Consider the following 115,343-nt stretch of genomic DNA (forward strand, 5'->3'; position numbering starts at 1 on the left):
CTACGGCCAACCTTGACCGCTCCTCGCCTCGGCGCCCAAGACCGCCTCCAACAAACGACGCCCTCTTGACAACTCATTCCCCATACAAGGATGACGGATTGGGAAAAAAGAGCCCGGCCCTGTTTCACCAAAGCCGGGCTTCTCAGTAATGTCAGGCCGAGGCTGAGGGGCTATCGGCCTGACGGGAAAGGGCGGCGAGACGCCAGCTCGCGCAGGGAATGTCTTTCGCTGCGACCGTGATCTCCTTGTCGAAGCGCACCAGTTTCCAGTCGTCGGGGTGATTGACGAAGGTGAAACCGGATTTGCGCGCGAGCGAGAGCATGGTCTCGTTGGAGCGGAGCGTGTCGCCGAAGATGTGCTCGGCCCCAAGCGCAGCGGCGCGGCATTCGAGATTCTTCAAAAGCGCAGTCGCGATGCCGTGGCCCTGCCAGCGGTCATCGACCGACAGGCCGAATTCGAGCGTCGCGATTTCCGCGTGCAGCGAGTAGCGCGCCTCGGCGACGATGGTCTCGAAGCCGTCGACCATCATGGTCGCAACGATCGTGAAGCGCTCGCGCTCACCGATCTCGAGGAAGTCGTGCAGCAGCCCGTTCGGCAGCTCGCTGATCGCGCCGAAGAAACGGTTATAGCGGGAGCGGGTCGAGAGCGAGCGAAAATAGTGCTGGAGCTCGTCGGCGTCGCGCGGCTCGACGAAGCGGACGTTGAGCGCCTCGCCATGCCGGGTGCGCAGCGCATCCGAATATTGCGCGAGGTCTTCGAGACGAAGCGTGCTCATGACACAAGCCCTGCGAAAAAGGGACCGCCGGCGCCCCCACAGTCAGGCGGCGCCGGCCTGGCGGCCAATCAGGCCCGCCAGAAGGGTTTGTCGGCCTCATAGGCGACGTCGGACCAGGAGAGGCCGACGTCCTGGAGATCCCGCGCGGTCCAGTGGGAGAGTTCGCGCCTGTTGCGGTACCGCTCGTGCCAGATGTGGAGGGTCTCACTGATCTGCTGGAGCAGGCCGGGCGCATGATGATTTGTCATCGAGTTGTGGGTCAAAGTAGACATTTTCAGCTCCTGGAGCTAACTTGACCGCTAATATCTGCTTTCTAGTGCGGTGCGACAAACGACAATTTGTACCTTTTCGCATGAAATAACGTCATGTATCCTGCTGCCAAATGACTGCCAGATTGCCCTCTTTGAATGGATTGCGGGCGTTCGAGGCCGCCGCGCGCCATCTCAGCTTCACGCTGGCGGCCAGCGAGCTGAACGTGACCCAGACCGCGATCAGCCATCAGATCCGAAGGCTCGAGGAGGAGCTCGGCATCCGCCTGTTCATCCGGCAGAACCGCGCGCTGGCGCTGACGCCGGAGGCGCGGGACTACCTTCCGGGCGTCCGCGCCGCGTTCAACGATCTGCGCCTTGCCACCGATCGCCTGCTGCGCAAGGACGACGACAAGGTGCTGACGGTCTCGACCATCGCCTCGCTGGCGGCGAAATGGCTTCTGCCGCGCCTGACCGATTTCCAGGAGCGCCATCCCGGCATCGACGTTCGCATCACCACCTCGACCAGCCTCGTCGACTTCCAGCGCGACAATGTCGATGCCGCGATCCGCTACGGCCGTGGCCAGTGGCCCGGCCTGCGCGCCGACTGGCTGATGGCGGATGAGCTGTTTCCGGTGTGCAGCCCCTCCCTGCTGCGCGGCGACAAGCCGCTGCGCAGGCCCGAAGACCTGAAAGACCACGTGCTGCTGCACACCACCAGCGGCGACGATTGGCGGCTCTGGCTGACGGCGGCGGGTCTGCCGGCCGGCCTGTCGCGGCAGCCCGGCATTACCCTCGACATGACCCTCATGACCGTGCAGGCGGCGATCGACGGCATGGGGGTGGCCATGGGCCGGACCTCCTACGTGCAGGACGACATCGCCAAGGGCCGCCTCGTGGTTCCCTTCAAGATCGCGCTGCCGGCGGATGCCGGCTTCTACCTGGTGTCGCCGGAAGGCCGCCGCGAGGCGCCGAAACTTATCGCGTTCCGCGACTGGATGATCGCTGCAACACAAAACAAAGCCTGAAAGGATCGCTGACTTTCTTCAGCTCTCCCGTGGAAACGGGCGAGGCAGCACCGCCGGGGCAGCTACAGCTCCACCACCACGTAATCGCTCTCGACGCTCACCGGAATCGTCTCGGCGACATACGGCCCCTTCACCACGCTCGCGCCCGGCTCGACACGGGCGGGATAGGCCTTCACGCGGAACCGGCGGGGGTCGCAATAGGATTGGCCGGTGCGGATGTCGAACTCCCAGCCGTGCCAGGGACAGCGGATGATCTCCCCGAGCTTCGTGTATTCGATCTCGCCGGATCGTTGGATTGCGCGAGCCCGATCAGCGGCCCCTCGCACAGCGCCGCGCCCTGATGCGGGCAGCGGTTCATCAGGCCGAAATATTCACCCTTGATGTTGAAGACCGCGATCGGCCGCCCCTCGATCTCCAGGAATTTTCGCGTGCCCGGCGGAAGTTCGTCGACCGGCGCAATGACGTGTCTTGCCATCAGGAAATGCCGTAAAGCTTCTTCGCGTTACCGAGATAGAACGCCTCACGATTGGCCTCGCTGACACCGGCCGGCAACACGCGCGAGGGCTCGTCATAGTCCCAATGCGGATAGTCGGTCGCGAACAAGAGCCGGTCCCAGCCGATCCAGTTGATGACGTCGAACAGATCCTCGCGCCGCTCCGGATCCTCCATCGGCTGCGTGGTCCACCACACCTGCTCGCGGATGTATTCGGACGGCGGACGCTTCACATGCGGCACCTCGCTGCGCAGGCGCTCCCATACCTTGTCCAGCCGCCACGCCAGCGACGGCGCCCAGCCGAAGCCGGCCTCGATCATTACCATCTTCAGTTTCGGGAAGCGCTCGAACACGCCTTCCAGAACAAGACTGGCCAGCGCCGATTGCTGGCACTGCGAATGCCCGACCATCTCCTCGATGTAGTAGGATGGCCAGCCCGAGGGCGTGATCGGGTTGCCGCCGAAGCCGAAGGCGTGGACACCGACGGGCAGCCCCGCTTCTTCCGCGGCTTGATAGATCGGCCAGTAACGCCGCTGGCCGAGCGGCTCGACATTGCGGCTGAGCAGCAGCACTTGCACGAAATTCTTGTCGCCGGCGCGCTCGCGGATCTCGGCAGCGGCCGACAAACCATCCTCGTTACCGACGACGATCGACGCCTTCAGCCGCTTGTCCCTGCTGGTCCACTTGTCGATCTGCCAATCGTTGATCGCCGAGCACAAGGCGGCCGCAAGCTCGTGATTGCGGATGCCCTGCCCGGTGTTGAGCGGATTGAGCACCCCTAATTGCACATTGTTGGGATCGAGCAATTGCTTCTGCATGAAGGACAGCGAAGAGCCCTGCGGCCCGCCTTCGGGCGGATAGGCATCGCGGCGCGAGGCATTGGGCTGGGCCTTCGGATAGGGCGGACCTTCCATCATGCCTTGATAGGCGTGGACACCGTAGACCTCGAGATGATGCTGCCAGCGTTTGGCAAGATAGGGGTAAAGCTCGGTGCCGGTGGCGCGGGCCGGATGGATGTCGCAATCCGCGATTGCGGTTTTGACGGTCAGCGGGGAAGCGGCTTCTTGGTTCTCGCGGAACTGGATATTCATCGCCTTGCCTCCTTTGGCAGCGGGCTCACGTCAGGCGGGGATAGGTCGCATGCGGATTGTCGATCATGATCTTGCGCACGAGATCGGGGGACAGACCATCGGGCAGCGCGTCCTGGGCGTCGAACTGCCAGTGCGGATAGTCCGTGGAGAATAGGACCAATTCGTCCGACTGCATATGATCAAACAGGCGATTTAATGTCGCCTCATCTGGCGGTGCATCAAATGGCTGTAGCGAGAAACGGATGTTGCTGCGCACAATCTCCAGCGGCGCGCGATCGACCCACGGCGTCTCCATCCGCACCCCGCGCCAGAACTTGTGCAAGCGCCAGAGATAGGGGGAGATCCAGGAGACGCCTGACTCCAGCATTACCATTTTCAGGCGCGGATATTTGGCGAACACGCCCTCGACGATCAGGCTGGTGAGCTGGGTCTGGAACGCTTGGGCCTGCCCGACATAATCCTCGATGTGATAGGAACCCCATCCCACGGCGGTCGGCGGATTGTGGTAAGCGGAACCGGCGTGGATGCCAACGGGCAGCTCCAGACGTTCCGCGGCTTCATAGATCGGCCACAGCGCGCGCTTGCCGAGCGGCGTATCGCCCATGACCAGCATCAGCACCTGAACGAAGCGCTTGTCGTGCGCGCAGCGCTCGATCTCGGCGACGGCCTTTTCGACGCTTTGCGTCGGGATCACGATCGAGCCGCGCAGGCGCTTGTCGCGATCGAGCCATTCCTTCGCCAGCCAATCGTTCAGCGCGCGGCAGAAGGCGGCCTGCAAATCTTCCGAAAACACCATCTGCACGCCATAGAGCGGATTGCAGATGGCGTAATCGAGCTTGAACGCATCGAGCACATGGCGCTGCATGTCCTCCAGGCTCTCGCCCGGCTTGCCGCTTTCGGGGCGCCAATCGGGCCGCGCCGTGATCGGCGAATTCTGCGGATAGGATTGCGAGACGAGGTCGACCATGCCGCGCGTCGTCACCTGATCGCGCCAGTAATCGTTCAGATACGGCAGCAGGCTGGTCAGATGCGGCACGGCCGGATGCACATCGCAATCCACACCGCCCGCGATCAGGGACGCCATGACGTCTCCTTCACGTTTCCTCGTCTCGTTTTGTCTCGTCCACCATTCAAGCAGGCCTGCCCGTCGCCCGCAACTCGGCCAAGCCTTCTGTCATATGCTAGGAAGGCTGAGCTCGGTTGCGAGGGAATGAGAGGTCAAAGGGATGAAAGAGCTCGTCGGCGTTGCGGAACAGGTCGCCGCCAAACTGATCGCACGCAAACAGACCATCGCGGTGGCGGAGTCCTCGGCCGGCGGTCTGATCTCCGCCAGCCTGCTCGCGGTGCCCGGCGGATCCGCCTATTTCCTCGGTGGCGCCGTGGTCTACACCCGCGACGCCAGGCGCGTGCTGATGGATATTTCGGATGAAGGAATGAAGGGTTTTCGCTCCTCGTCGGAGCCCTATGCGCAACTGCTTGCCGAGCGGATGCGAACGCGCTTCGGATGCGACTGGGGCCTCTCCGAGACCGGCGCCGCCGGCCCCACCGGCAACCGCTATGGCGACGCCGCCGGTCATAGCTGCATGGCGGTCGCAGGCCCGGCCGCGGAGGTGATGACGCTGGAGACGGGCAGCAACGACCGCTTCGCCAACATGCAGGTGTTCGCGGCGACGGCGCTGAAGTTGCTGCTGAGGAAGCTCGAGGGGTGAGCGGCGCGATGTGAGTGAGTTAGGACCGTCTCACCGCCAACACCACTGTCATCGCCCGGCTTGACCGGGCGATCCAGTAATCCGAGGCCGTTGTGATGAAGTCGATAGGCCGCGGCGTACTGGATGCCCCGGTCAAGCCGGGGCATGACAGCGGAGCGTGCGGCAGCGTCACCGCCCCAGATGCCGCATGAAAATCCGCACCACATAGCCCTGGAATCGCGGTGCTTCGTCGTAGAGATCTGACGCGATCCGTTCGATGGTCTCACGCAGCGACAGGAACTGCGCCTGGCGCGCGCTGCTTTCGGTGCCCTGCATGCCCGCGAGCTCGTCCATCGCGGCGTCGCTGATCTGACACTGCACGACGTCACCGTCGTTCAGCATGGTGAAGCGAAAGGCCAGCCGTTCCAGATCATGGCCAATGATCTTGTCGCGCATCAGCGGCATCAAGTCGTCCCGGTCGAGCCCCCGCGCGGGACAATGCTGAAAATCGACCCGCTTGTCAGCAGCAAAGAGTAGCTTGGTGCTACTGGAACGCGACTTCGGCGAAACTGCGGAGCTTTCGTGAATGCAGCCGCTCCGATTCCTGCTGCTTGAGCCGCTCCAGCGCCTTCAGGCCGATCTCGAGATGCTGGCCGACGCGGCGGCGGTAAAATTCGCTGGCCATGCCGGCGAGCTTGATCTCGCCGTGCAGCGGCTTGTCGGAGACGCAGAGCAACGTGCCGTAGGGCACGCGGAAGCGGTAGCCATTGGCGGCGATCGCGGCCGATTCCATGTCGAGCGCAACCGCGCGCGACTGCGACAGGCGGCGGATCACCTCGGGCCCGGAGATCTCCCAATTGCGGTTGTCGACGCTCGCCACCGTTCCGGTGCGCATCAGCCGCTTGAGCTCAAAACCTTCAAGCCCGGTGACATCCTCGACCGCCTCCTCGAGCGCGACCTGCATCTCGGCCAGCGCCGGGATCGGCACCCACAGCGGCAGCTCGCGATCGAGCACATGGTCCTCGCGCACATAGCCATGCGCGAGCACGTAGTCGCCGAGCCGCTGCGTGTTGCGCAGGCCCGCGCAGTGGCCGAGCATCAGCCACGCATGCGGGCGGAGCACGGCGACGTGGTCGGTGACGTTGCGCGCATTGGACGGACCGGTGCCGATATTGATCAGGGTGATGCCGCGATAGTCCGGCGCGACCAGATGGAAGGCCGGCATTTGCGGCGCGCGCGCAGGCGCGTCCCCGCTGATCGCGCCGCCGCTGCGCGTGATGACATTGCCCGGCGCGACGAAAGCTTCGAGGCCGGCCTCGCCGGACTGAAGCCGTTGCTGACAGGCTTGCGCGAAGGCGTCGACATAGAACTGGTAGTTGGTGAAGATCACAAAATTCTGGAAATATTCGGGGTCGGTGCCGGTGTAGTGGTAGAGCCGGCGCAACGAGTAATCGATGCGAGCCGCGCGGAACAGCGACAGCGGCTCAGGCACGCCGGGCTGCAGCACGAAGGTGCCGTCGGCGATCGAATCGTCCATGGTCGCGAGATCAGGCACGTCGAATGCGTCGCGCAGCGACCGCGTCACGAGCGAATTCTCGCTGGTCGTGATGGCAGCCTCGATGTTGATGTCGCGGCGATAGGCGAAGTGGATCGGGATCGGCTCGGACGATTCCCCGATCTCGACGGGCACGCCATGGTTCTGGATCAGCAGCCCGATCTGTTCGACGAGATAATTGCGGAACAGATCCGGCCGCGTGACGCTGGTCTCGTGCACGCCGGGGCCGGCGACGAAGCCGTAGGCGAGACGTGAATCCAGCCGCGCATGCGTCGCGGTGGTGATCCGCACGAAGGGATAATAGGCCCGCGCCCGCGTCGTGATCGCCTCGCCGTTGACATAGGCCTCGAACCGGTCGCGCAGGAATTTGGTGTTGCGCTCGTAGATCTCCTCGAGGCGGGCAACGGCAAGGCCAGCGTCGGAGAAGGATTCGGTGGCGATGGTGGGTGGAGATTGCATGGTCGACCGCCGGGTTGCTTGGGGCTCGAGTCGAACTATAGCAAAGAACGAGGTGCCGTAGGGTGGGTTAGCGCAGCGTAACCCACCACTTCTGCTTCCGCGGATGGAGAAGCGGTGGGCTAGGCGCGCTCCGGGATGACGCGCTGTCGCGCATCACTTCTCTCGGAATGCCCGCATCAGCTGGTCGTGCAGCGGCTTCATCAGATAGGACAGCATGGTGCGGTCGCCGGTCTGGACGAAGGCTTCCACGGGCATGCCGGGAATCATCTTGACGTCGCCGAGGCGCGCGATCTCTTCGGCCGGCATCGAGACGCGGATGGTGTAATAGCTCTGGCCGGTGCGCTGGTCGGTGGTGACGTCGGGCGAGACGCGGCTGACGAGGCCGTTGAGCTCGGGCGTGGTGCGCTGGTTGAAGGCGGAGAGGCGCAGCAGCGTCTTCTGGCCGATCTGGAGCTTGTCGATGTCGACCGGATTGACCTTGGCCTCGACCTGGAGATCGTCGGCCTGCGGCACGATCAGCATCAGCGCATCACCGGCGGTGACGACGCCGCCGACGGTGTGCACCGTCGACTGCAGCACCATGCCGTCCTGCGGCGCGCGGATGTCGATGCGGCGCAGCTGATCTTCGGCGGCGACCTTGCGCTCGATCAACTCGCCGATCTTGTCGTTGGTCTCGCGCAGATCCTTGGAGACCTCGCTCACCACGTCCTTGTCGACCTGGATGATCTGCAGCTCGGTCTCGGTGATCTTGCCCTTGGCCTGGGCGCGGGAGGCGATGTACTGCGCGCGCTCGCCGTTGAGGCGTGCCGAGTCGCGTTCGAGCTGGGTCAGGCGCGAGATCTGCACCAGACGCTTGTCGTAGAGCTCCCGCACGCCGGTGAGCTCGTTCTGCACCAGCGCGATCTCCTGATCCTTCGCCTTCTCCTGGGCGCTGAGGCCGGAGATTTCCTCGTTGAGCTGCGTGATGCGCTCGCGAAGCTGAGCCTTCTGTCCGGTGCGGCCGTTGACGCGGACGTCGAACAGCTTGGTCTCGGCGGAGAGCAGCAGCTTGACGTCAGGATCGATGGCGCGATCGAGCAGGGCTTGCGGGAATTCGATTCTATCGACACCGCGCTGCTCGGCCTGCAAACGCGCCGCGCGCGCCTGCGCGGCGTCGAGATTCTTGGTGACGATGGCAAGGTTCGCCTTGGTGACGGTGTCGTCGAGACGCACCACGATGTCGCCGGCCTTGACCAGGTCGCCGTCGCGGGCGCGCAGCTCGCCGACCACGCCGCCGGTCGGATGCTGCACCTTCTTGACGTTGGATTCGACCACGATCTGCCCCGGCGCGATCAGCGCGCCCGAGATCAGCACGGTCGACGCCCAGCCGCCGAGGCCGACGACCAGGACCAGCACGATCACGAGGCCCAGGATCAGGTGAAACTTGATGGACTCGCGCACGGTCTTCTTCGCGGCAGGCTTCGGGCCGCCGATGGCCAACGTGCTCATGGCTTTGTACTCATGACTTTGTACTCATGGCTTGGCCACTCCGCCTTCGCTGACGATCTTGATCGGCGCCGGCGGGGTCACGCGCGGCTGCAGCACCTGGGCGAGCACCTGCTCCTTCGGGCCGAACGCCTGCATGCGGCCGTCGCGCAGCACCAGCACCTGGTCGACCGCCTCGACGCCGATCGGGCGGTGCGCCACCACGACGACGATGGCGCCGCGCTCGCGCGCGGCACGGACGGCGCGGGTCAGCGCCTCATCGCCTTCGGTGTCGAGATTGGAGTTGGGCTCGTCGAGCACGATCAGGAACGGGTTGCCATAGAGCGCACGCGCCAGCGCCACGCGCTGCGCCTGGCCTGCCGAGAGCGCAGTGCCCAGCTCGCCGACTTGCGTGTTGTAGCCCTCGCGCATCTTGATGATCATCTCGTGCACGCCGGCTTCTTTCGCCGCCGCGATGATGCCGTCGGAAGTCGCCTCGGGGTCGAACCGGCTGATGTTCTGGGCGATGGTGCCGCCGAACAATTCGACGTCCTGCGGCAGATAGCCGATGTGGCGGCCGAGCATGTCACTTGACCATTGATCGAGCGCCGCACCGTCGAGCCGTACCTTGCCGCGCACCGGCTGCCAGACCCCGACCAGCGCGCGGATCAGCGAGGACTTGCCGGAGCCGCTCGGGCCGATCACGCCGAGGCCGTTGCCCGCGGCGAGCGTGAAGGTGATGTCCTGCACGATGAGGCGCTGGTCGCCGGGCGGCACCATGGCGACGCCTTCGACCGAGAGCCGGCTGGTGGGTGCCTGCAACTGGGTCGGCATCGCCTGCGCCGGCATCTGCTCCAACAGGCGGGTGAGACGATGCCAGCTCTGGCGTGCGGCGACGAAGGATTTCCAGTGCGCAATGGCGAGATCGACGGGAGCCAGCGCGCGGGCGGAGAGGATCGAACCGGCGATGATGATACCGGCGGTCGCCTCCTGGTGGATGACGAGATAGGCGCCGACCGCGAGCACGGCCGATTGCAGCATCATGCGCAGCACCTTTGCGACCGCGCCGAGACCGCCGGCAACGTCGCTCGCGCGCTGATTGCCGGCGAGATATTTTTCGTTGGCTTCGCTCCAGCGCGCGTTCATCCGGCCGGCCATGCCCATCGACACCATGACTTCGGCGTTGCGGCGGCTGGACTGAGCGAGATCGTTGCGCTGGGCGGCAAGGCCCATCGCCTCGCGCGCCGGCTGGCGCGACATGAACTCGGTGACCAGTGTCAGGCCGACCAGGATGATGGCGCCGATCAGCGCGGTGACGCCGATCATGACGTGGAAGGCGAAGCAGATGGCGAGATAGAGCGGCAGCCAGGGCAGATCGAAGAACGCGCTCGGGCCCATACCGCCGAGGAAGGAGCGGACATTGTCGAGATCGCGCAGCGGCTGGAGGCCTTCGTTGCGGCTGCCGACCAGGAGCGGCAGGCGCACGATGGTGTCGAACACGCGCTTGTTGAGGGCTTCATCCAGCGCGGTGCCGACCCGCCCCAGGATCCGATTGCGGATCATGTCGAGCACGCCCTGCGCCATGTAGAGGAAGCTGGCGAGGATGATGAGGCCGACCAGGGTCGGAATGCTGCGGCTCGGCAGCACCCGGTCGTAGACCTCCAGCATGAAGATCGACCCGGTCAGATAGAGCAGGTTGATCATGCAGCTCATCAAGCCGACGCCGATGAACGCCGTGCGACAAGCGCGCAAGGCGTCACCGAGCTCTGAACGGCGGACGCCAGGGATGGCTGCCATCAGTCTGATCTCTTTCCGGTGAGAGGCAAAGCCCCTGATTTCAAAGGCGAAATCAGAGGTACTTGACCCGGATTAACATCGCGTTTTCCCCCCGTCCAACGCGGTCGACCTAATCCAGGCCTCCATGAGCCACATCTACCCGTGATGGCTTCGCGCGCAAGTCCGGAATTTCACAGGCTTGCGGCTTTTTCTTGCAGGCTTTCAGGCGCTTCCCGGAAAAGCGAGAGCCCGAAAGTTCCGTTCCGCCGAGGCGGCTAGAACCGGCCGCCGCCACGCACCAGCCGCACCACCAGCAGCAGGATGACCGCACCGATGGCGGAATAGACGATCTCCGATACCAGGCCGGTGCCGAGGCGAATGCCGAGCTTCGGAAACAGGAAGCTCGCCACCAGCGCGCCGGCGATGCCGACCACAATGTCGCCGATGATGCCGAACCCGGTCCCGCGCACGACCTTGCCGGCGAGCCAGCCGGCCACCAGGCCGACGAACAGGATGACAAGCAGACCTTCGTTGGAAATGTACATAAGTCAGTCCCTCTTCGTGAACCGGGTCATGGAACGGGAACCGGGATGAATGGGGTCTGAATGCTGGGTGGATGAAAAACTCGAAAACAACCCCATGCACAGTAGAAGCGGGCCCTGCGGTCGGCGGGGAGGGGCAGGGAGAGGGGTACCACACGGGGACTCTTTCCGTGCTCCGCTCGCCTCCGAGTACGAACACCTTTTCCTGGGCCACCCCTCTCCCCCGCCCACCATGTCCCCGGTCTGAACAACCGCAAGGGGGAGGGAGCGCAGTTGTGCGCTGGGATGCACTTCAGCTGGACAACGAATTACGTCGCCACCTGCACCGCGAGCACACATCGCGCCGCCCGCCCCGGGCCGACCTCCACATTGGCAGGCAATTGCTCCAGGCAACGCGGCTGGGCCGCCGAACAGCGGGGAGCGAAGGAGCAGTTGTGGGGCTTTTCGGCCAGCGACGGCGGCGTGCCGGGGATGGTTTCGAGGCGCTGCCCGCGCTTGGCGCCGTGGATGGTCGCGGCAAGCAGGCCCTTGGCATAGGGGTGCACCGGGCTGCGGACGATGTCGCGAAGCGTGCCCTGCTCCACGATCTGGCCGGCATACATCACCGCGACGCGGTCGCAGATCTCGATGGCGACGCCGATGTCGTGGGTGACGAAGATGACGGACATGCCGAACTCGCGCTGCAGCTCGCGCAGCAGCAAGAGGATCTGGATCTGCACGGTGGCATCGAGCGCCGTGGTCGGCTCGTCCGCCAGCAGGATTTTTGGCCGGCAGGCCAGTGCCAGCGCGATCATCGCGCGCTGGCGCATGCCGCCGGACATTTCGTGCGGATAGGCATCCAAGCGGCGCTTGGCGGAGGGAATGCGCACGACCTCGAGCATTTCCAGTGCGCGCGCCCTGCCCTCCGCATAAGATTTGCCTTCGTGACGCACCACGCTTTCGGCGATCTGCGCGCCGATGGTGTAGACCGGATCGAGCGCGAGCGCCGGTTCCTGGAAGATCATCGAGACGGTCTGGCCGCGGAACGACGACAGCTCCTCGTCGTTCATGGCGAGCACGTCGCGGCCCATGACGTTGACCTTGCCCGAAATCTGCGTGCGCTTCTTCGGCAATAGCCGCATCAACGCGCGCAGCGTCACGCTCTTGCCCGAGCCGGACTCGCCGAGCAGACCCAGCACCTCGCTATTCCCGAGCGAGAGGCTGAGATCGTTCACGGCATAGACCGTGCGCTCGCCGGTGAAGCGGATGTTGAGGCCTGAAATCTCGACGAGGTTGGTCATGACGGCAATTTCGGCAATCGTTCGTGGTAGTCGGTGACGCGCTGGAAGGCGGCGCCGATGGTGAGCAGGGTTGCTTCATCGAAGGAGCGGCCGATCAGCTGCATGCCCACGGGCAGGCCGGTTTTGGTGAAGCCCGAGGGAATGGTCAGCGACGGCAGGCCCAAAAAGTTCACCGGGCGGGTGAACAGCGTCAGCCGCTGCAGCAGGGTCGGCGCGTTCGGTCCGCCGCCGACATCGCTCTCCTCGATCGACGGCGCTGGCACTGGGGATGCCGGTGCGATCACCGCGTCGACGCCCGCAGTCGCCGCATTGTGCGCGGCAAGCGCCGGCCCACGCCAGCGCATCGCCTCGAGATAAGTGATGGCGGGAACGGCCAGGCCGTTCTGGAGGCGCATCAATGTCTGCGCGCCGTAATCCTGCGAACGCTCGATCAGCCAGCGCTTGTGGAAGGCGGCGGCCTCCGCGGCCAGCACGAGCTGGCTCGCCGCCTGCAATTGCCGCTGGTCCGGCAGCTCAACCTTGACGATGTCGGCGCCCTCGCGCTTGAGCACCGCAATGGTCTCGTCGAGCACGCGCGCGACCTCGCTGTCGAGATCGTCGACATAGTAGGTCGCGGGCACGCCGATCTTGAGGCCGTTCAGGGATCCTTTGGTCGCGGCGACATAGTCCGAGAGAGCTTCGTGGCTCGCGGTCGGATCCTCCGGATCCGGGCCGGCCGTCAACGCCAGCAGCAGCGCGCAATCCTCCGCGGTGCGGGCGAGCGGGCCGACCGTGTCGAGCGATTGCGACAGCGGCATGGCGCCGGCGCGGCTCACGCGGCTCCAGGTGGTCTTGAGCCCCGTGACACCACAGAAATGCGAGGGCATGCGGATCGAGCCGCCGGTGTCGGAGCCGAGCGCAGCATAGGTCAGGCGCGCGGCGACCGCCGAGCCGGAGCCCGAGGACGAGCCGCCGGTGATGTGCGCCACGTTCCAGGGATTGCGCACCGGACCATAATGGCTGTTATGCCCGGTTGCACCATAGGCGAACTCGGCGAGATGCAGCGTGCCGAGGCGGACCTGGCCGGCGTCCTTCAACCGTTGCAAGGCGGTGGACGTCGTGGTCGCGACAAAATCGCGGCGGATCAGCGAGCCGCAGGTCGCGACGTGGCCCGCGTCGTAATACATGTCCTTGTGTGCGAGCGGCACGCCGTGCAAGGGACCGCGGACATTGCCCTTGGCGAGCTCGGCGTCGGCGGCTTCGGCCGCCTTCAACGCGGATTCGGATTCGACCGACATGAAGGCGTTGAGATGCGGCTGCCACTGCGCGATGCGCTGCAGCAGCGCGCGCGTCACCTCATGCGAGGACACCTGCTTCATCGCGATCGCGCGCGCGACCTCGGTGAGCGTCATCAAGGCAGGCTCGGTGGTCATTTCGACACCTTCTGCGTCTGCGCGATCGGATAGTGCGCGGGCTCGAGGTCGAACGGCAGCGTGCCGGCGATGGCGGCAAAGCCTTCGAAGGCTGGTCCGATGGCATTGGAGATGCGGGTTGCGATCTCGTCATCCACGGGGACGCCGGCGATTTGCGCGATCGGCTTGATCTCTTTCGGTGTCGGTCTCGTCATGCGGTCTTCTCCCTGGGCGCGCGGCTATGGCCTGAACCCGGTATCGCCATGTAGCACGCGGCCTCGTGGCCCATTCTATCGAGCGCAGTGAGCTTTGGTGTCGCATTTGCGCAGAGCGGCTCCGCAAACGGGCAACGGGTGTGGAAGCGGCAGCCGGAGGGCGGATCGATCGGATTGGGCGGATCGCCCGTGATCGGCGGCGTCTCGGTGCGCCTGTCAGGGTCGGAGGACGGCATCGCAGCAAGCAGCGCGCGCGTGTAGGGATGCGCTGGGCTATCCCAGACCTGGTCGACCGGACCGAGCTCGACGACCTCGCCGAGATACATCACCAGCACGCGGTCCGAGATATAGCGGACGACGTTGAGGTCATGGCTGATGAACAGATAGGTCAGCCCGAACTCGCGCTTGAGATCGGCAAGCAGATTGAGCACCTGGGCCTCGACGGACTTGTCGAGCGCGGAGACCGCCTCGTCCAGGATCACCAGCCGCGGCGACAGCGCCAGCGCGCGCGCGATGTTGACCCGCTGGCGCTGGCCGCCGGAGATCTCGTGCGGATAGCGGCTCGCGAAGTTTTCCGGGCGCAGGCCGACCTTGCCGAGCAGCTCGCGCGCCAGCGTGCGCGCCGCGCCGTCGGCCATGCCATGGACCTTGGGGCCGAAGGCGATCGATTCCTCGATCGTGAGGCGCGGATTGAGCGAGGCGTAGGAGTCCTGGAACACCATCTGCATGCCGCGGCGCAACTCGCGCAGCGATAGCGACTGTCCCACGGTCATGCCGTCATAGATGATGTCGCCGGTATCGCGCGGCATCAGATGCATCAGGAGGCGCGCCGTGGTCGACTTGCCGCAGCCGGATTCGCCGACGATTCCGACGGTCTCGCCCTTGGCAACAGTGAAGGAGACATTGTCGACGGCGCGCACGGTGCGCTTGGCGGCGAACAGCCCGCCGCGCACCGGGAAGTGTTTGGTCAGCCCATTGACCTGTAGCAGCGGCTGCGCGACGCCGCCGACATCCTCGACGGGCTCCAGCATTTCGACGGATGTGTTGCTCTCGCTCATGGCCACCGTCCTTCACCTCTCCCTTCGGGAGAGGTGTACGGAGGACGCGGCGCTAGTTTGCATCTCCATCATCGTCGCTAATTCCTGATGTCCATGGCGCTGCGCAGGCCGTCCGAGAGGAGGTTGAAGCAGATCGAGACCGCGAAGATCATCGCGCCCGGAAGCGCGGCGACCCAGGGATTCACGTAGATCGCGGTCCGCAAGGTATTGAGCATCAACCCCCATTCCGGCTCCGGCGGCTTGGTGCCGAGGCCGAGGAAGGAGAGACCTGCGGCCAGGATCATCGAGACCGAAATGAGACTGGTGGCATAGACGAAGATCGACCCCAGCACATTCCCGAGGATATGCACGCGCATGATGGTGAAGGGCCCGGCGCCCGAGGCACGCGCGGCCTCGACAAAGTCCATGTTGCGCACGCCTGTGGTGACGCTCTCGGCGACGCGGGTGATCTGCGGCACGAACACGACCGTGAGCGATACGATCGAGTTGAGGATGCCGGCGCCAAGCGCGCCGGAAATCGCGATCGCCAGCAACACGGAGGGAAAGGCATAGAACACGTCGACCGTGCGCATGATCGCGGTGTTGAGCTTGCCGCCGACATAACCGGCAACGAGGCCGAGCGAGGTGCCGATGCAGAAGGCGAGGATCACGGGCAGGATGCCGATGACCAGCGACAGCCGTCCGCCATAGATCAGCCGCGCCAGCATGTCGCGGCCGAGTTCGTCGGTGCCGAGCGGATAACCTGATGTGCCGATGTGGCGCAGGCGGCGGATCATCGAGCCCTTGTAGGGATCTTCCAGACCCAGCCATGGCGCGAGGATCGCAGAGAGGAAGATCAAAAGCAGCACCAGCGCGCAGGCCATGCTGACCTTGTCGCGCGTGATGCGGCGGCCGACGGTCGCCCAATAGCCGCGCGCCTTGGTCGCGGGCGCGGCCTGTAGCGTGGCATCGGCGGTGGCAGACAACGGAAGCTCGCTCATCGCCTGGCTCCCGGTGCGCATTGTTGCAATCGGTGCAAGCCCGGAAGGCAGTGCACCTCTCCCGCTTGCGGGAGAGGTCGGCGCGTAGCGCCGGGTGAGGGCTTTCTCCTCTGGGGGGGTCTCGCGAGTGGAGACACCCTCTCCCCAACCCTCCCCCGCAGGCGGGGGAGGGAGCGCACCGTTTGCTTGGTCACAGCTAGGCTCATCCCGCTAGCCCCGCTTGATGCGCGGGTCGATCGCGGCTTGCGCGATATCGACCAGGAGATTGAGGAAGACGAAAAACAGCGCCAGGATCAGGATCGTGCCCTGCAACAACGGTAGATCGCGCTGGAAGATCGCCGAGTTGAGCAGGAAGCCCGAGCCCGGCCAGGAGAACACGGTCTCGATCAGGATCGAGCCGCCGAGCATGTAGCCGAGCTGAAGCCCCATCACGGCGAGTGCGGTGGGCGCGGCGTTCTTGATGACATGGCGGAACACGCCACGCTCATGCAGGCCTTTTGCCCGCAGGGCCTCGACGAAATCCTGGCTGAGGATGTCGCCGGTGAGCGCACGCACGGTGCGGGTGACGATGCCCATCGGAATCACCGAGGTCGTGATCGCCGGCAGCACCAGATATTTCAGGTGGGCCCAGTCCCAGGCCCAGGAGTTGGAGCCGTTCGGCCCGGCACCGACCGCGGGCAGCCAGTTCAGCTGCACCGAGAAGATGATGACGAGCACCATGCCGAGCCAGTAATGCGGCACCGACACGCCGGCGATGGCAAAGGAGGTCGCGACCTTGTCGATCCAGGTCTCGCGGAAATAGCCCGCGATCAGGCCGAGCAGGATGCCCATGGTGAAGCCGATGATCGCGGCGGCAATCGCCAGCGTGACGGTGTTGCCGACCGCGCGCATGACTTCGGCGAGGACGGGGCGACCGGTGGCGATGGAATTGCCGAGATCGCCATGAAGGGCGCGCAAGAGCCAAAGCCCGAATTGCACCGGCAGCGGGCGGTCGAAGCCATAGGCGGTCCGCAGCTGCGCGGCAAGTTCCTGTGAGGCGTCGGCCGGCAGCACGGCGACGAGCGGATCGCCCGGCGTGATGTGCACGAGCAGAAAACACACCAGCGCGACGCTGATGACGATGGGGACGACATAGACGATGCGTCTGGCGATATAGGCGAGCACGTTGTTTCTTTTCTTCCCTACTCCCCTTGTGGGAGAAGGTGGCGCGAAGCGCCGGATGAGGGGTATCTATCCGCGGAGATTATTGCATCGATGGAGAGGTCAGCTCCCGCGGAGAGAGACCCCTCACCCGGCTTCGCTTCGCAAATCCACCCTCTCCCACAGGGGGAGAGGGTGCAGCCAGCACGCGGCGCGAACTACTGCGCGATCGACACCGGCGAGAAGTCGATGAACCAGCTCTTCGGCTGCACGACGCCTGTCACCTTCGGGCTCATGGCGCGCGGGCCGACGTCGTGGGCGACGTAGAGGAAGGCGGCATCGTCGACCGAGGCCGCGTGCAGCTCGGCGAGCGCAGCGTCGCGCGCGGCGGGATCGAAGGTCTGGCGTGCCTTCTTCACCAGCTCGTCGAACTTGGGCTCGTTGATGAAACCCCAATTGTTCGAGACCGGCGCCGCCATGCCCGACTGCAGGAAGCGCACCAGCGCGAAGAACGGGTCCATCGCCGCATAGGTGACGTTGGTCGCGTTCGAGCCGTTGGCGGTGGGGTCCTTGGCGCCGCGGCGCCAGTTGGTGAACAGCGTATTCCATTCGATGACGTCGAGCTTCACGTCGAAATAGCACTCAGCGAGCGCCTGCTGGAGATATTCGTTCATCGGCAAGGGCTGCATCTGGCCCGAACCCGAGGCGGACGTCTGCGTCTTCACCGTCAGCTTCTTGTTGGGGCCGAAGCCGGCCTCCTGCATCAGCTTTTGCGCAGCGGCCTTGTCGTACTTGATCTGAAAGCTCGGCTTGCCGCGCCAGGGATGGCCAGGCTCGAACGTGCCGCTCGCCGGCACCATCAGGCCGGCGAGCAGGCCGTCCCTGAGGCCTTCGCGATCGACGCAGAGGTTCGCGGCCTTGCGCACGCGGATGTCGTTCCAGGGCGAACCCTCGATGCGCGAGAACTGCCACGGCCAGACATGCGGCTGCTCGTTGGCGTAGAGCTTGAAGCCGCGCTGCTTCAATTCGGGCAGCGCGTCGGGCGCAGGCGCCTCGACCCAATCGACCTGTCCGGAGAGCAGCGCCGCGGTGCGCGCGTTGGCTTCCGGCATCGGCAAGAGCACCATCTTGTCGACCTTGGGCACGCGCGCCTTGTCCCAATAGCTCGCGTTCTTGACGAGCTCGAGCCGCTCGCGCGGCGTGAAGCTCGCCATTTTCCACGGGCCGGTGCCCGCTGCGTCCTTGGCAAACGCAGTCCAGGCGGCCTGCGATTTGGCCTTGGCGTCAGCGCCTTCGGCCTTGTCATAGAAATGCTGCCACTTCGCCGGGCTCGCCATGAACAAATTGGTGAGGTTGATCGGCAGGAAGCTGTCGGGCTCCTTGGTGGTGAGCTCGACCGTCATATCGTCGACCTTCTTCGCCGACGCCAACGTCGGCATGCGCGAGGCCGTGACGCCGACCTGGCTGGCGTCGAATTGCGGCGCATCCTGCTTCAAGACCTTCTCGACGTTCCACACCACGGCGTCCGCATTGAAGGGCGAGCCGTCGTGGAAAGTCACGCCAGGGCGCAGCTTGAAGGTCCATTTGGTCTTGTCGGCATCGTCGACCTTCCACTCGGTGGCAAGGCCGGGGATCACCACGCTCGCCTTGTCAGCAGAGGACAAATCCCAGCCGGTGAGCGCGTCATACATGGTGAGGCCGGTGAAGCGGTTGCCCTCAAAGCCCTGATCCGGCTGGCCCAGCGTGCGCGGAATATCGGCAGCGGTCATGCCGATGCGCAGCACAGTCTCGGCGCTGACGGCGCGCGGCCAGGCAGCTGCCGTCGTTAGAGCGAGCACCGCGATCAATGCCGCGCGTGTAGTCTTCTTGGTAAACATCGCCTCAATCCTTTTTCGGCTTCGATGACTATTTTTGATGCAATCGTATGCAACGGCTATGCCAAAGAGAAACTTATTCTGTCATTTGTCGATGCGACGACAAGTCCTTGCGGCCGATGCGCGGTTAAGCGCAACGCGCTGCCTATTCTGGCATCAAGATTGCAGGTTCGGCTCCGAAATTTCGTTGGGAGCTTTAGGCCATGCGTCTTCGATTATCGACTTGTCTCGCCGTGCTTGCGCTGGCGGGCACCGCAATCTCGGCGCGCGCCGAGAGCGTGGTGCGCTACGGCATCTCGATGGCGGATATCCCGCTGACGACGGGACAGCCCGATCGCGGCGCCGGCGCCTATCAGTTCACCGCGTATACGATCTACGATCCCCTGGTGGCCTGGGAGATGGACGTCGCCGACCGTCCCGGCAAGCTGGTGCCGGGCCTCGCGACCGAGTGGAAGGTCGATGACGCCGACAAGACCAAATGGCGATTCACGCTCCGCAAGGGCGTCAAATTTCACGACGGCAGCGAGTTCAATGCCGATGCGGTGATCTGGAATCTGGACAAGGTGCTCAACGACAAGGCGCCGCATTTCGACAAGCGGCAGAGCGCGCAAGTAAAAACCCGCCTGCCCTCCGTCGCGAGCTACGCCAAGATCGACGACTTCACCGTGGAGATCACGACCAAGACGGTCGATTCCTTCTTCCCCTATCAGATGCTGTGGTTCCTGGTGTCGAGCCCGGCGCAGTATGACAAGCTCGGCAAGGATTGGGACAAGTTCGCGGGCCAGCCCTCCGGCACCGGCCCGTTCAAGCTGACAAAGCTGGTGCCGCGCGAGCTCGCCGAGCTCAGCAAGAATCCCGACTACTGGAACAAGAAGCGCATTCCCAAGGCCGACAAGATCGTGCTGGTGCCGATGCCGGAAGCGCTGACGCGCACCAATGCGCTGCTTGCGGGGCAAGTCGATCTGATCGAGACGCCGGCGCCGGACGCCGTGCCGCAGCTCAAAGCCGCCGGCATGAAACTCGTCGACAACGTCACGCCGCATGTCTGGAATTATCATCTCAGCGTGCTGCCGGGCTCGCCCTGGACCGATATCCGCCTGCGCAAGGCGCTGAACCTCGCGATCGATCGCGAGGGCGTGGTCGGGCTGATGAACGGCCTCGCCAAACCCGCCAAGGGCCAGGTCGACCCGTCGAGCCCATGGTTCGGCAAGCCGGGCTTCGAGCTGAAATACGATCTCGCTGCGGCGAAGAAGCTGGTCGAGGAGGCCGGCTATTCCAAAGCAAAACCGCTGAAGGCCACCTTCATCATCGCGCAAGGCGGCACCGGCCAGATGCTGTCGCTGCCGATGAACGAATTCTTGCAGCAGAGCTTCAAGGAGATCGGCATCGAGATCGACTTCAAGGTGGTCGAGCTCGAGACGCTCTATACACACTGGCGCAAGGGCGCGGCCGACGAGATGAACGCCGGCATCACCGCCAACAATATCGCCTATGTCACCTCGGACCCGCTCTACGCCATCGTCCGCTTCTTCCATTCGGGCCAGGTCGCGCCCGTGGGCGTGAACTGGGGCGGCTACAAGAACCCGAAGGTGGATGCCCTGATCGACGAGGCCAAGCAGACCTTCGATGCCGCCAAGCAGGACGAGCTGCTGGCGCAGGCGCACGCGCTGATCGTGGACGATGCCACGCTGGTCTGGGTGGTCCATGACACCAACCCGCACGCGCTGTCACCGAAGGTGAAGCAGTTCGTGCAGGCGCAGCACTGGTTCCAGGATCTGACGACGATCGGGATGGAGTGAGGGTGAAGATGCCGGACACCGCTGCCATAGGGTGGGCAAAGCGAAGCGTGCCCACCACCAGAGTGCGATGAGAGAGACGGTGGGCACGGCGCTTCGCGCCTTTGCCCATCCTACGGGAGCGACGCCGTGGCTCCTACTTCGTCAGCAGCGCATAGGCTCCGGTCCAGCCCTCGGCCGGTGGGCTGAGCTGGAAATCCTTGATGCGGGCCTCATAGAGCCTGAACAGCTTTTCCAGCGTGTCGGCGTCTTCGCTGCGACGGCCGCGTTCGATCGCATCCAGCGCGCCCTGCCAGTCGCGGCCGCGGTAGCAGGCAAGCATCTCGATGGTGATGTTGCGCAGGCGCTGGAAGGCCGCGGAATGCATCACGTCCTCGCGGCCGGCGATGGCGTAGATCACCTCCGGCTCGGTCTTGCCCTTGACCATGATGAAGTCGAGCTCGAGGATCGCGAATCTGTCCTTGGCGGCGAGCGCGGTCCTGGATCCCACGATGATGGGAAAGCCGTATTCCTTCGACTGGCCTTCCAGGCGTGAGGCGAGGTTCACGCTGTCGCCGAGCACCGAATAGTTCTTCTTCAGATCGGAGCCCATGTTGCCGACGACGCCGATGCCGGTGTTGAGGCCGATGCCGACATTGAGCGGAATATAGACATGCCCGCCCTCGGCGGCCTCCTGCTCACGCTCCTTGTTGACTGCGTCGATCTGCTCCAGCATCTGGATCGCCGCCTCACAGGCGTTGATCTCGTGCTCGGCATCGTCGAGCGGCGCGTTCCAGAACGCCATGATGGCGTCGCCCATGTACTTGTCGATATAGCCCTTCTGCTCGATGATCACGTCCGTCAGCGGCGTCAGGAAGCGGTTCATCAACTCGATGAGCCCTTGCGGATCATGCTTGTAGCTCTCCGAGATCGTGGTGAAGCCGCGCACGTCGGAGAACATGATGGTCATCTCGCGCTCCTCGCCGCCGAGCACGAGCTTCTCCGGCGACTGCACCAGCTGCTCGACCAGCACCGGCGACATATATTGCGCGAACTGCCCGCGGATCTGCACGCGCTGTCGCTGCTCGCGCACGAAGCTGGCGAATATCAGCGTCAGATAGACCGCGGTGGTCGAGAGCAGCGGATAGGTGAAGTCGATGAGATAGCGGTACTGCGTATAGAAGAACCAGGACACGCCGACCAGGATGGCAGCGAAAGCCGCACCCGCGAGCACCAGGCGCACCGGTCCGAGGTTCGGCGTGAAGATGATGACCAGCAGGCCGATGACCAGCGCCGCGATCAGCTCGACGCCGAGCGCATAGTTCGGCTGCGAGATCACCGCACCGCTGAGCACACTCTCCAGCACCTGGGCGTGGATCTCGACCCCCGGCATGGTCGCGGACACCGGCGTGGTCTTGATGTCGTTCAGCCCGGCCGCGGAAGTCCCGACCAGCACCAGCTTGCCGGCGAACTTGCTCGGCGGCACGCTGTTGTCGAGCACGTCGGCAGCGGAGACGTAGATCGATGGATCCCGGCGGGCATAGTGCACCCAGAACTGGCCGTTCTTGTCGGTCGGGATCTCGACACTCTTGAGGCGGACGCCCCGCACGCCGGTCTTGTCGGTCCTGACCAGCAGCGTCGGCGTGCCCGTGACGACGCGCAGGATCTCGAGGCTGAGCGACGGCATGATGTTGCCCTGGGCACGCATGATCATCGGCACGCGGCGGATGAACCCGTCCCGCTCTTTCCTGATTGAAAACAGGCCGCGGCCGGCCGCAACCCTCTCTATGATCGGCACGTTGCGCAGCAAGCCCGGAAATTCGAACAGGAAGCGTTCGGCGCCCTCCTCCCCGACCGTCGCCACGCCCGTGAACGGAAGTGATTTATCGAGGTCGGACAAGACCTCCGGAAGCCCGGTCTCGCCCAGCACGACGCGCGAGCGCTTGATCGCGTCGGCGAGGATCTGGTCGTTGGTCGGCAACTCGCGCAGCTTGGCGCGGGTGGCATCATCGAGATAGCGCATCTGGTTCGCAACCAGATCCGGGTTGAGCCGGTCGGGCTCCGAGAACACCACGTCGAAGCCGATCGCCACCGCGCCATTATTCGTGAGATTCTGGATCAGGTCGGCGATCCGCGTCCGCGGCCACGGCCATTGCCCGAGCTTGGCGAGGCTCTTGTCGTCGATATCCACGATGGTCACGGGTCGCGCCGCCTTGTCGCGTGGATCGATCAATTGGAACATATCGAAGGTGCGTAGCCGCAACTCCTGGATCGGCGGCGGATCCCAGAGACGCGCGCCGGCGAACAGGACCAGCAGCGCAAGGCACATCAGCCGCGCGAAGCCGAACTTGCGCGCAAACCACCGCCGCAGGATTTTCAGACGTTTCATGCCAGTAGGACTTCCTGCCCCGGATCATGCCGGGCGCATCAATCATGAAGCGTCCACGTGCGATTGGCTATTCCCTAAGGGTGGTAGAGAAGGAATTTTTGCCCGTCGAGCTACGCACCGATCGGCCAAAAGAGCCGGACGTCCTCACGTGACATGCGCGCCGAAAATGAAATCGCTGGCCTGAAGATTTGCGGCGACCACGTTCTTGAGCAGAAGCGACTCGTGTTCCTGTATCGGTCCGGATTGCAGCGTGACCTCCTGATTCCAGGTGATCAGGGTGTCGCCATTCTGCAGCTGAGCAATGGCGAGGTTGCTCGTCGAGCTCACGTCCGAGAACTGGCGGAGGTCGATCTTGTCGAGGCCCGCCGTGAAGTCGGTGATGGTGTGCGAGAAATCGGTGACGGGCTGCCCGCTGCCGTCGTACATCAAGCCCGGCATGAACACGAACTGGTCCTTGGCGCCGCCGCCGGTCAGCGTGTCGTTCGTCTCGGTCGCGAAGATGACGTCCTTGCCGCTGGTGCCTTCCAGGATGAGGCTCTGGCCGATGTCGCCGGCCTCAAAGATGAAATTGACGGTGTCGAACAGGCCGGTGGTCGTATCCGTCACCTTCAGCGTGATCTGGTCGGTATCCGGTGGCGTCTGACCCGCATCGTAGGTGATGCCTGCGCCCTCGGCGAGACCCGCATTGATCTCATCGAGCGAACCGGACGTCGGATAGAGACCGACGCTGCTGACGGTCGGGTGCGCGGTCGACACTTCGACGGTGAAATTATGCGTCGCGGCGCCGGCGTCGTTGTCGATGACCAGCAAGTCGGTGATGATGTCGGTGCTATTTTCGTTGATGTGCTCGACGTGGAAGCCGGAAGTGTCGATGACAGGCCCGCCGTCGACTTTGACCATCACATCCTTCGTGACCGTGTAAGTGTCCGTCAGCGGCCCGCTCAGGCCGCTCACGGAATCGATGACGGTCGCGCCGACATGCAGGCTGAACTCGCCGTGGTATCCGACCGGTGCAGTCATCGTCAGTCCCGACGTCCCGAGCGATGCGATTTCCGCCGCACTGATCAGCCAGTGGCCGGCATCGGCACCGGTTCCAGCATGACCAATCGAGAAGGTCGCGTCGGCCGGATAGCCCGAGAGCTTGATCAGGAGCGTTTCGGACCCGTCGGTGTCGGCAGCCGCCGCGGTGATGGCCGGTAGCTTGACCTGGCCGCTTTCCGAGCCGAACCCAGGCACCGCGAACACGCGCGCCTCGACGTCGTTGCCACCGACGCCCGAAGTGTACCAGGCCGAGACGATCTTGCCGGCCGCCGTCACGGCGGTCGGGTTGGACCGATCGGGCAGGAACAGCTGGTCGCCAGCCGTGGTCTCGTTGATGACGAAAGACGAACCGACCGCGTGGAGCGATGCATCGAAGCGCTGGCCCAAAAGACCGAGGCTCCCAGGGGCGTCATGGCTCTGGTAGGTTACCAGGAAGCCACCGTCCGGCAGGGTCTGCACCGTCCCGGTCATCGCATCCGAGATGCTCACCTCGCTACCGATCGGCGCACCGGACGAACTGAAGTGCCTCAGCACGAGCGCGTTCGCGTCGGTGTAGGATACGACGATCGACCCGTCCTTCAGCACGGCGAGTTCGCCGCCATATTGATCGCCAGCGGTGTTGGTGTTGACCTGCACCTCTCCGCCGAGCTTGTTACCTTGCGCGTCGAACCGCTGGAAGTAGACGCCCCAGCTGTCCGGTGTGTCCTGGCCATAGGAATGCCACGACGCCACGAAGCCGCCATCGGAAGTCGCGGCGACGGAGTCGCCCTGCTGCTGGCTGGCAGTCGTGGTGTTGATCAAGAAAGGACCGGACGTCGCGGTCCCGCTGGCATCGTAGACGATCCCGTAGGTGCCTGACGTGCTGCTGTCGAACGTGACGTAGGTGATGACGAAGCCGCCGTTCGACAGCGCCGCAAGCGTCGAATTCTCGCCATAGCCGCTGAGGGAGGCCTCGCCGCCCACCGGCGAAGCCGCGGCATCATAGCGCTGCAAGTGGATGGTCGCTTGATTGTCACTGCCGGAGGTCCAGCTCACGACGAACCCTCCGCCCTCAAGCCCGACCACATAGGGGCTCGACTGACTACCCCCAGTCGCCGTGTTGACTCGGAACTCGCCCCCGACCTTCGCGCCCGAGCTGGCATAGTGTTGCGCATAGATCCCGGTGCCGTCGCCGTCCTGCCCCTGCGACACCCAGGCAATGACGTAGCCACCGTCCGAGAGCGCACCGACCGCACTGTAGGTCTGGTCGTTCGCCGTGGTGGTGTTGACCAGGAACTCCCCTGCATCGGGAATCGGCGTATAGTCGATGGCAAACGCCGGCGGATCGGCCACGGGGATCACTTCCGTGCTGAGAGTCGCAGCTTGAGCCGATATGCTGGAGCCGATCGCGGGCGACGTGATATCGATGAGGACAGCCGTCGTGACGTTGCCGCCATAGGTGTCGTCCAGCGCATGCACGTCGAGGCTGCCCGGCACACCGCTGTAATTCGCGGCCGGCACGAAGCGGATCAGCGCGTCGGTGGCAAGCACGAGCGCGCTGGTCTCGCTGACACCGGAAATATCAATCCACTGATTGCTGCCGGCAACTTCGTACTGCCACACGCCCTGCGCCGCGGTGGCGTGGGAGGCCGTGATAGCGACGGCCTTGAAGCCCGCGCCGGCGTCTGCATCGTGGCAACCGGCGGAAAAGAGCATGCCGACGCTGGATCCGGCGGGAGCGGCGGCATCTTCGTCGATCGCACCGAGCGTCGCGTCGGCCAAAGTCGGCGCGTCGTTCGCGCCGGTGATCGTGACGGTGACCTGCGCGGTATCGGTCTCGCCCTGGTGGTCATCCAGCGCGATGGTCGACACCACGGTTGCGGTCTGCCCCTCGGCGAGGAAGTCCAGCGTGTCGTCGGTGATCGAATAGCTCCAGCCGACGGCACCGTTGTTCTTGTTGCCCGGCTGCTGAAGCGACAGCGCTTGCTCGAGTGCGGCGATCTCGCCGGACGACAGCGTCAGCTGCGTCGTGTGGTCGGTATCGAGCCAGGTCACGGCCTGACCGGTGATCGTCGCGGTCGGCCGGTCGGTCAGGTCGATGTCGGTGAAATGGATCGTGCCGGTCCCGCCCGAAACCGGGTCGAGCGCGGTCGATCCCGTGGTGTCCGCAAGCTCGGAGAAGCTCACGCTCGGCTGGGCCTCGGCCGCGGTGAAGACCGGCGCGTCGTCATCGGCATTGAGCGTGATCAGCGTGCCGCCATGACCGTCGCTGCTGCCGGCAAAATGCGCGTTGCTGTAGTCGGCACCGACGAGCTTCAGCGTGATCGTGTGGCCGTAGGCATCGCTCACGACGAGATTGCCGGTGACCGGGTCGTAGGTCGCCGAGGTGCCGCCGTCATATTTGATGGTCGACAGATCGATCTTGTCGGTCGCGGCGAAGCCCGCGATCGAGCCGCCGAAGCTGCCGGTATCGACCTGCAGCATGGCACCGCCGCCGTCGAAGGTGATAGTCTGCGACACCGTACCCTCGAGCTTCAGCGTCGCATTGGTGTCGATCGTCACGGAGCCTGAGCCCGACAGCGAGCCGAACAGCGTCAGGGTCCCGCTATTGACCTCGATGTTGCCGGTGTTGGCGATAGTGCCCGAGATCGACGCCGTGCCCCAGCTGTCGATCTCATTGGAATTGGCGATGCTCAGGCCGCTCCCGGAAATCGAGGCGCCATTGAGCAGATCGATGTGGCCCGCGTTGACGATCGAGGACAAATTGCCGAACACGCTGGTGCCGGAAACGGTCCAGGTGCCTGCCGCTTCGTTGTTGAAAGTCGCGGTGGCGACCGAGACATTGCCGTTGATGTGACCGCTGTTGTTGATCACGACGGCCCCGCCGGTTTCGACGATGGCGTAAGTCGCGGCAGTCACGGTCGAGGCGACGGCGGGTCCGATCGTGCCGGAATTGTCGATCGTCGCCGTGCCGGTCGCGTTCTCCTGGATATAGATCGCCGCGTGGGCGGTCGGAGCCACGATCGATCCTGAATTGGTGATATGGGTCGAGCCGGTCGCACCCGCCCCGTTCTGCGTCACGCTGATTCCGGCCAGACTCGTGCTGGTGATGCTGCCATCGTTGACGATGGTGATATCGCCGGCGCCGCTCGCAACGGCGGCGAGGCCGACCGTGCCGGTGGCGGAGCCGTTGTTGGTGACGCTGACGTCGCCGCCGCCATGATCGAATGCGCCGATGGCGGTGCCCGCGGCCGTGATGGACGACAGCTCGCCGGTCGTGACCGTGACGTTGCCGGCGCCCCAGGTGAATGCCTCGATACCGTAGCCTGCAGCGGCGGTGATCGTGGCATCGCTGTCCACGATGACGTCGCCGTTGACTGCATTCGAGAATGTGCCGAGGCCGCCAGGCTTGTAGCCTGCGATGATCCCGCCCGGCGTGGTTCCGTCGTTGTTCAATGTCGAGCCGGAATGGATCGTGCCGTGCGCCTCGACCGTGATCGTGCTGCCCACGCCGGTCGCGATCGCGACGGCGTAATTGACTGCGACGATGCCCGAGCTGCCCGAGGTGATGTTGTCGCCGTTCGCCAGGGTGACCGTGATGTCACCCGCATCCAGGCTGTAGGCCCTAATGCCGTAGCTCGTCGCACCCGAGATCGTGACATTCTCGCCGAGCGTGACCGTGACATCGCCGGCGCCGCCGCTCAACGCAACGGCGTTGATGCCGACGCTCTGGCTGCCGGAGACCGAAATCGTCGTCCCGGCAAAGCTGTTCACCGTGACGTCGCCATTTCCATAGTTATAAGCGTTAATGCCGTAACCGGAAGCGGCGGTGATGTCGGCGTGGTTGTTGACGATCACCGCACCGTTGACGCCGGTGTTGGCGCTGGTGCCGCTCGCCGCACCGGTGTAGCCGGCTTCGATTCCAGCCGGTAGATTGCCGGCCAGGTTCGGGCTGCTGCCGGAATTGACCGTGCCGTAAGTCGTCACAGTGATGCTGCTGCCGGACGCGCCACCGATCGAGCTTGCCCGGTTGACCGCGACGATGCCCGAGCTGCCCGAACTGAGGGCGCTGCCAGCCTCCGTCGTAACGCTCAGGCTGCCGCTGCCATAGCTGCGCGCCCGAATGCCGTAGATCGAATCACCCGCGATCGTACCGCCGGCGTCGATCCCGATGTCGCCATTGCCTTGCGTTGTTGCATCGATGCCGTACGCGCCACCGACGGCGCCGCCGAGCTGGGTGATCGAGATATCGCCGCCATTGGTGCCGTTCAAATTCTCGACCAGCACGCCGACCGAATTCGCGCCGGAGCCGGTCGCCTTGCCGGTGAGATTGCTGACCGTGATCGTGCCGGAGCCGGTCGCGCTATCGCGCAGCCAAATGCCATGGCCGGCGAGGCCCTTGATATCGCCAGTCGCCGACAGCGAAATGTCGCCAACGCCGTTCTGGGTGACGACGATGCCGTTGGCCGCGCCGGTCAGTGCGCCGGTGGGCGTGAGAACGATGTTGCCATGGCTGCCGCTCGTCCCGCCCGATGCCGTGAAGTCGAGCGCATCGCCACTCGACGCCGTGATATCGGCATCCCCGGTGATGGTGAAGATGCCGCCGGTCGACGCCTGACCGGCGATGGTGCCGGTAAAGCCATGGCTCGTGGCGTCGAGCCCGAGCGTATTGCTGCCGCCGGCGAAGGTCACGGTCTGCGCATCCGCACCGCCGAGCTTGAGCGTCGCCCCGTCGTCGATGATTAGCGTCCCCACGCCGGTGAGGCCGCCGGCGAGGTTGAGCGTGCCGCTCTGGACCTCGATCGTTCCGGTGTTGGTGACCCCGGCCGTGATCACGTTCAGGCCGGAGACGCCGTAGAGGTTGCCGGAATTGCTCAGGCTGCCGCCGTTGATAGATACATCGGACAGATAGAGCTGCGAAGTGCCATCGACCGCGATCGTACCGCCGATATTGGTGACGGTGGCGGTTGCCAGTTTCAGCACCCCGCCCGTCACCGCCTCGATCAGGCCCTGGTTGGTGATGGCGTGAGCGATGCCGGGATCGATCGTCAGCGTGCCGCCGGTGACGGTGATCGTGCCGGTGTTGGTGATATCGGCGGTGTTGATCGCGCTCGAGCCGGTCGATTCCAGCGTGCCCGCGATCTCCACCGTGCCGCCCTCGATGGTCGTACCGACGAGGCCGACCGTCGACCCCGACTCGACGGACACCGCGCCGCCGGCGTTGGCAACCGTCGTCGAGGTCAGCGTCAGGGTGCCGTCGTTGATCGCTGCCAGCGTCCCGGTGTTGGTGACGGCCTGCTGGTCGATGTCGAGGTCGGCACCATTGGCCCGAAGCGTGCCCGCATTGGCGATGGCGGCCGAGGTCGTAGCGGTCAGCGTCAGCACGCCGCCGACTGCCTCGATCAGACCATCGTTGGTGATGGAAGAATTGGTGATCGTGCTGGCGCCGGAGGAAGCCAAGGTCCCGGAAACCGCAAGTACGCCGCCGGTCAGGCCTGCAGCCGACAACGTCAGCTTCTTGTTCGCATCGACCTTGACGGTGCCGCCATTGGCGATCGCGGCGCCGGCAACGGTGGCGTCGTCAAGCGTCAGCGTGACGCCGCTTTGGACCGTGACGGCGCCGTTATTCAGCATGGCGTTGCCGCCGATCGTGCTGTTGCCCGTGACGTCGATTGTACCGCCGGCCGCGCCGCTGTAATTGTTGATGGTGCCGCCCGAGATCTCGGTGCCGGACAGCGTCAGGGTTTGGCCGTCGTCGACCTTGATGACATGGCCGGTATTGGCAAGGACGTCGTTGAGCAGCGTCGCAGCGCCCGCGATCTCGAGCATGCCGTTATTGGTGATCGCCCCCTTGGCCGCGGCGGAAGCGCCCTGGATGATGGCGCCGTCCTCGAGCGTGACCGCGCCGTCGATCACGACGCTGGACTTGTCGGTGATGACAGTGCCGGAGACGGTGACGTCGTCCAGCGTCAACTCGGCATCGGCGGTGATCGCGCTGATGCTGACGGTAGCCCCGCCGTCGATCTTGCTGACGCCGGTGACATCGATCATGCCGGCGCCCTTGATGGCACCGCCGCTGATGGTGGAATCGTCCAGAATCAACGCGGCATTGGTATCGACGGTGACGCTGCCGCTCGAATTGTCGACGGTCGAGCCCTGGTCGATCGCCAGCACGCTGTTCGCCAGCACCGCGATCGCGCCGGTATTGGTAACGGTCTCGCTGCTCAGCGCGTTGCCGGTGCTGCTGACCTTGAACGTCGCATTGTTCGTGAGAACGCCGCCGCTCAGCACGGCGTTGCCGGTCAGGTCAATCTCGCCATTGTCAGTGACCGTGCCTGCGCCGCTGATGGTCGCGCCGTTGATGGTCAGCTTGCCGGATGCATCGATCGCGACATTGCCGGTGGTGGCGACCGTCGACCCCTGATCGATCGTCAGCCAGCCATTTGCCAGCACCTTGATCGTGCCGGACGTATTGGAGACGGTCTCGTGAGCGAACGCGACCGTATCCTGGACGTTGACCGTGCCTGAATTGATCAGCGTGCCGTTCTTGATCACGCTCGTGCCGTCGAGCTCCAGCGTGCCGAGAATGGCGACGGTGCCGCCATCGACCGTCACGCCGTCGACAATCAGCGTCGCGCCGGCATCAGCCTGGACGGTACCGCCGGTATTGGCGACATCGCTCTTCAGCAACAGCGTGCCGCCGGACAGGTCGATCGTGCCGTAATTGGCGATGGCGATCAGGGTATCGATCGTGCCGCCCGCCGCCAGGGTGAGCGTGCCCGCATTGGTGATCGTGCTGGTGTTGGTAACGACCACACCGGATGTCCGGGTGATCGTTTCGACATCGATCGCCCCACCGACGATGACGTGGCTTCCGAGCGAGTTGGTGAACTTCGCGTCGGCATTGAGGGTGAGCTTGCCCCCGATGGTCAGCGTGCTGTTGTTGATGATCTCCGGCGTCTTGTGGCCGGGCGCCGTGTCGTAGTCGTCCAGCGTCAGCGACTTGGCATAGGCGGCGGTATCGATCGTCACCGGATAGGACGGCGTCAGGCCGTGGAGCTGATCGGTGATGACGATGACGTCGTCGTTGCTGGTCGGAACCGTGCCGGTTTCCCAGTTGGCCGCGTCCTTCCAGAATCCGCCGGAGGGACCGCCGGCCTCGTCGGTCGCGATCCACACCACCGCGGGCGCATCGGTACCGGTGATCGTGACGGTGATGGTCTGCTGCGAGGTCGCGCCCTGCGAATCCGTCAGCGTCACGGTGTAGACCAGCGTCAGCACCGCGTTCTTCGGAATGAAGTCGGCGAGATAAACTGGCAGATCAGCCAGCGACCAGTTGATGACGCCGGTGCCGTCCCCGGTGCTGTCGGCGCCCGCGGCGATCGCGACCGACATCGCGCTCTGGAACGCCGCGAGCGGGCCCGGCGGAACGGTACCGCCGTCAGGCAAGGTCGCGCTGGTCAGCGCCACCGACACGGTATGTTTGTCGGTGAGATCGACGTCGTCGAAGTTCAGGGTACCCGACGTCGGCACATCGCTGGTGAGCGGGCCACCCGGAATGCTGGTGCCGCCTTCGAAGGTGATGACCGGAACGCCGGTGGTGATCACGGGCTTGTCGTTCGTTCCCGTGATCGTGATGGTGATCGGGATGAACTTGCTCTCGGGATTGACTGCGAAATTGGTGTCGACGCGGACCATATAGGTCAGCGTCAGCGTTTCGCCGGCCGCGAGGAAGTCGAAGACGTTGTCGGGGATCGTGTAGGTCCAGACTGCCGAGCCGTTGTTGTCGTTGCCGGCGCCGGGGACGACGTTGATCTGGATCAGCGTCGCCGCGATGTCCTGCTTCTGGAGCGCGGAGAGCGAGCCGGTGACGTCGTGCTGTCCGGCATCCTTGTAGACGTAGTTCGGCGCGTCGGCGAGGCTGATGCTCACCGTCGGCCGGTCGCCGAGGTTTTGATCGACGAACCTGATCAGGCCGGAAATCGTGTCGGTATGCGCGTCGCCGGTCGTATCAGCGCGCTCGATCAGCGCGAACGCCGTCTTCACGGCGCCGCCGGCGTCAAAGCTCTGCACAATCGGCTGGCCGGGTATACGCCCGGCAGTCGGCGTGGAGGTGGTGGGCGCCTCCTGCGCCGGTGGATTGACGTTCGTGAAGACAGCGGCCGCGACGTAGCCGGCCTGGGTCTTGATCAAGACTCCGTCGCTGGTCTGGGTGATCGTGTCGGTGAAGTTCGAGGTCAGCTTGGTGTTGGTGTTGTCGGTGAACTTCAGCGTGAACACGTCCGTGATCAGCTTCTGCACGTCCGGCGACATCAGCGCGTTGGAGATCGAGACGTTGCCGCCGCTGATCTGGATCATCTGGCCAGCCTGGTTGACCGTCGCGATCGGCAGCAGCGTGACCTTGTCGAACAGGATGTAGGAGCCCGTGGTGCCGTTCGGCTCGACCAGCACCTGGAAGCTCGCCTGCGGCTGCGGATCGCCGCCGCCGGCGGGAACGACGAAGTTGATCTGGGTCAGCACCGCAGTGCCGCGGATGCCCATGGTGGCGACCGGCGTGTCGATCTTCATGTCGCCGTGCTTGGCGGTCTCGCCGGCGACGAAGGTGATGGTGCCCGCGACAAGGCTGAGCAGCGAGGAATTGCTCGACCCGTTGGGGTCGTAGACCATCTCGTTCAGCACCATCCGCGCATTGGAGGACAGGCCGAACACGGTGCCGTCGATGAAGGTGATGCCGAGCGTCGAATCGGCGCCGGTCGAGACCACGTCACCCTTCTCGACATTGTCGCCGTTGTTCAGGATGACCGAGACGCCGTTGCGGATCGCGGTCGCGCTGCCCACGAGCTTGGTGACGTGGCCGATGACCTGGGCCGCGGTCGCGCCGGGCGCGGCTTGCGCAACCTGGACATGGCCCGTCAGCGCGTTGACGACGTCGCCGGTGAGATGGGCGCCATCGGGCGAGGCGAGCGCGGCGCGCTTGTCGCCCCGGAAATAATCGTGAATGACGAACTCGTGATCCTCGTGGGACAACACGAGATCGAGGCCTGTGCGCTTGAACTCGGCGTTGAAGATCAGGTTGGCGTCGGGAACAACGAACGCGCCCTCAGGCACGTGACCATGCGCTTTCGCCGTAAAGGAATCGACATGGGCATTGCCGGACGAGCGGGAACCCTGGCCGTCCAAGGAAATCGCGCCGTCAAATTGGCCAGCGTAATTCAAACGGGCACCGTGAAAAGGGTTAAAATTTAAGTAAGTATCGACCGCCTAAGCTTGCATAGCATTAGGAAGTCCTTAGCGATACCATCTATTGCTTGTGTGATTTCGCGTCACTTGGCTCCGGCAGGCCCCACGGGTCGGCGCCCCTAAAGAGAAGCCGAAGTAATTACTCAAATATTCCGAAGTCAAATTCGGCTCATTTCCACGCATTTCCAGTCATCCAAAGTAACCTGCCGTATAGCTACGGAGCAGATACTTGCGTCATCTCCCCTCCGCGGGGCCCCGCAGCATCCTGCGGCAAATACGGAGTTAAATCTGTGACCTAACTAACAGAACCCCCATGAAATAGGGGTGCGTTAGCCATAGGGCGCAGATTCGGTTGTTCTACAACTTGTGCCTGCATTGGCTCCCTTTCGCGGCACCAGGACACCTCCTTGCCTCCGAATCGTAAAATTTTACGCAATTTGGGCAGGCCCGTTTCAGCCTGTTCCCGCTTTTGGGAACCCCCTGCCGGGCGCGTTAAGCAGAACAAAACGGCCCGTCTCGCACTATCTCCCCGAAAGCAACAAAGCCCGGCGCGTCGAGGTCGAGGGGGACCTGGCGAAGCCCGGGAAGGGGATGTCAGATGGAGACGGCTGCTCGCTCGCGCGCCTGGCGCGCAATCCTTGTCCTGTGCGGATTGATCCTGCTCGGATCGGCCGCCGAGCTTCGCGCCGGCACGCTGCTGTCGCCGGGCGCCGGCGTCCTCGTGCGCAAATCCGCCGAGCCGTTTGGCGTGTTCGCCTTCGCCATCTCCGCCGGCAACCTGCGGCAGAAATGGCTGGCGCTGAAGGACAGGCTCGATGACGACATGGTTCAGCTTGCGCTGTGCGACGGCGACCGGGACAATTGCGCATCGCCTGCGGCCCTGAGGCTGCTCGCCATCGTCGACCAGGCCCGCACCCGCGACGGCCGCGCCCGGCTCGGCGAGGCCAACCGTGCCATCAACCTCGCCATCCGCGCCGCCGACGACGGCACTGACGACGTCTGGAGCTCGCCGCTTGCGACCTTCGCGCGCGGCGCCGGCGATTGCGAGGACTACGCCATCGCCAAGCTGGCCGCGCTGCGGCTGGCCGGCATTCCGCCAGAGGATCTCCGCATCGTCGTGGTTCGCGACGTCAGGGCCAGCGAAGCGCATGCGGTCGCCGCAGCAAAGCTCGATGGGCACTGGCTGATGCTCGACAACCGCCGCATGGCGATGGTCGAGGACGACGCTGCGCGGAGCTACCAACCGCTGTTCACACTCTACCAGTCGGCGGTGTTGAAATATGTCGACGAACCCGCTCGGTTCTCGATGGTCGCCGCCGAGGCACGCTGATTGTAGCGGCCTCGTAGCCCGGATGGAGCGCAGCGCAATCCGGGACGGTGCCGCCGTTGCACGAATCCCGGATTACGCTTGCGCTCCATCCGGGCTACGGGCCACCCACCACAAACCCATTCCACCCCGCGAACCGAACCGCTAGCATGGCGACAGCTATGCGGGGGCGACTGGAATGCGATTCATCGTGCTGTCTGGGCTTGCTCTGCTGGCGCTCGCCGCACCCGCGTTCGCGCAATCCGACCGCTCCATCGCCGACAGGCTGCCGCTGTTCGCCAAAAACAACTGCCAGCAGATTCGCGACCCCGGCAATCAATTGTTCTGCGGTGACCCTACGCTCGCCGCCGCCGCGGAGAAGCTGAGCGCGGCGATCGAGGGGCGGCTCGCCCGCCTGCCGGATCGCCTGCCCGCGATCGAGGAAAATGCGATGTGGGTCCGTCAGCGCAATCTCAGCTGCGGCATCGTCGGCCAGACCGCGATCCGCACCGACGAGTTCGATCGGGTGAAGGCCTGCCTGCTCAAGGTGACCGAGGAGCGCGCCGCGATCGTGCGCGATCCTGATTTCGACTGCCTCGCAGCCAATTCCGCAGCGGGCGCGCTGATCTGTGCGGACCCGTCGCTGGCGCTGGCCGAAACCGAGCTCAACGGCCAGGTGCTCGGCCTGATCGGCAAGCTGGACCCGACCGCCGCGCGCTTTGCCTTCGCCGAATATGGCAGATGGACCCGCGAGCGCGATCGCAAATGCAGTCTGATCGGCAAGGAGAACGTGCCGCTGCAGGAGCTCGAAACCGCGGAGGACTGTCTCGCCGAGCATTTGAAGCGCAAGACCGACGAGATCCGCGCAGCGAAGGGCGATCCCAAGAAGGTGTTCGGCCGGCAGGTCGCGGCCCGCATCCCCGACACCGACGCGGTCGACTTCTGCGCGGCGCGCATCCATGCGGCCAATTCCTGCGGCAACTTCCTCCGCATCAACCGCGTCTACGCGCTCGACAGTCAGGTGACCGAGCAGGAGGCGCAGGTCACGGGCGAGATCGAGATGGTGGTGCTGGCGCCTTTCAACATGTGCAGCAAGGTCGCCTCGAGCTGCACTGGCACGTGCTGGGACGCCAGGACGGGTCGCCCGCAAAGCGCCGCCAACCAGGCGCGCTCGGCCGAAGCCTTCAACGTGACGCGCCGCCTGCGGATCCAGCGGACATTCGCTTTCGTCAAGGCTGCCGACGGCTGGCGTTGCCGCGAGGACGAATTGGCACCGGTGAACTCAGGGACGGCGAGCGGCGGGTCGTAGGCGGTGCGGTCTCCCTCTCCCGTTCTTACGGGGCCGCGACGAGCTTCGCTCGCGTTGAGAGGGTCGGGGATGAGGGCTGCTTCCGGTGAGGGAGGGACTCGCGAAGACTCCCCCTCACCCGGAATTTGCTCCCGCAAATCCGGCCTCTCCCCGCACGCGGCCCGCACGCGGGGAGAGGCGAAGAAGCATCAAAACATCAGATTGTCCTTCACCAGCACCCAGCGGCCGTTCTTCACCTGCTGCACCTGGGTGACGGTCGTGGCGAGATGGTTGGTCTTCGAGAACACGGTCGGCGGCGAACTGAAGATATCCTGGAACTTGTCGCCGGACTCGAGCGCGTCGAGCATCTTCTGGCCAGTGAGATCCTTGCCAGCCTTGTTGGCATAGTGCGCGAATGTCATCACCGCATTGTAGCCGATGATCGCCTGGGTGTTGGCGTCGGCGTTGAACATCTTCTTATAATTGACGAGCCAGTCCTTCACCTTTCCCTTCGCGGTGTCTTCGTAAGGAATTTCGAAGTTCGAAGCGGCATACAAGCCTTCCACCACGTCCTTGCCGAGCGCCGGCACTTCGAGCACGTTAACGGGCGTGGCACCGAGGAAGGTGACCTCCCAGCCAAGCTTCTTGGCCTCGGTCATGGTGCCGATAGGCTCACGGAGGACGGCGCCGAGCACGACGAGGTCGCAGCCGTCGGACTTCATCTTGGCGACCTGCGCCGAGAAGTCGGAGGCGCCGCGCTTATAGCTCGTGATCGACGCCGGCTGCAGCTTCATGGCGGTGAGCTGCTGGTTAAAACCATCGAGCACGTTTTTTCCGTACTCGTCGTCCTGATGCATGATGCACGGCTTCTTGAAGTTCTTTGCCTCAATCATGTATTTGAGCGCTGCGCGCGTGCTCTCGACATAGGGCAGGAGGTTGTTGAACTTCAAGCGCTCCTGCGGCTTGGCCGGATCGAACTTGAAGGTGAACTCGGCCGCCGTCAGCGGAAACAGCTGAAGCACGCCGGCATCGAGCAGGATGTCCTGCGCGGCGAGCACGGTCGGCGACCCCATCGGTCCCACCATTGCGAAGATCTTGTCGCGTTCGATCAGTTTTTGCGAGGCCAGAACGGCCTTCTTCGGATCGTAGCCGCTGTCCTCGACGACCAGGCGGATCTTGCGGCCGTTGACGCCGCCCGCCGCATTGACCTCCTCCACCGCCATCTTCATGCCGTTGGAGACCGGCACGCCCCAGCCCTTGATCGGGCCCGACAAGTCCTGATGGGTGCCGAGCACGATCTCGGTGGCCGAGATGCCTTCGTTGGTGACCTTGGTCTGCGCCGCAGCCGGCAGACAGGTGAGCGCCACGGCACCCACAGCAAGGCCGAATGCGCTGAACGATTTCGACATTGACGTCTCCTCTCCTAAAGGCCCGTGTTACGCGGAGGGCGGGGGCCATCGCTCCTTCGCTTTCCCAAACGTGCTTTTCTTTCTTGCGCATGCCCTTTCTCGGAAAACCGGTTCCCACTTTTCCGGGGCATGCGCATGCGTCACGCCACGGCGCGCTGGCGATACATCGCTTCAATCTCGGCGGCGTAGCGCTTGTTCACGAAACCGCGCTTCAGCTTCATGGTCGGGGTCAGCTCTTCGTCTTCCGGCGTGAGCTGGCGCTCGATCAGGTAGAACTTCTTGATGGTCTCGACGCGGGCAAAATTGACGTTGACCTGCTCGATCTCGCGCCAGATCAGGTCCTGAATCTCCGTCGCCCGGCACAGGCTCGCATAATTGGTGAAGGGGATGTCGTGGTCCTGGGCGAACTTCTCGACATTCTCCTGGTCGATCATCACGAGGCAGGTCAGGTACGGCCGCTTGTCGCCGATCACCACGGCGTCCGAGATGTAGGGCGAGAATTTGAGCTGGTTCTCGATCTCGGACGGCGTGATGTTCTTGCCGCCGGAGGTGATGATGATGTCCTTCATCCGGTCGGTGATCCGAACGAAGCCCTCATTGTCGATGGTGCCGACGTCGCCGGTGTGCAGCCAGCCGCGGGAATCGATGGTCTCGGCGGTCTTCTCCGGCTGGTTCAAATAGCCCATGAACAGGAAGTCGCCCTTGATCAGGATCTCGCCGTCGGGCGATAGCGCGACCTCGCCCCAGGGCACGGCGGTGCCGACCGAACCTAGCTTGATCCGCTCCGCCGGCATCATGGTGGCGACGCCGCAATTCTCGGTCTGGCCGTAGAGCTCGTGCATGTCGATGCCGAGCGCGAGATACCAGCGGATCAGTTCCGGCGCGATCGGCGCGGCGCCGGTGAAGGCGATGCGGCAACGGTCGAGCCCGATCATGCGGCGGATGTTGCGAAAGGCGACCCGGTAGGCGATGCGCCTTGCCAGCCGCAGCGGCAGTGGCGGCGCCCTGCCCTCGAGCCTGTGATCGACCATGCGGTAGCCGATCTCGATGGCGCGGCGATAGACCCATTGCTGCAGCGGCGTCGCATCCTTCAGCGCGATGGTGATGGCGGAATAGAATTTCTCCCAGATGCGCGGCACCGCGAGGAAAACGGTCGGCTGCACCTCGCGCAAATTGTCCGGCACGGTCTCCGGGCTTTCGGCGAAATTCATCACCGATCCGAGCGCGACCGAGATGTAGTAGCCGCCGATGCGTTCGGCGACGTGGCAGAGCGGCAGGAAGATCAGCCGCTCGTCGTCCTCTCGCGCCGGGATGAAGTCGTTGGCGTGCCGCATCTGGTGCGTGACGCTGCGGTGGGCGTGCATCGCGCCCTTGGGCGGACCGGTGGTACCGGACGTATAAACGAGGATCGCGAGATCGCCGGCGCTGCGGCTGTCGATCATCTCCTGCCACAGCGCTTCGCGGCCGACCATGTGATTGCGGCCGAGCGCGCGAAACTCGTCGAGCGACATCACCATATCGTCGGAGAAGCCGCTGAGGCCCTCCATGTCGAACACGACGATCTTCTGCAAGGAGGGACAACGGATGCGGCAGGCGAGGATCTTGTCGAGCTGCTCCTCGTCCTCGGCGAAGATCACTTTCGTTCCGGAATCGTTGACGAGATATTCGACCTGGGACGACGCATCGGTCGGATAAATGCCCGAGGCGACGCCGCCGGCGCACAGGATGCCCATGTCGGCATGGACCCATTCGGGCACGGCGTTGGCGATGATGGAGGCGACGTCGCCGGGCATGAAGCCGGAGGCGCGAAGCGCGTAGGCAATTTCCTTCGAAATTTCCAGCCACTCGCGCCAGCTCGTCGGCTGCCAGATCCCGAATTTCTTCTCGCGGATCGCCGGCCGCTCACCCCGCGTTTCGGCGGCGCGCAAAAAGCTCTTTGCGATCGTATCAGCGACCGTCAGCACCGCCGGTCGGGCCATGCACGTCTCCTCCTTGCCGCCTTCCCCTCCGCTGCCTGCCTTGCCGGCGGTCTTTGCTTGCGGATGGGCAATCTCATCTTACTGCCAGCTTGTCCTCACCGCCACGTCTTCTTCTTTTTCCAGCGCCGCTCGCCCCGCGCGCCCGCTTCCTTGGCGCCAAGGTAGAACTCCTGGATGTCCTTCGAATGCATCAAACGGTCGCAGCTGTCGTTCATCACGATCCGGCCGATCTCCAGCACATAGCCGTAATGCGCGGTCTCCAGCGCCACCTTGGCGTTCTGCTCGACCAGCAGGATCGACATGCCCTGCTCCTCGTTGACGCGGCGGATGATGGTGAAGATCTCCTTCACCAGCAGCGGCGACAGGCCAAGCGAGGGCTCGTCGAGCAGGAGCAGCGTCGGCCGGTTCATCAGGGCGCGCCCGATCGCCAGCATCTGCTGCTCGCCGCCGGAGAGCTGGCCGGCCGGCTGGTTGATGCGCTCCCTCAGGCGCGGGAAATAGCCATAAACCCGCTCCAGATCTTCGGCGACGCCGCCGCGGTCCTTGCGCGGATAGGCGCCCATCATAAGATTCTCGCGCACCGACAGGAACGGGAAGACTTCGCGTCCCTCGGGCACGTGGCTGAGGCCGAGCCGCACGATCCGGTCGGCCTCCATGCGCTGGATCGGCTTGCCCAAAAATTCGATCGAGCCCTTCTGCGGATCGAGAATGCCGGAGATGGTCTTCAGCACCGTGGTCTTGCCGGCACCGTTGGCCCCCAGCAGCGTGACGATGCGGCCGCGCGGCACTTCCAGCGAGATGCCGCGGATCGCCATGATCGGCCCGTAATAGCTCTCGATGTTGGAGAGCTTCAGGATGGTCTCGGGTGTCGCGGTCGCATCCATCGCCTCAGGCTCCCAGATACGCAGCGACGACATCGGGGTGCTGCTGCACCTCGGCCGGCGAGCCCATCGCGAGCACCCGGCCGTAATTCAGCGCGATGACGCGGTCGGAGACGCGGTTGACCAGCGACATGTCGTGCTCGACCATCAGCACGGTGACGCCGAGCTCGTTCTTCAGGTCGCGGATCCAGAACGACATGTCGTCGGTCTCCTCGACATTGAGGCCGCTTGACGGCTCGTCGAGCAGGATCAGCTTCGGCTCCGAGCACAGCGCGCGGGCGAGCTCGATCACCTTGCGGACGCCGTAAGGCAGGCCGGAGATCAGCTTGTCGCGATAGGGTTCGAGATCGAGGAATTCGATGACCTGCTCGACCCTGCGGCGATGCACCTTCTCGTTGGCGCGCACGCTCGGCAGGAACAGCAGCTCCTGCCAGAGCTGCGTGGTCGAGTGCCGGTGGCGGCCGACCAGGAGGTTGGAGAGCACGGTCGCATTCTCGAACAGCTCGATGTTCTGGAAGGTTCGTGCGATGCCGAGCTTTGCGATGTCGTAAGGCGGCTCCTCCGTGATGTCCTGGTCCTCGAAGAAGATGCGGCCCGAGGTCGGCCGGTAGATGCGCGAGATCAGGTTGAAAATCGAGCTCTTGCCGGCGCCGTTCGGCCCGATGATCGACAGGATCTCGCCCTTCTCGACCGCGAAGGACACCGCATCGACGGCCTTGAGTCCCCCGAAATGCAGCGACAGGTTCTCGGCGCGGAAATAGCTCATCGGTTCCGCTCCGACTTCACGTAGATCTTCTGCCGCTTGAAGGTGGCGCGCTTGTAGAGCGGGAACAGCTGGAAGAAGAGCTTGATCTTCAGCCAGCGGCCGTAGAGCCCGAGCGGCTCGAACAACACAAACAGCACGATGATGATGCCGTAGATCGCGCCCTTCAGGCCGTTGAGCGAGGCGAAGGCTGCGACCTTCGACTGGATGTTTCCTGCCGTCGCCGGGCCGGCGCCGAACGTCGCGGCGATTCCGGCGATCATGCCGGGCATGTCGTCCTTCAGATAGGTCAGGAACGGATCAATCATCACGATGAAGATTGCCCCCAGCACCGCGCCGTGCAGACTGAAGGTGCCGCCGATCAGGATCACGATGATGAACTCGATCGAGAGCTGCAGCGTGAACATCTCCGGCGAGATGAAGGAGAGCTTGTGGGCGAACAGCACGCCGGCAAAGCCGGTGATCGCTGCCGAGATCGCAAAGGACTTGACCTTGTAGAGTGCGACATTGACGCCCATGCTGCGCGCCGCCGTCTCGGAATCGCGGATCGCGACGAAGGCGCGTCCTGTCGGCGAGCGCAACAGATTCAGCGTGCCGACGATGGTCAGCACCAGCACGGCGAGGCAGAGAAAATAGAAAGTGGGGCTGTCGCGCGGCACAGGGACGCCGAGCAGCGACAGCGCCTTGACCCGCATGCCCTCGTTGCCGTGGGTGACACTTTCCCAGCGCGCCAGGATCTCCTCGACGATCAGGGCAAACGAGATGGTGGCGATGACGAGGTAGATGCCGGTCAGGCGCAGGGCGGGAAAGCCGACCATCGCTCCGATCAAGCCCGACAACGCGCCGGCGGCGAGGAAATAGACCGGGAACGGCACGTTGTATTTCTGCAAATAGGCTGCCGTGTAGGCGCCGATGGCGAGGAACGCCGCATGTCCGAGCGAGGCCTGGCCGGTAAAGCCGGTCAGGATCAAAAGCGCCACGCCGACGGTCGCATAGATGCAGACGAAGACGAGCTGACTCATCAAATAGCTGGAGAGCACGAAGGGCGCGATCAACAGCAGCGCGAGCAGGATGCCGTACGAGACCACATAGCCCGAATGCGGGAACAGCTTGATGTCGTCCTCATAGGCGGTCTTGAACAGGAAGCGCATGGCGTTCAGACTTTCTTGCGGACGTGATGGCCGAACAGGCCTTCAGGCTTCAAGAGCAGCACGGCGAGCAACACGAGGTACGGCGCGACATCCTTCCAGCCTTCGGGCAGGTAGAAGCCTGCCATGCTCTCGATCACGCCGATCAGGACGCCGCCGACCACCGCCCCCGGGATCGAGCCGAAGCCGCCGAGCACCGCGGCGGGAAATGCCTTGAGGCCAAGCACGAGGCCGACATTGGAATGGATGAAGGTGATCGGCGCCAGCAGCACGCCGGCGCAGGTCGCGACCGCCGCGCTGATCGCCCAGACGATCGACACCACGCGCTTGACAGGGATGCCCATGTAGTAGGCGGCGAGCATGTTCTCGGAACTCGCGCGCATCGCCGTGCCGAGCGTGGTCTTGTTGAAGAAGAGATAGAGCAGCGTGCACAGGATCATCGTCGCCGCGATCACCGACAGCTTGTCGTAGGCGAGCACCAGCGACCCCATCCGCAGCACGCCCTGGCTGAACGGAGTCTCGATCTTCAGATCGTCGGTGCCCCAGATCATGCCGGCGATCGAGCGCAGGAAATAGCCGAGCCCGATCGTCGCCATGATGATGGAGAATTGCGGATAGCCGAGGATCGGCCGCACCACCACGCGCTCCGCCAGCATGCCGAACAGCGCCATCGCGGCCACCGCACCGGCAAAGCCGATCCAGTAGTTCAGGCCCATCATGCCGATGAAGGTGAAGGCGAAGAAGCCGCCGAGCATCATCAGATCGCCCTGGGCAAAATTGACGACCTCGGTTGCCTTGTAAACGAGCACGAAGCCGAGCGCGATCAGGCCGTAAACGCAGCCGAGCGCAACACCGCTGACCAGCTGCTGAACGAAATCCAGCATCGACGCGCGTCCTTCCGATACAACTGGCGGCTCTTTCCGACCGCCTTGCCGCATCTTGTGTCCAGTCGCTACGCAGTCGATTCGCCGCGTTAGCGCCATTTGTCCGGTGTCAATTCAGCCTGAACCGCAAAGCGCTGTCAACAAACGGCGACTTTTGGGGGGCTTCCCTTTAGTCCAATCCGGATGACGGAAATTGCGGCGATGCGATTCACCGTGCCGAAACATCTTCGGGTCATGGTCGCGGGCGATGCAAAACCGGATGGTATGGCCGTCATGAAGCCGGACAGCTCGGCGCTGGAAGTGATGGGGTTAACGAAGCGTTTTGACCGCCTGGCGGTCGACGGCCTCGATCTCACCATCCACGCCGGCGAATTCTATGCGCTGGTTGGCCCCAACGGCGCCGGCAAGACCACGACTTTGCGCATGGTTGCGGGCCTGCTGAGACCCGATGCCGGCGCGGTCTCGATCTTCGGCATCGATGCGCTCCAGAATCCCGTCGCCGCCAAACAGGTGATGGCGTGGGTGTCCGACGAGCCAATGATCTACGACAAGCTGACCCCGCTCGAATATCTCGAATTCGTTGCCGGCCTCTGGGGCATCGCGCCGTCGGTCTCGGAGCCGGTCGCGCAGGAGCTGCTCGGCTCGCTCGGCCTCGCGCCGCACCGGCACGAGCGCTGCGAGGGCTTTTCCAGGGGCATGCGCCAGAAGGTGGCACTGGCCGGCGCGCTGGTGCACGATCCCCGCCTCATCATCCTCGACGAGCCGCTGACCGGGCTCGATGCCGTCTCCGCCCGCCATGTGAAGGGCCTGCTCAGCGAGCGTGTCCGCACCGGTTGCACCGTCATCATGACCACGCATATTCTCGAAGTGGCCGAACGGATGGCCGACCGCATCGGCGTGATCGCCTCGGGCCGCCTCGTCGCCCAGGGCACGCTGACCGAGCTGCGCCAGCAGAACGGCCATGCCGACACCAGCCTGGAGGATCTCTTCATCGCGCTGGTGACGCTTCCGGAAGCCGCATGAGCTCGGCGAGCGCGCTGTCCTGGTTTGCCCGCCACGAGCTGCGGCTCGCCTGGCGCGAATGGCTCGCCATGATGACCGGCGGACGGCGCAAGCGGACGCGCGCCGCTGTCATCGGTCTCGTCTGCTTCGCCGCGCTGCTGCACCTGCCGGCCTGGGCGGTGATCGGCCGCTTCGCCGATCTGCAACTCCCGCTCGACAAATCCTCGCTGATCGTGATCTCGGCGACGATGTTTCTCGCCTGGACCCTGATGCTGTCGCAGGCCATCGAATCGGTGACGCGGGTGTTCTACGCCCGCGCCGATCTCGACCTGATCATGTCCTCGCCGGCGCGGCTGGCCAATCTGTTCTCGGTCCGCATCGCCGCGATCGCGCTGACCGTCACCGCGATGGCGCTGCTGTTCTCGACGCCCTTCATCGACGTACTCGTGATCGGCGGCGGCGCGCGCTGGCTCGCGGCATTCGGAGTGGTCGTCGCCATGGGCCTGTCGGCCGCAGCGATCGCGATCGCCGTCACCATCCTGCTGTTTCGTCTGATCGGCCCGGCGCGGACGCGCCTCATTGCCCAGATTCTCGCCGCGATCATCGGGGCCGGCTTCGTGATCGCGCTCCAGGTCGCCGCGATCATGTCCTACGGCACGCTGTCGCGCTTCACCATCCTGACCTCGGGCAGCCTGGCCGCTCATGCCCCCGATGTCGACAGCATCTGGTGGTGGCCGGCGCGGGCGGTGATGGGCGACAGCGAAGCGCTGGTGCTGCTCCTGGCGCTCGCTTTGATGCTGCTTGGAAGCGTCATGGCGATCTTCTCGCATCGCTTTGCCGACACGGCGATCGATGCCGCAGCCTACGGCACCTCTGGCAACAAGCGCGCCAAGGAGCGCCCGTTCCGCGGCGGGTCGCGGCAGCACGCGCTGCGGCGCAAGGAATTCTCGCTGCTCTGGCGCGATCCATGGCTGATCTCGCAGACCCTAATGCAGCTGCTCTATCTGGTGCCGCCGGCGCTGCTGCTCTGGCGCAATTTTGCCGACAGCGCCGCGGCGCTCACGCTGATCACGCCCGTCATCGTGATGGCGGCCGGACAGCTTGCCGGAGGGCTTGCCTGGCTGACGATCTCGGGCGAGGACGCCCCTGACCTCGTCGCAACCGCACCGCTGACGCCGTCCAGCGTCACCCGCGCCAAGATCGAGGTGGTGCTGATCGCGATCGCCGTCATCTTCTGCCCGCTGGTCGCGGCACTCGCTTTCGCCTCGCTTTACCAGGCCGCGATCAGTGCCGGCGCAATCATCATCAGCGCGGCTTCCGCAACCGCGATCCAGCTCTGGTTCCGGGTGCAGGCACGGCGCAGCCAATTCCGCCGCCGCCAGACCTCGTCGCGGCTCGCGACCTTCGCCGAAGCCTTCTCCTCGATCGGCTGGGCCGCGACGGCAGCGCTGCTGCTTGCGCTCCCGATCGCGGGCCTCATCAGCGGCCTGATCACCGCGAGCCTCGTTGCGATCACCTGGAAGTTCAGCCCACGGCGGGAATGAGGCGCATGCTCGAAGAGCTGCGGAAGTCAGGTGTCGAAAGCCGGCTGTGCGCGGCGTACCGCGGCGACGTTCCGCCGATCCATCAGGCGCCTGACCCAGTTGCGCCCGGGCTCTTCAACTAGACGATACGTTGCAACCGACAGCAGGACGGTCAAGAGCAGCATCGCAATCTGCAGGAGATCGCCAAGCCACAGCGATCCGTTGATGGAGACCACTTTCGTCGGCTCATGGCCCGAGCTCAACGCGTAAGAGACGAACAGGTCCGTATGCCCGAGGCGCTCGACGACCATGAGGATCGCCCGCACCACTGCCCTGACGAGCGGATGCAGCATATAGATCGAATAGGTCAGCGTCCCGATCACGAGCATGAACGGCACCGTCAGCCGGCGACTGACGGCGCCGGCTTCACGCGCAAACACCAGAACGACCAGCGTAAACACCAATGGCGAGGCGACCTGCAGGGTGACACTGCTGCCGGCCACGGAAACATAACCCACAACGAGCATGACACTCGCCGTCTCCAGCAATGTCTCGCCGGACGGCACGAGGCGTGCGCGCAGCGCCGGAAAGCGCTCACGGAGATCGAAGGAGAGAACGCCAAGCGCGAAACCATACAGGCAACGCACGATGCCATAGTCGTAAGTCGCATTCATCCCATCCGGACTGATGGTGGCGAGTACGACCGGCCCGGCAATGATCGGGAGCAGCCAGGGCCAGATCGTCGGCCCGATCCGACTTACCACGACGGCGAAGATCACATAGGCGGCGAATTCAGCGCTGATGCTCCAGCTCGCGAAGTTCAGCCAGTTCTGCGGATTGACGCCGAGTCCCTGTAGCAGAACAGCGTTGGTGACGATGGCTTGCAGGAGGTTCGGGCCAACACCGTCCTTCGCAGCGTCGATGGGAATGAACAGCAGCAACGTCACGAGATGCAGCGGGTAGATTCGTCCAAGCCGCAGGACGAGGAAACGGCCGGTGCCGAATCCCTCCGCCAGACGCGAGCGATAGTTCGACGCGATGACAAAGCCGCTCAGCACGAAGAAGAAATCGACGAACAGGTAGCCATTCCTGGTGAGCGGCAGGAAGGACAGATGGCTGATCACGTCGAAGTGGAACAGCGCGACCATGCAGGCACAAATGCCACGCCAGCTGTCGAGCGCATGATATCGGGTGATATTTGCAGCCGCGTCCATTGAACAGGGGTAGGCAAGACCAGGCACCGGAACAAGCCGAGGCTGACTCTATGCTTAACGTGGTCGCGGCCCGAGGGCGCCCCCGTTCCGCAAGTCGGCTGGGCTGAAAGTTCGGCCGCGGCGGGAGTGAGGGTGCGACACTGACGCGCTGTTGATCGCAGCCCATTGGCGACGCACAGCATTGCACGTTAGACTTTCCCCTGACACATCGGGGACGGATGCATGTGGCGACTGGTTTCGGCGACTCTGGCGCTGTTCAGCGTATCCTTCGCACCTGCTCTCGCCCAGCAGCCGCAGCGCAGCGAGTGCCTGGCGATGGCCAATGCCGCGCCGCGAGCCATGCCGGTCGCATTCCGGCAGGCCGCTGGCTCCGCCGAGGTCGAGATCACTTATGCCGGCCATTCCACCTACTACATCGACACGCCGGCGGGCCTGCGTATCGCCACCGATTATAGCGGCGCCTACCAAGTCGGCCGGCTACCCGACGTCGCCACCATGAACCGCGCCCACAGCACGCACTACACCTTATTCCCTGACAGGCGCATTCCCCACGTGCTGCATGGCTGGGGCGAGGACGGCAAACCGGCGATCGTGTCGGAGCGTATCCGCGACACCTTCGTCCGCAATGTCACGACCGACATCCGCCGCTATTTCGGCGACGATTCCGGCGCCGACATGATCCGCGATGGCAATTCGATCTTCATCTTCGAGGTCGCGGGCCTCTGCATCGGCCATCTCGGCCATCTCCATCACAAGCTCGACGACAGCCATTTCGCCCAGATCGGACGGCTCGATATCGTGATGGTGCCGATCGACGGCACCTACACCATGTCGCTGGACGGCGTCTCCGAAATCACCAAGCGCCTGCGCGCCTCCGTGGTGCTGCCGATGCACCGCTTCGCCACCCCGCTCGACGACTTCATGCGCCGGATCGGCCAGCAGTTCGAGATCGACCGGCGCACTGAGCGTTCGTTCCGGATGTCGCGGGATGCGCTGCCCTCGAAGCCGATCGTGATCATCCTCGACGGGGTCTGAGGCGCAATTTTTTCCAAGCCGGCCTCGGCCGGTCGTGCTGATCTCCTCGCAACAGGAGTTCGATATGACAGACTTCGCGAGATTGTTGCACGCGGACGGACCAAACCCCGAGCATGCGGCGGCGCTGCAGCTTTACGGCCGCTTCGTCGGCGATTGGGATGCCGAGATCACCGCCCATGGATCCAATGGAGCGACGCACATCGCGCCCGGCGAGATCCATTTTGGCTGGGTGCTGGAGGGCCGCGCCGTCCAGGACGTCTGGATCATTCCCCGGACTGCGGGCGCGCCGGCCTTTCCGATCGCCGGCAATTGGTACGGCACGACGCTGCGCGTTTACGATCCGACCATCGATGCGTGGCGGATTTCCTGGTTCGATCCCGGCCGCAGCGTCTTCCGCCAGCAGATCGGCCGTCCGCGCGGTGAGGATATCGTGCAGGAAGGCACGACCGAAGCCGGTGAGCAGACGCGCTGGAGCTTTACGGAGATCACCAGCTACTCATTCCTTTGGCGTGGGGAGGTCAGGCCGGCCGCGGCAGCGGACTGGCGGCTGGTGGTCGAGGTGCGAGCAAGGCGGCGGAAGGGCTGACGATATCGCCGCGCTCGCGATGACGGGTACGGTTGCGCAGCGCGCGCTGCTGCATAAAGAGATGAGGTGCTAAGTTCCCGGCACAAGAAGATGAAGGGAGCGAACGACGATGGCTGCAAGCGGTGCGCCCGCCAATACGAGCGGGCTGTTCGTCGAGCCGCGCGAGGACTGGCTTGCGCTTCACCAGGAGGAGATCATCGATCCCTCGCGGCCGATCGTCGATCCCCATCACCATCTCTGGAATCGCGGACACCGCTATCTGATCGAGGAGATGGCCGCCGACATCGCTTCCGGTCACAACATCATCGCCACCGTCTATGTCGATTGCCGTTCGATGTACCGGGCGCATGGGCCCGAAGCATTCCGGCCCGTCGGCGAAGTCGAGTTCGCCAATGGCGTCGCCGCGATGAGCGCGAGCGGTGCTTACGGCAAAGCCGCGATCTGCGCCGGCATCGTCAGCCACGCCAATCTGTTGCTCGGCGACGCCGCGAAGGGGGCGTTGGAAGCCGAGATCGCCGCCGGCAACGGCCGCTTCCGCGGCATCCGGCATTCCTCGGCCTGGGACGAGGACCCCGTCGTCGCCGGCATGTATGCGAACAGGCCGAAGGGACTGTTGCAGGACCCGACCTTCCGCAAGGGATTTGCCTGCCTTGCACCATTGAAGCTCAGCTTCGATGCCTGGCTGTTTCATCCGCAGATCGGCGAGCTCACCGAACTGGCGCGCGCCTTCCCCGACACCAGGATCGTGCTCGACCATTGCGGCGGGCCGGCCGGCGTCGGACGCTTTGCAGGGCGGCGCGAGGAGGTGTTTGCGCAGTGGCGCACCTCGATCCGGGAGATCGCGACATGCGAGAACGTCGTGGTCAAGCTCGGCGGACTCGCAATGTGCCTGCTCGGCTACGACTTCCATCTGCGCGATCGGCCGCCGTCATCCGAGGAGCTTGCCGCGGCCTGGCGGCCCTATGTCGAAACCTGCATCGAGGCGTTCGGCCCGAGACGCGCGATGTTCGAGAGCAATTTCCCGCCGGACAAAGGCCAGTGCAGCTATCAGGTGATCTTCAACGCCTTCAAGCGCATCGCTGCGTCGCTGAGCGAGGCCGAGAAGACGGCGCTGTTCTCGCAGACCGCAATCGATGTCTACCGGCTCGAGCTGCCATCATGACGACAAGAGGGGCCGGGATGTTGACCCCGACCCCTCTTCCGTCGTGACGGCTGGGAAGCGTCCTTGAATAGAGACTAGCCGGCACCCATCAGCGAGGCCGGACGGCGCTCGCCGCCGAAAGCGAGTACCTTCTTGAGCTTGTTGACGACGCGGATCAGGAAGCCGATCATCACGGGATTGGTCTTGCGGCAGAAGGCGATCTTCTTGACGTGGCCCTCGACATGCCATTTGGCATGCGCGCCGTCGCGGAAGAAAATGACATCGCCGGGGCCGTAGCGCTTCGGCGGCATGCCTTCGCTTTCGAGCACGATCGATCCTTCCATGATCATGATCGTCTCGTCGATATCGTAGTACCAGTTGAAGCGGCCTTCGGTGCACTGCCAGATGATGGTCTGGGCGGTGCCGTCGGCGCTGGTGGACAGCACGCGCGAGCGCGATACAGGGTTACCCTCGATGATCCAGGACGGCTCGATCGGCCGCAGCTCGAGGTCGACATTGCAACTACCAATTTCAATCAATGCGCGCGACATCTTCTTCCCCAGGCGATATAATAAATATGGCCGGGCCTCGGCCCGGATTGTTTCGAACGATGTCGGGAACGCTAGTCATCGGTTTTTAATTCTTTCTTACGCAGGCCTCGAGAATCAGCCGGAAGTTGCAGGCGCAAAGCGGTTAACGGGGCGATTTCCCTGCAAATTCGTGCACATGAACCCAACCTTTCCGGGGTGCGACAAAGTGCGCGGAAGCACCAAAACGGAGCCACGCCGATGCCCCTCACGCCCGAGGTTGTGACAGCCGATCGCGCAGTCGTCGCCCGGCTCATCGACCTCGAAGTCTCCTTCGCGCCGGACGCGGAGCCCTGGTTCACCATCGACGGCATCGGAAACCCCCAGCAGATCGGCAGTGACGCTTCCGGCGGCGCGTTCGTACTGCTGCCGTCGCAGAATGTGCTCTACGTCTCATCGGAAGGCCGCGCGGGAATTATCGCTGGCACGTTCGAAGCGTTCGTCCAGCTCGTCGTCGCCCGTCCCTATTGGCTCGACATCCTCAAATTTTCCGGCGGCGGCGACCTTCAGGAAATGCGGCGCGCGGCGGACGCACTCGAGGCGACGCTCGAGGATGAGGACGAGATCAACGAGGCCCGCGAGGAGATCCGCAAGAGCCTCGACCTTGGCGAGGCGGACGACCCCGTCGGCGCGCTCTACGAAGCCATCGCCGCTTCCGACGCCATCGTGCGGGCCACCGACGGCAGCCCGTTCACGACCCTGTTCAACCGTTTCAGCATCGACAACAATCCAATGCTGCGCAACGCGGCGGCGTGAGTCGTTCGACAGAGATCGAGCGCGCGCCTCGTCCTTCGAGACGACCGCTTCGCGGTCTCCTCAGGATGAGGCTAATCGACATTGATGCCCGCTGAAGCGACTGCCGCGCACTCCGTCCTCATCCTGAGGAGCCCGCCAGTGGCGGGCGTCTCGAAGGATGGCTGCAGGGAAGCCTTACTTCGCCCACTCACCCTTGCGGAACACCGGCACCTTGCTGCCGTCGGGCAAAATGCCGTCGATATCGGTCTCGGCCGAACCGATCATCCAGTCGATATGGATCAAGCTCTGGTTGCCGCCTTGCGCTGCGATCTGCTGTGCCGTGAGCTGCGCGCCGTTGACGAAGCATTTCGAATAGCACTGGCCGAGCGCGATATGAGACGCTGCGTTCTCGTCGAACAGCGTGTTGTAGAACAACAGCCCGCTCTGCGAGATCGGCGAGGAATGCGGCACCAGCGCCACTTCGCCGAGGCGGCGGGCGCCCTCGTCGGTGTCGAGCACCTTGTTCAGCACCTCCGCACCGCGCGAGGCTTTTGCGTCCACGATCTTGCCGTCCTCGAAGCGCACGGCGATGTTGTCGATCAGCGTACCCTGGTAGGACAGCGGTTTCGAGCTCACGACATGGCCGTAGACCCGGCGGCAGTGCGGCGTGGTGAACACCTCTTCGGTCGGGATGTTGGCGTTGCAGCTGATGCCGTTCTTGGAGAGCGAGGCGCCGCCCTCCCATTCGTGGCCGTCGGCAAGGCCGATGGTGAGGTCGGTGCCCGGCCCCGAATATTGCAGCGCGCGGAAACGCTGGCCGTTCAGCCAATTGGTACGCTCGCGCAGCACCGCATTGTGGCTCGCCCAATTGTCCATCGCGTCCTCGCGGTCGACGCGGGACGCCGCGAAGATCGCATCCGCGAGCTTGCCGATCGCGACGTCCTCGGGATCATCTGGGAAGACCTGCCTGGCCCAGGACGGGCTCGGATAGGCGATGATATTCCAGTTGGTGTCGAAATTGACGATCTTTTCCAGGGCGGGCTGATAGGCCATCGAATTGGCCTTGCTGGCGCGCGCCACCTTGGAAGGATCCTCGCCCGACAGCAGCATCGGATTGTCGCCGACGATGGCGAGCCGCGCGGTGTTGTCCGAGAACGCCTTGGCCATGCCCTCATAGAGCCAGCCGGCGGCACGATCGAAACTATTGTCGTGGCCGTGGCGGTAGCGCGCCAACGTCATCTCCTCGTCCGAAAGTATAGGCGTCACGATACCGGCGCCGGCCTTGTAGGCATGCAGGGCGATCCGCCGCACCAGCGGCAGCGCGATCGCGGGCGCCGTCAGAAGCAGATCCTGTCCCGGCCGCAAGCCCAGGCCCACCTTCACCGCCACCTCGGCCAGCCGGTCGAGCTTCGCGGGATCGATGGGAGCGGTGGAATTGCAGTGATCAGTCATGCGGGTCCCTCTGCCGAAAGTCTCTCGTTCAATCTAAGTCTAGCACCGCGAGGCGCAAGTGCGCGAGCACCTTGCGACACCGAGAAGATACGCAGTTTCACGCATATTGGTTTTCAACGCGTTGCCGATTTCAGTACCCGGTCAACCATGGCAGGCGCGAGCCCGAGGTAATTTTTCGGTGAAGTGAGCGCCTCGATTGTGGCGCGATCGATGCGGCTCGTGATCCGCGCGTCCGCGGACAGCGCATCGGCCAGGCTGATTCCCTCGTCATTGGCCTGACGGCAGGCGTCATAGACCACGTCATGGGCCTCTTGCCGGCCGAGCTGCGGCGCGAGCCCCATCATGACCGCTTCGGCCACGATCAGGCCGCGGCTGATGGCGAGATTGTCGTTCATCTTCGCCTCATCGACGATGAGACCTGCGAGTGCAAACTTCGCCTGGTGGAGCGCGCCGGCGGTCAACACGAAGCTTTCGGGGATCGCCATCCATTCGGCGTGCCAGGGACCCGTGGCGCGCTCGAAATCCTGCACCATGGCGTCGAGCATCAGGCCGGCGTGCTGGCGCACCGCCTTGGAGGCCGCCAGCATCAGTTCCGACGAGATCGGGTTGCGCTTCTGCGGCATGGTCGAGGAGGCGCCGCGTCCCTTGACGAAGGGTTCATAGACCTCGGCGAACTCGGTCGAGGCCATGATCATGATGTCGAGCGCGATCTTGCCGAGCGAGCCGGTGACGAGCGCGAGGAAGTTCACGGCCTCGGCAAAGCCGTCGCGCGCGACGTGCCAGGTCGAGGCGGGAACGCCGAGCTTCAGCTCAGCGCAGAGTGCCTCCTGCACCTCGAACCCCTTGTCGCCGAGCGAGGCCAGCGTACCGGCGGCTCCGGCGAACTGGCCGACCAGGACGCGCGGCTTCAGCTGCGCCAGCCGCTCGGCATGGCGGTCGAACATGGCAAGCCAGATCGCGGTCTTGTAGCCGAAGGTCACCGGCAGCGCCTGCTGGAGGTGCGTGCGGCCCGCCATCGGCGTGTCGCGATAGCGTTTGGAGAGGCTCGCCAGGATGCCGCGAAGCTCGTCGATGTCGCGCGCGACGATCTCCAGCGCGGCACGGAGCTGCAGCACCACGGCCGTGTCCATGATGTCCTGCGTGGTCGCGCCCCAGTGCACGTAGCGGCCGGCCTCGCCGCACTGCTTCACCATCTGATGCACCAGCGGCAGGATCGGATAGCCGACGACGTCGGTCTCCTGCCTGAGCAGCTCGAAATCGAGCGCGGCGACGTCGGTCCGCGCCGCGATCGCCTCGGCCGCCTGCTGCGGGATGACGCCACACTTCGCCTCCGCCTGCGCCAGCGCCACCTCGACCTCGACATAGCGCGCCACCAGCGCAACGTCGGAGAACACCTCTCGCATCTCGGGCGTGCCGAAGGCGTCGCGGAACAACATGGAATCGAGCACGGTGGTGGACGCGGAAAAGGCAGGCATGAGCGCTTCTTCGTGGTTGGTGTTTGTGTGTGCGACAGCTTACGCAGTCGGCGCAGTCCGGCAAAGGACATTGACGTTCGCCACATCTGCCGCGCGGCGGCATTGCGACGGCCCCTCCCCCCTGTTGCTCCGTCATCCTTGAGGTGCGAGGCGTGGGACGCAACGCGTCCCATGGAGAGCCTCGAAGGATGAGCGGCCGCGATGCAGCCGGGCCGTCCATCCTTCGAGGCCTCCGCTGCGCTCCGAGGCCCAGGATGACGGCGTTCGATGGGCGAGCCGTAACATTCTGGCCGCAGTTGTATTCCCCTCCGAGAACGGCATGACAGCCATCTTCCGGGAGCGATGAACCAAGCACGCCCTTCGGCAGACTCACAGTTTTCGTCCCAAATTTCATTTTTGTCATTTTTGCCTGCCCGATTTCGTAACGAAACCTGAGTTTTCGACGTGCAGTTTCTGTTCAGGGACCACCTTCTCGACACCGACCTGCGCGAACTGAGCCGCGAGCAGGTTCCCGTTGCCGTGGAGCCACAGGTTTTCGATCTGGTCGTCCACCTCATGCAGAACCGCGACCGGGTGGTCAGCAAGGACGAGCTGATCGACAAGATCTGGCACGGGCGCAGCGTCTCCGAATCCACCCTGACCAGCCGGATCAACGCCGCGCGCAAGGCGATCGGCGACAGTGGCGCGAGCCAGGCGCTGATCCGTACCATCGCCCGCAAGGGGTTTCGCTTCGTCGGCGATGTCGAGGCCAAGGGCGGCGCGGGCGCACCGGAGCACGGCCGCACCGCATGGGTGCCGCGCGCTGCACTCACGCTTCCGGAGCGGCCCGCGATCGCCGTGCTGCCCTTCACCAATATGAGCGGCGAGGCCGAGCAGGATTATTTCTCCGACGGCATCAGCGAGGACATCATCACCGCGCTGTCGAAGCTGCGCTGGTTCTTCGTCGTCGCGCGGAACTCCTCGTTCGTCTACAAGGGCCGCGCCGTGCACATCAGCGAGGTCGCGCGCGAGCTCGGGGTACGCTACGTGGTCGAAGGCAGCGTGCGGCGGAGCGGCGATCGCGTGCGCATCTCGGCCCAGCTCAACGATGTCTCGACCGGCAGCCATCTCTGGGCTGAGCGCTACGATCGCGAGCTCGCCGACATATTCGCCGTGCAGGACGAAATCACCGAGGCGATCGTCGCCGCGATCGAGCCGCAGCTCTATGCCGCCGAAAGTTTTCGCGCCCAGCAGAAGCCGCCGGGGAGTCTCGACGCCTGGGACCTCGTGATGCGCGCCTTGTCGCATCATTGGCGCAGCACGCGCGAGGATAATGAAACCGCGCAAGGGCTGCTCGAAAAGGCCGTCGCGATCGATCCCGCCTATGGCAAAGCACTGGGCCTGCTCGCGACCAGTCATATCTTCGGCGCGCATATGGGCTGGGCCGACATGGAAGCGACGGTGCCGATCGCCGAGCGCGCGGCGCTCGCGGCGGTGGAGGCCGATCGCGAGGACGCCTGGGCCCATCACGGCCTCGCCTACACCTATCTGTTCCGCCGCCGCTTCGACGACGCGCTGGCGGAGTTCGAACTGGCGCTGCAGCTCAATCCAAATTTTGCAATGGCGCACGCCTTCTACGGCGTGACGCTGTGCTACGCCGGGCGATGGCAGGATGGCGATGCCGCTGCGCGCCGCGCGCTGCGGCTCAGCCCGCGCGACCCGCTCGCGGCGATCTATTGCGGGGTTGCGGCCTATGCCCGGTTTGTCGGCCGCGATTACGAGGGAGCCGTGCAGATGGCGCGGGAGTCGATGCGGCAACGCGGCGATTTCGTCGGCGCGCACCGCGTGCTGACGGCCGCCGCCGGGATGTCAGGAGATCCGGCGCTCGCAGCTTCCGCCCTCGACGGCCTGCGCCGCGCTCAGCCCGCGGTCTCGCTGGCCTGGATCACGCGCGAGCTGCCGATGCTGCGGGACGAGGATCGCGCACATTATCTCGAAGGATTGCGGCGCGCGGGACTGAAATGACAGCGGCGCGCTGAGCGCTAATCGTCGTCGGGCCCGAACAGCCTGATCTGCGGGAAGCCGCCGCGCGGCCGGCCGGCGTAATCGCGCGCATCGGAATCCTCGCGGATGTTTCGCGCGACGTCGTCCCAATCGGTGCGGTCGCGCCAGCCGCGCGGCTCTCGGCCCTCATTGTAATAGCGACGCTCAGCCCAACGCTCGCGCCGCTCGATCCGGCGCCGTTCGGACGCCGCGCGCTTCACGTCGGAATCCTTCGCCTTGGCATAGGCGTTGTCAGGTGAAGTAGCCGGATCAACCGAAGCCTGCTGCTCGGTGGGTTTTGCGATTTTCGGGGCCGATGCGACGGTCGGCTTGGACTGCTCCTTGGGCGGCTCGACCGCGGCCGCCTGCGACGGTGGCGATGCCGGCGGTTCGGCGTTCGCCTGGGTGGGCTGCGTGTCAGGCTTTGCGGCTTCAGGCTGTGCTTCGGCCTGCGCCGGCGCGGCCATGATCGCGCCGAAGGCTTGCGAGCCCGTGAGATAATTGACGCGTTCCGAAGCCCCGTTTGCCGAGGGCGCATTTGTCGCCGCAGGCGCGCCGGCGGATTCGGCGCGCTGCGCCATCTTGCTGGTATCCGGCCCCTGCTTGGACGTGACCGGATTCATGATGTTGCCGGCAACGATCCCGCCGCCGAGACCGATGGCAATGGCCGCGACAATGGTACCGGCACCGACGAAATAGGCTGTCGAGGCGCGCATTGATCCACTCCCTCTTTGGGGCGAGCAACGCGCGTTGATTGCCGGATGTTCCTGATGCGGCAGCAGTTCCCGAAGGAACTTGCGCGTCAGATCTGCTGCGCGACCTTCTCAAGCCCGATCAGGCGGGCGAGCTTGCGCACTTCTTCTTTCTGATCGTCACGCAGCTGGAACAGCAGCGGCATTGCTGCCGACTTCAACTGCTGGACCTCGTCGCAATTCGGATCGATCTGCGCGCTAGGTGGCGCGTTCGGATTGGAGAGCCTGTTAGCCGAGATCTTGCGCACGACGTTGCGGAGCGCGGTCTCGACCGAGGGCCAATAATATTCCTGCGACGACGACAGCTTCAGACGATCCCTGATCCCCGCGATCTGTGCGTCGGACAGCAGTGAATAGTTTTTCTGCGGCTGCGGCTTGGCCACGACCTTCGGCTTGGCGGCCGGGACTTCGACTGCGGGAATCTCCGCCGCAGCGGGCGCTTCGGACACGCTCGACGCGCTGGGCATCGGGAAATCGGACGGCGTTGCAGCGGCAAAGGCCTGCCGCAACGGCTCGGTCAGCACCGGGGTTTGGGCAAGCTTGTCGGCGGACACCTGGACCGGCTCAAATGCGGCCGAAGCCAGGGCCAGGGTCGGGACCAGACGGTCGGCCTTGGCGGCGCGGTTGGCCGCGAGCGGCTTGGGCGGAGGCGTCTGCGAGATCATCTCTTCGCCGACGCTGGGCACGCTGTCGCGGCCAAGAATGGCGGTGGTGGCGGCACCCAGGACGAGGAAGCAGGTCAGCACAACGATGGTGATGGCTTTAGACAATCGTCTCTCCGGGAACAGCCGCTTCACGAGTTTGTTAACGTTGCGCGGGAAAAGGGCACGAATTATGGCTTGAGTGTGCCTTCGTTGCGACAATCATCATGTCTGCCGCGACATTCTGGGTAAAAAGGCCAAGGAAGTCAGGCGGCTACGGCCAGGTCGTAGGCGTCCTGGATGTCGGCGACGATCTCCGAGGCCTCCCAGACCGCGCGCGGCTCGACCGATTGCAGCGTCACCGTCCAGTTGCCGCCCCGGCGGGTGCGGGGGACGCTGACGATGTCGAAGCGGACGTTGCGGCACAGCGGGTGGCGCGCCAGGGCATGCGCGACGCGAACGCGGATTTCGTCCAGCGATGCCGCCGTCTTGCTGTTGAGATAATCGAAGTCCATCGCCTGTCCTCTCGTCCTGATTGGCGGCCGTGAGGAGATTCTTGGCGGGCGTTGGTTAATCTGCGGTTAAGTGGGCATTTCGAGCGAGCGTTCGATTAACTGTGATCGGGACGAGCGCCCTCTGCTCTTCCGCATTTCTACGGGGAGAGGCGTGCTCTCGCCTCTCGATATTCGACCATTGTCCGCGCAACGAGATCGTCGACCGGGACCACATCGGAGACAGCAGAGGTGGAGTGCCCACCGCTCCAGATGTCGCGCCAGCGCTTCGGCCGGTTTTCGCGCGCGGCGACGTCGATATCCTCAGCGATGTCGATCGCGCCGCGCGCCGGCAGATCGTCGGGATCAAGCCCGGCAGCCACGATCGACGGCCTCAGCATGCTGGTCTGCAGGCCCGTAAAGGCGGTGGTGAGCAGGATGTCGTCGGCGCTGCTCTCGACCAGCATCCGCTTGTGGCGGTCGTCTGCCATGCTCTCGCGCGTCGCGATGAACTTCGTGCCCATATAGGCGAGATCGCAACCGAGCACTTCGGCCGCGTGCAGTGCATGGCCGTCGCTGATGCCGCCCGCGAGCACGATGATGCCGTCATAGAACGCGCGCACCGCACGGACGAAGGCAAACGGGTTGAGCCAGCCGGTCTGGCCGCCCGCGCCCGCGGTGAGCAGCACCAGCCCGTCGGCACCTGCTTCCGCCGCGCGTTCGGCGTGGCGGATGGAAGCGACGTCCGCCAGCACCAGCGCCCCGGCATCGTGCAGCGGCTTCAACACGGACGCGGGCGAGCCGACCGACGTGATGACGACCTCCAGCTTGTGCCGCAGCAGCACGGCGAGATCCTGCTCCAGCCGCGCGTTGGAGCGGTGCACGATCAGGTTCGGACAGAGCGGCGCGGCCTTGCGGCCGGTTTGATCTTCGTGCTGGCGCAGCCGCGTCTCGATCGCGGTGAGCCATTCATCGAGCTGGTCCGCGTTGCGGCAATTGGCGGTGGGAAAGCTGCCGATCACCCCGTTGCGGCAGGCCGCGATCATGAGCTCGACGCCCGACACCAGAAACATCGGCGCTGCGATCAAAGGCAGAGCGAGACGATCGCGAAAGCGTTGCAGTCGATCGGACGTCACTCAAATCTCCCTGTAACTCCTGCTTCGTCGAGCGTGCTTTGTCGTTTCCTCCCGCAGCCCTGTGCCAGCGTCATCGGCAACATTGGCACGCCCGAAGCCGGTGACAAAATAACGAAGAAATATACGTCCGATCCGCTCCGGATGGCGGGATAAATACCCGGGATTCTACGGTGTCGTTGTTGCCTCGACACCACAACGCACAACGGAGTGTCTGGCGGCGATGCCCGCGCAATTGCCGGTGAATCAGGGAATCAACTAGACCGCTGATGGGGCTGGGATGCGGAGAGTAAGATGAGAGTCGCTTCCCTGGAAAGTGCAGTCGCCGCGATCGCGTTGATCACGGCTATCATCGTGGTGCTGTGGGAGATCAAGATCTTCTACGGAATCTGAACAGGCTGGATACCTCTTCGAACACGACCGGGCATGCCTTCCGCGGCGGCGGAAGCCTGCCGTTCAATCGGCCCAAGGCGCGATCGCGGGCTTGCCGTCACGGCTACCGCTTCTCGATCACCAGGCTCTGCACCGCGCGGCCGAAATAGCCCTGGCGGTCGGCAAGGCGCGACATGGCGAGCCCGGTGCCGTCAGCGCCGATCCAGGACTCACCGTCGAGCAGGATCCACTCGCCGACCGGCTGACGTGCGAAGCTCACGGTGAGATCGGCGTTGATGTAGGTCCAGGCGCGGAAGTCGAGCATCGAGGCGGTGCCGTTGGAGAAATCGGCGGCGACCACGGCGCGCATCGCTTGCGAAACCGCTTCACCCGCGATCAGCGGATGGTCGACGCGAAACCAGATCGCGCCGGCGCCAGCCTGGCCAAAGCGGCCGCGCGCGGCGCGCATCGAGACCAATCGCACGAACGGGCTGGTGGCGGCGTGGCCGTCCTCGGCCAGCGAGTCCTCCGGCAAGGGCAACGTAACCGGCAGCTCCTTGACGTCCTCGGGCAACGACTGTGCCTGGCGCCTGATCTTGAGCACGGTCGCGCCGACCACCTGCACGCCGTCGGCGAGCAGCTTGATTGCGCAGAGCTGGATCTTGCGGCCCTCGCGCAAGATTTCGGTCACGATCGTGAGTGGCGCCACCGGCACCGGGCGCATCAGATCGATGGTGACGCGCGCGATGTCCATCGGAGCAGGCGTCGGAATGCGTTCGGCCGCCCATGTCACCAGCGAAGCCGGCGCCGAGCCGTGCTGCATGCGCCGGTCCCAGGGACCGGCGGCGTCCGGGCTGGTGACGACATTGTTGCCGTCGACGCGGTAGATGGCGGTCATCTCTGTTCGATATCTCGGCTGGCGTTCCCCGGACGCAGCGCAGCGCGTAAGCGGTGCGCTGCCGAGCCGGGGTCCATTCGTTGCAGTGGGTCCCGGCTCTGCGCAGCAGCGTTACACGCTGCAGCGCGTCCGGGACACGAGAGCAAATCACAACGGCGGATCGATCGCTTCGTCGTATTCTTTCTTGAAACGCGCGATCAGGTCGGCGGCGGGCACGATGCCGTCGACGCTGCCGATGCCCTGGCCCGAGCCCCAGATCTCCTTCCAGGCCTTCGGCTTGGCGCGCTCGCCGGAGGCGTCGGTGCCGAAATTCATCTTGGAGGGATCGGAGGTCGGCAGATTCTCCGGATCCATGCCGGCAGCGAGGATCGAGGGTTTCAGATAGTTGCCGTGCACGCCGGTGAACAGGTTGGAATAGACAATGTCGTCGGCCGTCGCGCCCGCGATCATCTCCTTGTATTTCTCGACCGCATTGGCTTCTTTGGTCGCGATGAAGGCCGAGCCGATATAGGCAAAGTCGGCGCCGAGGACGCGTGCGGCGCGGATCGCCTTGCCGTTGCCGATCGCGCCCGACAGCGCGATCGGGCCGTCGAACCATTTTCGCGTTTCGGCGACGAAGGCCAGCGGCGAGATGGTGCCGGCATGGCCGCCGGCGCCGGCCGCGACCAGGATCAGGCCGTCGGCGCCTTTCTCGATCGCCTTGTGCGCGAATTTCTGGTTGATCACGTCGTGGAAGACGATGCCGCCCCAGCCGTGCACGGCCTGGTTCAGCTCCTCGCGGGCGCCGAGCGAGGAGATGATCATCGGCACCTTGTACTTGGCGCAGAGCTGCATGTCGTGGTCGAGCCGGTTGTTCGACTTATGCACGATCTGGTTGACCGCAAACGGCGCCGACGGCCTGTCGGGATGGGCGCGGTCATAGGCCGCGAGCTCTTCGGTGATGCGCGCCAGCCATTCGTCGAGCAACTCCGGCGGCCGGGCGTTCAGCGACGGAAACGAGCCGACCACCCCCGCCTTGCACTGCGCGATCACGAGATCGGGCACCGAGATGATGAAGAGCGGCGAGCCGATCACGGGGATCGACAGGCGCCCCTTGAACAAGGCAGGCATGGACATTGCGAAGCGATCCTCTGTTGGCCGGTTAATGCAAGGTTGGCCACCATACCAACAAGGCAATCTTTCCACTGTCAAGTATTGCGTTTTGACGCCGTGCCGGACCCGGCTACCCGCATTCCTAGTCGCGGAATTCCTGCCTATCCGTCTCCTCCGTCATTGCAATGACGAGGAGCGGGTTGTGGATCCAACTACCCGATCAGATCCGGATTGATCAGCCGCTCGAACGAGAACATCTCGTCCCACTTCTCCTGCGTCAGCAGCTTGCGCTCGACCACGACGATCTGGTGCAGCGACTTGCCGCTCTTGTAGCCTTCGCGCGCGATCTCGGCGCATTGCTTGTAGCCGAGCAGCGGCTTCAGCACCGTGACGATGCCAAGCGAGTTCAGCACCATGTTGCGGGTGTGCTCCTCGTTGGCGGTGATGCCGACGACGCAATTCTCGCGCAGGCTGTTGACCGCGCGTTCCATGGTGCGGATCGAGAAGAACAGCGCGAATGAGATCACCGGCTCCATCACGTTGAGCTGGAGCTGGCCCGCCGAGGCCGCGAGCGTCACCGTGGTGTCGAGCCCGATGACGAGGAAGCTGGTCTGGTTGACCACCTCGGGGATCACAGGATTGACCTTGCCGGGCATGATCGAGGAGCCCGGCTGCAGTTGCGGCAGGTTGATCTCGTTGAAGCCGGCGCGCGGGCCGGAGGCGAGCAGACGGATGTCGTTACAGATTTTCGTCAGCTTGCTCGCCGTGCGCTTGAGGACGCCCGAGAGCTGCACATAGGCGCCGGTGTCCGAGGTCGCCTCGACGAGATCGCCCGCGAGGATGAAATCGACCCCGGTGAGCGCGCTCAGATGCCGGACCGCGAGCTTGGGATATCCGACCGCAGCCGTGACGGAGGTGCCGATCGCGGTGGCGCCGAGATTGATCTCGCGCAGCAGCGCACGCGCTTCGGAGATGCGGTCGACTTCCTCGCCGATCGTGGTGCCCCAGCCCCGGAATTCGGCCCCGAGCGACATCGGCACCGCATCCTGGAGATGCGTGCGGCCCATCTTCAGGACGCGGTCGAACTCGCGGCCCTTGGCGAAGAAAGCTTCCTGGAGCTGGCGCAGCGCGGTCATGTAACTCTCGAGCCGGAGGATCAGCGCCAGCCGAAAAGCGGTCGGATAGGTGTCGTTGGTCGACTGGCCGTAATTGACGTGGTCGTTGGGACTGACGTGCTGGTAGTCGCCCTTCGTAAGGCCGAGCGATTCCAGCGCGAGGTTCGCGATCACCTCGTTGGCATTCATGTTGGTGGAGGTGCCGGCGCCGCCCTGGATGAAGTCGGTGACGAACTGATCCATCATGTCGCCGGCGATGACGCGGTCGCAGCCGAGGATGATCGCATCGGCGACCTTGGCCTCGATCGCGCCGAGATCGCGATTGGCCATGGCGGCGGCCTTCTTGACGTACCCGAGCGCCTTCACGAAGTAAGGCTCCTGGTTCATCGGAATGCCGGTGATGTGGAAGTTCTCCTTACCCCGGATGGTCTGGACGCCGTAATAGATGTCGTCGGCGATCTCACGCTGTCCGAGGAAATCCTGCTCGGTACGGCTCATGGGCGCTCCTTGCTGCATGCGCGCGAGGCCTTCACGTCAGTTCTGGCACAGCGCGCTGGTCACGAAAGTATCGGTGCGGCAGTCGTCAGGCTTGCGTTGCCGGCCCGGGATCAGGACCTTGGCCGAGCATTTCTCGGCGGAATCGGCATTCAGGCTCTTGCCTTCCTTGTAGCCCTTGCTCTGGCAGAGCTGGTCGGCGGCCTGCTTGCAGTCGGGCGCACCGTTCGACGAGGCTGGACAGGCGATGCGACCCGAGACCATGGTCGAGGGCTTGGCCAGTCGCGACAGGTCGTTCATGGTTTCACTGGGGCTTTTGATCGGCGGCAGGATCGAGGGCAGCTTGTCGAACAGCTTGCCCATTTCATTGATCAGCCCGGGATTTTCTGCGGGTGCGGGCGTCGAGGGCGGCGGCGCGGCCTGCGGCCCTTGCTCCTGCAGGCCAAGCGACGGCGGCGCCGATTGCGTCCACCCGGTCCCGCCGGCACCGAGCAGGAGCAGCAGCACTGCTGACATCAGCGTCCCGAGCCGAAAGGCCGGATTGCCGGATCGAACCATCATGACGGCAACCGTAGCCGAAGCCGGCCCTGCGGCAAAGCGCGGAGGTTTAGATCAGCTTGATGGCGACGACGAAGCCGAGCACCAGCAACGCGGCGCCGACCCCCACCACGAGAGCGAGATGCCTCTCGATCCGGACGCGGATCCAGTCGCCATAGCGGTTGAGCAGGATCGCGACGACGAAGAAGCGTCCGCCGCGCGCAACGATCGAGCACAGGATGAACAGGATGATGTTGTAGCCGGCAAAGCCCGAAGTGATGGTGACGAGCTTGTAGGGGATCGGCGTCAGCCCCTTGAGCAGGATGATGATTGCCCCCCATTCCGCATAGGAGGCGCGGAAGGCCTCGACCTTGCCGCCGAGGCCGTAGACCTGGATCAGCCATTGGCCGACCGAATCGAACAGCAGCGCACCGATGGCGTAGCCGACGATGCCGCCGAGCACCGAGGTGACGGTACAGACCATTGCATAGACCCAGGCGCGCTGCGGGCGCGCCAGCGACATCGGGATCAGCATCACATCCGGCGGGACCGGAAAGAACGAGCTTTCCGCGAAAGACACGACGCCCATGATCCAGAGCGCGTAGGGCTTGTGGGCGGCGTCGATGCACCAATCATAGATACGTTTCAGCATGGCGCCGCGATGAAGCACCATGGGACGGATTTGTCCATGCCGAGATTGAGGCGAATTATGACGTTTCTAGTGGCGCTTGCGCGCGGCACGGCCCTCGAGCGCGACAATTGGCCGCCTGGCGGCCACGCGCGGTGACGCGACTTTGGGCAGCTTCATCGCGGATTTCGGCAGTTTCTCGGCGATGCCGAGCATGTCTTCCCGCCGCGTCATTTCCCGCCAGACGTCCTCGGGGCGCACGCCGGCAGAGGCCCAGAGCACGGTGAGATTGTACAAGAGATCGGCGCTTTCCCGGATCACGGCCTCGGTATCGCCATTGACCGCATCGATCACGACTTCGATGGCCTCTTCGGCCAGCTTCTTCGCCATTTTTGAGGGCCCGCGCTGAAACAGCCGGGCCGTGCGCGATGTTGCCGGATCAAGGTCCCTGGCCGCGAGCACAGCCAGATATAGCCGCTCAAGCGAATCACTCATGGTACGCAAAACTACTCGAAACAAATGGCCGGCGTGTTAACACGCGACAAGATAAGCAAAAAACAGGCCGCCGCGGCAAGCACGACGGCCTGTTCGCCGATGACGTTTGGCCGATCAGTTAATAGCAGCTGTAGCCGGAATAGCCGTGGGCGCAGGGGTTTTTGTAGCCGCCATAGGTGTAGCGGTTGCTCGAGTCGTAATAATAGGGACCATAGCCGGGGCTGCTGTAATAGACCGGGCCGCCACCGTAATAGTAGCCCGGGCCCGGATCGTAATCATAGGCGTAGGCATCGCGGCTGGCCGCGATCGCGAGACCGGTGCCGATGGCCGCGAAGGCCGCAGCTGCGGCCGCGCCGCCTCCGCCGCCACGCCAATGGCGGCCGCCCGCATAGGAAGCGGTCGGGACGATTGCGGTCAACGCCAGCACCGCGGCGGTGGCAAGAACGGCCTTTCGGCCCGTAAATTTGGAGAATCGCTCGAACATGTCTTGGGCCCTCCTTTGGGACCTGGAATGGACGCCTGCGGACAGGCTCATGCCTCTCAAACCCGCATGACCTAAGTTGGGTTCCCCAACCCCAACACAAGCTGAACGGGGTTGCGTAACGATGCCGCAACGCCGCTCATCGGCCGTTCATGTTCGCGCGCGCACGCTCGTCGTCCGCCGGCGCTGCGAGCGTCACGAAACCATAACAATGCGGGACCGGCGCAACTGATGTCGGAATTCAAGACGATCGCGCTTCGTTGCCTGCTGGCCCTCTCGATCCCGCTTGCGACACTGATTGCCCGCGACGTCAGCGCCGCCGAGACCGCTGCGCCCTCCGTTGCGATCCACTTCAGCTTCGACCGCCCATTGGACGCGAGCATGGCGCCGTTCTTCCTGGCGGCGAAGGACGGCAGGTTCAGCGCCGAGCGTCTCAACGTGTCCTTCGGCAGCACAAACGGATCGCCGGAGGCGCTCGCACGCATCGCCCGGGGCGACAGCGAGCTTGCGCTCGTCGACATCAACGAGTTGATCCGCTTTCGCGACAAGGAAGATGCGGCGCCGATCAAGGCGGTGTTCATGCTGTTCAACCGCGCGCCCTACGCGATCGTCGCGCGCAAGAGCCGAGGCATCCATGTGTTGCCCGATCTCGACGGCAAGACCGTCGGCGTTGCCGACAGCGATCTGTCGATGCGGTTGTGGCCGGCGCTGGCGCAGCAGAACGGCGTCAAGGCCTCACGCGTCAAATTCCACAAGATCAGCGCGGCGGTGCGCGAGCCCCTTCTGTCCGCGGGACAGGTCGATGCGGTCGCGGGCTTCAGCTATCTCTCCGCGGTGAATTTGCGCGACCGCGGCGTGCCCGGAGCCGATCTTGTCGTGCTGCGTTATGCCGACTATGGCTGCGAGGCCTATGGCTTTGCCGTGGTGGCCAATGCCGCCTTCGCCGCGGCAAAACCGGACGCCGTGAAGGGCTTCGTCCGCGCCTTGATCGCCGGCATCGCCGCGACCGTCAAGGAGCCGGCGCGTGCGGCGGACGAGGCCGCGAGCCGCATCGACGGCGGCGACCGCGACCTGGAGCTGGAACGCCTGCGCACCGTCCTCGTCGATAACGTCCTCACGGACGAGGTCAAGCGCCGCGGTCTCGGCGGCATTGAGCCACAACGCCTGGAGCGCTCGATCGACCAGATCGCACAGGACTTCAAATTCCGGAAGCGGCCGACCGCAAGCGATATCTTCGACGACCGGTTCCTGCCGCCGGTCGCGGGGCGGCTGATCAATTGAGCAAAACCGGCAGCTTCCGCTATATCTCGCGCGCGATCCCTGCTTAGAATACGGGCACCATCATCCGTTTCGAGTTCGTCGCCCGCATGTCCATCTTCCGTCTCTACACCCGCGTTCTCGAGCTGCTCGGCAAGGAGGCACGGCTGGGCTGGCTGCTCGCGGTCGCCAATCTCCTGCTGGCGGCCTCGCAATTCGCCGAGCCGGTTCTGTTCGGCCGGATCGTCGACGTGCTCTCGGGCAAGACGGTGGCCGGCTCCAGCTCGGCCTGGCCGTTCCTGGTGGCCTGGGTCGCGTTTGGGCTCTTCACCATCCTGTGCAGCGCGCTCGTGGCCCTGCAGGCCGACCGGCTCTCGCACCGCCAGCGCCAGGCGGTGCTGACCGACTATTTCGAGCACATCCTGCAACTGCCGTTGACCTTCCATTCCGGCACCCATTCGGGCCGGCTGATGAAGGTGATGCTCAACGGCACCGACGCGCTGTGGCGGCTATGGCTCGGCTTCTTCCGCGAGCACTTTGCCGCGATCCTCTCGGTGATGGTGCTGCTGCCGCTGTCGCTCTACCTGAACTGGCGGCTCGCGATCCTGCTGTTCGTGCTCTGCATCGTGTTCACCGCGCTGACGACCTTCGTGGTGCGCAAGACCTTCGGCATGCAGATGGAGGTCGAGGAACACTACAGCGAGCTCTCCGCCCGCGCCTCCGATGCGCTCGGCAATGTCGCGCTGGTGCAGAGCTTCGTCCGTGTCGAATCCGAGGTGAAGGGGCTGCGCTCCGTCGCCGATCAATTGCTCGAAGCGCAGATGCCGGTGCTGTCGTGGTGGGCGCTCGTCACCGTCATCACGCGCGCCTCCACCACCATCACGGTGCTGGCGATCTTCACGCTCGGTATCGCGCTGCACGACCAGGGGCTCACCTCGGTCGGCGAGATCGTGATGTTCGTGAGCTTTGCGACGCTGCTGATCCAGAAGCTCGAGCAGGTCGTGAGCTTCATCAACAGCGTGTTCATGGAAGCGCCGCGCCTGCGCGAGTTCTTCGGCGTGCTCGACGCCGTGCCCGCGGTGCACGACCGGCCCGACGCGATCGATGCCGGCAGGCTGTCCGGCCTCGTCGAGTTCAACGACGTCACCTTCTCCTATGACGGCAAGCGGCCGGCGATCGAGGATCTCACCTTCACCGCGCTGCCCGGCCAGACCATCGCGCTGGTCGGCCCGACCGGCGCCGGCAAATCGACCGCGATTGCGCTCTTGCATCGCGCCTTCGATCCGCAATCCGGCTTCATCAAGATCGACGGCATGGACGTGCGCGGCGTGACGCTGACCTCGCTGCGGCGGAACATCGGCGTCGTGTTCCAGGAGGCGCTGTTGTTCAACCGCTCGATCGAGGAGAACTTGCGCGTCGGCAAGCCGGACGCGACCGAGGCCGAGATGCGCAAGGCGGCCGAGCGCGCGCAGGCGCTCGAATTCATCGAGCGCAGCGGCGGCTTCGCGACCAATGCCGGCGAGCGCGGCCGCATGTTGTCCGGCGGCGAGCGGCAGCGTCTGTCGATCGCCCGCGCGCTGCTGAAGGACCCGCCGATCCTGATTCTGGACGAAGCGACCTCCGCGCTCGATGCCGTCACCGAGACCAAGGTGAATGCCGCTCTCGATGAAGTGATGAAGGGCCGCACCACCTTCGTGATCGCCCACCGCCTCTCCACCATCCGCAACGCCACGCGGATCCTGGTGTTCGAGAACGGGCGCGTGATCGAAAGCGGAACTTTCGATGAACTCGTGACCAAAGGCGGCCATTTTGCCGAGCTCGCCAGGGCCCAGTTCATGGTCCATGAAACCGCCCAAGCAAGCACACGGGCCAGCATGACGGCGGCTGAGGCTGCCGCGACGACAGCCGAATCCTCCTAGCAAGTCCTCATACCACCGCCGAAATTCGGCCTATTTCATTGCGGAATACCGCGCCTGGCCCCCTATTCTCGACGCATCAGCCGGTATAGGTTTGCGGCGCCGCAAGCGGCGGCGCAGAATTTCAAAACCGAACATCAGATCACGAGAACCGTCCGTATCAGGCGGGTCTCCAAGGACCGGAATCGGATAGTGCACGCCTTACGCCCGCTGCTTCGCAAATCGCTATTCAACCTGTTCGCCGCGAGCCTCGCATGTGCCGCGCTGCTTGCGCCGCGCGCGGCGAGCGCTGAAGCGCTGCTGCTGATCGAAGCGGACAGCGGCAAGGTGCTGCAGGCGGATAACGCGACCATTCCCTGGTATCCGGCCTCCGTCACCAAGATCATGACCGCCTATGTGGCGCTGAAAGCTGTCAAGGACGGCAGACTGACGCTCGACACGCTGCTCACGGTATCGCCGACGGCGGCCTCGCAATCGCCCTCGAAAATGGGGTTCCGTCCGGGAACGCAGCTCACCGTCGACAACGCGCTGAAGATGATGATGGTCAAGTCGGCGAACGACATGGCCGTGGTGCTTGCCGAAGGCGTCGGCGGCTCGATCGACGGCTTCTCCGCGATGATGAACGACACCGCCAGAAAGCTCGGCATGACGCAGACCAGCTACGTCAATCCGAACGGCCTGCCCGCCGACGGCCAGATCACGTCGGCGCGCGACCTCGGCATCTTGGCGCGCTCGTTCCTGCGCGACCTGCCGGAATACGAATACTTCATGCACATCCCGGCGATCCGTTTTGGCAAGCGCATCACCGGCAATTTCAACAAGCTGATCGGCCGCTATCCCGGCGCCGACGGTTTCAAGACCGGCTTCATCTGTGCCTCCGGCTACAATCTCGTGGCGTCGGCGACGCGCAACGGCCGCCGGCTGATCGCGGTGGTGCTCGGCGCCAATTCCGGCACGGCGCGTGCGGTGAAGGCGGCGCAGCTGCTCGAGCGCGGCTTCGGCCAGGACAATCTGACGTGGCTGCGCCCCTCGCTCGGCACGGTCGACAACCTCGTGCCGGTCGACGCCTCGCCGCCGAACCTGCGCGACGAGATGTGCGGGCCCAACCGCAAGCGGCCGGCCAGCGATGACGACGATGCGCTGATCGCGGCCAATGGCGGCGCGATGGGATCCACCTCGGCCACCGGAGGCGAAGCCCAGGTGACCTTCTTCACCGCCGGCCTGCAGCCGCCCCTGATGAAGGCTTCCGAGCTGATGGCCTCGGCCCCCGCGGCGGTCGAACCCGTGCTGGTCTATACCGGCCCGACCCGTACCGGCACGGCCCTGATCGCGGCGGTCGCGGCGGATGCCGACCAGCAGGCGGCGTCCAAGCCGCGTGGCAAGAAGTCGCGCGTCGCCAAGAAGCCCGACGCGGCCGACAAGCCGAAAGACGCGGGCAAGGACGCCAATAAGGACGTCAAGACGGCGGCAGCGAAGCCGAATACCAAGTCGGCTGAGGCCAAGAACGACGGCAAGAACAACGGCAAGAACGACAGTAAGAACGACAAGACTGCGGCCAAGCCGGCGGCGCCCAAGCATGCAGCCGCCAAGCACGATACGGCGGCAAAACCCGCCGAGAAGCCTGCCGCGGGCGGCGATCCGAAGCCCGCCAAGCCGAAGGCTGCGACCAAGCCCGCTGCCAAGCCGGCCAACAACAGTTAACGGCGCCCCTCACCGCGGCGGCCGGTGCTTCGCACCTGCGGCAGCGCCGTTCGCGATGATTCCAGTGGCCCCTCCCCGGCCTTTGCCCTAAGCCTCGACGGCTTGCCACGCGTTGCGGCAGGTTCGATACTGGCGGCAATGAGGCAAGCCCGAGACACAACGGGCTCTGGTCAATGAGGGGAGTTTTCCATGGAGCGCATCTGGCTCAAGCAATATCCGCCCGGCGTGCCTGCCGATATCGAGCCGACCCAATACGCATCGCTGGTCGACCTGCTGGAGGAGAGCTTCACCAAGTTCGCCGACCGCAAGGCGTTCATCTGCATGGACAAGTCGATCAGTTACCGCGACCTCGACCAGATGTCGGTCGCGCTCGCCGCCTATTTGCAGGGCCGCGGCCTGCAGCGCGGCGCCCGCGTCGCCCTCATGATGCCGAACGTGCTGCAATATCCGGTCGCAACCGCCGCGGTGCTGCGCGCCGGCTTCGCGGTCGTCAACGTCAACCCGCTCTACACCCCGCGTGAACTCGAGCATCAGCTCAAGGATTCCGGCGCCGAAGCCATCATCGTGCTGGAGAACTTTGCCCACACCGTCGAACAGGTGATCGCGAAGACCGCGGTGAAGCATGTCATCGTCGCCAGCATGGGCGACCTGCTCGGCTTCAAGGGTGTGATCGTCAACCTCGTCGTCCGCCGCGTCAAGAAGATGGTGCCGGCGTGGTCGCTGCCCGGCGCGGTGTCCTTCAACGACGCGCTCTCGGCCGGCCGCGGCCTGACCTTCAACAAGCCAAAGCTCTCGCCGGGCGACGTCGCGTTCCTGCAATATACCGGCGGCACCACCGGCGTCTCCAAGGGCGCCACCCTGCTCCACCGCAACATCGTCGCCAACGTCCTGCAGAACGACGCCTGGCTTCAGCCGGCGATGGCCGCGCCGCCGCATGTCGATCAGCTCATGATCGTCTGCGCGCTGCCGCTCTATCACATCTTCGCGCTGACGGCCTGCTACCTGCTCGCGGTGCGCGCCGGCGGCTGCAATCTGCTGATCCCCAACCCGCGCGACATCGCGGGCTTCGTCAAGGAGCTGGCGAAATACCAGGTCAACAGCTTCCCGGCGGTGAACACGCTCTACAACGGGCTGATGCACCATCCTGATTTCAAGAAGCTCGACTTCTCCAAGCTGAAGATCTCCAATGGCGGCGGCATGGCGGTGCAGCGTCCCGTGGCCGATCAATGGAAGGCGATCACCGGCTGCTTCATTGCCGAGGGCTACGGCCTGTCGGAGACCTCGCCGACGCTGACCTGCAACCCGGCGACGGCAACGGAGTTCACGGGCACGATCGGAATCCCCGTGCCGTCGACTTTCATCTCGATTCGCGACGACGACGGCAACGAAGTGCCGCTCGGTCAGGCCGGCGAGATCTGCGCCAAGGGCCCGCAGGTGATGTCGGGCTACTGGAACAGGCCGGAAGAGACCGCCAAGGTGATGACCGCAGACGGCTTTTTCCGCACCGGCGACATCGGCATCATGGACGAGAAGGGCTACACCAAGATTGTCGACCGCAAGAAGGACATGATCCTGGTCTCCGGCTTCAACGTCTATCCGAATGAGATCGAGGAAGTGATCGCGAGCCATCCGGGTGTGCTCGAATGCGCCGTGATCGGCATCCCCGATTCCAAATCGGGCGAGGCGGTGAAGGCCTTCGTGGTGAAGAAGGATCAAAACCTCACGGCCGAGGCGGTGATCAAGTTCTGTCACGAGCAGCTCACCGGCTACAAGGTGCCCAAGCACATCGAATTCCGCACCGACCTACCCAAGACCAATGTCGGCAAGATCCTGCGCCGGCAGCTCCGCGACGAGAAGAAGGCGGAAGCGGCGTAAGGCCGCTTTCCATTCATGCAGGAAGCCAGCGACATCACGCCATCCGGCATTCTCGCCTTTTGGCGCGAGGCCGGTCGCGATCGCTGGTACAAGCGCGACGACGCTTTCGACGCGGAGGTCAGGCGCCGCTTTCTCGCGCTGTGGCAGAAGGCGGCCGCCGGCGAGCTTGCATCATGGGAGGCAAGCGACGACGGCGCGCTCGCGCTCGTCATCGTGCTCGACCAATTCCCCCGCAACATGTTTCGCGACACGCCGCAGGCCTTTGCCAGCGATATGCTGGCGCGCGATGTCGCCCGCCGCGCCATCGAAAGGGGCACGGATCGCAGGATCGATTCCATCCTGCTCCAATTCCTCTATCTGCCCTTCATGCATTCCGAGCACCTGGCTGACCAGTTGCACTGCGTTGCGCTGTTTCAGGGCACCGACAATACCGAGAACCTGAGATACGCTCGCGAGCACGCCGATATCATCCAGCGGTTCGGTCGCTTCCCCCACCGCAACCGCCTCCTGGGCCGTGACACCACCGAGGAAGAGCAGGCCTTCCTCGACGGCGGCGGTTTTGCCGGTTGATGACATCACGGTGAACGGCAGCCGCCCTCGCTGCTTCCGCCACGGGCAATATTGTGCAGGCCCGCGCCACGGTCTAAAAAGCGGGATCGATATTCAGGGAGACTGACGATGGCGATCCAGACTGGCGACAAGCTGCCCGAGGCGAAATTCCGCGTGATGACGGCGGAAGGCCCGCAGGTGAAGACCACCGACGATATCTTCAAGGGCAAGAAGGTGGCGCTGTTCGCGGTGCCCGGCGCCTATACCGGCACCTGCCACAAGATGCATCTGCCGAGCATCTTCCTCAACGCCTACGCCCTGAAGGACAAAGGCGTCGACAGCATCGCGATCGTCTCCGTCAACGACGCCTTCGTCATGAACGCCTGGAAGCGCGACACCGACCAGCGCGACGAGGCCATCTTCCTCGCCGACGGCAATGCCGATTTCACCAAGGCGATCGGCATGGAGCTCGACGCCTCCGCCAACGGCCTCGGCATCCGCTCCAAGCGCTATTCGATGCTGGTCGAGGACGGCGTGGTCAAGAAGCTGAACCTCGAAGCGATGCCCGGCAAGGTCGAGGTCTCCGGCGGCGATACGCTGCTCGGGCAGCTGTAAAGTTAGACCCCCGGCTCCTTCCAAGCAGGAAGTGCCGTAGGGTGGGCAAAGGCGCGCCAGCGCCGTGCCCACCATCTTTCCGCGATTGAGAGAAAGGCGTGGGCACGCTCCGCTTTGCCCATCCTACGAAACTACGAATCGGGCGACGCCGACAGCGCGTCGCCTACTCCCGCACCCGCTGCCGCAACCGCGCCATGGCGATTCCATCCCGCGCCAATTGATCGGCGCGTTCGTTCTCGGGGTGGCCGGCGTGGCCCTTGACCCAATGCCAGCGGATCTCGTGCTGCTTCAGCGCGGCATCGAGGCGCTGCCATAGCTCGACGTTCTTCACCGGCTTCTTGTCGGCGGTGCGCCAGCCGTTGCGCTTCCAGCCGAATATCCAGCCCGTGATGCCCTGCCGGACATACTGGCTGTCTGTGTAGAGATCGACGGAGCACGGCTTCTTCAGCGCTTCGAGCGCGGAGATTGCCGCCATCAACTCCATCTGATTGTTGGTGGTGTGGCGCTCGCCGCCGTTCAGCTCTTTTTCCTTGTCGCCGAACTTCAGGATCGCGCCCCAGCCGCCCGGCCCGGGATTTCCCGAGCAGGCGCCGTCGGTATAGATCGTGACAACGGGACGCTCGCTCACGCCACCAGCCCCGACGGCATCAGCCCATAGTCGCGCACGCTCGTAACGCTCTGGTGAAAGCGCAGCTTGCGGACATATTCCAGCGGGTCTTTCGGCTTCACCAACGCACCGGGCGGCACGTTGAGCCAGTCCACCAGCCGCGTCAGCAGGAAGCGGATCGCAGCGCCACGCGCGAGCAGCGGCAGCGCGGCTTCTTCCGCCTCCGAAAGCTTGCGGACCCGGCCATAGGCGTTGAGGAAGGCACGCGCCTTGGTGACGTTGAAGGAATGATCCGGCTCGAAGCACCAGGCGTTGAGGCAGATCGCGACGTCATAGGCCAGCATGTCGTTGCAGGCGAAGGTGAAGTCGATGATCCCGGAGAGCTTGTCGCCGAGGAAGAAGACGTTATCGTTGAAGAGGTCGGCGTGGATCACGCCTTCCGGCAGACTGTCCGGCCAGATCCCGCTCGAGAGATGGTCGAGCTCGGCCGCCAGAAACGCGCGCAGGCCCGGCTGCACCTCGTCGGCGCGGTGTGAGGCCACATCGAACAGCGGACGCCAGCCCGAGACCGACAGCGCGTTGGCGCGCCGAACCGTAAAGTTCGCTCCGGCCAGATGCATCTTCGCCAGCCCCTCGCCGACGCCGGCGCAATGGGCCACGTTCGGCTTGCGCGGCCACATGCCTTCGAGAAAGGTGATGATCGCCGCAGGGCGTCCCGACAGCTCGCGCAGCGCCTCGCCATCGCGTCCCTTCACCGGCAGCGGGCAGTTGACGCCGTGCTCGGCCAGATGCGTCATCAGGGCCAGGAAAAACGGCAAATCGTTCTTCGCCACGCGCTTCTCGTAGAGCGTGAGGATGAACGACCCCTGGCTGGTATGCAGCAGGAAGTTGGTATTCTCGACGCCCTCGGCGATGCCCTTGTAGGAGAGCAATTCGCCGAGATCATATTGCTTCAGGAAATCCGCAAGCTCGTCGGCGGCAACGTCGGTGTAGACCGCCATAAAAGTCTACTCGGCGGCAGCTTCGGGGCGCACCTGACGGGGCAGCGGGAAGAACTCGTTCTCCTCCGCAGCCGAGACCGTCTCCACATGCAGCGTGTAGCGCTCGGCAAACGCATCCATGATCTCTTCGACGATGACTTCCGGCGCGGACGCGCCCGCGGTGATACCGAGGCTCTTGATGTTGCCGAATTTGGTCCAGTCGATATCAGTGGCGCGCTGCGCCAGCACCGCGATCCCGCAGCCCTCGCGCTCGGCGACCTCGCGCAGGCGCTGCGAGTTCGACGAATTGGGGGCCCCGACAACGATGAGCGCGTCGACCACCGGCGCCACCTTCTTCACCGCGAGCTGGCGGTTGGTGGTGGCGTAGCAGATGTCTTCCTTGTGCGGCCCGTTGATGTTCGGGAAGCGCTCCTTCAGGAGCGCCACGATCTCCGCGGTGTCGTCGATCGACAGCGTGGTCTGGGTCACGAAGGCGAGGTTGTTGGGGTCCTTCGGGGCGATGGTCTTGGCGTCCTCGGCGGTCTCGATCAGGGTGACGGCGCCGGTCGGAAGCTGGCCGAGCGTGCCGACCACCTCGGGATGATGGGAGTGGCCGATCAGGAAGATCTCGCGGCCACGCTTGAAATGGATCGCGGCCTCGCGGTGCACCTTGGTCACCAGCGGGCAGGTTGCATCCAGCGAGAACAGATTGCGGGACTGGGCGTCGGCGGGAACCGATTTCGGCACGCCGTGGGCCGAGAACACCACCGGTGCGGTGGTATTTTCCGGGATTTCGGCGAGCTCCTCGACGAAGATGGCGCCCTTTTTCTTCAACCCGTCGACGACGTACTTGTTGTGCACAATCTCGTGGCGAACATAGACGGGGGCGCCATACTTATCGAGCGCCCGTTCCACGGTGTCGATCGCCCGGACCACCCCGGCGCAGAAGCCACGGGGAGAACAAAGCACGATCTTGAGGTCTGGTTTGGCTGACATTGAGCAATCTCGGGACCGAATCACCTCGCCAAAAGGGCGGGAGCGGTCGATGGATGGAATAGGGCTTAGGGTACGGGCTTACAGGGAATTGGGCCCCCTTTCGGGCGCTGTCAAGGCACTATCTATAGCAGAACCATTGCGTGGCTACCCCCTCCGGGCTTATATAGCGCGAATTCCCAGTCATCGCTGATGACCACCGGTTTCGCCTCCAGAGGGGTGGGCGAAGCACAAAGGAGATTTGCCATGAGCAACGCACCTCTGATGCCCAAGGCGACCGCCGTCTGGCTGCTCGACAACACCGCGCTGACCTTCGACCAGGTCGCCGATTTCACCAAGATGCATCCCCTCGAGGTGCGTGCGATCGCCGACGGCGATGCCGCCCAGGGCATCAAGGGCATGGATCCCCTCTCCAACGGCCAGCTGACCCGCGAGGAGATCGAGAAGGGCGAGAACAATCCGGATTACCGCCTCCGCCTCCAGGAGAGCAAGGTGGTGCTGCCGCCGCAGCCCAAGCGGAAGGGCCCGCGCTACACCCCGGTCTCGCGCCGCCACGAGCGTCCGAGCGCCATCCTCTGGCTGCTGCGCAACCATGCCGAGCTCAAGGACGCTCAGATCATGCGCCTGGTCGGCACCACCAAGAGCACGATCGCGAGCGTGCGGGACCGAACCCACTGGAACACCTCCCAGCTGACCCCGATCGACCCTGTTACCCTCGGCCTCTGCTCGCAGATCGAGCTCGATTTCGAGGTGGCGCGCGCGGCCAAGGAGAAGCCGATCGACGCAGCCTATGGCGGCGCAACCCTGCTGCCGGCGTCCGAGACCACCAAGAAGGACGAGTTCGAGCCGGCCGAGCGATCGAGCGACGACCTCAACCTCGACGCCGTATTCGCCAAGCTGAAGACGCTCGGCGGCAAGAAGCAGGAAGACGAGGAGGAGTAAGGCTCCAGGCTTCGCGCCAAACGCCCAAATCGATTCGAACGCGGCGGAGCCATCCGCCGCGTTCTTGCTTTGGGGCACGACACGGAACGGCACGGGCCGAACAGTCGAGGCCCCAAGATGAAAGTCAGAGTGACGCGTACTACACCCGCAGGGGCGCAGCTCAGCCGAGCTCGATCACGTCGTCGACCTCGTGGACGAGCCCGACGCTATCGATGGTCAGCACCATCTTCGCGTTGAGTTTCTCGTGTCCCTTGATCCGGCCGGCTGCGATCGCATCGCGCACGGCCTTCTCGATCTCGCGCTGTGAGGTGACCCCGACCTGCTTGAGGAATTTACGCAAAGACGTGTTGAACTTGTCCTCGTTCATGACGGCCTCCGTTGACCGGGACGACCTACGGCCGCTCGGGATGGTTCAGCATGTATTCGCCGAGATCGCGCTGGCGGCGGTCGGCACGCGCGGTGGCGGCGTTGCGCTGGACGTCGCGGTCCTTGCGACAGGCCACGTATTCCGGCGAGCCTACCGCATAGCCGCGGCTCTGGCAGACCGCGTCGTCATCGTCGCCGCCCACCGCCACGGGCGTCTGGTAGCGCGCGGAGCAGGCGGAGAGCATGAGGCCCGCAAACACAATCGCAAGAAACGGCTTCGAATTCATAGCAGCTCTTTCGCCCTCATGGTGAGGAGCCCGCGCAGCGCGCGTCTCGAACCATGGAAGGCCCGGATGCAGCAGCGGGGCCTTTCATCCTTCGAGACGCGCGCCGGGCGCTCCTCAGGATGAGGGTTGAGCTGAAAAATGCGGCCTATTCAAGCCTCATCTGGTCGCCTCACACCCGTCCCTTCAGCGCCTCCCCGATCTCGTCGAGCGCCTTGGGGTCCTCGATCGTCGCCGGCATGGTCCACGGCTCGCCGTCGGCGATTTTCTTGATGGTGCCGCGCAGAATCTTGCCGGAGCGCGTCTTGGGCAGGCGGCCGACGGTGATCGCGAGCTTGAAGGCGGCGACCGGACCGAGCTTGTCGCGCACCAGCGCGACGATCTCCTTCTCGATCTCGGCGGGCGCGCGCGTCACGCCGGCCTTGAGCACCAGGAAGCCGCAGGGCACCTCGCCCTTGATCGCGTCCTTGACGCCGAGCACGGCGCATTCGGCGACATCGGGATGCGAGGCCAGGATCTCTTCCATGCCGCCGGTGGAGAGCCGATGTCCCGCGACGTTGATGATGTCGTCGGTGCGGCCCATGACGAAGACATAGCCGTCCTCGTCCTTGTAGCCGGCATCCGAGGTTTTGTAATAGCCGGGGAATTCGGTGAGATAAGCCTCCCTGAAGCGCTCGTCCTGATTCCACAGCGTCGGCAGGCAGCCCGGCGGCATCGGCAGCTTGATGACGATCGAGCCCATCGTGTTGGGTCCCACCGGCTTCGCCGCCTCGTCGACGACGTCGACCTGGTAGCCCGGCATCGGCACCGTCGGCGAGCCATGCTTCACCGGCAGCATGCCGAGGCCAACCGGATTGCCGGCGATGCACCAGCCGGTCTCGGTCTGCCACCAATGGTCGATCACCGGCACCTTCAATTGCTGCTCCGCCCATTCGACTGTCGGCGGATCGGCGCGCTCGCCGGCGAGGAACAGGGTGCGGAATTTCGAGAGGTCGTATCGCCGGATGAATTGTCCTTCCGGATCCTCTTTCCGGATCGCGCGGAATGCGGTCGGCGCGGTGAAGAAGGCAACCGCCTTGTGCTCCGAGATCACGCGCCAGAATGCGCCGGCATCGGGCGTGCCGACCGGCTTGCCCTCGTACATGATCGTGGTCGCGCCGTGCAGCAGCGGGCCGTAGACGATGTAGCTGTGGCCGACCACCCAGCCGATGTCGGAGCCGCACCACCACACCTCGCCCGGCTTGACGCCATAGAGGTTGAACATCGACCATTTCACCGCGACGAGATGACCGCCATTGTCGCGCACGACGCCCTTCGGGATGCCCGTGGTGCCCGAGGTGTAGAGGATGTAGAGCGGATCGGTCGCGGCAACAGGCGCGCAAGCGGCCTTCTTGCCCTCGTTCAGCGCCTTGCGGCGCAGGCTCGCCCAATCATAGTCCCGGCCCGGGGTCAGGTCGCAAGTCAGCTGCGGACGCTGCAGCACGATGCAGGCCTTCGGCTTGCTGCCGGCAAGCTTGATCGCCTCGTCGAGCAGCGGCTTGTACTGCACGATGCGGCCGGGCTCGATGCCACAGCTCGCGGAGAGAATGAGTTTCGGCTGCGCGTCGTCGATGCGGGTGGCGAGCTCCTTGGCGGCAAAGCCGCCGAACACCACGGAATGCACCGCGCCGATCCGCGCGCAGGCGAGCATCGCGACCACGGCCTCTGGCACCATCGGCATATAGAGGATGACACGATCGCCCTTGGCGACGCCAAAATCCTGCATGATCGCGGCGAGCGCCTGCACCTCGGTCAGCAGTTCCGCATAGGTCAGTTTGGTGACGCTGCCCGTGAGCGGCGAATCGTGGATCAGCGCGACCTGGTCGGCGCGGCCGCGTTCGACATGGCGATCGAGCGAGTTGTAGCAGGTATTGACGAGCCCGCCGGTGAACCAGCGGCCGTAGGTTCCTTGGCTGGGGTCGAAGATTTTCTTGGGCGGCTCGATCCAGTCGATCTCTTTCGCCGCCTCGGCCCAGAAGCCGTTGGGGTCGGCGAGAGAGCGCGCATGGACCTCATGATAACTGCTCTTGCCCTGGACATTCATTCCCGCGCTCCCGTTCCCTTTATTCGCCTGGCCCAGAGCCTTGTGGTTGGACGGGCGTCCCGCCATGACCAGGATCAATTGCCGGCCTTGTTTGAGGGCTATTTTCCCGGGAACGGGCCGCGGTTCAAGCTGAAAAGGATGGGTCTTCGCCCTCTCCCCGTTCTTACGGGGCCGCGACGAGCTTCGCTCGCGCTGAGAGGGTCGGGGTGAGGGGCTGCATCCGCAATCACGATGGGAGCTGGGCTCGCGGAGAGTCCTCCTCACCCGGAATTTGCTCCCGCAAATTCCGGCCTCTCCCCGCACGCGGTCCGCACGCGGGGAGAGGCGAAGAGCGACTAGCTCTCCATCGCATTCAGCTTCTGCAAGCGGTCCTGCATGATTTTCTTCAGGTCGTAGCCCGGGCGGCCAAAGCTGGCGTTACGGAGGCTCAGGAAATCGCGCTGGGACTTGCGCAGCTCGCCAGATGCGCGCTTGCCTGCCGATTTCAGCGCGCGCTCGAAGGTCTCGGCGATCTGGCGGTCGAGCACGCCCAGTTGCGGATCGGCGCAGATCATCTTCTCGACCTCACGCTTGGCCGTCGCACATGGGAAGGACGGACCGTTGCCGGACGCAGCGTTCAGCGCCCGCAGTGGTTCCGTGCCGAATTTCGCGATCTCGGCCATCATGGCGCGGCGACCGCTCGCGGCATTGTCGTTGGCGGGGTCGAGCCGCAAGGCGGTCTCGTAATCGGCCAGGGCCTTCGCGCGCTCACCCATCTTCTTGTAGAGCACGGCGCGGTTGTTGTAGGCCTTCGCGAAGTTCGGATCGAGCTTGAGCGCGGCATCATACTCGCCGAGGGCAGCCCCGAGCTCGCCCTTGAACTGGTAGGAATCGCCGCGATTGGTCAGGAAGTTGGCGCGCTGCTCCCGCCGGATCGCCTGGTCGTAATCGGCGATGGCCTTGTCGTATTCGCCCATTGCGGCATAGACGAGACCGCGATTGTCGTAATATTCCGGCAGCTTCGGATCGAGCCTGATCGCCTCGCTGTCGTCGGCGAGGGATTTGTCGAGCTGCCCGAGCTTCTTGTAGGCCGCGCCACGGTTGGTGTAGGTGCGGGGGCGGTTGGGATCGAGCCGCAGCGCCTCGTCGAAATTCTTGATCGCCTTCTCGTGGTCGCCGCCGAGATAGTAGGCGACGCCGCGGTCGGACCAGGCCTGCGCATCATCCGGCTTCAGCTTGATCGCCTGGTCGTAATCGGCAAGCGCGCGGTCGAGCCGGCGCTGATTGGTATAGACCACGCCGCGCAGCTCAAAAGCCTCCGCGTCCTGCGGGTCGAGCTCGATCGCCCTGGTCAGATCCGCCGCAGCGCGGTTGAGATCGCCGCCGGCCTCGCGCAGCAGATCGCCGCGCACCCGCCAGGCCTTGGCGTTCTTGCCGTCGAGTGCGATGGCGCGGTCCAGATCGCGCAGCGCCTGTGACTGGCCTCCAAGGGTTCGCGCATTGGCTTCGGCGCGGACGACGAGGGCGGCGCTCCGATCGGAGGTCGGATTTGCGGTCTGATCGATGATGGCGCTGCACGCCGGGATCAACTCGGCCGGGGCAGCCTTGCTGCCCAGCACGCACTCGGTGCTCGCCGAGGCCGGGGCCGCGAGAACAAAGCTCATGGCCGCGCCGAGGAAGAAGGCGCGAAGCGAGATTTTGGCAGGCGAAAGCGCTTGCGCGGAGGCTTGAGTGCCGCACATGACATATGGCTCCGTGACGTCGGGTTCTCACCGTTGTCGCGGCTGGCAAGGGATGGGTTCAATGAGGGGTTAGATAGGGGCGCACCAGTGCATCACGCCCTTGCCCCGCTTGCGGGAAGAGGCGTCAATACCCGTCCACTCCATTCAGCCGCTGCAAGCGCTCCTGCATCGCCTTCTTCAGGTCGTACCCCGGCCGGCCGAATTCGGCATTGCGGCGCGCGATGAACTCATCCTGCTCGCGCTGGAGTGCTTTGGCCTCGCCCGCATTGCGCGCCTGCCGGATCGCACGGGCATTGGAGGCAAAGATCTCGCGATCGAGATCGGCTAGCTCGCGATTACCGCAGATCGCCTTCTCCACAGCCCGGGCCGCACGCCTGCAATTGAAGCTGGGCTTGCCGGCAACGGCCATCTGCGCGCCGATCCGCTCGATCTCGCGCGCCATCGCTTTGTGATTCGCCTTGGCCTTCTCGTGGTTCGGGTCGATCTTCAGCGCCGCGCCGAAATCCTGCACCGCCTTGGGCTTGTCGCCCTTCCTGAGCCAGAGCTCGCCGCGCGCGTTGAAGATGTCGACAAGCGTGGGGTCGAGCGAAAGCGCGCGGCTGTCGTCGGCGATGGCGCGATCGGTCTGGTCGTGCCGCGCATAGAGCGCCGCGCGCGCGATCAGCGCCTTGACCAGATCGGCCTTCGCCGTCTTCTCGTTGTCGATCACGGCGCCGCAGGCCGTGGCGGCCTTGTCGATGTCGTTGGCCGCTGCCGCCGCGAGGCATGAGGCGACATCGACCTGGATGACAGCAGCCGGCTCGCCGCCGGTCGCAGCCTGAGCGGCGGCGAGCGAGAGCGCGCAAAGCAATACGGCACCTGACGATTGAATGAGTTTTTGAAAACGCATGCTCGCTGCAGTCGGAAGTCTTGCTTTCGGCCTTGCCTTAACGCTTGCCTTAAGTCTTGCCTTAGTTCTTGCCTCGGGGCCGTATGATCCATCATACGGCCGGATTGGTGCTAGCTTGTGGCGCCGCTCACATCGGCTTCGGGGATCATCGTGTCGACATTCGAATGGATCATCACGCTTCTGCTCGGCGCCGTTGCCTTATCGGCGCTGGCCCGGCGGATCAAGGTCCCCTACCCGACCTTTCTCGCCATTGGCGGCGCACTGATCGCCTTCGTACCATCCAGTCCGTCCTGGACGCTGGAGCCCGACCTGGCATTGGCGCTTTTTGTCGCACCGGTGCTGCTCGACGCCGCCTTCGACACCTCGCTGCGCGATCTGCGCAACAATTGGGTTCCGGTCTCGACCCTGGTCGTGGCCGCGGTCGGCCTGACCACAGCCGCCGTCGCCTTCGTCGCGCACCGGTTGATGCCCGATATGCCCTGGGCCGCGGCGGTTGCGCTCGGTGCCATCGTGGCGCCGCCGGATGCAGCGGCGGCAGTCGCGATCCTGAGCCAGGTGAAGCTGCCCCATCGCATGGTGAAGGTCCTGGAAGGCGAAAGCCTGCTCAACGATGCGACCGCGCTCCTGATCTATCGCATCGCCGTCGGAGCGGTCGCCACCGAGCATCTGACATGGAGCCAGGTCGCGCCGACCATGGCGCTGGCGCTGGTCGGCAGCGTCGTCGCCGGCCTGCTCGCAGGCCGCATCATTCCGCTGTTCATGGAGCGGGTGACCGAGGCGCCGAGCGCGATCATCGTCCAGTTCGCCACCACGTTCATGATCTGGATCGCCGCCGAGCATCTCGGCCTCTCCGGCATCCTCACCATCGTGGTCTACGCCATCACCCTCGCGCGCACGGCAGGGGCACGCATGCCGGCGCGGCTGCGGGTGCCGTCCTATGCGGTCTGGGAGACCATGGTGTTCGTGCTCAACGTGCTCGCCTTCATGCTGATCGGCATGCAGATGCGGCCGATCTGGACGCGGCTCGATGCCGACGTGCGCTGGGAATATTGCGTGGCCGCAGCCTGGATCCTGCTCACGGTGGTGCTGGTCCGGCTGCTGTGGGTGACGTTCTACCGCACGACCTTGCGTGTGCTGGTCGCGCAGGGGATCTATCATCCGAAGGATCCGAAGCAGGTCGCTTCGGCCAAGGGCGGCCTCATCATCTCCTGGTGCGGCATGCGCGGCCTCGTCACGCTCGCCACCGCTTTCGCGCTGCCGGAGAATTTTCCCCAGCGCGACTTCATCGTCTTCATCGCCTTTGCGGTGGTGCTGGGATCGCTGGTGGTCCAGGGCCTGACGCTGCGGCCGCTGATTCTGGCGTTCGGCCTTAGGGACGACGATCCCGTCGGCACCGAGGTCGCGCACGCCCGCGCCGTCGCCTATCGCGCCGCGCTCGATGCGATCGAGAGCGATCCGTCGGAGGAAGCGGAGATCCTGCGGCTCGAATATCGCGCCATCCTGATGCAGGCCGAAAACGATCCAGGCGGCGGCATCCCCAATGGGGAGCTGGCCGCCGATCCCCTGCGCCGCCGCGCCATCGAGGCGGCGCGCAAATCGATCTTCGATCTCCGTGCTACCGAGGTGATCGGCGACGACGCCTTCCACCGGATCGAAGAGGAGCTCGATCGCGCAGAATTGAGCGCGGGAGGATGATCGTTCTTCACCTCGCCCCGCTTGCTGGCCGCTTGCTGGGAGGGGGAGAGCATTGAACCAAACCCCTCCTTCCCAGACTCATTCCTGATGACGACTCTGATCGACGACCGTCGTGTCCGCGCGCGAGATGCGTCGCCTGCACGATATTTTTATCTGCATATGTCCCTGGCCTGCGCGGCCACCGCATTCCTCGGCTTCGCCCCGACCTATTGGGTGCCGCTCGCCAACCGGACGCTGTCCGCAAGCCCCGTGGTTCACTTTCACGGGCTTTTGTTCTTCACCTGGTCGCTCTATTTCGTGCTGCAGACCTGGCTCGCGGCCTCGGGGCGCGTCGTCAATCACCGCTCGCTCGGCATCGCCGGGGTGTCCCTCGCGACAGCGATGACGATCTTCGGCTTCCTCGTCTCGGTGCACGTGATGCAGCATTCCGCAGCACTCGGGCAGCGCGAGGCCGGGATCGGTTTCTCGATCGTGCCGATGAGCGGGATCGCGTTCTTCGCGATCGTATTCGTGCTCGCGATCGTGAACACGCGCAGGCCCGAGATTCACAAGCGCCTGATGCTGCTGGCCGCGGTCTCGATCCTGGACGCCGCGATCGCACGCTGGTTCCTGACCTTCCTCGCACCTCCCGGACCGCCCGGCCCGCCGCCGGTGCCCGTGACGATCGCGCCGGCCGTCGTCGCCTCGCTTCTGCTCGTCGTCGCCATGGTGCGCGACTGGCGCGCCGAGGGCCGCGTGCACCCGGTCTATATCTACGGCACGCTGGCGCTGCTGGCGGTGAAGGTGCTGAACTGGCCGATCAGCGAGACGGCGGCCTGGCACGCGTTTGCCGGCGGAATATTGGCGCTGGCGCAGTAATCATCGCTGTCGTCCCGGATCGGCGCGGCGCTTATCCGGGACGACGGCGGAGATTGGAGCTACGCCCCCGCCTTGCAGGTGATCCCGCCGTCGACCACGAGCTCGATTCCCGTCACATATTTCGACTCGTCCGACGCCAGGAACAGCGCGGCGTTGGCGACGTCGAAGGCATCGCCCATGTGCCCCATCGGCACTTGTGCGTCGCGGGCGCGCCACATCGCCTCGACGTCGCCCTTGGCGTAGCTGGCGGCAAGGCCTGCGGAATGTTCCACCATCGGCGTCTTCATCAGGCCGGGCAGGATCGCATTCACCCGTACATGATGGCGCGCGAACTCGATTGCGGTCGTGCGCGTCATCTGGTTCATCGCCGCCTTCGAAGTGCCGTAGGTGACGTAGGAGATGCCCATGTGGCGGATCGAGGCGATCGAGGAGATGTTGATGATCGAGCCGCCGCCCTGCTTCACCATGACGGGGATGACGTGCTTCATGGCGAAATAGGCACTCTTGAGGTTGACGCTGAAGACGCGGTCCCAGCTCTCCTCGCTCACCTCGACCACGCTGCCCATCTCGGCGATGCCGACATTGTTGTCGAGCACGTCGATGCGGCCATAGGCCTTCAGGCATGCCGACACCATCGCCTCGACCTCGGCAGGCCGCGAGACGTCGGCGATGAATGCGGTCGCCTGACCGCCTTCGCCGGTGATGATCTTCGCGGTCTCCTCGGCCGCAGTGCCGTTGCGATCGACGCAAAACACCTGCGCACCCTCGCGCGCGAAGGTCACCGCGGTGGCCTTGCCGTTGCCCCAGCCCGGACCGATCGAGCCGGCCCCCACCACCATCGCAACCTTGCCCTTGAGCCGATCCATCGCATGTCTCCTTTGTTGTTCTTGTAGTAGCCCGGATGAGCGCAGCGACATCCGGGGACATGGTCCCGCATGTCGCTCCGCTCATGCGGGCTACGGATTCTTGCATACGCTCATTTTGATGACGTTAGCACCAATGGGATGCCCGACAATCTCGGGCAGCGTCCGGCACTGTCCGTCATGGCATAGCCGCCACTCCCCCGCCGCGCCCGAATTGCCGAGCACGACCTCTTGCATGGCTTCGCGCTTCGGCCGCCACTGAAACCAGCCGTCGACCAGCCGCGCCTCGGGCGGCGGCTCCATGCCGGGGCCGGTGCCCTTGACGCGGGCCTGCACCAGTTCGAGGCCGGCGGGCGTGACGCGCCAGTCTTCCTGCCAGTCGACCTTCGCGATCGAATGCGTCCAGACCAGCGTGAAGGCGGTGAGCGCCAGCGCCTTCACGCCGAAAGCTGTTGCGAAGCAGAGGCTCACACCGCCTCGACAGGCGCCGGCGGGCGCTGCCGCCATTGCCACAGCACGATCGCCGCCGTCAGCACGAAGCCCGCGGTGTCGCTGAACGGGAATTCGCCGAGCAGGCAGAACGCGGCGCCGAGCGCGACGAGGCGCTCGATCAGGCTCAAGCGCGTGAACAGGAAGCCGATCGCCACCATGCCGAACAGCCCAATCGCCGCCAGCGCCTTGACGGCCGCCAGCGCCACCGCACCGTAGAAGCCGAGCTTGGCCGCCATGGGATCGCCGGCCTGCAGCATCAAGGCCGGCGAATAGACGAAGATGAAGGGGATGACGTAGCCGGCGAGCGCGATGCGCATCGCCTCCCAGCCGATCTTGTCCGGATTCTCCTTGGCGATCGGCGCTGCTGCGAGCGCCGCCAACGCCACCGGCGGCGAGAGGTCGGCCATGATGCCGTAGTAGAACGCGAACATGTGACTCGCGATCAAGGGCACGCCGAGCTTGGCCAGCGCGGGCGCGGCGAGCGCGGCGGTGATGATGTAGGTCGGGATGGTCGGAATGCCGGTGCCGAGCAGGATCGACAGCAGCATGGTCATGATCAGCGCGAGGAACAGGCTCTTCTCGCCGAGCCCGATCACCCAGCCGCCGAAGATGGTGCCGACACCGGTCTGCGACATCATGCCGATGATGACGCCGACGATGGCGCAGGCCATGCCGACGGTAATGGCGGATTTGGCGCTCTCGGCCAGCGCGTCGCGGCAGGCACGCAACGCCGCAAAGCCGCCGCGGACGAAGGCGGTGATCACGATCAGCCCGACCACGACGCTGGCGACCGGCACGATCTGGAGGCCGTCGCGCGACAGCGCGGCGACGACGAGCGCAAGGCCGATCCAGAAGATGTAACGGATCACATTCGAGGAGGCGCCCGTCGTGATGGCCGTGCCGAGGATCAACGCCACCGTGAGAGCAAGACCCATGCTGCCGGCATAGAGCGGCGTAAAACCTTCGAACAGCATGTAGACCAGCGCGGCCAGCGGCAGCACGAGATACCAGCGCGTCACCAGCGCCTTCCAGGCGCTCGGGATCTCCGAGCGCTTCATCCCGACGAGACCGTGCTTGCCGGCTTCCAGATGCACCATCCAGAACGCGGAAGCGAAGTAGAGCATCGCCGGGATCGCCGCCGCCTTGACGATCTCCGAATATTGCACCCCGAGCGTTTCGGCCATGATGAAAGCGACCGCGCCCATCACCGGCGGCATGATCTGCCCGCCCATCGAGGCCGTGGCCTCGACGCCGGCGGCGAAGGCGCGGCGATAGCCGAACCTGATCATCAAGGGAATCGTGAACTGGCCGACGGTCACGACATTGGCGACGCCCGAGCCGGAGATCGTGCCCATCATGCCCGAGGCGAACACCGCGACCTTGGCAGGGCCGCCGCGGGTGCGGCCGAACAGGCCGAGCGAAACGTCGGTGAACAGCTGGATCATGCCGGCACGCTCCAGGAACGAGCCGAACAGAATGAACAGGAAGATGTAGGTCGCCGACACGTAGATCGGCACGCCGTAGAAACCCTCGGTGCCGAACGACAAATGCGTGACGATCTGGTCGAAATCGTAACCGCGATGATTGAGCGGCGACGGCAGATACTGGCCGAAGAACCAGTAGACGAGGCACGCGCCGCACATCAGCGGCAGCGCCGCGCCCATCAGGCGCCGCGTGCCCTCGAAGATCAGCACCGCCAAGAGCGTGCCGACCACGAGATCGAGCCGCGTCGGGTCGCCGTCGCGCGCGATCAAATCGGCGTAGAAGATCCACTGGTAGAGCCCGCAGAGAAATCCGGCGCCGCCGATCACCCAGCCCAGCGCACGCCCGAAACTGCTCTTCGCGGTGAAGTTGGCGATCAGGCCGAAGGTGAGCAGAACGAGGAAGCCGACATGGACACCGCGAACCACCTGGCTCGGCAGATAGTTGAAGGCAGCGACATAGAGCTGGAAGGTCGCGAACGCGATGCCGATCCAGTAGGCGAGCTGGCCCCACCAGCCCGGGCCAAAGCCTTCGGGAAAGCCGTGCTCGAAATTGTCGAACTCGATCTTGACCTTCTCGGGCGCAGCTTCAGTGCCCTCTGCCTGCAACATCGATATGTCCCCGCGCCCCGATGGACGTCGTTATAGCAAAGGCACCGTCTCCGCACACGTCATGGCCGGGCATGTCCCGGCCATCCACGGTTACGCTGCCTCCAAGAACGTGGATGCCCGGGCCTTCGCCTCGCCGAAGCGGCTTCGGCCGCGCAGGCGGGACAAGCCCGGGCATGACGATACGGAGAGAGCCGATCCTACTTGATCAGCCCCTTTTCCTTGTAATAGCGGATCGCGCCGGGGTGCAGCGGAACCGGGCTGCCACTGGCCGCCGTCTCGAGCTTGATCTCCTTGCCGGCCGCGTGCGCGTTCACGAGTTCCGGCAGCGACTCATAGACCAGCTTGGTCATCTGGTAGGCGAGATCGTCCGACACGGCCGAGCTCGTGACGAGATAGTTGATCACGGCCGCCGTCGGCACGTCCTTGTCCTGGCCGGTATAGGTGTTGGCCGGAATGATCGCGGAGACGAAGGGCGGGCCGATCTTGTCGACGGTCTCCTTCGGCACCGACACCACCGTGATCGGGCTCGAGGTCGACAGGTCCTTCAGCGAGGCGACGCCAAGCCCGGCCGATTGCAGCGTCGCGTTGAGCTGCCGGTTCTTCATGAGATCGACGGATTCGGCGAACGGCAGATACTCGACCTTGCCGAGATCCTTGTAGCTCATGCCGGCGGCGGCCAGGATCGCGCGCGAATTCAGCTCGGTGCCCGACTTCGGCGCGCCGACGGACAGGCTCTTGCCCTTGAGGTCGGCCAGCGTCTTGATGCCGCTGTCTGCGGTGGCGACGATCTGGATGTAGTTCGGATAGATCGCGCCGATGGTGCGGAGCTTGTCGAGCTTGGTCTTGAAACCCGCTTCCTCCTCGCCGTCCCAGGCCGCTTTCAGCGAATCGCCCAACGTGAACGCCAGCTCGCCGCGGCCCTGCTGCAGCAGGATCAAATTCTCGACCGACGCTTTGGTGGCCTGCACCTGCGTCTTCACGTTCGGAATCTTGTCGCCGTAGATCTTCCCGATCGCGACCCCAAGCGGATAATAGACGCCGGAGGTGCCGCCGGTCAGCACGTTGATGAAGGATTGCGCCTGCGCGCAAGGTGCCGACGCCGCCAGAGCAAGAGCCGCGGCCGCGCCGAAAATCGTTCGTTTCATGGTTGTTGTTCTCCCCAAACCGGCGGCGAAATTGGCCGGATGAGAGGGGCGGGTCAACCCATCCAAAAGGCAAAACAGGACTGCGGTAAATGGCCGTACCGGCTCGGTTTTTGAGGAACCTGGCAGGTGCGACGAGGTGGCGCAGCGGGATCGGAGTTAGTGCGATAGTTGGAGCGGCTTGCTCGGTACCTCTCCCGCTAGCTTGCGGGAGAGGGAGCGCACCTTCTGCGGGGGCCGGTATCGAACGCCCTCACTGGAACGTCATGTCCAGGCACTTGGAGATGTCGGAGCCGAGGCCGGAGGAGATGGTGATGCAGCCGCGGATCTTCTGCGCGCCGACGTCGGCGGCCCAGACCGCATAGCCGCCGGGGCCGAAGAACGAGTTGGTGTTCGGCGGCTCGGTCTCGGTCGCGTCGAAATCATACTTCCCGTCGGTCTCGAAGATGCGCGACTTCTTGGTGCAGCCGCCGTCGGTCTGGACGTTGATGACTTCCTTGTTGTCGCGGGTCAGCGCCAGGGAGACCTGGCAGCGGAAATATTCCGAGGTCTTGGTGTTGAAGAGATAAGTGTAGGACTTGCAGGTCGCCGTGTTCAGCTTGCCCGGCGCAAGGCCGCGGCTGCACGAGATGCGCTGGTTGTGGCTGAGCTGGTAATCATCGGCCCGGGCGGCCGGCACCAGCGCCGTCAGCGACGCTACAGCAGCCCAGCAAAGTTTAATCACATGGCGCATCCGAATCATCCCTACCCATAATTTTGTCGAGTTGCGTTCTAGACGGAAAGCGGAACATAGTCGCGAGGGGACGAAGGGAAAATCACAAACTACTGGGCAAGACGTGATGCGCTGCGGCGCTTTCGCAAATTGACCCGGACATGCTGTTCGTGATTTGTTCAAGCCCGGAATGTCCCCGACCGTGGGAGGATGGGAATGACGGCATTTTCAATCAAGCCATTTGCAATCGCAGTCGCGCTCGGCGCCTTTGCCGCGCCCGCATTGGCGCAAGTCCCGGCAACGCCGTGGGAGCTCAAGCCCGACATGGGCTACGCGTATGACAGGGAAGGCAAGACCTTTTCCTACAAGATGGGCACCAGCAATGCCGGCGAGCTCTTGAAGGGCGCCAAGAAGGTGCCGAAGGGCACGCTGTTCTTCATCGGCCAGAACGGCCAGCTCTATATGCGCAGCGGCCCGTATCTGGAAGGCGACGGCAAGTTCAAGTTCGGGCCGGATCGGTAGGGGATACGCCACAGCGACGGTGCCGTAGGGTGGGCAAAGGCGCCCTTGCGCCGTGCCCACCATCTCTCTTTATCGCAAAATGTGCGTGGGCACGCTTTCGCTTTGCCCACCCTACCGCAGCTCGCTAGCGGCTAAAACGCCCCCGCCAGCTCCCTTGCGCCGGGTTTGCCGCTGTTCGAGTCCATCCGCTCATCCGTCACGGCGAGCAGCTTGGCCACCGTGTTGTGGCGGATCGCGACCGGGTTGCGCTCGTAGCCGCCGCGCTGGAAGAAGTTCGAGGTCGGCACCTGCTCCCGCATCGCCTGCGGCATCGTCACCATGTCGAGGCCGGTGCCGTCACCGGTGAGGTTCATCATCTCGAGCTCGGCCGCGGTGAGCGGACGGCCGTAGCCCTTGGCGCGGGCGAACAGCACCGAGGTCAGGAGCTTGTGCGTCTGCAGCATCGGCCCGACATCGATGTCGAGCACCATCGCATGCATGGCCCAGCCCTGCGCGGTGTTGCCGATCTTCTCGTGCTCCGACCAGGTGTCGGGCACCGATTTGGCATGCGCCACCATTTTCTTCAGCACGACGAGCTTGTGCTCGAGCGCCTGCCGCGCCGGCCCCGATGTGCGCGCCACCTTCTCGGAGAGCGCGCGAATGAGCTCGTGGCCCTGTTCGGCCAGCAGCTCGACGCTGTTGGTGGTCAGGAGCTGGTTGTAGCCCATCGCGGTCGAGATCGCGCGCTTGCCGCCATGTTCGATTCCCGCCTGCACGTCGTGGCTGCCGGTGCCGCCAGTCTCGAACGAATAGACCCGCACCGCCTGCTCGCGCGTCAACCCGGAGGCGAGCGCGTAGCGCGCATAGGCGCGCTTGAACTCGACCTCGCTTGAGGGGCGCTGCGGCGTGAACTGATAGAGCTCCTGCGCCGCGCGCAGGAAATCGGCGACGACGGGGATCGGCTTGCGGGGCGGCCGGTCCGGCGTTTCCTCCGGCTCCGGATTCACCGGCTTCTTCGGCCCGTTATAGAGCGGCGGATGCTCGAGCACGTAATCATCCAGCGTGACCTGCTGCCCGCTGCGCCGCTTGGCATTGCGGCCTTTTCGCTTCTCCGAGATCTGGCTCCAATAGGCACCGGCCTCGGCGTCGAAAGCGGCCCGCGCCGCCTGGTACTCCGCGAGCTTGCGGCGATATTCGAGCACGGCCGGCGAAGCGCCGCCTTGCGCGAAAAACTGCGACAGCAGCTGGGCGTTGGCATCGCGGACGGCGGGCGGCAGCGCGTCGGCCTCACCGCCGCGTGCGGCAGGCGCGAGCAAGGCGAGCGCGAGTGGAACCAGCGCAAGGCGATGTCGAGAGAGGCTATTTCGAATCGAATGATGCATGCCGCCCTCTTAGCAGGCATCCGGTAACCGTCACGTTAACGCGCCGTTTACCATCACCTCCAGGCAAACACCGGCTGTTCCAGCTCGGTGACGCGGGTGTGCCGCCCCGCCAGCACCTCGCGGAACTGGTAGATCAGGGCCGCCGTCGGCGCGTGGATCAGGCTCATCTGGTGATGGAAGCGGATCACGCGTCGCGCACTCTCGGGGATCGCGACGAAATCGAAGGCGTCATCGCGCTCGATGGTGTCGAGCGCGATGCGATGGACGGAAGCGACCTCGTCCGGGTTCGGCCTGACCGCGCCGCCGTCCGAGGCCCACACCACCACCGGCGTGATCAGATAGCCCGAGCGGGTCGGGTAATCGTCGAGCGTGCCGAGCACGTCCGCGCTCGAGAGGCGAAGATCGAGCTCCTCGTCGAGTTCGCGCAGCGCCGCCTCGACCGGCGTCTCACCGGCATCGCAGCGTCCGCCTGGAAGTGCCCATTGGCCGCGATGCGCACGCAGGTGTGACGCACGCCTGGTGAGCAGGAAGGCCGTATCGTCGCCGTCACTGGATTCGGTCAGCGCCAGCACCACCGCGGCGCGCTTCAGCGCCGACGGTTCGGCTTCGTCAGGCAGCCGCGCGAAGGATGCGCAGGCCTCTGCGATATTCCGTCTGGTGGCATCGCCGAAAGGTCTCATGGTGCTTGACTACACCAGGACTGCACCTGATGAAACGAGGAGAGACAGCGTTGCAGGGATGGACGCAAGAGATGACGAGCAGGGCCGCCGCAAGGCTGAAATCAGAGGGCTGGAGCATCCTCGAGACCACCGGCTTCCTGCACCTGATCGGCCCCTTGTGGGAGCGCAAGGTCGATGGCCAATACGAATTCGCGCTCGCGACCGAGGACAAGCATCACAACCGCCGCGGCATGGTCCAGGGCGGCGTGATGATGACCTTCGCCGACCGCACCTGCGGCATGGCCGCCCGCTACGTCTCCGGCAAGGAGTTTTTGGCGACGGTGCAGCTCGACACCCATTTCGTCGAGGCCGGCCAGATCGGCGACATCCTGATCTCCCGCCCGCGCGTGGTGCGCTCGACGCGCAGCTTGATCTTCATGAGCACGGAGGTGACGGTGGATGATCGCTGCATCGTCATGGCGAATGGCGTGTTCAAGATATTGAAGGGGCCGGGGTAAGCGAAGCAGTCAGGCGGCCACCGCGCTCTCCTCGTCATTGCGAGGAGCTCTTGCAAAGCAATCCAGAATCTTTCCGCGGACGCATCTCTGGATTGCTTCGCTGCGCTCGCAATGACGGGCGTTGCTGACTATGCTGCCCCTCACCAACATCGACGACCCGCCCATGCAATACCGTCAGCTCGGCCGCAGCGGCCTGAAAGTGTCGCCGATCTGTCTGGGCACCATGATGTTCGGCGGGCCGACGGATGAAGCCGTATCAACACGGATCATCGCCAGGGCGCGTGATGCCGGAATCAATTTCATCGACACTGCCGACGCCTATTCGAAAGGCGCATCCGAGGAGGTTGTGGGACGCGCCATTGCCAGCAACCGTCACGCCTGGGTGCTTGCCACAAAACTCGCCAACCCGATGGGCGACGATCCCAATCGCGGCGGGCTGTCGCGGCGCTGGGTGTTGCAGGCCGCCGACGAGAGCCTGAGGCGGCTCGGCACCGATCACATCGACATCTACTATCTGCACAAGGAAGACCATGCGACGCCGCTGGAGGAGACGGTGCGCGCGATGGGCGACCTGATCCGGTCAGGCAAGGTGCGCTATTTCGGCGTCTCCAACTACCGCGCCTGGCGCGTCGCCGAGATCTGCAACATCTGCGACCGCCTCGGCATCGACCGTCCCGCGGTGAGCCAGCCCTATTACAACGCCATGAACCGCATACCCGAGGTCGAGCATTTTCCGGCCTGCTCCTATTACGGCCTCGGCATCGTGCCCTACAGCCCGCTGGCGCGCGGCGTGCTGACCGGCAAGTACAAGCCCGATGCCGCCCCGGACAAGGAGACGCGCGCGGGCCGCAACGACACACGCATGATGCAGACCGAATGGCGGCCGGAATCGCTTCGGCTCGCGCAGGAGATCAAGACCCACGCCGAGAAGAAGGGCATCACCGCCGGCCAGTTCGCGGTCGCCTGGGTGCTCAACTCCGCCTTCGTCTCCTCGATCGTCGCGGGCCCGCGCACCGAGGAGCAGTGGGACGGCTACATCAGCGCGCTCGACTATCGCTTCACTGGGGATGACGAGGCACTGATCGACCGCCTGGTCGTGCCGGGCCATCCCTCGACGCCGGGCTACAACGATCCCGCCTACCCGATCGAAGGCCGCCGCGCGCGGACGACCTGAACTTTCGAAAGACGCCAATGCCGCATCAAGATCGCTACAGCCTGCCGCTCTCGACCGAATCCGATGCGGCTGCTGGCGCCTATCGCGAGGGCGTCGACCTCATGCTGGCGGGCTGGACCGGCACGGTGGAGGCGCTGGAGCGCGCGATTGCGGCTGACCCGGATTTCGCGCTGGCCCATATCGCCCGCGGCCGCGTGCACGCTTTCTATCAGCAGGGCGATCTCGCCCGAGGCAAGGCGGCGCTCGCGCGCGAGCTGGTGGCAAAGCGCGGCACGGAACGCGAGCGCTCGCATGTCGAGACGCTGGCGCTCGCGATCGAGGGCCGCTTGCCGGAAGCGATCGCATCGACGCTGAAGCACATCGACGAATGGCCGCGCGATGCCTTGGTGCTGTCGCTGCCGCTCGGCGCGTTCGGCCTGTTCGCCTTCTCCGGCATGGCCGACCACGACCGCGCGCGGCACGAGCTGTGCGAGCGGCTCGCACAGCATTACGGCGAGGACTGGTGGTTCCTCACCATGTATGGCTGGGCGATGACCGAGAATGGCGACGTCGCGCGCGGCCGCGGCGTCACCGAGCGCGGCTTCAATTTGCGCCGGGCGAACGCCCATGCCGCGCATGCGGTGCTGCATGCGATGTTCGAGGACGGCTCGATCGAAGCGGCCGACCGCCTCGTCGACGACTGGATCCCCACCTACGACCGCGCCGGAATCCTGCACGGACATATCCGCTGGCACCAGGCGCTCGGCGCGCTCGAGCATGGCGATGCGGCACGCGCGCTGTCGATCTATGCCGACGTGCTCCAACCCTCGGCGACGCAGGCGCCGCCGCTCAACGTCATCACCGACGCCGCCTCGCTGCTCTGGCGTCTGTCGGCGTACGGCCACAGCGTGCCGAGGGCGCTGTGGCAGGAAGCCGACAACGTCGCGCAAAAACTGTTTCCGAAGTCGAGCCTGTCCTTCGCCGACGTCCACATGGCGCTGTTTGCGGCCGCGACGCAAAACCACGCGGCGCTCACCGCGCGCCTTGCAACCATCGAGCAGCGGCTCGCCGAGGGCAAGCTGCCGGCCGGCGCCGTGGTGCCGGCGATCTTCCGCGCGCTGGCGGCCTTTGCGGATGAGGACTACGCAACATGCGTGCAAACGCTTGCGCCTGTGCTCGGCGAGGTGGTGCGCATCGGCGGCAGCCATGCCCAGCGCGAGCTGGTCGAGGACACCTTCATCGTTGCACTCATGCGCAGCGGTGAGCTGCCCCGCGCCCGTGCCGTGCTGGACGCCCGCCTGCACCGCCGGCCTTCCTTACGCGACAGGCGCTGGCAGGCGGCGATGGGGTAGCTCCGCCACGAAAAAAACACCGGCCTGACGGCAAGTGCCAGCGGGACGGGTTGGGCGATTTGGGCGAATCGCCATTGGGGTGACGCGGTGGTATTCCAGACGGGTCTTGCAGAACAAACGGGATCGCAACCAATTCGCGGTTCGATGGTTATGGTGCGGAACTGTTCCATGGTTCCCTCGCACGTGAGCCCTCCGATGCGCCTCTGCCGACCGCCGCTGGCCGCCACGTTTGCGTTGACCGCCGCCCTTGCCGCTTGGGTAAGTCCTTGTTTTGCCGAGTCTTCTGCGCCGATTCCCGTCAACAATCCGCCGGCGCCGAACGCCTATATCGACCTGCTGGCGCTGATGTCCGGCCACTGCAAGACGTTCAAGGTCGCCGGCCGCACCTTCGCCTGCAAGACGGTGGCCTACGCCCATGGCGACAAGGGCCGGGTCAATTTCGCGGTCGCCGTCGACGATCCCACGGACGACAGCCACGTGGTGTCGTTTTCCGGCGAGAACGGCAAACGCGCCGACGACAATTCCTACGAGCTGCCGATCGACCGCATGCTGCTCAACTCCAAGGACCGTCCCAGGGTCGACGGCCTGCCGGTGCCCGCCGAGCAGACCTCCACCGGCCTCTGCCGCCAGACCGGCAATTTCGCCGCCAGGAAGGTGAAGGACGTCACCTGCTCCGCCACCGACAGCGAGGGCCGGGCTTACGAATTGCTGTTCGTGTCCGACGGCACGCCGGTCAGCGTGCGCCGCATCCGGCAGTCCGCACCATCGATCCAGGATCCGTTCAAGTAGCGGCCTCCTCCGCCGGGGTCAGCGTGTATGATCGCGGCCATGCTTCGGAGCGATCCATGACGCGCGACCGCCTGTTTCTGCTGCGCCCCGGTTTCGAGGACCCGGCCTTTCCGGGGCGCGTATTCTATTGCTGGCATTGCGCGCTGATCGAGGGCGTGCTGGCCTCGTTTCCGCAGCTCGCCCAAAGGCTGGATGTCGAGCGCATCGCATGGCCGCGGCCCAGACAGCCGGTGATCGCGCTTCTCGGAGAAGAGAACCAGTCGCTGCCGCTGCTGGTTCTGGCCGGCGGAGCGACCTCGCCGCACCAGACCGGCACTCATCAGGGCCACGCCTTCATCGCCGACAAGGACGCGATCCTCGCCGCGCTCTCCGAGCGCCACGGCTTCCCCGATCCGCACCCGTGACGATGAGAACGTCGCTACGGGTAGTCCGGATTGAGCGAAGCGCGATCAGGGCTACAGGTTTGCAATGGCGTCACGAAACGGATGATGTGATCGCATCTCAGCGCTAGCGGACGACGCGCCGCGTTCCGTATTGACAGAGGTTAACGCGCGTTAATCGGAACCGATATCTGCGTCGTTTCGACGCCAGCAGCTTCCTGGAACGCAAACAACGCCCATCTGTTGTCACACGACATTCAACTGGAGTGATGACATGAAGTATCTCATTGCCGCGATGGCCGTTGGTGCTGCGGCGCTAGCGGGCGGATCAGCGGCGAACGCAGCCGGCAGCGTAAGCGCCAAGCAGACTGCGCAGGAAAGCCAAACCACCGACATCAGCGCGCATCGCAGGCACCACCGCTGGCATGGTCACCATCATCATTGGCGGCATCATCACGGCTACTACCGTCCGCACTATCGCAGCTACGGCTATTACCCGCGCCACCACGGCTATTACGGCGGCGGGCCGTACGGATATTATGGCGGCGGCCCCGGCGTGACGTTCAGCTTCGGCGGCGGACGCTGGTGAGACACAAAGGCCCGCTGAGATGCGGGCCTTTTCTCATCCCCGCAGGATCATCGCGGCCGTCTCCTGGCCGCTGGCGAGCGCCGCTTCCACCGTGCCCATGTCGGGGCCGCGGTAGAGCGCTTCACCGGAGAACAACACCGGGCCATCGGCATGCGCGAGGATCGCCTGCGCCGCGCGCGTTGCCGGCGTCGCCCAGGAATAGGCGCCGCGGGCGAAGGGATCGTGCGCCCAATTGATCGCCGCAGCTGCCACGAGCTCGCGCGCGATGTCCTCGCTGGGCAGCTTGAAGATGGCGGCGAGTGAACCGAGGCCGGCGTCGATCAGCCCTTGCGGATCGACGCTTTCCAGCTCTGCCGTGCGCGGGCCGCCGAACCAGCCGGTCAGCACGGCATGCCGGCTCGGATATTGCGTCCACCACACCGGGATCGCCTGATCGGACAACAGGAAGGTCATGCCTGCGAGATCCTGGCGCCGCTCTCGCCACCATGGCCGCGCGAAACGCAGCAGGATCTTGACGACATTGCCGAAGCCGATGTCGTCAGTGGCAGCGAGCTTCGTGCGCGTGCTCATCGGCAGCGCGATCTCGCGCACCAGCGGCAGCGGGACAGTGAGGATGACGCGGTCGCAGTGGTGCACCTCACCGCCAGCGTAGCGAACCGATGCAATGCGGGCATCCTCCTCGATCGCCGTCACCACGCAGCCGAGATGGATGACGACGCCCTGCCTGCGGCAGTCGGCTGCCAAGAAGTCGATCAGCGCGCCATAGCCGCCATCGATGCGCGCCTGCGGAGCGTGTCCGCCATCCATCCATTCCTCGCGCAGCGCCAACGTCGAGGCGCGCTCGGGATCGGCCGCGTCATAGCCCTCGACCATCCGCTCGATCGAACGGCGCATCGGCGCATAATCATCCCCGGCAAAATGCCGGCGCAGAAACTCGGCGACGGTGAGATCGTCCTTCAAGTCCCTCAGCACGGCCTGAAGCTCGGCCCCGCGCGGATCGTCGCGTCCTTCGCGCGAGAGCGTCGACCCGTCAAAGCTCCACTGTTCGCCCTCGATCTCCTGAAGCGACAGCCCGGCCTCGCGCAGCAGTCCGCGCGTGACAGGCGCCTCGCCATGGACGAACTCGGCGCCGCCCGCGGCGGGGTAACCGAATTCCGCGGCCGGCAGCGGATGGATGCGGCCGCCGCAGCGCCCGCGCGCCTCCAGCACCGTCACCTTCCGGCCGGCCCGCGCCAGCTCGCGCGCCGCCATCAGGCCGGCCGCGCCTGCGCCGACGATGACGATATGCTCGGATGCCTCGGGCATGGCTGCGCGTCAACGACTGGGATCGTTCTTGATCAAATAGCGCAGCAGCAGGACGCCGCCGCCGAGCTCGCGCGTGCTCTCCAGCGTCATCGCGGCGATCGGCGCGCGCTTGTCGCTGTCGGCCTCCGTGGAGTCGAACACGAACGGCGCGCCCGCTGCACCGTCGATCGCGGGGCTGAGGATCAGGTTGAACTCGTCGATGAGACCGGCCCGCAGGAACGCGCCGTTGGCAACGCCGCCGCCCTCCACCAGCAGGCGCTTCACACTGAGCTCTCGACTGAGAATATCCAGTGTCAGCGCCAGATCGATCTCGGACTTGCCGGCAAAGATGTAGGACACGCCCTCGCCGCGCAGCCCCGAGAGATGGGAATCCGGCACGCTCTCGGTCAGCACGACGACGATCGGGTCGCCGCCGATGTCCGAGCGGCCCCAGCCAATCTTGCCGTGCGCATCGAGCACGACGCCATAGGTTTTCGCGTCGCGCCGCGCGAACCAGTTTTCACGCGGCAGCTTCTCATTCGTCGCGGGATAAGGCGTGCCCTTGGCGAACTCCGATCCGGTGACTCGGCCGATCACCCAGGCATCGCCGCCGAGCTCGTCATGGATCTTCTCGAACCAGTCCGTTCCCGCTCCCTTCGGGCGCCAACGGCTGGGATGGGTGCGGCCGTCGAGGCTGGAGTGCATCAGGCAGATGACATACGGTTTCATGCAAGTCCCCGGGGCAGCGCTCAGGCCGCGGATCCATCGCCGCCTGCATTCTCCCTGGCGCGATCGTTGACGATCGTCGCGAGCGGATTGAGCTTCGGCGGCGCGACCAGCTGCAGCGTGTTGGTGTCGCGATGATTGAACGGCGCGCCGCGCACGAACAACTCGGTCTGGATCAGATAGGTCCAGCTGCCGTCCTCGTTGAACGTGATGTCGCAGCGATACGCATCGGTGCGGAAGGCTTGTTCCAGAAAATCGGTCGAGCAGATCCCGTAGGCGGTGTCGCCGCGCTTGGCGGTGACCGAAATTGTCCTGTCATCCGGCCCGGCCTTGCCCGAGGCCAGCAGCACCTGCCCGCGCGGAATGGCGAGCGTCTGCATGATCAGCCCGGTCGCCGGCTCCCACAGCCAATAGCCGACCTGGTCGTGAAAGGTAATGTCTTCCTCGGGCGTGTTGATGTGGATGTGATAGCGCAGTCCGTAGAACAGCTGCGGGCCGTTGGCTTGCGGATCGATCGGATCCATGCGGATGCGCTCTATGAAGGTCCGCCGCTCCGGCCCCTCCGCCTTCGGATTGATGTCGATGCCCTTGTCCGCCTGCCAACGGCCTGCGAGGCGGCGCAGCGGGCCGAGATTGGCAAGGCCGTCGGGCGAAACGTCCTCGGGCTCGGTGAAGATGTCGGCGGGAATGGGGAGCATGGCGGCCTCAAATCGTTGCGGAGGCAGCATTAGCATGAGAGCGCGGGCGTGGCTCGTGCCCGGACCTCACAATCGCGAATGACATGAGCGCCATGCGCAGGTGATCGTCGAACTTCACGTGAGGCGAAACGGAGCCGAGCCAGCTTGGTTCTATTCCGCCACAGCAAGACGGGGTGACCGCGTCAAGGCGACCTGGTGAGGCCCGCGAAGCCGTTGACGTTTCCCGCGAGCGCTCTCAAGCCGCCTCCGCCACCGCTTTCGCGCGCTGCTCGAGCACGCCGATGGTGGCGACCAGATTGTCGCGCCGCGCACGAAGGTTAAGGGCCAGCAGCGGATAGGTCGGCTGCTGCGCGTCGAACACTCCAGCGCGAGCCTCCTCCTCGAGAATATCGGTATTCAAGAGTCGAACGCGCCACCACAAATCGGCGATCAACGCATCGAGCCGGAGTTCACCGGCAGCACCAGAACGGGACACTTCCTGCATCGCTTGCCTCAACCTGAAACGGCCTCTCTATTGAGACCTTGGCTTTGGTCCTGACCGAGCAAGCGCAGTGCCAGGAACGGGCGGGAGCAATCCGACTCAGGAGTTAGCTGCGCGCAGCGCGATGCTTCAGCCTCAGCGGAAGCCGAACGTGCCAGGGGGCGACCAAGCCACATCCTTGTAAGCTATTAATGATGCGAGACAATTTAGGCGAAGGAAAGTCGCCTGCTCAGCCTCCACCGCTCTGCCGCGCGCGACCTGTCCCAGCTCGCCCCGACTCACGCCGCACGCCGTTTCCGGCGCGCCACGGGGACTTGCCAGGACAGACCGGCGAGCGGCACTGGTTTGCTGAAGTGAAATCCCTGGCCGAGCGGGATGCCGAGCGATTGGAGCCGTCTGACCTGTTCGGAGGACTCGACCCCCTCGGCGACGATCGACAGCTTCAACGTCTTCGCGAGCTGCACGATGGACTTCAGCACGGCGACGGTCTCGCAGCGGTCGATCCTGTCGATGAATGACTTGTCGATCTTGACCTTGTCGAACGGAAACGCCGTCAGATAGGACAACGACGAGTAACCGACACCGAAATCATCGAGGGCAATGGAGACGCCGAGCGCCTTGAGGCGCTGGAGCGTCTTGAGGTTCTCCTCGCTGTCGGCCAGAAATACGCTCTCGGTGATCTCGAGCTCGAGCCGGGTTTGCGGAAGGCCACTCTGCGCCAACGCAAACGTCACGGTGTCGACGAGATTGGTGCCGGCAAATTGCAGGGCGGAGAGGTTGACAGCGACCTTGACGTCTGCCGGCATGCTTGTCGCATCGCGACAGGCCCTGGCGAGCACCTGATTGCCGAGCTCGACGATCAAGCCCCCCGCCTCCGCAACCGCAATGAACTCCGCCGGGGGAATGTAGCCCCTCGTGCCGTGATGCCAGCGCGCCAGGGCTTCGACCGATTTTACCCGACCGGTGCCGAGCTCGATCACGGGCTGATAAAACACCTCGATCTCCTCGCGCCAGATCGCTTCACGCAGCTCGATCTCGAGCACGTTGCGCTGATCCGCTTCGGCCTTCAGCTCCGCTGAATAGACGTGGAAGCAGCTTCGGCCGGAATTCTTCGACCTGTACAGCGCAAGATCGGCGTTGCGAAGTATCTCGTCGACCCGCGTGCCGTGCTCGGGCACGAGCGCAAGGCCAATGCTGCAGCCGATCACGACGGGATGGCCATCGATGTGATAGGGCTCGGCGATGGCCTGGACCAGCCGCGCTGCCAGGCTCTCAGCGCCGTCGCGCATCGCCGCCCGGCCCGGCGCCACGATCACGGCAAACTCGTCGCCGCCGATTCGCGCCGCCGTATCGACGTCGCGAATCTGCGCCTTGATCCGGTCGGCAACCTGCTTCAGCAACGCGTCGCCGCATTGATGACCGAGCGCATCATTGACGGATTTGAACTTGTCCAGATCGAGCAGGAGTACCGCGAACGCGGGCCCCAGCCGGCGCGAGCGGGCCAGCGCCTCGTCGATGCGCTCCTTGAACAGGTTGCGATTGGCAAGTGCGGTCAGACTGTCGTAATGCGCCAGCCGCTCGATACGGTCCGCCGACGCCTTGCGCTCGGTGATGTCCTCATGAGTAGCAACCCAGCCGCCACCTTCGCGTCGGCCATAGGAGATGTAGACGACCCGCCCATCCGGGAACTGCACGGTGTTCGAGATATGCTCCGACTGGGCGAGCCGGTCCTTCAAATCGACGAGGTACGCCTCAACGTCGAGCACGGCGGTCTGCTTGGCGAACACCTCCCGGAAGTCCATGCCGATCCGAATGTCTTCCGGTACCAGCCCGTAGAGTTCGAGCCATTGCGGATTGAACGCGATCAGGTGGTCACGGCCGTCGAACATGCTCAAGCCTTGGGGAAGGTTCCTGAGCGCATCCTCGAACTTGCTGGCGAAATCGCGCAGCTCGCGGTGGGCGCGATTCAGCGCCTGCTGCCGCCGCCAATGGAATGTCGTCGCGGCCAGGATGATGAACGTAAGCAGCAGCGCGCCGCCGAGATAGACCTTCTGCCTGAAGGCGGAGCGGGAATAGATCTCCTGCTCCGAAATGCCGACGGTGAAGATGAGCGGAAACGCGCGCGACCTGCGCGCGGTGACCATCCGGTCGCTGCGGTTCGGCCGGTTCTCGTTCCAATATTGCACATAGAAGCCGTCCCCCAGCTCAACCTCGACGCGGCTCGGCGCGCGTTGACCCAGCACGGAGCCTTCGTCCACGCCCCGGGCGGCGAGCACGACGTAGTTCGAATTTCTGAGCACCAGCGTTCCGCCGACGCCGAGCTTTGCGGTGTCGTAAAACCTGCCGACGACGTCGACGCTGAGCGAGCCGACGACCACGCCTACCGGATTCCCGGCGAGGTCGAACAGCTTTCGCGCGAGCTGGATGGTCCATTTGTGCGACGCTCGCCCCAGCACTGGCTTGGCGACGTAGAGGCGGTCATCGGCTTGCGCCATGACATTGATGAAGTGCTCGCGATCGCCCAGATAAAGCGGCGGGCCCGAATAGCCCGCTGTCGTACTGATCATGTAGCCGTCCAATCCGATCAGCGCGAACTGAACCACGTCGCCGGTGGCGATGCGGGCCTTGTCGGACCATGACTTCAGGCTGAAGATGAGCGGATCCTGGGCGTAGAGCGTTCGCACCACCCGCAATGACTGATCGACGCGCTCGAAGATGCGTTCGGTGTTTTCCTCGAACAGTTCGGCGACGCTGTCGCCGTGCGACCGCGCCTGCCCGATCGCATCCGCCCGCTCCGATGACGTGATCGCAAGGTAGCCGATCCAGACCAGGGGCAAGAAGAACAATGCGATCTGTAGCGGGGCATTGCGCAGAATCGTCAATGCCACCCTGCGAATTGATCTCGCGAGCATCATCAGGCCCACTCCCGCGTCGGCCACAGGGGCAGAACAGCGCTCATCGCAGAAAACAGCACCGCCTCCCTCCGCCTTGCACAGGGACGGCCACGGCCGGAAACGGAGGCGCGGGCCTGTCCACGGCGCCGAAGTTAGGCGGGACAGCCTTAAGTTTCGGTTGGAATAATGCTCAATTCCTCTGCTTCCGACGTCCGTATGATCACGGAGGTCAGCCGGTTTTTTGACCAACCAGGCGGTATTGGCATATTAGGGGCCGGTATTTTGCGCTCCCCGCAGTTTCGAGCCTCACACCGCGCGCGCAAGAACGATGGCGCCGGACAGGATGAGGATCGCGCCTGCCATATAGCTCAATCGTCGGCCGAACGGCAGCAGCTTCTCGCCGGCGACATAGAGCGCGATGCCGATGATCCAGGCCAGATTCATCACGCCGCCGACGAACAATATTACCATCAAAAACCAGCAGCAGCCGACGCAGTAGCCACCGTGGCGAAGTCCCATGCGGAATGCCCCACGCGTGCCGGGCTGCCAATGCCTGCTGAGAAACAACAGCGGGCTCTCGCAGTAGCGCAGGCAGGCATGCTTGAGAGGCGTGAACTGGTAGAGGCCCGCGGCAATCAGAATGCCGCCGCCCAGAATCGCGCTGTTGCTTGCCATCGCCATCGACAGCAACCCGAAGCGTTCGAATGCCCCTTGCGCCAGGACCGCAGCGAGACTGAATCCAGCCCATGTCACGAGGTACCCGGCGAGAAATATCCAGGCATCGATTGCCGCGCGGGATGCAGTCTCCTGCTTGCGCTTGATGGTCGCGTACAAGAGAACGGTGGGCGCCGCGCTTGGCGCCATCATCGCGATCATCATCACCCACCACATCGCGAACAGCAGCACCGCATAGAGCGACGTCCATGGCATCGGTGCCATGTCCGGCATGTCGGCCATCATCTCGGTGTCCATGCCGGCGCCCGCAGCGAGATAGGCCCAGGCGAGCGCCGCCACCGCGGCGGTCCCGATCGCGACGATCAGCCGGTCGCGGTGGAGCAAGTGTTCCAGTATCGAGCGCCCCTGCATCGACTTGTCCATAGCGATGAGGAGCTGACACCGAGGTTTTGTCTCGGTGTCAGCGCCGCATCATGCCGCAACGCCCTCGGGCGTCTGCACGACATTGGCGAGCGAGCTGTGCGTACCCTGGGTCTCGAACGGGATCGCACCGGTCGATCGGATGTTGGCGGATGCGACCTCGGCCGCCCGATGTTCGAATCCCTCGGGCATGACCACCTGAATGCGGTGCGGATCCCCCGTCACCGGATTCTTGATCGGCTCGACATCGGTCTCGAGCACGCCCCTGGCGACGAGCTTTGCGACACGGCCATCCTTGTCGAAGGAGAATTCGAACGGCGCGAAAACCGGGTCGTGGATCTTGGTCACGATCATGCTGACGATCTGGAAAAGCGTGCCTTCGGCCGAATGCTTGCCGGAAAAGATATCGAACAACGCTTGACGCTGCTCCGCCGTGGCGCGTTCGTCGATGATGGGCTGGATTGTCCCGTTGCCCTCATGAAGGGCCCCGGGGAAATCGACCGTGATCGCAAAGCAGAGATCATCAAGCTTGGTCCCTTCGAAATGTCCTTTGGCGATCCGCATCGCGACCATTCCCTTGCAATAGCCTTGGGTCGGCCGCGCGTTGAAATCGCAGGGGCAGCCAAATGCGCAATTGCAGTTCTTCATCCATTCGCCTTCGAGACGCCAGTCCGATGCAGCCATGGCACATCTCCCAATGTGAGCGGGGACAGCGGCAGCCATTGACGAATTTGTTCGGCGTTGTTGTCGAGGCAATGCGAAAAGGCGCGAGCGGGATCGAATCCGATCAGAAGGCCGGCATCGCAGAAAAGTATGGTGGGCGAGCTGCCGTTTATCGTCCGGGGATCATATCAGCGGCAGCCGGGTACGTATAGCGAACCAGAGTAGTGGCTCAAGAGCAGCCACATGTCGGGGATGTCCGACGTCAGGGGCATGGCGCGCCATTCAGGACAAAATTGCGAACTCGTATGCCATTGAATTAACTATACAATTTAGACACAAAGCACCTGAACCGCGTGCGCGGATCTCGTCCCGGCCTGGCTGTAACAGCCCTCCACCTTCCAGAACGTCCTTGGGCCGCATTGCCTATGCGTCGGCCAGCAACAGCTTCAGCCGCGTGTTCTCGTCCTCGAGCGTCTTCAGCCGCTTGGCCTCCGACACCTCCATCCCGCCGAACGTCGCTTTTCGTTTGTAGCTGCTGGCGTCGCTGACGCCCGTGCTTGCGGCAGATCGGAGACCGAAACGTCGGCCTCATGCTCATTCCGATGATCTGCCTTTCTGAAAAGTAGCGACGCTTCGTGATCTGGTCCCTACTGGGGCACGTCATGACTGCAATCCGCGTCGTAGAGTCGCATCACCGGGAACATTCTTGCCAAACCCAGACGCGAGTCTTTGTCTTCTCCTCACAAGACAGGCTGATCCGCAAGGGATCGCCATACCAGAGGGAGGAAGCCATGACCAAACCAGGTAAAGGAGGCACGTCCAGTCGACGCCGCTTCTTGAAAGTTGCTGCCGCTGGCGCCGCCGCCACGGTCGCCACGCCAACCATCGTCAATGCGCAGGGACCGATCAGCATGCGCTGGCAGAGCACCTGGCCATCCAAGGACATTTTCCACGAATACGCCCTCGATTACGCCAAGAAGGTCAACGACATGACCGGTGGCGACCTCAAGATCGAAGTGCTTCCCGCCGGCGCCGTGGTGCCTGCCTTCGGCCTGCTCGACGCGGTATCCAAGGGCGTGCTCGACGGCGGCCACGGCGTGCTCGTCTATCACTACGGCAAGCAGACGGCGCTCGCTTTGTGGGGATCGGGTCCGGGCTTTGCGATGGACGCCAACATGCTGCTCGCCTGGCACAAATACGGCGGCGGCAAAGAGCTGCTCGAAAAGCTGTATGCATCGATCGGCGCTAACGTCGTCTCGTTCCCCTACGGGCCGATGCCGACCCAGCCGTTCGGCTGGTTCAAGAAGCCGGTCGCGAAGGTTGAGGACGTCAAGGGTCTGAAATTCCGCACCGTCGGCATCTCCATCGACGTGTACTCGGGAATGGGCGCAGCCGTGAACGCGTTGCCCGGCGGCGAAATCGTAGCTGCCATGGACCGCGGCCTCTTGGACGCGGCGGAGTTCAACAATGCCACCTCCGACCGCGTGCTCGGCTTCCCCGACGTCTCCAAGGTCTGCATGCTGCAGAGCTTCCACCAGAACGCCGAGCAGTTCGAGATCATGTTCAACAAGGACAAGTACAACGCGCTGCCGGACAAGATGAAGGCGATCATCGCCAACGCGGTGGACGCGGCTTCGGCAGACATGTCCTGGAAGGCGATCGACCGCTACTCCAAGGACTATGTGGAGCTGCAGACCAAGGACAACGTCAAGTTCTACAAGACGCCGGATGCGATCCTGAAGCGTCAGCTCGAGATCTATGACGACGTGGCGAAGAAGAAGTCGGCGGAGAATCCGCTGTTCAAGGAGATCGTGCAGTCGCAGATCGAATTCGCCAAGCGCGCGACGCAGTGGGAGCAGGATACGGTGGTGAACCGCCGCATGGCCTACGACCACTATTTCGGGCCCAACGCGGCGGCCAAGAAGCTTTAGCGGCGAAATAATACCGGCAAGGCACCGTCCGGATCATCACCTGGGCGGTGCCTTGTGCTATGTTCAGCTATCCTCTTTTCACCGAGCGGCCGCATCACATGAGCGTCCAGAGATTACTGCACACGATCGACGGCATCTCCACCTGGGTCGGCAAGGCGACCGCCTGGCTGATGATCGTCCTGATGAGCGTCGTCTGTATCGAGGTGTTCAAACGCTATGCCGTGAACATGCCGACGGCATGGATCTTCGACGCCGAGAACATGCTGTACGGGTCGCTGTTCATGCTGGCCGGCGCCTATACGCTGGCGCAGAACGCCCATGTCCGCGGCGACTTCCTGTATTCCTCGATGCGGCCGCGAACGCAGGCCGCGCTCGACCTCATTCTCTACTTCGTCTTCTTCATTCCGGGCATCGCTGCGCTGATCTATGCAGGCTATTTCTACGCCGCCGATTCCTGGCACATCAACGAGCATTCCAACGTTACGGCGGATGGCCCGCCGGTCTACCACTTCAAGACGGTCATTCCGATCGCGGGCGCGCTGATCATGCTTCAGGGGATCGGCGAGATCATCCGCTGCATCGCGTGCCTGAAGACCGGCGAATGGCCGAGCCGGCTTGCCGACGTCGCCGAGACCGACGTCATCGAGGAACAGCTCGCACACTCTGAATTCGTGGACGAGGAATCGCGCAAGCTCGCCATCGAGGGCGCGGCGCGCATCGATGAAATGGCGCGGCAGCGCGGTATGGGTGGGGACTTGAACACATGAGCGACCCGGCACTTGGCCTGTTGATGCTGACGCTCATCGTCGTCGTCATCATGATGGGCTTTGCTACGGCCTTCACGCTGATGGGCCTCGGCATGTTCTTTGGCTTCATCGCCTTCTACGACCCGTCGCAGAGCTGGACGCACAACAAGGTTTTCGAGCTGATGGTCCAACGCACCTACGGTGCGATGACCAATGACGTCCTGATTTCCATCCCGTTGTTCGTGCTGATGGGCTACGTGATGGAGCGCGGCGCGCTGGTCGACAAGATGTTCTATTCGATCCAGCTCGCCTTCCGCCGCCTGCCTGCCTCGCTCGCCGTTGCGACCCTGATCGTCTGCACGTTCTGGGGCATCGCCTCCGGGCTCGTCGGTGCGGTGGTGGTGCTGATGGGCGTGATCGCCTTCAACCCGATGCTGCGCGCCGGCTATGACGTGAAACTCGCCTCCGGCGTCATCACCGCAGGCGGCACGCTCGGCATCCTGATCCCGCCGTCGGTGATGATCATCGTCTATGCCGCGGTCGCCGGCCAGTCCGTGGTCAAGCTTTACGCGGCGGCGATGTTCCCGGGCTTCTTCCTGGCGCTCCTCTATCTCGTCTATGTCATCGGCTGGGCGATGATTAACCCGAAGATCGCCCCGCCGCTGCCGGAGGAACAGACCCGCGTCCCGCTGCCTGAATGGATCAAGAAGTTCGCGACACTGTATTCGCCGAATCTGTTCGTCGGCCTGTTCAAGGCGCTGTTGTCGCCCGCAAAGGCCATGACGCTCGAGATCGACGGCAAGCCGGTGGGCTATGGCGCGATCATGAAGCACTTCCTCATTTCGCTGGTGCCGTTGCTGCTGACCGTCATCACACTCGGCACGGTCTGGTGGTATGTCGTGATCCACCAGCAGGCCGGCGCGGCGAGCGAGGCCATCGAAGGCCTGCAGCAGCTCGGCAGCGCGGTCGAGACGAAAGAGCTGTCCCCGGCCCAAAAGGGACCGGACACCCAGTTCTATATCTGGTTCGCGATATCGGCGGCCGTTTTGGCGGCATGGACCGTGCGCTCTTATTTGCGCATGGACGGCGAGCGCTTCGAAGTGCTGAAGCTCGTGACTTCGTCGGTGATGCCGCTGGGTATTCTCACCGTCGTGGTGCTGGGCGTGATCCTGTTCGGCATCACGACCGCAACCGAATCCGCCGGCGTCGGCGCCGCCGGCGCCTTCATCCTTGCCTTCCACGCCCGCACGCTCGACTGGAAGCGCACCAAGGAAGCAGTGTTCCTGACCGCGAAGACGACCGCGATGGTGTGCTGGCTGTTCGTCGGCTCCGCGCTGTTCTCGGCGGTGTTCGCCATCCTCGGCGGTCAGGCGCTGCTGGAAAGCTGGGTGCTCTCGCTCAACATGTCGCCGGTGCAGTTCATGATCCTGTCGCAGGCGATCATCTTCATCCTCGGCTGGCCGCTGGAATGGACCGAGATCATCATCATCTTCGTGCCGATCTTCCTGCCGATGCTGAAGCATTTCGGCATCGACCCGGTGCTGTGGGGCGTGCTGGTGTTCGTGAACCTGCAGGCGGCGTTCCTGTCGCCGCCGGTGGCGATGTCCGCGTTCTACCTCAAAGGCGTCGCACCGAAGCATGTCACGCTGAACCAGATCTTTTCGGGCATGATGCCCTACATGCTGATCGTGATCCTCTGCATGGTGATCATGTATCTCTGGCCCGGCATGACGCTGTGGCTGCCGAACTATCTGTACGGAAGTTGAGGCAAAGCGGGGAGCATCGGGCGCTTGTCACACGGAGTGGTGCCCAGGGAGGGAATCATATGCAACCACCGACACGAAGAACCGCTGTTTGTGCTTAATATGGTGGCGTGAGCGCTTGGCATAGTGGCGGAGGTCGGCTGCAGCGCCATCGCAGGAGCTCTGTTTTCCTGTTGGAGGGGCAGCCTAACTCGCGAGGCCGAACCGGGCTTTTGGCCGACGATCACGCAGACGACATTTAATAAGTGACCCCTGGGAAAGGCGTTTCACTTCCGGACAGTGATTGGCCGAAAGATTATTTCGGCTGGCCGTGTGGGATGACTGTTGCCTTCTTCTCCTGCGTTATTCGCGCGAGTAAGCAAATGGATGAAATTGCGCGAGCGCGGACAGCATGGCAGCGAACCGCCCCCCTGGCTGAGAGCCGATCGTCGCAGGCGACTTACGTCATTTCCAGCCCGCGCCAAAAGTCGATGACGGCGGCAACGATCGCTTCGGGCGCGTCCTCCTGGACGAGGTGGCTGGCGTCGGCGATGACGGTGAACGATGCGTGAGGAATGCGGCGGACGAGTTCCTCACCATCTCTTAGCGGAATGAACCCGTCTTCGGCGCCCCATAAGACGGCGACCGGGCACCGAATTTCACCGTATCGTCCTTCCACCTCCTCCGAGTACCTATCGTCCATTTGCGCGATCTGCCGCCAGAAGGCCTTTTGCCCCTCTTCGCCCAGCCATGGCTCAAGGTACCGCCGCATTTCCTGTTGGCGCAGGCCGTGCTTCGTAGCAGCGCTGATGTAGGCGCGCAGGATCGCCTCATGGATGTACGCGGGCAAACCGGAGAACACCTCCGGATGCGCCTTCGCCGCCTGGACGAGCGCTGACCCTTGCGGGCTGATCGCGACCGGATCGATCAGGACGAGGCTGCGGTAATCGACCCCGTCCAAAAGGTGCGCGCGCAGCACGGCCGAACCGCCGAAGTCGTGGGCGATGACGTCGGGCCGGTCGATGTTCCAGTGGCCCACAAGCGCCGCAAACAGCCTGTTCTGGATGCCGTGCAGGACGTCGGCATCGGGCTTGGCCGATTGGCCGAAGCCCAGAAGGTCATAGTAGAAGATGCGCCGGTGCCGGGCGAGCCATGGCGCGATCCGGCGCCATTCGCGCGAGGAGAAGGGCGAGCCGTGCATCACAACGGCCGGCGGCCCCTCGCCGATTGCGCCCCAGGCAATCGCGTGTCCCTCGAACGAAAATCGCTCCGGTAGAGTCCATCGTGTCGTCATCGTTCCTCCGGATCCATCAGCCGCCGCTCATTGGGTGGCGCCGAGAGTCGCTGCCCAATCCCGAAGATCGACGACGAGGTCCGGCACCTCCGGGAGCAACTGAGGGAAAGCGGTTGTCAAGCATTGGCAGTCCTGAAGCGTCGATCGGGATGCGGCTGGTTGTCGGCCTTCGGGATCGGTTCGGTGAACTCGAGTGGAAACAGGCAGCGCTATGTTGCGCGCTTGGCCTGGTGATGGAGCGAACGCTGTTTCAACGGATCTCTTGCCCACGCGTTCCTGAGCAGGGCCGCGAACTCATGGCAGGCATCGGATAGTCGCCGGGTGCCGGAACCATGGAAGCCAAGCCCAGTTGGGCCGGATCGGCTGCACGATTCTCTCGTGCCAAAAGGTGCGATCCTTCAGGAAATCGTCGCCTTTGAACAAGATGGATCGCCTCATGAGACGCTCGCTGAGTTCCCTGCTGTCAGCACTGGGAATTGCATTTTCTCTCGGTATTTCCTGCGCGCTGGCGCAGGACGTTCCATCCTCACTGGCCTCGCGCACCGGCCTGCCGGCCAACTTTGAACGGACCTTCACCCATGGCTTTGCCACAACAAACGGTGTGCGACTGCACTATGTGATCGGTGGCCCGGTCGATGGCGACCTGATCGTTCTGCTGCATGGTTGGCCCCAGACTTGGTACACATGGCGGAACGTCATGCCTGCGCTTGCGCAGGCCGGACATCGTGTCGTCGCCGTGGACTACCGCGGCGCCGGAGAGTCGGAAAAGCCGCAGAGCGGCTACGATAAAGCGACAATGGCCGCCGATATCCGCGCGCTGGTTCACGAGTTGGGCGGAACCGGCGTCAACCTTGTCGGCCGCGACATTGGAGTGATGGTCGCCTATGCCTATGCCGCGCAATGGCCGGACGAGGTCGTCAGGCTCGCAATGCTCGATGTACCGGTGCCGGCCACGCGGGTGTGGGACGAGGCGAAGCACAAGCCGGATCCCGAGCTCTGGCATTTCGGCCTGCACCAGCAGCGCGATATCGCCGAGCTGCTCGTGAGCGGACATGAGCAAGCGTACATCTCGGACTTCTACAAAAAGAGGCTTGCGGCGCCTGTTGCGGACGAGGATATCGCAGTCTATGCGCGCGCCTATGCAGCCCCCGGCGGCCTTCGGGCGGGGTTCGAGCTCTATCGGGCTTTTCCCGAGGATGAGCAGCACTTCAAGCAATTCATGCAGAAGAAGCTGCCGATGCCCGTGCTGGCGCTGGCTGGCGACAAGAGCAACGGCTGGGCGGAAACGGAAATGGCCAAGGAGCTCGCGACCAATGTGCGAGGCGGGGTCGCACCGGATACCGGCCACTGGTTGCCGGATGAGAATCCGACCTTTGTCTCACAGCAACTGCTGACCTTCTTTGGTGGCGGGACAATCGGCAAGACAAGATAGGCCACGATGGGATGACCAACCAATCGAGCCTCGTGGCCTGATGGTCATGAATACTGGCACAAGGGCAACGCACGTTGACGAACTCGGCGCAAATGATCTCGTATGATTCTCTTTGGAAATGGCTATGTCCTTTTGGAACGGACTTTCCATTATGGCGTTGATGTTGCGAGCGGTATGACGAAGGAGAAATCCCAAGGAAATATCAGCTCAAAGCCCCGTCAGTTACCTCGGTGACTGGCGGGGTTTTTGGTCGGGAGACAGCGGAGCGAGCCCTCCCGAAAATATTTCTTATCGTCAGAACTTTCCGCCGTAGGCCGCCCCAGAGCGCTGCTCGTCACGAGCACAAATCGATCTCGGCCAAGCGCCTACACGATGCTATCGCACAAAATCGTGGTCCCCAGTGCGGAAGAGCGTAGATTTGGTCCCCAGGGAGGGAATCATACGCAATCACCGATACGACGAACTGCTGTTTGTCCTTCGTATCGTGGCGTGAGCGCGGCGGCGGAGGTTCGCTGCATCGCGAAACCCACTATTGCGCGAGCCCTGTTTGCCGCGATGTCGGCGATCGACATGAAAGGGACGAGCGGACCGTCCTTTGAAGGAATGAACCCGCGTCGCCCCCAGAACGCAGCAGCTTCGGCGTCAACCGCGTTGACAATCAGCGCGCGCCTGCGATGAATCCTGCAGCCGTGACGCAGCGCTGCAACGCATGTTTGAGCAGGCCGGTGCCAACGCCTCTGCCGGTCCAGCGCCTATATGCTGCTTACCGTGACTGCGACCAGTGCGCATCGGGTTATCGGGGTGCCGTTTCGCCAGATCGATTGACGTCGGTCTTTGCAAAGTCCTCGCCCTTGAACAGCAGCGGTTCGCCACGGGTCACCGCCAGCGCATAGGAAAAGCAGTCGCCGTAATTCAGGGCGGCGTGATGCCCTTTGCCGTAGCGACGCCAGGCGCGCCGCGCCGCATCGGCCTGTTCGACATTGACGGGGACGATCTCGGCGCCGATCTTGAGCAGCCAAAGGTCAAACTCGCGGCTGCCCGCGTCACCCAACCGCGTCTCGAGCACCATCGCCGCTTCGAGCACGGTCGCTGCAGAGATCAACCGGACAGGATCATCGGCAATTCGTAGTTCGATCTCTGACGCATCGGGCTCGTTGAGAGCAATTGCGACGATCGCCGATGTGTCGATCACCATCAGCGTGGCAATCCGTGCGCGTCATATCCGAGAATTTCTTCTGGCGTCCGGTCATCCACAACCGACATTGCACTCCAGCGCCGACGGATTTCGGCCATATCCTCTAATAGAGTGGCTTTACGGGATTGGCCGCCGATGCGGCGCAGTCGCTCCTCGATGGCACGTTTGGTTGCGGTCGTGATGTTCTCGCCGGTGAGCCGCGCCAGGCTCTTGGCCAAGCGTTCGGTTTCAGGGTCCTTTATGCTCAAAGCCATAACAGGTTCCTTGGTTCCTGATTAGGCGTCTTCTACCTATGTGTCATACGAGTCAACCTGACCCCAATCGGACAGCTTGCTTGGAGTTACCATGTCGTCGATCGGCACCAAATTGCTCAACAGCCTCCGTTCCGTTGAGCGTTCCGGCGACTTTTGCGTCGGCGGAATTCGGGAGATCTTCATGCCGACGATCGATGTCGACGGCGTGGGCAGGATCGCCTTTCCAATCCTGCCTGTCCAGGCCGAGCGGCTGGTCGCAATCGCCGAGGCGGCCCCCTACGGGCGGGGCGAGGAGACCGTCGTCGATCGCGACGTCAGGAGAACTTGGCAGGTCGATCCCGCCAAGGTTCGGATCGGTGGGCGTCACTGGGAGAAGACGCTAGCCGACCTCGTCGCTGACATAGCCCGCGGGCTCGGCGTGAGCGAACCGGTGGCAGCCGACTTCTATAAGCTTCTTGTCTACGATACCGGAGGCTTCTTCGTCGACCATCGGGATACCGAGAAGGCCGCCGGCATGTTCGCGACGATGGTGCTCACGCTGCCCTCGACCCATGATGGCGGCGAATTGATCGTCAAGCATCTCGGCCGGGAGACGGTGCTCGACCTGCGTCCAAACGAGCCCTCGGAGATCGGTTTTGCCGCCTTCTATGCCGACTGCGTCCATGAGGTGCGACCCGTCACGGCCGGATTTCGCCTGACCCTCGTCTATAATCTGCGCTTCGTCGGCAAGGGACGCACGCTGAAGGCGCCCGACTATCGCGCAGAGCACGACCGCGTGGTGGAGTTGCTGCGGGGCTGGGCGAGCGCTGACGACGAGCCCGATAAGCTGGTCCTGCCGTTGGAGCATGTTTATACGCCGGCGGAGTTGTCGTTCAGCGCCCTCAAGGGTGCCGATGCGGGTGTGGCGTCCGTGCTGGTCAAGGCCGCCGCGGAGGCCGATTGCGATCTCCACCTCGCCCTCGTGTCGATCGAGGAGAGCGGCAGCGCCGAAGATACCGGATATTATGGCCGTCGCCGCTGGAGTCGGGACGAGGAAGACGACGAAGACGAAAAATTCGAGGTTGTCGAGGTCTTCGACCGGGTGCTGGTCCTGTCCGAGTGGCGCCGTCCGGACGGCGGCGAGGCTCGGTTCAGCGATTTTCCATTCGCCGAGGACGAGCTGTGCCCGGCAGACGCGTTTGATGATCGAACGCCGGACGAGCAGCATTTTCACGAGGCGACGGGTAACGAAGGCGCGTCCTTCGAGCGTACCTATCGCCGCGCCGGCTTCGTGCTGTGGCCGGCGGCGCGGAGGCTCGCGGTGTTGAATCAGGCCGGCCTCGATACGACGCTGCCCGCTCTGGAAGGTCTGACGGCGCGCTGGGAGGCAAGCAAGGCATCGATGCAGTCGCCATTGTGGCGCGAGGCCGATGAGCTTTCGGGGCACATGCTGCGCTCTTGGTCTCGCGCGTCATGGCGAGCGGACGGCGACGCCGAAGCTGGCCGGATGCTCGATTTGCAGGTCCGTCTCGGCAACGTGGCACGCATCGATGCGTTTCTCGCCGAACTGTCCGCCGAAGGTCATTACGCCGCGTCCGACAACGGCGCGATTGTGCGCGCCGTCGCCCTTCTTCCGGCTCCGCGTGCAACGGAGTTGCTGATCAGGATTGTCAGGCGTAACGCTCCGGCCCATCTTGGCGCCTGCGCCGATCTGCTGCTGCGCTGCGTCGCGGCGCCGACGGGCGTAACGGGCGACCTGGGGCAGATCGGCGCAGCCTTGATCGACGTCTTGCCGGATGACCCGACCCGGCCGAAACCGGTCGAGCCTTGGCAGGCCGATCCTTGGCAGCGTGCAAAAGCCGTGAAGCCCGCCTTCGTCGTCGATCTTCTGACGGCGACGAGCCGGATCGATGCAGGGCTCGCGGCGCGTGC

97 protein-coding genes and 2 pseudogenes (1 of these 99 running past the window's edge) are annotated in these 115,343 nt (G+C 64.3%); 33 read left to right on the forward strand and 66 right to left on the reverse strand.

What is annotated here, in order from left to right:
* Positions 1 to 151: 151 nt before the first annotated feature.
* Both IVA79_RS34155 and IVA79_RS34160 read right to left on the reverse strand, forming a co-directional pair.
* Positions 152 to 775, reverse strand: a complete 624-nt coding sequence (locus IVA79_RS34155) for a GNAT family N-acetyltransferase (protein WP_247561539.1) — start codon at positions 773 to 775, stop codon at positions 152 to 154.
* Positions 776 to 843: 68 nt separating this feature from the next.
* Complete coding sequence (locus tag IVA79_RS34160; protein ID WP_247561540.1) at positions 844 to 1,047, reverse strand: DUF1127 domain-containing protein; 204 nt, start codon at positions 1,045 to 1,047, stop codon at positions 844 to 846.
* 110 nt (positions 1,048 to 1,157) lie between these two features.
* On the opposite strand from IVA79_RS34160, the gene IVA79_RS34165 reads away from it, so the two are divergent.
* Positions 1,158 to 2,051, forward strand: coding sequence for a transcriptional regulator GcvA (locus IVA79_RS34165; RefSeq protein WP_247561541.1), 894 nt, complete (start codon positions 1,158 to 1,160; stop codon positions 2,049 to 2,051).
* Positions 2,052 to 2,113: 62 nt separating this feature from the next.
* Here the strand turns inward: IVA79_RS34165 and IVA79_RS34170 are convergent.
* From IVA79_RS34170 to IVA79_RS34180, 3 genes and pseudogenes are all read right to left on the reverse strand, one after another.
* Positions 2,114 to 2,526 (reverse strand): annotated as a pseudogene (locus IVA79_RS34170) (Rieske (2Fe-2S) protein).
* A complete protein-coding gene (locus tag IVA79_RS34175; protein WP_247561542.1) occupies positions 2,526 to 3,635 on the reverse strand; it encodes an amidohydrolase family protein in 1,110 nt (369 codons plus the stop codon). Before IVA79_RS34175 ends, IVA79_RS34170 begins: the two are co-directional and overlap by 1 nt.
* A gap of 25 nt (positions 3,636 to 3,660) precedes the next feature.
* The gene (locus IVA79_RS34180; protein WP_247561543.1) at positions 3,661 to 4,719 is read right to left on the reverse strand and encodes an amidohydrolase family protein; all 1,059 of its coding nucleotides are present in this window, start codon (positions 4,717 to 4,719) and stop codon (positions 3,661 to 3,663) included.
* A gap of 142 nt (positions 4,720 to 4,861) precedes the next feature.
* On the opposite strand from IVA79_RS34180, the gene IVA79_RS34185 reads away from it, so the two are divergent.
* Complete coding sequence (locus tag IVA79_RS34185) at positions 4,862 to 5,344, forward strand: CinA family protein (protein WP_247561544.1); 483 nt, start codon at positions 4,862 to 4,864, stop codon at positions 5,342 to 5,344.
* 168 nt (positions 5,345 to 5,512) lie between these two features.
* Here the strand turns inward: IVA79_RS34185 and IVA79_RS34190 are convergent, their stop codons facing one another.
* From IVA79_RS34190 to IVA79_RS34245, 12 genes are all read right to left on the reverse strand, one after another.
* Positions 5,513 to 5,788, reverse strand: coding sequence for a DUF1488 family protein (locus IVA79_RS34190; protein ID WP_091890644.1), 276 nt, complete (start codon positions 5,786 to 5,788; stop codon positions 5,513 to 5,515).
* Between the two features lie 79 nt (positions 5,789 to 5,867).
* Positions 5,868 to 7,337, reverse strand: a complete 1,470-nt coding sequence (locus IVA79_RS34195) for an AMP nucleosidase (protein WP_247561545.1) — start codon at positions 7,335 to 7,337, stop codon at positions 5,868 to 5,870.
* Between the two features lie 153 nt (positions 7,338 to 7,490).
* Positions 7,491 to 8,825 carry an HlyD family type I secretion periplasmic adaptor subunit gene (locus IVA79_RS34200; RefSeq protein ID WP_247561546.1) on the reverse strand — a complete coding sequence of 445 codons (1,335 nt, stop codon included), beginning with the start codon at positions 8,823 to 8,825 and terminating at the stop codon, positions 7,491 to 7,493.
* 24 nt (positions 8,826 to 8,849) lie between these two features.
* The gene (locus IVA79_RS34205; RefSeq protein ID WP_247561547.1) at positions 8,850 to 10,598 is read right to left on the reverse strand and encodes a type I secretion system permease/ATPase; all 1,749 of its coding nucleotides are present in this window, start codon (positions 10,596 to 10,598) and stop codon (positions 8,850 to 8,852) included.
* Between the two features lie 254 nt (positions 10,599 to 10,852).
* Positions 10,853 to 11,122 (reverse strand): GlsB/YeaQ/YmgE family stress response membrane protein, encoded by a 270-nt coding sequence (locus IVA79_RS34210; RefSeq protein WP_018321362.1) that lies wholly within the window; start codon positions 11,120 to 11,122, stop codon positions 10,853 to 10,855.
* Between the two features lie 305 nt (positions 11,123 to 11,427).
* Positions 11,428 to 12,399, reverse strand: coding sequence for an ABC transporter ATP-binding protein (locus IVA79_RS34215; protein WP_247561548.1), 972 nt, complete (start codon positions 12,397 to 12,399; stop codon positions 11,428 to 11,430).
* On the reverse strand, positions 12,396 to 13,811 hold the full coding sequence (locus tag IVA79_RS34220; protein WP_247561549.1) for an amidase: 1,416 nt from the start codon (positions 13,809 to 13,811) through the stop codon (positions 12,396 to 12,398). The genes IVA79_RS34215 and IVA79_RS34220 overlap by 4 nt, the downstream gene beginning before the upstream one ends.
* Positions 13,808 to 14,005, reverse strand: coding sequence for a hypothetical protein (locus IVA79_RS34225; RefSeq protein ID WP_247561550.1), 198 nt, complete (start codon positions 14,003 to 14,005; stop codon positions 13,808 to 13,810). Before IVA79_RS34225 ends, IVA79_RS34220 begins: the two co-directional genes overlap by 4 nt.
* Entirely contained in the window at positions 14,002 to 15,063 is a 1,062-nt protein-coding gene (locus IVA79_RS34230) for an oligopeptide/dipeptide ABC transporter ATP-binding protein (RefSeq protein ID WP_247561551.1), read from the reverse strand. Before IVA79_RS34230 ends, IVA79_RS34225 begins: the two co-directional genes overlap by 4 nt.
* Before the next feature lie 77 nt (positions 15,064 to 15,140).
* Complete coding sequence (locus IVA79_RS34235; RefSeq protein ID WP_247561552.1) at positions 15,141 to 16,043, reverse strand: ABC transporter permease; 903 nt, start codon at positions 16,041 to 16,043, stop codon at positions 15,141 to 15,143.
* Between the two features lie 210 nt (positions 16,044 to 16,253).
* Positions 16,254 to 17,207 (reverse strand): ABC transporter permease, encoded by a 954-nt coding sequence (locus IVA79_RS34240; RefSeq protein WP_246919844.1) that lies wholly within the window; start codon positions 17,205 to 17,207, stop codon positions 16,254 to 16,256.
* A 194-nt stretch (positions 17,208 to 17,401) separates the two neighbouring features.
* Positions 17,402 to 19,060 carry an ABC transporter substrate-binding protein gene (locus IVA79_RS34245; RefSeq protein WP_247561553.1) on the reverse strand — a complete coding sequence of 553 codons (1,659 nt, stop codon included), beginning with the start codon at positions 19,058 to 19,060 and terminating at the stop codon, positions 17,402 to 17,404.
* A gap of 200 nt (positions 19,061 to 19,260) precedes the next feature.
* Here IVA79_RS34245 and IVA79_RS34250 point away from each other — a divergent pair, with 200 nt between their 5' ends.
* Entirely contained in the window at positions 19,261 to 20,856 is a 1,596-nt protein-coding gene (locus IVA79_RS34250) for an ABC transporter substrate-binding protein (RefSeq protein ID WP_247561554.1), read from the forward strand.
* A 133-nt stretch (positions 20,857 to 20,989) separates the two neighbouring features.
* Here the strand turns inward: IVA79_RS34250 and IVA79_RS34255 are convergent, their stop codons facing one another.
* Complete coding sequence (locus IVA79_RS34255; RefSeq protein WP_247561555.1) at positions 20,990 to 23,221, reverse strand: adenylate/guanylate cyclase domain-containing protein; 2,232 nt, start codon at positions 23,219 to 23,221, stop codon at positions 20,990 to 20,992.
* Positions 23,222 to 23,365: 144 nt separating this feature from the next.
* The gene (locus tag IVA79_RS34260; protein ID WP_247561557.1) at positions 23,366 to 33,421 is read right to left on the reverse strand and encodes a VCBS domain-containing protein; all 10,056 of its coding nucleotides are present in this window, start codon (positions 33,419 to 33,421) and stop codon (positions 23,366 to 23,368) included.
* A gap of 658 nt (positions 33,422 to 34,079) precedes the next feature.
* Here IVA79_RS34260 and IVA79_RS34265 point away from each other — a divergent pair.
* Both IVA79_RS34265 and IVA79_RS34270 read left to right on the forward strand, forming a co-directional pair.
* Positions 34,080 to 34,811 carry a transglutaminase-like cysteine peptidase gene (locus IVA79_RS34265; RefSeq protein WP_247561558.1) on the forward strand — a complete coding sequence of 244 codons (732 nt, stop codon included), beginning with the start codon at positions 34,080 to 34,082 and terminating at the stop codon, positions 34,809 to 34,811.
* A gap of 175 nt (positions 34,812 to 34,986) precedes the next feature.
* Entirely contained in the window at positions 34,987 to 36,096 is a 1,110-nt protein-coding gene (locus tag IVA79_RS34270) for a lysozyme inhibitor LprI family protein (protein ID WP_247561559.1), read from the forward strand.
* Between the two features lie 188 nt (positions 36,097 to 36,284).
* On the opposite strand, the gene IVA79_RS34275 is transcribed toward IVA79_RS34270, so the two are convergent.
* The 6 genes from IVA79_RS34275 to IVA79_RS34300 all read right to left on the reverse strand — a co-directional run bounded on the left by IVA79_RS34275 (position 36,285) and on the right by IVA79_RS34300 (position 43,139).
* Positions 36,285 to 37,484 (reverse strand): ABC transporter substrate-binding protein, encoded by a 1,200-nt coding sequence (locus IVA79_RS34275; RefSeq protein ID WP_247561560.1) that lies wholly within the window; start codon positions 37,482 to 37,484, stop codon positions 36,285 to 36,287.
* A 140-nt stretch (positions 37,485 to 37,624) separates the two neighbouring features.
* On the reverse strand, positions 37,625 to 39,463 hold the full coding sequence (locus IVA79_RS34280) for an AMP-dependent synthetase/ligase (RefSeq protein ID WP_247561561.1): 1,839 nt from the start codon (positions 39,461 to 39,463) through the stop codon (positions 37,625 to 37,627).
* A gap of 95 nt (positions 39,464 to 39,558) precedes the next feature.
* Positions 39,559 to 40,347 carry an ABC transporter ATP-binding protein gene (locus IVA79_RS34285; RefSeq protein WP_247561693.1) on the reverse strand — a complete coding sequence of 263 codons (789 nt, stop codon included), beginning with the start codon at positions 40,345 to 40,347 and terminating at the stop codon, positions 39,559 to 39,561.
* Between the two features lie 4 nt (positions 40,348 to 40,351).
* Positions 40,352 to 41,110, reverse strand: coding sequence for an ABC transporter ATP-binding protein (locus IVA79_RS34290; protein ID WP_124159372.1), 759 nt, complete (start codon positions 41,108 to 41,110; stop codon positions 40,352 to 40,354).
* Positions 41,107 to 42,258 (reverse strand): branched-chain amino acid ABC transporter permease, encoded by a 1,152-nt coding sequence (locus IVA79_RS34295; RefSeq protein ID WP_247561562.1) that lies wholly within the window; start codon positions 42,256 to 42,258, stop codon positions 41,107 to 41,109. Before IVA79_RS34295 ends, IVA79_RS34290 begins: the two co-directional genes overlap by 4 nt.
* A gap of 5 nt (positions 42,259 to 42,263) precedes the next feature.
* The gene (locus IVA79_RS34300; protein WP_247561563.1) at positions 42,264 to 43,139 is read right to left on the reverse strand and encodes a branched-chain amino acid ABC transporter permease; all 876 of its coding nucleotides are present in this window, start codon (positions 43,137 to 43,139) and stop codon (positions 42,264 to 42,266) included.
* A 273-nt stretch (positions 43,140 to 43,412) separates the two neighbouring features.
* On the opposite strand from IVA79_RS34300, the gene IVA79_RS34305 reads away from it, so the two are divergent.
* Positions 43,413 to 44,162, forward strand: coding sequence for an ABC transporter ATP-binding protein (locus IVA79_RS34305; protein ID WP_247561694.1), 750 nt, complete (start codon positions 43,413 to 43,415; stop codon positions 44,160 to 44,162).
* Positions 44,159 to 45,685, forward strand: coding sequence for a permease (locus tag IVA79_RS34310; RefSeq protein WP_247561564.1), 1,527 nt, complete (start codon positions 44,159 to 44,161; stop codon positions 45,683 to 45,685). The genes IVA79_RS34305 and IVA79_RS34310 overlap by 4 nt, the downstream gene beginning before the upstream one ends.
* 26 nt (positions 45,686 to 45,711) lie before the next feature.
* On the opposite strand, the gene IVA79_RS34315 is transcribed toward IVA79_RS34310, so the two are convergent.
* On the reverse strand, positions 45,712 to 46,878 hold the full coding sequence (locus tag IVA79_RS34315; RefSeq protein ID WP_256465679.1) for an acyltransferase: 1,167 nt from the start codon (positions 46,876 to 46,878) through the stop codon (positions 45,712 to 45,714).
* 222 nt (positions 46,879 to 47,100) lie between these two features.
* Between IVA79_RS34315 and IVA79_RS34320 the strand changes: the two genes are divergently transcribed.
* From IVA79_RS34320 to IVA79_RS34330, 3 genes are all read left to right on the forward strand, one after another.
* The gene (locus IVA79_RS34320) at positions 47,101 to 47,913 is read left to right on the forward strand and encodes an MBL fold metallo-hydrolase (protein WP_247561567.1); all 813 of its coding nucleotides are present in this window, start codon (positions 47,101 to 47,103) and stop codon (positions 47,911 to 47,913) included.
* Positions 47,914 to 47,977: 64 nt separating this feature from the next.
* The gene (locus IVA79_RS34325) at positions 47,978 to 48,499 is read left to right on the forward strand and encodes a hypothetical protein (protein ID WP_247561568.1); all 522 of its coding nucleotides are present in this window, start codon (positions 47,978 to 47,980) and stop codon (positions 48,497 to 48,499) included.
* Between the two features lie 109 nt (positions 48,500 to 48,608).
* Positions 48,609 to 49,661, forward strand: a complete 1,053-nt coding sequence (locus IVA79_RS34330; RefSeq protein WP_247561569.1) for an amidohydrolase family protein — start codon at positions 48,609 to 48,611, stop codon at positions 49,659 to 49,661.
* 74 nt (positions 49,662 to 49,735) lie between these two features.
* On the opposite strand, the gene IVA79_RS34335 is transcribed toward IVA79_RS34330, so the two are convergent.
* A complete protein-coding gene (locus IVA79_RS34335; RefSeq protein WP_247561570.1) occupies positions 49,736 to 50,191 on the reverse strand; it encodes a cupin domain-containing protein in 456 nt (151 codons plus the stop codon).
* 237 nt (positions 50,192 to 50,428) lie between these two features.
* Between IVA79_RS34335 and IVA79_RS34340 the strand changes: the two genes are divergently transcribed.
* Complete coding sequence (locus IVA79_RS34340; protein WP_247561571.1) at positions 50,429 to 50,983, forward strand: hypothetical protein; 555 nt, start codon at positions 50,429 to 50,431, stop codon at positions 50,981 to 50,983.
* 174 nt (positions 50,984 to 51,157) lie between these two features.
* On the opposite strand, the gene IVA79_RS34345 is transcribed toward IVA79_RS34340, so the two are convergent.
* Both IVA79_RS34345 and pcaB read right to left on the reverse strand, forming a co-directional pair.
* A complete protein-coding gene (locus IVA79_RS34345) occupies positions 51,158 to 52,414 on the reverse strand; it encodes an aminopeptidase (RefSeq protein WP_247561572.1) in 1,257 nt (418 codons plus the stop codon).
* Between the two features lie 113 nt (positions 52,415 to 52,527).
* Positions 52,528 to 53,889 carry a 3-carboxy-cis,cis-muconate cycloisomerase gene (gene pcaB, locus IVA79_RS34350; protein ID WP_247561573.1) on the reverse strand — a complete coding sequence of 454 codons (1,362 nt, stop codon included), beginning with the start codon at positions 53,887 to 53,889 and terminating at the stop codon, positions 52,528 to 52,530.
* 444 nt (positions 53,890 to 54,333) lie between these two features.
* Here pcaB and IVA79_RS34355 point away from each other — a divergent pair, with 444 nt between their 5' ends.
* On the forward strand, positions 54,334 to 55,893 hold the full coding sequence (locus IVA79_RS34355) for a winged helix-turn-helix domain-containing protein (RefSeq protein WP_247561574.1): 1,560 nt from the start codon (positions 54,334 to 54,336) through the stop codon (positions 55,891 to 55,893).
* Positions 55,894 to 55,910: 17 nt separating this feature from the next.
* On the opposite strand, the gene IVA79_RS34360 is transcribed toward IVA79_RS34355, so the two are convergent.
* From IVA79_RS34360 to IVA79_RS34410, 11 genes are all read right to left on the reverse strand, one after another.
* Complete coding sequence (locus tag IVA79_RS34360) at positions 55,911 to 56,627, reverse strand: hypothetical protein (protein WP_247561575.1); 717 nt, start codon at positions 56,625 to 56,627, stop codon at positions 55,911 to 55,913.
* An 86-nt stretch (positions 56,628 to 56,713) separates the two neighbouring features.
* Positions 56,714 to 57,433, reverse strand: a complete 720-nt coding sequence (locus IVA79_RS34365) for a hypothetical protein (RefSeq protein ID WP_247561576.1) — start codon at positions 57,431 to 57,433, stop codon at positions 56,714 to 56,716.
* 137 nt (positions 57,434 to 57,570) lie between these two features.
* Positions 57,571 to 57,819 carry a hypothetical protein gene (locus IVA79_RS34370; RefSeq protein WP_247561577.1) on the reverse strand — a complete coding sequence of 83 codons (249 nt, stop codon included), beginning with the start codon at positions 57,817 to 57,819 and terminating at the stop codon, positions 57,571 to 57,573.
* A gap of 137 nt (positions 57,820 to 57,956) precedes the next feature.
* A complete protein-coding gene (locus IVA79_RS34375) occupies positions 57,957 to 58,931 on the reverse strand; it encodes a nitronate monooxygenase (RefSeq protein WP_247561578.1) in 975 nt (324 codons plus the stop codon).
* A gap of 493 nt (positions 58,932 to 59,424) precedes the next feature.
* On the reverse strand, positions 59,425 to 60,198 hold the full coding sequence (locus IVA79_RS34380) for a thioesterase family protein (RefSeq protein ID WP_247561580.1): 774 nt from the start codon (positions 60,196 to 60,198) through the stop codon (positions 59,425 to 59,427).
* 147 nt (positions 60,199 to 60,345) lie between these two features.
* The gene (locus tag IVA79_RS34385; protein ID WP_247561582.1) at positions 60,346 to 61,314 is read right to left on the reverse strand and encodes a nitronate monooxygenase family protein; all 969 of its coding nucleotides are present in this window, start codon (positions 61,312 to 61,314) and stop codon (positions 60,346 to 60,348) included.
* Between the two features lie 188 nt (positions 61,315 to 61,502).
* Positions 61,503 to 62,903: an aspartate ammonia-lyase gene (locus tag IVA79_RS34390; RefSeq protein WP_247561584.1), complete on the reverse strand. Its 1,401-nt coding sequence runs from the start codon at positions 62,901 to 62,903 to the stop codon at positions 61,503 to 61,505.
* Between the two features lie 36 nt (positions 62,904 to 62,939).
* Positions 62,940 to 63,461, reverse strand: coding sequence for a hypothetical protein (locus tag IVA79_RS34395; RefSeq protein ID WP_247561586.1), 522 nt, complete (start codon positions 63,459 to 63,461; stop codon positions 62,940 to 62,942).
* 46 nt (positions 63,462 to 63,507) lie between these two features.
* Entirely contained in the window at positions 63,508 to 64,110 is a 603-nt protein-coding gene (locus tag IVA79_RS34400; RefSeq protein ID WP_247561587.1) for a YqaA family protein, read from the reverse strand.
* A gap of 45 nt (positions 64,111 to 64,155) precedes the next feature.
* Entirely contained in the window at positions 64,156 to 64,560 is a 405-nt protein-coding gene (gene hisE / locus IVA79_RS34405; protein WP_247561589.1) for a phosphoribosyl-ATP diphosphatase, read from the reverse strand.
* A gap of 118 nt (positions 64,561 to 64,678) precedes the next feature.
* Positions 64,679 to 65,044, reverse strand: a complete 366-nt coding sequence (locus tag IVA79_RS34410) for a hypothetical protein (protein WP_247561591.1) — start codon at positions 65,042 to 65,044, stop codon at positions 64,679 to 64,681.
* Positions 65,045 to 65,272: 228 nt separating this feature from the next.
* On the opposite strand from IVA79_RS34410, the gene IVA79_RS34415 reads away from it, so the two are divergent.
* The 6 genes from IVA79_RS34415 to IVA79_RS34440 all read left to right on the forward strand — a co-directional run bounded on the left by IVA79_RS34415 (position 65,273) and on the right by IVA79_RS34440 (position 72,954).
* On the forward strand, positions 65,273 to 66,322 hold the full coding sequence (locus IVA79_RS34415; RefSeq protein ID WP_247561593.1) for an ABC transporter substrate-binding protein: 1,050 nt from the start codon (positions 65,273 to 65,275) through the stop codon (positions 66,320 to 66,322).
* An 86-nt stretch (positions 66,323 to 66,408) separates the two neighbouring features.
* Complete coding sequence (locus IVA79_RS34420; protein ID WP_247561594.1) at positions 66,409 to 68,217, forward strand: glucan ABC transporter ATP-binding protein/ permease; 1,809 nt, start codon at positions 66,409 to 66,411, stop codon at positions 68,215 to 68,217.
* A gap of 189 nt (positions 68,218 to 68,406) precedes the next feature.
* Positions 68,407 to 69,915 carry a D-alanyl-D-alanine carboxypeptidase family protein gene (locus IVA79_RS34425; RefSeq protein WP_247561595.1) on the forward strand — a complete coding sequence of 503 codons (1,509 nt, stop codon included), beginning with the start codon at positions 68,407 to 68,409 and terminating at the stop codon, positions 69,913 to 69,915.
* Between the two features lie 189 nt (positions 69,916 to 70,104).
* Positions 70,105 to 71,790 carry a long-chain fatty acid--CoA ligase gene (locus IVA79_RS34430; protein WP_247561596.1) on the forward strand — a complete coding sequence of 562 codons (1,686 nt, stop codon included), beginning with the start codon at positions 70,105 to 70,107 and terminating at the stop codon, positions 71,788 to 71,790.
* 15 nt (positions 71,791 to 71,805) lie between these two features.
* A complete protein-coding gene (locus IVA79_RS34435; RefSeq protein WP_247561597.1) occupies positions 71,806 to 72,360 on the forward strand; it encodes a DUF924 family protein in 555 nt (184 codons plus the stop codon).
* 108 nt (positions 72,361 to 72,468) lie between these two features.
* Positions 72,469 to 72,954, forward strand: a complete 486-nt coding sequence (locus IVA79_RS34440; RefSeq protein ID WP_018321314.1) for a peroxiredoxin — start codon at positions 72,469 to 72,471, stop codon at positions 72,952 to 72,954.
* Positions 72,955 to 73,117: 163 nt separating this feature from the next.
* Here IVA79_RS34440 and rnhA read toward each other — a convergent pair whose 3' ends face one another.
* Genes rnhA through ispH form a run of 3 tightly spaced genes read right to left on the reverse strand, consistent with a single transcriptional unit; the run spans position 73,118 to position 75,537 of the window.
* The gene (rnhA, locus tag IVA79_RS34445) at positions 73,118 to 73,582 is read right to left on the reverse strand and encodes a ribonuclease HI (RefSeq protein WP_247561598.1); all 465 of its coding nucleotides are present in this window, start codon (positions 73,580 to 73,582) and stop codon (positions 73,118 to 73,120) included.
* Positions 73,579 to 74,562, reverse strand: coding sequence for a homoserine kinase (locus IVA79_RS34450; protein ID WP_247561599.1), 984 nt, complete (start codon positions 74,560 to 74,562; stop codon positions 73,579 to 73,581). The genes rnhA and IVA79_RS34450 overlap by 4 nt, the downstream gene beginning before the upstream one ends.
* 6 nt (positions 74,563 to 74,568) lie before the next feature.
* The gene (gene ispH / locus IVA79_RS34455) at positions 74,569 to 75,537 is read right to left on the reverse strand and encodes a 4-hydroxy-3-methylbut-2-enyl diphosphate reductase (protein WP_247561600.1); all 969 of its coding nucleotides are present in this window, start codon (positions 75,535 to 75,537) and stop codon (positions 74,569 to 74,571) included.
* A 243-nt stretch (positions 75,538 to 75,780) separates the two neighbouring features.
* Between ispH and IVA79_RS34460 the strand changes: the two genes are divergently transcribed.
* On the forward strand, positions 75,781 to 76,476 hold the full coding sequence (locus IVA79_RS34460; RefSeq protein WP_247561601.1) for a cell cycle transcriptional regulator TrcR: 696 nt from the start codon (positions 75,781 to 75,783) through the stop codon (positions 76,474 to 76,476).
* Between the two features lie 160 nt (positions 76,477 to 76,636).
* Here IVA79_RS34460 and IVA79_RS34465 read toward each other — a convergent pair whose 3' ends face one another.
* The 5 genes from IVA79_RS34465 to IVA79_RS34485 all read right to left on the reverse strand — a co-directional run bounded on the left by IVA79_RS34465 (position 76,637) and on the right by IVA79_RS34485 (position 81,819).
* Positions 76,637 to 76,843, reverse strand: coding sequence for a DUF6494 family protein (locus IVA79_RS34465; protein WP_247561602.1), 207 nt, complete (start codon positions 76,841 to 76,843; stop codon positions 76,637 to 76,639).
* A 25-nt stretch (positions 76,844 to 76,868) separates the two neighbouring features.
* Positions 76,869 to 77,129, reverse strand: coding sequence for a hypothetical protein (locus IVA79_RS34470; RefSeq protein WP_247561603.1), 261 nt, complete (start codon positions 77,127 to 77,129; stop codon positions 76,869 to 76,871).
* Positions 77,130 to 77,298: 169 nt separating this feature from the next.
* The gene (locus IVA79_RS34475; protein WP_247561604.1) at positions 77,299 to 79,209 is read right to left on the reverse strand and encodes a propionyl-CoA synthetase; all 1,911 of its coding nucleotides are present in this window, start codon (positions 79,207 to 79,209) and stop codon (positions 77,299 to 77,301) included.
* 335 nt (positions 79,210 to 79,544) lie between these two features.
* A complete protein-coding gene (locus IVA79_RS34480; RefSeq protein WP_247561605.1) occupies positions 79,545 to 80,930 on the reverse strand; it encodes a tetratricopeptide repeat protein in 1,386 nt (461 codons plus the stop codon).
* A gap of 124 nt (positions 80,931 to 81,054) precedes the next feature.
* On the reverse strand, positions 81,055 to 81,819 hold the full coding sequence (locus IVA79_RS34485) for a tetratricopeptide repeat protein (protein WP_247561606.1): 765 nt from the start codon (positions 81,817 to 81,819) through the stop codon (positions 81,055 to 81,057).
* 117 nt (positions 81,820 to 81,936) lie between these two features.
* Here IVA79_RS34485 and IVA79_RS34490 point away from each other — a divergent pair, with 117 nt between their 5' ends.
* Entirely contained in the window at positions 81,937 to 83,514 is a 1,578-nt protein-coding gene (locus IVA79_RS34490) for a sodium:proton antiporter (RefSeq protein ID WP_247561607.1), read from the forward strand.
* A gap of 87 nt (positions 83,515 to 83,601) precedes the next feature.
* Positions 83,602 to 84,372: a hypothetical protein gene (locus IVA79_RS34495; protein ID WP_247561608.1), complete on the forward strand. Its 771-nt coding sequence runs from the start codon at positions 83,602 to 83,604 to the stop codon at positions 84,370 to 84,372.
* Positions 84,373 to 84,431: 59 nt separating this feature from the next.
* On the opposite strand, the gene IVA79_RS34500 is transcribed toward IVA79_RS34495, so the two are convergent.
* From IVA79_RS34500 to IVA79_RS34520, 5 genes are all read right to left on the reverse strand, one after another.
* A complete protein-coding gene (locus IVA79_RS34500) occupies positions 84,432 to 85,238 on the reverse strand; it encodes a glucose 1-dehydrogenase (RefSeq protein WP_247561609.1) in 807 nt (268 codons plus the stop codon).
* A 90-nt stretch (positions 85,239 to 85,328) separates the two neighbouring features.
* Positions 85,329 to 85,742, reverse strand: a complete 414-nt coding sequence (locus IVA79_RS34505; protein WP_247561610.1) for a DUF1850 domain-containing protein — start codon at positions 85,740 to 85,742, stop codon at positions 85,329 to 85,331.
* Entirely contained in the window at positions 85,703 to 87,820 is a 2,118-nt protein-coding gene (locus tag IVA79_RS34510) for a TRAP transporter permease (RefSeq protein ID WP_247561611.1), read from the reverse strand. Before IVA79_RS34510 ends, IVA79_RS34505 begins: the two co-directional genes overlap by 40 nt.
* 197 nt (positions 87,821 to 88,017) lie before the next feature.
* Positions 88,018 to 88,965, reverse strand: coding sequence for a TAXI family TRAP transporter solute-binding subunit (locus tag IVA79_RS34515; RefSeq protein ID WP_247561612.1), 948 nt, complete (start codon positions 88,963 to 88,965; stop codon positions 88,018 to 88,020).
* 250 nt (positions 88,966 to 89,215) lie between these two features.
* Complete coding sequence (locus tag IVA79_RS34520; protein ID WP_247561613.1) at positions 89,216 to 89,695, reverse strand: hypothetical protein; 480 nt, start codon at positions 89,693 to 89,695, stop codon at positions 89,216 to 89,218.
* 195 nt (positions 89,696 to 89,890) lie between these two features.
* Between IVA79_RS34520 and IVA79_RS34525 the strand changes: the two genes are divergently transcribed.
* A complete protein-coding gene (locus IVA79_RS34525) occupies positions 89,891 to 90,196 on the forward strand; it encodes a hypothetical protein (RefSeq protein WP_247561614.1) in 306 nt (101 codons plus the stop codon).
* Positions 90,197 to 90,327: 131 nt separating this feature from the next.
* Here the strand turns inward: IVA79_RS34525 and IVA79_RS34530 are convergent, their stop codons facing one another.
* On the reverse strand, positions 90,328 to 91,557 hold the full coding sequence (locus IVA79_RS34530) for a hypothetical protein (protein ID WP_247561615.1): 1,230 nt from the start codon (positions 91,555 to 91,557) through the stop codon (positions 90,328 to 90,330).
* 53 nt (positions 91,558 to 91,610) lie between these two features.
* Positions 91,611 to 92,237 carry a CoA pyrophosphatase gene (locus IVA79_RS34535; protein WP_247561616.1) on the reverse strand — a complete coding sequence of 209 codons (627 nt, stop codon included), beginning with the start codon at positions 92,235 to 92,237 and terminating at the stop codon, positions 91,611 to 91,613.
* Positions 92,238 to 92,308: 71 nt separating this feature from the next.
* On the opposite strand from IVA79_RS34535, the gene IVA79_RS34540 reads away from it, so the two are divergent.
* From IVA79_RS34540 to IVA79_RS34565, 6 genes are all read left to right on the forward strand, one after another.
* Entirely contained in the window at positions 92,309 to 92,734 is a 426-nt protein-coding gene (locus IVA79_RS34540) for a PaaI family thioesterase (RefSeq protein ID WP_247561617.1), read from the forward strand.
* A gap of 163 nt (positions 92,735 to 92,897) precedes the next feature.
* Positions 92,898 to 93,908, forward strand: a complete 1,011-nt coding sequence (locus tag IVA79_RS34545; RefSeq protein ID WP_247561695.1) for an aldo/keto reductase — start codon at positions 92,898 to 92,900, stop codon at positions 93,906 to 93,908.
* A 17-nt stretch (positions 93,909 to 93,925) separates the two neighbouring features.
* Positions 93,926 to 95,239 (forward strand): tetratricopeptide repeat protein, encoded by a 1,314-nt coding sequence (locus tag IVA79_RS34550; RefSeq protein WP_247561618.1) that lies wholly within the window; start codon positions 93,926 to 93,928, stop codon positions 95,237 to 95,239.
* A gap of 195 nt (positions 95,240 to 95,434) precedes the next feature.
* Positions 95,435 to 96,028 carry a hypothetical protein gene (locus IVA79_RS34555; protein WP_247561619.1) on the forward strand — a complete coding sequence of 198 codons (594 nt, stop codon included), beginning with the start codon at positions 95,435 to 95,437 and terminating at the stop codon, positions 96,026 to 96,028.
* 56 nt (positions 96,029 to 96,084) lie between these two features.
* A complete protein-coding gene (locus tag IVA79_RS34560; protein WP_247561620.1) occupies positions 96,085 to 96,432 on the forward strand; it encodes a DUF3088 domain-containing protein in 348 nt (115 codons plus the stop codon).
* A gap of 250 nt (positions 96,433 to 96,682) precedes the next feature.
* Entirely contained in the window at positions 96,683 to 96,997 is a 315-nt protein-coding gene (locus tag IVA79_RS34565; protein WP_247561621.1) for a hypothetical protein, read from the forward strand.
* Between the two features lie 33 nt (positions 96,998 to 97,030).
* Here the strand turns inward: IVA79_RS34565 and IVA79_RS34570 are convergent, their stop codons facing one another.
* The 8 genes and pseudogenes from IVA79_RS34570 to IVA79_RS34605 all read right to left on the reverse strand — a co-directional run.
* Positions 97,031 to 98,302, reverse strand: a complete 1,272-nt coding sequence (locus IVA79_RS34570) for an NAD(P)/FAD-dependent oxidoreductase (protein WP_247561622.1) — start codon at positions 98,300 to 98,302, stop codon at positions 97,031 to 97,033.
* Between the two features lie 9 nt (positions 98,303 to 98,311).
* Positions 98,312 to 99,010 carry a dihydrofolate reductase family protein gene (locus tag IVA79_RS34575; RefSeq protein WP_247561623.1) on the reverse strand — a complete coding sequence of 233 codons (699 nt, stop codon included), beginning with the start codon at positions 99,008 to 99,010 and terminating at the stop codon, positions 98,312 to 98,314.
* A gap of 20 nt (positions 99,011 to 99,030) precedes the next feature.
* Entirely contained in the window at positions 99,031 to 99,705 is a 675-nt protein-coding gene (locus IVA79_RS34580; protein ID WP_247561624.1) for a heme-binding beta-barrel domain-containing protein, read from the reverse strand.
* A gap of 235 nt (positions 99,706 to 99,940) precedes the next feature.
* Positions 99,941 to 100,189 (reverse strand): hypothetical protein, encoded by a 249-nt coding sequence (locus tag IVA79_RS34585; RefSeq protein WP_247561625.1) that lies wholly within the window; start codon positions 100,187 to 100,189, stop codon positions 99,941 to 99,943.
* 275 nt (positions 100,190 to 100,464) lie between these two features.
* Complete coding sequence (locus tag IVA79_RS34590) at positions 100,465 to 103,101, reverse strand: EAL domain-containing protein (protein WP_247561626.1); 2,637 nt, start codon at positions 103,099 to 103,101, stop codon at positions 100,465 to 100,467.
* Between the two features lie 285 nt (positions 103,102 to 103,386).
* A complete protein-coding gene (locus IVA79_RS34595) occupies positions 103,387 to 104,166 on the reverse strand; it encodes a DUF2182 domain-containing protein (RefSeq protein WP_247561627.1) in 780 nt (259 codons plus the stop codon).
* 60 nt (positions 104,167 to 104,226) lie between these two features.
* Complete coding sequence (locus tag IVA79_RS34600; protein ID WP_247561628.1) at positions 104,227 to 104,859, reverse strand: DUF1326 domain-containing protein; 633 nt, start codon at positions 104,857 to 104,859, stop codon at positions 104,227 to 104,229.
* A 405-nt stretch (positions 104,860 to 105,264) separates the two neighbouring features.
* Positions 105,265 to 105,436, reverse strand: a pseudogene (locus IVA79_RS34605) (transposase); the annotation flags it as partial.
* A 193-nt stretch (positions 105,437 to 105,629) separates the two neighbouring features.
* Between IVA79_RS34605 and IVA79_RS34610 the strand changes: the two are divergent.
* The 3 genes from IVA79_RS34610 (at position 105,630) to IVA79_RS34620 (ending at position 109,281) form a co-directional block, all read left to right on the forward strand.
* A complete protein-coding gene (locus IVA79_RS34610; RefSeq protein ID WP_247561629.1) occupies positions 105,630 to 106,769 on the forward strand; it encodes a TRAP transporter substrate-binding protein in 1,140 nt (379 codons plus the stop codon).
* Between the two features lie 98 nt (positions 106,770 to 106,867).
* On the forward strand, positions 106,868 to 107,536 hold the full coding sequence (locus IVA79_RS34615) for a TRAP transporter small permease subunit (protein WP_247561630.1): 669 nt from the start codon (positions 106,868 to 106,870) through the stop codon (positions 107,534 to 107,536).
* A complete protein-coding gene (locus IVA79_RS34620) occupies positions 107,533 to 109,281 on the forward strand; it encodes a TRAP transporter large permease subunit (protein ID WP_247561631.1) in 1,749 nt (582 codons plus the stop codon). The genes IVA79_RS34615 and IVA79_RS34620 overlap by 4 nt, the downstream gene beginning before the upstream one ends.
* Positions 109,282 to 109,717: 436 nt before the next feature.
* Here the strand turns inward: IVA79_RS34620 and IVA79_RS34625 are convergent, their stop codons facing one another.
* Positions 109,718 to 110,551: an alpha/beta hydrolase gene (locus tag IVA79_RS34625; protein ID WP_247561632.1), complete on the reverse strand. Its 834-nt coding sequence runs from the start codon at positions 110,549 to 110,551 to the stop codon at positions 109,718 to 109,720.
* A gap of 436 nt (positions 110,552 to 110,987) precedes the next feature.
* Here IVA79_RS34625 and IVA79_RS34630 point away from each other — a divergent pair, with 436 nt between their 5' ends.
* The gene (locus tag IVA79_RS34630; protein WP_247561633.1) at positions 110,988 to 111,983 is read left to right on the forward strand and encodes an alpha/beta hydrolase; all 996 of its coding nucleotides are present in this window, start codon (positions 110,988 to 110,990) and stop codon (positions 111,981 to 111,983) included.
* Positions 111,984 to 112,776: 793 nt separating this feature from the next.
* Here the strand turns inward: IVA79_RS34630 and IVA79_RS34635 are convergent.
* A complete protein-coding gene (locus IVA79_RS34635) occupies positions 112,777 to 113,178 on the reverse strand; it encodes a type II toxin-antitoxin system VapC family toxin (protein WP_247561634.1) in 402 nt (133 codons plus the stop codon).
* Positions 113,178 to 113,432, reverse strand: a complete 255-nt coding sequence (locus tag IVA79_RS34640) for a type II toxin-antitoxin system VapB family antitoxin (protein ID WP_247561635.1) — start codon at positions 113,430 to 113,432, stop codon at positions 113,178 to 113,180. The genes IVA79_RS34635 and IVA79_RS34640 overlap by 1 nt, the downstream gene beginning before the upstream one ends.
* Positions 113,433 to 113,523: 91 nt before the next feature.
* Here IVA79_RS34640 and IVA79_RS34645 point away from each other — a divergent pair, with 91 nt between their 5' ends.
* Positions 113,524 to 115,343 carry the 5' portion of a 2OG-Fe(II) oxygenase gene (locus tag IVA79_RS34645; RefSeq protein ID WP_247561636.1) on the forward strand. The gene runs 463 nt beyond the window's last position, so the window shows 1,820 of its 2,283 coding nt (coding positions 1–1,820); it begins with the start codon at positions 113,524 to 113,526; the stop codon falls past the right edge of the window.

Source organism: Bradyrhizobium sp. 138 (genome assembly GCF_023074075.1).
Classification (GTDB): domain Bacteria; phylum Pseudomonadota; class Alphaproteobacteria; order Rhizobiales; family Xanthobacteraceae; genus Bradyrhizobium.

Bases quoted from the DNA above. Each gene is read 5' to 3' on its own strand.
- IVA79_RS34155 (WP_247561539.1), bottom strand. From the start codon at position 775: ATGAGCACGCTTCGTCTCGAAGACCTCGCGCAATATTCGGATGCGCTG.
- IVA79_RS34160 (WP_247561540.1), bottom strand. From the start codon at position 1,047: ATGTCTACTTTGACCCACAACTCGATGACAAATCATCATGCGCCCGGC.
- IVA79_RS34165 (WP_247561541.1), top strand. From the start codon at position 1,158: ATGACTGCCAGATTGCCCTCTTTGAATGGATTGCGGGCGTTCGAGGCC.
- IVA79_RS34175 (WP_247561542.1), bottom strand. From the start codon at position 3,635: ATGAATATCCAGTTCCGCGAGAACCAAGAAGCCGCTTCCCCGCTGACC.
- IVA79_RS34180 (WP_247561543.1), bottom strand. From the start codon at position 4,719: ATGGCGTCCCTGATCGCGGGCGGTGTGGATTGCGATGTGCATCCGGCC.
- IVA79_RS34185 (WP_247561544.1), top strand. From the start codon at position 4,862: ATGAAAGAGCTCGTCGGCGTTGCGGAACAGGTCGCCGCCAAACTGATC.
- IVA79_RS34190 (WP_091890644.1), bottom strand. From the start codon at position 5,788: ATGCCGCTGATGCGCGACAAGATCATTGGCCATGATCTGGAACGGCTG.
- IVA79_RS34195 (WP_247561545.1), bottom strand. From the start codon at position 7,337: ATGCAATCTCCACCCACCATCGCCACCGAATCCTTCTCCGACGCTGGC.
- IVA79_RS34200 (WP_247561546.1), bottom strand. From the start codon at position 8,825: ATGAGCACGTTGGCCATCGGCGGCCCGAAGCCTGCCGCGAAGAAGACC.
- IVA79_RS34205 (WP_247561547.1), bottom strand. From the start codon at position 10,598: ATGGCAGCCATCCCTGGCGTCCGCCGTTCAGAGCTCGGTGACGCCTTG.
- IVA79_RS34210 (WP_018321362.1), bottom strand. From the start codon at position 11,122: ATGTACATTTCCAACGAAGGTCTGCTTGTCATCCTGTTCGTCGGCCTG.
- IVA79_RS34215 (WP_247561548.1), bottom strand. From the start codon at position 12,399: ATGACCAACCTCGTCGAGATTTCAGGCCTCAACATCCGCTTCACCGGC.
- IVA79_RS34220 (WP_247561549.1), bottom strand. From the start codon at position 13,811: ATGACCACCGAGCCTGCCTTGATGACGCTCACCGAGGTCGCGCGCGCG.
- IVA79_RS34225 (WP_247561550.1), bottom strand. From the start codon at position 14,005: ATGACGAGACCGACACCGAAAGAGATCAAGCCGATCGCGCAAATCGCC.
- IVA79_RS34230 (WP_247561551.1), bottom strand. From the start codon at position 15,063: ATGAGCGAGAGCAACACATCCGTCGAAATGCTGGAGCCCGTCGAGGAT.
- IVA79_RS34235 (WP_247561552.1), bottom strand. From the start codon at position 16,043: ATGAGCGAGCTTCCGTTGTCTGCCACCGCCGATGCCACGCTACAGGCC.
- IVA79_RS34245 (WP_247561553.1), bottom strand. From the start codon at position 19,060: ATGTTTACCAAGAAGACTACACGCGCGGCATTGATCGCGGTGCTCGCT.
- IVA79_RS34250 (WP_247561554.1), top strand. From the start codon at position 19,261: ATGCGTCTTCGATTATCGACTTGTCTCGCCGTGCTTGCGCTGGCGGGC.
- IVA79_RS34255 (WP_247561555.1), bottom strand. From the start codon at position 23,221: ATGAAACGTCTGAAAATCCTGCGGCGGTGGTTTGCGCGCAAGTTCGGC.
- IVA79_RS34265 (WP_247561558.1), top strand. From the start codon at position 34,080: ATGGAGACGGCTGCTCGCTCGCGCGCCTGGCGCGCAATCCTTGTCCTG.
- IVA79_RS34270 (WP_247561559.1), top strand. From the start codon at position 34,987: ATGCGATTCATCGTGCTGTCTGGGCTTGCTCTGCTGGCGCTCGCCGCA.
- IVA79_RS34275 (WP_247561560.1), bottom strand. From the start codon at position 37,484: ATGTCGAAATCGTTCAGCGCATTCGGCCTTGCTGTGGGTGCCGTGGCG.
- IVA79_RS34280 (WP_247561561.1), bottom strand. From the start codon at position 39,463: ATGGCCCGACCGGCGGTGCTGACGGTCGCTGATACGATCGCAAAGAGC.
- IVA79_RS34285 (WP_247561693.1), bottom strand. From the start codon at position 40,347: ATGGATGCGACCGCGACACCCGAGACCATCCTGAAGCTCTCCAACATC.
- IVA79_RS34290 (WP_124159372.1), bottom strand. From the start codon at position 41,110: ATGAGCTATTTCCGCGCCGAGAACCTGTCGCTGCATTTCGGGGGACTC.
- IVA79_RS34295 (WP_247561562.1), bottom strand. From the start codon at position 42,258: ATGCGCTTCCTGTTCAAGACCGCCTATGAGGACGACATCAAGCTGTTC.
- IVA79_RS34300 (WP_247561563.1), bottom strand. From the start codon at position 43,139: ATGCTGGATTTCGTTCAGCAGCTGGTCAGCGGTGTTGCGCTCGGCTGC.
- IVA79_RS34305 (WP_247561694.1), top strand. From the start codon at position 43,413: ATGAAGCCGGACAGCTCGGCGCTGGAAGTGATGGGGTTAACGAAGCGT.
- IVA79_RS34310 (WP_247561564.1), top strand. From the start codon at position 44,159: ATGAGCTCGGCGAGCGCGCTGTCCTGGTTTGCCCGCCACGAGCTGCGG.
- IVA79_RS34315 (WP_256465679.1), bottom strand. From the start codon at position 46,878: ATGGACGCGGCTGCAAATATCACCCGATATCATGCGCTCGACAGCTGG.
- IVA79_RS34320 (WP_247561567.1), top strand. From the start codon at position 47,101: ATGTGGCGACTGGTTTCGGCGACTCTGGCGCTGTTCAGCGTATCCTTC.
- IVA79_RS34325 (WP_247561568.1), top strand. From the start codon at position 47,978: ATGACAGACTTCGCGAGATTGTTGCACGCGGACGGACCAAACCCCGAG.
- IVA79_RS34330 (WP_247561569.1), top strand. From the start codon at position 48,609: ATGGCTGCAAGCGGTGCGCCCGCCAATACGAGCGGGCTGTTCGTCGAG.
- IVA79_RS34335 (WP_247561570.1), bottom strand. From the start codon at position 50,191: ATGTCGCGCGCATTGATTGAAATTGGTAGTTGCAATGTCGACCTCGAG.
- IVA79_RS34340 (WP_247561571.1), top strand. From the start codon at position 50,429: ATGCCCCTCACGCCCGAGGTTGTGACAGCCGATCGCGCAGTCGTCGCC.
- IVA79_RS34345 (WP_247561572.1), bottom strand. From the start codon at position 52,414: ATGACTGATCACTGCAATTCCACCGCTCCCATCGATCCCGCGAAGCTC.
- pcaB (WP_247561573.1), bottom strand. From the start codon at position 53,889: ATGCCTGCCTTTTCCGCGTCCACCACCGTGCTCGATTCCATGTTGTTC.
- IVA79_RS34360 (WP_247561575.1), bottom strand. From the start codon at position 56,627: ATGCGCGCCTCGACAGCCTATTTCGTCGGTGCCGGTACCATTGTCGCG.
- IVA79_RS34370 (WP_247561577.1), bottom strand. From the start codon at position 57,819: ATGGACTTCGATTATCTCAACAGCAAGACGGCGGCATCGCTGGACGAA.
- IVA79_RS34380 (WP_247561580.1), bottom strand. From the start codon at position 60,198: ATGACCGCCATCTACCGCGTCGACGGCAACAATGTCGTCACCAGCCCG.
- IVA79_RS34385 (WP_247561582.1), bottom strand. From the start codon at position 61,314: ATGTCCATGCCTGCCTTGTTCAAGGGGCGCCTGTCGATCCCCGTGATC.
- IVA79_RS34390 (WP_247561584.1), bottom strand. From the start codon at position 62,903: ATGAGCCGTACCGAGCAGGATTTCCTCGGACAGCGTGAGATCGCCGAC.
- IVA79_RS34395 (WP_247561586.1), bottom strand. From the start codon at position 63,461: ATGATGGTTCGATCCGGCAATCCGGCCTTTCGGCTCGGGACGCTGATG.
- IVA79_RS34400 (WP_247561587.1), bottom strand. From the start codon at position 64,110: ATGGTGCTTCATCGCGGCGCCATGCTGAAACGTATCTATGATTGGTGC.
- hisE (WP_247561589.1), bottom strand. From the start codon at position 64,560: ATGAGTGATTCGCTTGAGCGGCTATATCTGGCTGTGCTCGCGGCCAGG.
- IVA79_RS34410 (WP_247561591.1), bottom strand. From the start codon at position 65,044: ATGTTCGAGCGATTCTCCAAATTTACGGGCCGAAAGGCCGTTCTTGCC.
- IVA79_RS34415 (WP_247561593.1), top strand. From the start codon at position 65,273: ATGTCGGAATTCAAGACGATCGCGCTTCGTTGCCTGCTGGCCCTCTCG.
- IVA79_RS34420 (WP_247561594.1), top strand. From the start codon at position 66,409: ATGTCCATCTTCCGTCTCTACACCCGCGTTCTCGAGCTGCTCGGCAAG.
- IVA79_RS34430 (WP_247561596.1), top strand. From the start codon at position 70,105: ATGGAGCGCATCTGGCTCAAGCAATATCCGCCCGGCGTGCCTGCCGAT.
- IVA79_RS34435 (WP_247561597.1), top strand. From the start codon at position 71,806: ATGCAGGAAGCCAGCGACATCACGCCATCCGGCATTCTCGCCTTTTGG.
- IVA79_RS34440 (WP_018321314.1), top strand. From the start codon at position 72,469: ATGGCGATCCAGACTGGCGACAAGCTGCCCGAGGCGAAATTCCGCGTG.
- IVA79_RS34450 (WP_247561599.1), bottom strand. From the start codon at position 74,562: ATGGCGGTCTACACCGACGTTGCCGCCGACGAGCTTGCGGATTTCCTG.
- ispH (WP_247561600.1), bottom strand. From the start codon at position 75,537: ATGTCAGCCAAACCAGACCTCAAGATCGTGCTTTGTTCTCCCCGTGGC.
- IVA79_RS34460 (WP_247561601.1), top strand. From the start codon at position 75,781: ATGAGCAACGCACCTCTGATGCCCAAGGCGACCGCCGTCTGGCTGCTC.
- IVA79_RS34465 (WP_247561602.1), bottom strand. From the start codon at position 76,843: ATGAACGAGGACAAGTTCAACACGTCTTTGCGTAAATTCCTCAAGCAG.
- IVA79_RS34470 (WP_247561603.1), bottom strand. From the start codon at position 77,129: ATGAATTCGAAGCCGTTTCTTGCGATTGTGTTTGCGGGCCTCATGCTC.
- IVA79_RS34475 (WP_247561604.1), bottom strand. From the start codon at position 79,209: ATGAATGTCCAGGGCAAGAGCAGTTATCATGAGGTCCATGCGCGCTCT.
- IVA79_RS34480 (WP_247561605.1), bottom strand. From the start codon at position 80,930: ATGTGCGGCACTCAAGCCTCCGCGCAAGCGCTTTCGCCTGCCAAAATC.
- IVA79_RS34485 (WP_247561606.1), bottom strand. From the start codon at position 81,819: ATGCGTTTTCAAAAACTCATTCAATCGTCAGGTGCCGTATTGCTTTGC.
- IVA79_RS34495 (WP_247561608.1), top strand. From the start codon at position 83,602: ATGACGACTCTGATCGACGACCGTCGTGTCCGCGCGCGAGATGCGTCG.
- IVA79_RS34500 (WP_247561609.1), bottom strand. From the start codon at position 85,238: ATGGATCGGCTCAAGGGCAAGGTTGCGATGGTGGTGGGGGCCGGCTCG.
- IVA79_RS34505 (WP_247561610.1), bottom strand. From the start codon at position 85,742: ATGGCGGCAGCGCCCGCCGGCGCCTGTCGAGGCGGTGTGAGCCTCTGC.
- IVA79_RS34510 (WP_247561611.1), bottom strand. From the start codon at position 87,820: ATGTTGCAGGCAGAGGGCACTGAAGCTGCGCCCGAGAAGGTCAAGATC.
- IVA79_RS34515 (WP_247561612.1), bottom strand. From the start codon at position 88,965: ATGAAACGAACGATTTTCGGCGCGGCCGCGGCTCTTGCTCTGGCGGCG.
- IVA79_RS34520 (WP_247561613.1), bottom strand. From the start codon at position 89,695: ATGCGCCATGTGATTAAACTTTGCTGGGCTGCTGTAGCGTCGCTGACG.
- IVA79_RS34525 (WP_247561614.1), top strand. From the start codon at position 89,891: ATGACGGCATTTTCAATCAAGCCATTTGCAATCGCAGTCGCGCTCGGC.
- IVA79_RS34530 (WP_247561615.1), bottom strand. From the start codon at position 91,557: ATGCATCATTCGATTCGAAATAGCCTCTCTCGACATCGCCTTGCGCTG.
- IVA79_RS34535 (WP_247561616.1), bottom strand. From the start codon at position 92,237: ATGAGACCTTTCGGCGATGCCACCAGACGGAATATCGCAGAGGCCTGC.
- IVA79_RS34540 (WP_247561617.1), top strand. From the start codon at position 92,309: ATGACGAGCAGGGCCGCCGCAAGGCTGAAATCAGAGGGCTGGAGCATC.
- IVA79_RS34545 (WP_247561695.1), top strand. From the start codon at position 92,898: ATGCAATACCGTCAGCTCGGCCGCAGCGGCCTGAAAGTGTCGCCGATC.
- IVA79_RS34550 (WP_247561618.1), top strand. From the start codon at position 93,926: ATGCCGCATCAAGATCGCTACAGCCTGCCGCTCTCGACCGAATCCGAT.
- IVA79_RS34555 (WP_247561619.1), top strand. From the start codon at position 95,435: ATGCGCCTCTGCCGACCGCCGCTGGCCGCCACGTTTGCGTTGACCGCC.
- IVA79_RS34560 (WP_247561620.1), top strand. From the start codon at position 96,085: ATGACGCGCGACCGCCTGTTTCTGCTGCGCCCCGGTTTCGAGGACCCG.
- IVA79_RS34565 (WP_247561621.1), top strand. From the start codon at position 96,683: ATGAAGTATCTCATTGCCGCGATGGCCGTTGGTGCTGCGGCGCTAGCG.
- IVA79_RS34570 (WP_247561622.1), bottom strand. From the start codon at position 98,302: ATGCCCGAGGCATCCGAGCATATCGTCATCGTCGGCGCAGGCGCGGCC.
- IVA79_RS34575 (WP_247561623.1), bottom strand. From the start codon at position 99,010: ATGAAACCGTATGTCATCTGCCTGATGCACTCCAGCCTCGACGGCCGC.
- IVA79_RS34580 (WP_247561624.1), bottom strand. From the start codon at position 99,705: ATGCTCCCCATTCCCGCCGACATCTTCACCGAGCCCGAGGACGTTTCG.
- IVA79_RS34585 (WP_247561625.1), bottom strand. From the start codon at position 100,189: ATGCAGGAAGTGTCCCGTTCTGGTGCTGCCGGTGAACTCCGGCTCGAT.
- IVA79_RS34590 (WP_247561626.1), bottom strand. From the start codon at position 103,101: ATGATGCTCGCGAGATCAATTCGCAGGGTGGCATTGACGATTCTGCGC.
- IVA79_RS34595 (WP_247561627.1), bottom strand. From the start codon at position 104,166: ATGCAGGGGCGCTCGATACTGGAACACTTGCTCCACCGCGACCGGCTG.
- IVA79_RS34600 (WP_247561628.1), bottom strand. From the start codon at position 104,859: ATGGCTGCATCGGACTGGCGTCTCGAAGGCGAATGGATGAAGAACTGC.
- IVA79_RS34610 (WP_247561629.1), top strand. From the start codon at position 105,630: ATGACCAAACCAGGTAAAGGAGGCACGTCCAGTCGACGCCGCTTCTTG.
- IVA79_RS34615 (WP_247561630.1), top strand. From the start codon at position 106,868: ATGAGCGTCCAGAGATTACTGCACACGATCGACGGCATCTCCACCTGG.
- IVA79_RS34620 (WP_247561631.1), top strand. From the start codon at position 107,533: ATGAGCGACCCGGCACTTGGCCTGTTGATGCTGACGCTCATCGTCGTC.
- IVA79_RS34625 (WP_247561632.1), bottom strand. From the start codon at position 110,551: ATGACGACACGATGGACTCTACCGGAGCGATTTTCGTTCGAGGGACAC.
- IVA79_RS34630 (WP_247561633.1), top strand. From the start codon at position 110,988: ATGAGACGCTCGCTGAGTTCCCTGCTGTCAGCACTGGGAATTGCATTT.
- IVA79_RS34635 (WP_247561634.1), bottom strand. From the start codon at position 113,178: ATGGTGATCGACACATCGGCGATCGTCGCAATTGCTCTCAACGAGCCC.
- IVA79_RS34640 (WP_247561635.1), bottom strand. From the start codon at position 113,432: ATGGCTTTGAGCATAAAGGACCCTGAAACCGAACGCTTGGCCAAGAGC.